Annotated in this window: 105 protein-coding genes (1 of these 105 only partly in view); 56 read left to right on the top strand and 49 right to left on the bottom strand. The window is 70.9% G+C overall.

All coding sequences use genetic code 11. The features are described 5' to 3' along the window. Positions 1–655 carry the 5' portion of a S41 family peptidase gene (locus tag D458_RS0103690; protein WP_017585378.1) on the bottom strand. The gene continues 260 nt to the left of window position 1, outside the view, so only the first 655 of its 915 coding nucleotides appear in the window; it begins with the start codon at positions 653–655; its stop codon lies beyond the left edge, outside the window. Positions 656–712: 57 nt separating this feature from the next. Here D458_RS0103690 and D458_RS0103685 point away from each other — a divergent pair, with 57 nt between their 5' ends. Together D458_RS0103685 and D458_RS0103680 are read left to right on the top strand one after the other, a co-directional pair. Beyond that, positions 713–1,213, top strand: coding sequence for an ArsR/SmtB family transcription factor (locus D458_RS0103685; protein ID WP_017585377.1), 501 nt, complete (start codon positions 713–715; stop codon positions 1,211–1,213). Positions 1,214–1,268: 55 nt separating this feature from the next. Further along, entirely contained in the window at positions 1,269–1,754 is a 486-nt protein-coding gene (locus tag D458_RS0103680; RefSeq protein ID WP_017585376.1) for a glutathione peroxidase, read from the top strand. Here the strand turns inward: D458_RS0103680 and D458_RS0103675 are convergent. Further along, a complete protein-coding gene (locus tag D458_RS0103675) occupies positions 1,729–2,037 on the bottom strand; it encodes a hypothetical protein (protein WP_017585375.1) in 309 nt (102 codons plus the stop codon). The genes D458_RS0103680 and D458_RS0103675 overlap by 26 nt on opposite strands. 105 nt (positions 2,038–2,142) lie before the next feature. Then, positions 2,143–2,679 carry an ATP-binding protein gene (locus D458_RS0103670; RefSeq protein WP_017585374.1) on the bottom strand — a complete coding sequence of 179 codons (537 nt, stop codon included), beginning with the start codon at positions 2,677–2,679 and terminating at the stop codon, positions 2,143–2,145. A 236-nt stretch (positions 2,680–2,915) separates the two neighbouring features. On the opposite strand from D458_RS0103670, the gene D458_RS0103665 reads away from it, so the two are divergent. Both D458_RS0103665 and D458_RS0103660 read left to right on the top strand, forming a co-directional pair. Beyond that, positions 2,916–3,725, top strand: coding sequence for a helix-turn-helix domain-containing protein (locus D458_RS0103665; protein ID WP_040702082.1), 810 nt, complete (start codon positions 2,916–2,918; stop codon positions 3,723–3,725). Further along, positions 3,722–3,907, top strand: coding sequence for a DUF397 domain-containing protein (locus D458_RS0103660; protein WP_026118974.1), 186 nt, complete (start codon positions 3,722–3,724; stop codon positions 3,905–3,907). Before D458_RS0103665 ends, D458_RS0103660 begins: the two co-directional genes overlap by 4 nt. Before the next feature lie 135 nt (positions 3,908–4,042). On the opposite strand, the gene D458_RS0103655 is transcribed toward D458_RS0103660, so the two are convergent. From D458_RS0103655 to D458_RS0103640, 4 genes are all read right to left on the bottom strand, one after another. Next, positions 4,043–5,008 carry a GDSL-type esterase/lipase family protein gene (locus D458_RS0103655; RefSeq protein WP_026118973.1) on the bottom strand — a complete coding sequence of 322 codons (966 nt, stop codon included), beginning with the start codon at positions 5,006–5,008 and terminating at the stop codon, positions 4,043–4,045. A 100-nt stretch (positions 5,009–5,108) separates the two neighbouring features. After that, positions 5,109–5,618, bottom strand: a complete 510-nt coding sequence (locus D458_RS0103650; RefSeq protein ID WP_017585370.1) for a MarR family winged helix-turn-helix transcriptional regulator — start codon at positions 5,616–5,618, stop codon at positions 5,109–5,111. A gap of 80 nt (positions 5,619–5,698) precedes the next feature. Beyond that, a complete protein-coding gene (locus D458_RS0103645) occupies positions 5,699–6,355 on the bottom strand; it encodes a TetR/AcrR family transcriptional regulator (protein WP_193374584.1) in 657 nt (218 codons plus the stop codon). A gap of 14 nt (positions 6,356–6,369) precedes the next feature. Then, entirely contained in the window at positions 6,370–7,359 is a 990-nt protein-coding gene (locus tag D458_RS0103640; protein ID WP_017585368.1) for an acyl-CoA desaturase, read from the bottom strand. 516 nt (positions 7,360–7,875) lie between these two features. On the opposite strand from D458_RS0103640, the gene glmU reads away from it, so the two are divergent. The 4 genes from glmU (at position 7,876) to pth (ending at position 12,046) form a co-directional block, all read left to right on the top strand. Beyond that, positions 7,876–9,342, top strand: a complete 1,467-nt coding sequence (gene glmU, locus D458_RS0103635; RefSeq protein ID WP_026118972.1) for a bifunctional UDP-N-acetylglucosamine diphosphorylase/glucosamine-1-phosphate N-acetyltransferase GlmU — start codon at positions 7,876–7,878, stop codon at positions 9,340–9,342. Positions 9,343–9,359: 17 nt separating this feature from the next. Beyond that, the gene (locus D458_RS0103630) at positions 9,360–10,328 is read left to right on the top strand and encodes a ribose-phosphate diphosphokinase (protein ID WP_026118971.1); all 969 of its coding nucleotides are present in this window, start codon (positions 9,360–9,362) and stop codon (positions 10,326–10,328) included. Between the two features lie 379 nt (positions 10,329–10,707). Then, positions 10,708–11,307, top strand: a complete 600-nt coding sequence (locus D458_RS0103625) for a 50S ribosomal protein L25/general stress protein Ctc (RefSeq protein WP_017585365.1) — start codon at positions 10,708–10,710, stop codon at positions 11,305–11,307. 103 nt (positions 11,308–11,410) lie between these two features. Beyond that, positions 11,411–12,046: an aminoacyl-tRNA hydrolase gene (pth, locus tag D458_RS0103620; RefSeq protein WP_026118970.1), complete on the top strand. Its 636-nt coding sequence runs from the start codon at positions 11,411–11,413 to the stop codon at positions 12,044–12,046. Between the two features lie 27 nt (positions 12,047–12,073). Here pth and D458_RS0103615 read toward each other — a convergent pair whose 3' ends face one another. Next, positions 12,074–13,186 carry an endo-1,4-beta-xylanase gene (locus tag D458_RS0103615; protein WP_026118969.1) on the bottom strand — a complete coding sequence of 371 codons (1,113 nt, stop codon included), beginning with the start codon at positions 13,184–13,186 and terminating at the stop codon, positions 12,074–12,076. 145 nt (positions 13,187–13,331) lie between these two features. Here D458_RS0103615 and D458_RS0103610 point away from each other — a divergent pair, with 145 nt between their 5' ends. After that, positions 13,332–14,357, top strand: coding sequence for a LacI family DNA-binding transcriptional regulator (locus D458_RS0103610; RefSeq protein ID WP_017585362.1), 1,026 nt, complete (start codon positions 13,332–13,334; stop codon positions 14,355–14,357). Positions 14,358–14,592: 235 nt separating this feature from the next. Here the strand turns inward: D458_RS0103610 and D458_RS0103605 are convergent, their stop codons facing one another. Then, a complete protein-coding gene (locus D458_RS0103605; RefSeq protein ID WP_017585361.1) occupies positions 14,593–15,150 on the bottom strand; it encodes a TetR/AcrR family transcriptional regulator in 558 nt (185 codons plus the stop codon). Between the two features lie 74 nt (positions 15,151–15,224). Between D458_RS0103605 and D458_RS0103600 the strand changes: the two genes are divergently transcribed. The 8 genes from D458_RS0103600 (at position 15,225) to D458_RS0103565 (ending at position 25,221) form a co-directional block, all read left to right on the top strand. Then, positions 15,225–16,202 (top strand): DsbA family protein, encoded by a 978-nt coding sequence (locus tag D458_RS0103600; RefSeq protein ID WP_026118968.1) that lies wholly within the window; start codon positions 15,225–15,227, stop codon positions 16,200–16,202. 297 nt (positions 16,203–16,499) lie between these two features. After that, on the top strand, positions 16,500–18,038 hold the full coding sequence (locus D458_RS0103595) for a sugar transferase (protein ID WP_017585359.1): 1,539 nt from the start codon (positions 16,500–16,502) through the stop codon (positions 18,036–18,038). A gap of 3 nt (positions 18,039–18,041) precedes the next feature. After that, complete coding sequence (locus tag D458_RS0103590) at positions 18,042–18,833, top strand: 3'(2'),5'-bisphosphate nucleotidase CysQ (protein ID WP_026118967.1); 792 nt, start codon at positions 18,042–18,044, stop codon at positions 18,831–18,833. Between the two features lie 59 nt (positions 18,834–18,892). Beyond that, positions 18,893–19,825, top strand: coding sequence for a sulfate adenylyltransferase subunit CysD (cysD, locus tag D458_RS0103585; protein WP_017585357.1), 933 nt, complete (start codon positions 18,893–18,895; stop codon positions 19,823–19,825). A 205-nt stretch (positions 19,826–20,030) separates the two neighbouring features. Continuing rightward, a complete protein-coding gene (gene cysN / locus D458_RS0103580) occupies positions 20,031–21,299 on the top strand; it encodes a sulfate adenylyltransferase subunit CysN (protein ID WP_017585356.1) in 1,269 nt (422 codons plus the stop codon). Between the two features lie 415 nt (positions 21,300–21,714). After that, positions 21,715–22,875, top strand: coding sequence for a S8 family peptidase (locus tag D458_RS0103575; RefSeq protein ID WP_017585355.1), 1,161 nt, complete (start codon positions 21,715–21,717; stop codon positions 22,873–22,875). A gap of 214 nt (positions 22,876–23,089) precedes the next feature. Continuing rightward, entirely contained in the window at positions 23,090–23,989 is a 900-nt protein-coding gene (locus D458_RS0103570) for a sulfotransferase (RefSeq protein WP_040702132.1), read from the top strand. A gap of 263 nt (positions 23,990–24,252) precedes the next feature. Further along, positions 24,253–25,221 carry a glycoside hydrolase family 26 protein gene (locus D458_RS0103565; protein WP_017585353.1) on the top strand — a complete coding sequence of 323 codons (969 nt, stop codon included), beginning with the start codon at positions 24,253–24,255 and terminating at the stop codon, positions 25,219–25,221. 41 nt (positions 25,222–25,262) lie between these two features. On the opposite strand, the gene D458_RS0103560 is transcribed toward D458_RS0103565, so the two are convergent. The 9 genes from D458_RS0103560 to D458_RS0103520 form a co-directional block, all read right to left on the bottom strand. Then, positions 25,263–25,862, bottom strand: a complete 600-nt coding sequence (locus D458_RS0103560; RefSeq protein WP_017585352.1) for a GNAT family N-acetyltransferase — start codon at positions 25,860–25,862, stop codon at positions 25,263–25,265. 190 nt (positions 25,863–26,052) lie between these two features. Next, the gene (locus tag D458_RS0103555; protein WP_017585351.1) at positions 26,053–27,594 is read right to left on the bottom strand and encodes a glycosyltransferase; all 1,542 of its coding nucleotides are present in this window, start codon (positions 27,592–27,594) and stop codon (positions 26,053–26,055) included. Next, entirely contained in the window at positions 27,591–28,049 is a 459-nt protein-coding gene (locus tag D458_RS0103550; protein ID WP_026118965.1) for a glycosyltransferase family 28 protein, read from the bottom strand. The genes D458_RS0103555 and D458_RS0103550 overlap by 4 nt, the downstream gene beginning before the upstream one ends. A 71-nt stretch (positions 28,050–28,120) precedes the next feature. Then, positions 28,121–29,695, bottom strand: a complete 1,575-nt coding sequence (locus tag D458_RS0103545; RefSeq protein ID WP_017585349.1) for a lipopolysaccharide biosynthesis protein — start codon at positions 29,693–29,695, stop codon at positions 28,121–28,123. Further along, positions 29,665–30,540, bottom strand: a complete 876-nt coding sequence (locus D458_RS0103540) for a sulfotransferase family protein (protein WP_017585348.1) — start codon at positions 30,538–30,540, stop codon at positions 29,665–29,667. The genes D458_RS0103545 and D458_RS0103540 overlap by 31 nt, the downstream gene beginning before the upstream one ends. Before the next feature lie 96 nt (positions 30,541–30,636). Further along, positions 30,637–31,860: a phosphotransferase gene (locus D458_RS0103535; RefSeq protein ID WP_017585347.1), complete on the bottom strand. Its 1,224-nt coding sequence runs from the start codon at positions 31,858–31,860 to the stop codon at positions 30,637–30,639. Then, the gene (locus tag D458_RS0103530) at positions 31,857–33,185 is read right to left on the bottom strand and encodes a ligase (RefSeq protein WP_017585346.1); all 1,329 of its coding nucleotides are present in this window, start codon (positions 33,183–33,185) and stop codon (positions 31,857–31,859) included. Before D458_RS0103530 ends, D458_RS0103535 begins: the two co-directional genes overlap by 4 nt. Before the next feature lie 80 nt (positions 33,186–33,265). After that, positions 33,266–34,999 (bottom strand): hypothetical protein, encoded by a 1,734-nt coding sequence (locus D458_RS0103525; RefSeq protein ID WP_017585345.1) that lies wholly within the window; start codon positions 34,997–34,999, stop codon positions 33,266–33,268. 237 nt (positions 35,000–35,236) lie between these two features. After that, a complete protein-coding gene (locus tag D458_RS0103520; protein WP_017585344.1) occupies positions 35,237–35,629 on the bottom strand; it encodes a hypothetical protein in 393 nt (130 codons plus the stop codon). A 328-nt stretch (positions 35,630–35,957) separates the two neighbouring features. Here D458_RS0103520 and purN point away from each other — a divergent pair, with 328 nt between their 5' ends. The 3 genes from purN to D458_RS0103505 are packed head-to-tail and all read left to right on the top strand — an operon-like array spanning position 35,958 to position 39,012. Then, entirely contained in the window at positions 35,958–36,569 is a 612-nt protein-coding gene (gene purN / locus D458_RS0103515) for a phosphoribosylglycinamide formyltransferase (protein WP_026118963.1), read from the top strand. Beyond that, positions 36,566–38,134 (top strand): bifunctional phosphoribosylaminoimidazolecarboxamide formyltransferase/IMP cyclohydrolase, encoded by a 1,569-nt coding sequence (purH, locus tag D458_RS0103510; protein ID WP_017585342.1) that lies wholly within the window; start codon positions 36,566–36,568, stop codon positions 38,132–38,134. The genes purN and purH overlap by 4 nt, the downstream gene beginning before the upstream one ends. Positions 38,135–38,151: 17 nt before the next feature. Next, a complete protein-coding gene (locus tag D458_RS0103505) occupies positions 38,152–39,012 on the top strand; it encodes a bifunctional methylenetetrahydrofolate dehydrogenase/methenyltetrahydrofolate cyclohydrolase (protein ID WP_017585341.1) in 861 nt (286 codons plus the stop codon). Between the two features lie 78 nt (positions 39,013–39,090). Here the strand turns inward: D458_RS0103505 and D458_RS0103500 are convergent, their stop codons facing one another. Further along, complete coding sequence (locus D458_RS0103500) at positions 39,091–39,696, bottom strand: FHA domain-containing protein (RefSeq protein WP_017585340.1); 606 nt, start codon at positions 39,694–39,696, stop codon at positions 39,091–39,093. A gap of 531 nt (positions 39,697–40,227) precedes the next feature. Between D458_RS0103500 and D458_RS0103495 the strand changes: the two genes are divergently transcribed. After that, on the top strand, positions 40,228–40,638 hold the full coding sequence (locus D458_RS0103495; protein WP_017585339.1) for a DUF3017 domain-containing protein: 411 nt from the start codon (positions 40,228–40,230) through the stop codon (positions 40,636–40,638). Between the two features lie 182 nt (positions 40,639–40,820). After that, a complete protein-coding gene (locus tag D458_RS0103490; protein ID WP_017585338.1) occupies positions 40,821–42,038 on the top strand; it encodes an NADP-dependent isocitrate dehydrogenase in 1,218 nt (405 codons plus the stop codon). 553 nt (positions 42,039–42,591) lie between these two features. On the opposite strand, the gene D458_RS0103485 is transcribed toward D458_RS0103490, so the two are convergent. Next, positions 42,592–43,845: an LCP family protein gene (locus D458_RS0103485; protein ID WP_026118962.1), complete on the bottom strand. Its 1,254-nt coding sequence runs from the start codon at positions 43,843–43,845 to the stop codon at positions 42,592–42,594. A 149-nt stretch (positions 43,846–43,994) separates the two neighbouring features. Next, positions 43,995–45,113 (bottom strand): galactokinase family protein, encoded by a 1,119-nt coding sequence (locus D458_RS0103480; RefSeq protein WP_026118961.1) that lies wholly within the window; start codon positions 45,111–45,113, stop codon positions 43,995–43,997. Between the two features lie 277 nt (positions 45,114–45,390). Here D458_RS0103480 and D458_RS0103475 point away from each other — a divergent pair, with 277 nt between their 5' ends. The 5 genes from D458_RS0103475 (at position 45,391) to D458_RS0103455 (ending at position 50,961) form a co-directional block, all read left to right on the top strand. Further along, positions 45,391–46,521: a YihY/virulence factor BrkB family protein gene (locus tag D458_RS0103475; RefSeq protein ID WP_026118960.1), complete on the top strand. Its 1,131-nt coding sequence runs from the start codon at positions 45,391–45,393 to the stop codon at positions 46,519–46,521. 149 nt (positions 46,522–46,670) lie between these two features. Continuing rightward, positions 46,671–47,843 carry a glutamate--cysteine ligase gene (locus tag D458_RS0103470; protein ID WP_017585335.1) on the top strand — a complete coding sequence of 391 codons (1,173 nt, stop codon included), beginning with the start codon at positions 46,671–46,673 and terminating at the stop codon, positions 47,841–47,843. A gap of 27 nt (positions 47,844–47,870) precedes the next feature. Continuing rightward, positions 47,871–49,109, top strand: a complete 1,239-nt coding sequence (locus D458_RS0103465) for a M20 family metallopeptidase (protein WP_026118959.1) — start codon at positions 47,871–47,873, stop codon at positions 49,107–49,109. A 119-nt stretch (positions 49,110–49,228) separates the two neighbouring features. Continuing rightward, complete coding sequence (locus D458_RS0103460; protein ID WP_017585333.1) at positions 49,229–50,326, top strand: adenosine deaminase; 1,098 nt, start codon at positions 49,229–49,231, stop codon at positions 50,324–50,326. Next, entirely contained in the window at positions 50,311–50,961 is a 651-nt protein-coding gene (locus D458_RS0103455) for a PH domain-containing protein (RefSeq protein WP_017585332.1), read from the top strand. Before D458_RS0103460 ends, D458_RS0103455 begins: the two co-directional genes overlap by 16 nt. Positions 50,962–51,458: 497 nt before the next feature. On the opposite strand, the gene D458_RS0103450 is transcribed toward D458_RS0103455, so the two are convergent. Further along, positions 51,459–52,283: a purine-nucleoside phosphorylase gene (locus D458_RS0103450; RefSeq protein ID WP_026118958.1), complete on the bottom strand. Its 825-nt coding sequence runs from the start codon at positions 52,281–52,283 to the stop codon at positions 51,459–51,461. A 324-nt stretch (positions 52,284–52,607) separates the two neighbouring features. On the opposite strand from D458_RS0103450, the gene D458_RS0103445 reads away from it, so the two are divergent. The 3 genes from D458_RS0103445 to D458_RS0103435 all read left to right on the top strand — a co-directional run bounded on the left by D458_RS0103445 (position 52,608) and on the right by D458_RS0103435 (position 55,133). Beyond that, positions 52,608–53,990, top strand: coding sequence for an NAD(P)H-quinone dehydrogenase (locus D458_RS0103445; RefSeq protein WP_017585330.1), 1,383 nt, complete (start codon positions 52,608–52,610; stop codon positions 53,988–53,990). Between the two features lie 141 nt (positions 53,991–54,131). After that, complete coding sequence (locus D458_RS0103440; RefSeq protein WP_083936222.1) at positions 54,132–54,473, top strand: TFIIB-type zinc ribbon-containing protein; 342 nt, start codon at positions 54,132–54,134, stop codon at positions 54,471–54,473. 15 nt (positions 54,474–54,488) lie between these two features. Continuing rightward, positions 54,489–55,133, top strand: coding sequence for an AAA family ATPase (locus tag D458_RS0103435; RefSeq protein ID WP_026118957.1), 645 nt, complete (start codon positions 54,489–54,491; stop codon positions 55,131–55,133). Positions 55,134–55,249: 116 nt separating this feature from the next. On the opposite strand, the gene D458_RS0103430 is transcribed toward D458_RS0103435, so the two are convergent. Beyond that, positions 55,250–56,500: a hypothetical protein gene (locus D458_RS0103430; RefSeq protein WP_017585327.1), complete on the bottom strand. Its 1,251-nt coding sequence runs from the start codon at positions 56,498–56,500 to the stop codon at positions 55,250–55,252. Positions 56,501–56,711: 211 nt separating this feature from the next. Next, entirely contained in the window at positions 56,712–58,175 is a 1,464-nt protein-coding gene (locus D458_RS0103425) for a dicarboxylate/amino acid:cation symporter (protein WP_017585326.1), read from the bottom strand. Between the two features lie 535 nt (positions 58,176–58,710). Between D458_RS0103425 and D458_RS0103420 the strand changes: the two genes are divergently transcribed. Beyond that, positions 58,711–59,322, top strand: coding sequence for a Uma2 family endonuclease (locus D458_RS0103420; protein WP_017585325.1), 612 nt, complete (start codon positions 58,711–58,713; stop codon positions 59,320–59,322). Between the two features lie 56 nt (positions 59,323–59,378). Here the strand turns inward: D458_RS0103420 and D458_RS0103415 are convergent, their stop codons facing one another. The 3 genes from D458_RS0103415 to D458_RS0103400 form a co-directional block, all read right to left on the bottom strand. Continuing rightward, complete coding sequence (locus tag D458_RS0103415) at positions 59,379–61,148, bottom strand: acetyl/propionyl/methylcrotonyl-CoA carboxylase subunit alpha (protein ID WP_017585324.1); 1,770 nt, start codon at positions 61,146–61,148, stop codon at positions 59,379–59,381. 87 nt (positions 61,149–61,235) lie between these two features. After that, complete coding sequence (locus D458_RS0103405) at positions 61,236–61,475, bottom strand: acyl-CoA carboxylase subunit epsilon (RefSeq protein WP_017585322.1); 240 nt, start codon at positions 61,473–61,475, stop codon at positions 61,236–61,238. Further along, the gene (locus D458_RS0103400) at positions 61,472–63,082 is read right to left on the bottom strand and encodes an acyl-CoA carboxylase subunit beta (RefSeq protein WP_017585321.1); all 1,611 of its coding nucleotides are present in this window, start codon (positions 63,080–63,082) and stop codon (positions 61,472–61,474) included. Before D458_RS0103400 ends, D458_RS0103405 begins: the two co-directional genes overlap by 4 nt. Before the next feature lie 346 nt (positions 63,083–63,428). On the opposite strand from D458_RS0103400, the gene D458_RS0103390 reads away from it, so the two are divergent. Continuing rightward, positions 63,429–65,990 carry a phosphoenolpyruvate carboxylase gene (locus tag D458_RS0103390; RefSeq protein WP_017585319.1) on the top strand — a complete coding sequence of 854 codons (2,562 nt, stop codon included), beginning with the start codon at positions 63,429–63,431 and terminating at the stop codon, positions 65,988–65,990. Between the two features lie 64 nt (positions 65,991–66,054). Here D458_RS0103390 and D458_RS32840 read toward each other — a convergent pair whose 3' ends face one another. Next, a complete protein-coding gene (locus tag D458_RS32840) occupies positions 66,055–66,825 on the bottom strand; it encodes a Uma2 family endonuclease (protein WP_394296571.1) in 771 nt (256 codons plus the stop codon). Between the two features lie 117 nt (positions 66,826–66,942). Between D458_RS32840 and D458_RS0103380 the strand changes: the two genes are divergently transcribed. The 4 genes from D458_RS0103380 to D458_RS0103365 all read left to right on the top strand — a co-directional run bounded on the left by D458_RS0103380 (position 66,943) and on the right by D458_RS0103365 (position 70,174). Continuing rightward, the gene (locus D458_RS0103380) at positions 66,943–67,773 is read left to right on the top strand and encodes a biotin--[acetyl-CoA-carboxylase] ligase (protein WP_017585317.1); all 831 of its coding nucleotides are present in this window, start codon (positions 66,943–66,945) and stop codon (positions 67,771–67,773) included. A 72-nt stretch (positions 67,774–67,845) separates the two neighbouring features. Beyond that, the gene (locus tag D458_RS0103375; protein ID WP_017585316.1) at positions 67,846–68,367 is read left to right on the top strand and encodes a PH domain-containing protein; all 522 of its coding nucleotides are present in this window, start codon (positions 67,846–67,848) and stop codon (positions 68,365–68,367) included. A gap of 109 nt (positions 68,368–68,476) precedes the next feature. Further along, on the top strand, positions 68,477–69,466 hold the full coding sequence (locus D458_RS0103370) for an adenylate/guanylate cyclase domain-containing protein (RefSeq protein WP_017585315.1): 990 nt from the start codon (positions 68,477–68,479) through the stop codon (positions 69,464–69,466). Between the two features lie 72 nt (positions 69,467–69,538). Then, positions 69,539–70,174: an MBL fold metallo-hydrolase gene (locus D458_RS0103365; RefSeq protein WP_017585314.1), complete on the top strand. Its 636-nt coding sequence runs from the start codon at positions 69,539–69,541 to the stop codon at positions 70,172–70,174. Between the two features lie 122 nt (positions 70,175–70,296). On the opposite strand, the gene D458_RS0103355 is transcribed toward D458_RS0103365, so the two are convergent. The 6 genes from D458_RS0103355 to D458_RS0103330 all read right to left on the bottom strand — a co-directional run bounded on the left by D458_RS0103355 (position 70,297) and on the right by D458_RS0103330 (position 78,954). After that, positions 70,297–71,424 carry a hypothetical protein gene (locus tag D458_RS0103355; protein WP_017585312.1) on the bottom strand — a complete coding sequence of 376 codons (1,128 nt, stop codon included), beginning with the start codon at positions 71,422–71,424 and terminating at the stop codon, positions 70,297–70,299. 244 nt (positions 71,425–71,668) lie between these two features. Further along, complete coding sequence (locus D458_RS32835) at positions 71,669–72,499, bottom strand: succinate dehydrogenase/fumarate reductase iron-sulfur subunit (RefSeq protein WP_017585311.1); 831 nt, start codon at positions 72,497–72,499, stop codon at positions 71,669–71,671. Next, positions 72,496–74,520, bottom strand: a complete 2,025-nt coding sequence (locus D458_RS0103345) for a fumarate reductase/succinate dehydrogenase flavoprotein subunit (protein ID WP_017585310.1) — start codon at positions 74,518–74,520, stop codon at positions 72,496–72,498. Before D458_RS0103345 ends, D458_RS32835 begins: the two co-directional genes overlap by 4 nt. 26 nt (positions 74,521–74,546) lie before the next feature. Next, on the bottom strand, positions 74,547–75,380 hold the full coding sequence (locus D458_RS0103340) for a hypothetical protein (RefSeq protein WP_026118956.1): 834 nt from the start codon (positions 75,378–75,380) through the stop codon (positions 74,547–74,549). 520 nt (positions 75,381–75,900) lie between these two features. Continuing rightward, positions 75,901–77,676, bottom strand: coding sequence for a glycosyltransferase family protein (locus D458_RS0103335; RefSeq protein WP_017585308.1), 1,776 nt, complete (start codon positions 77,674–77,676; stop codon positions 75,901–75,903). Between the two features lie 288 nt (positions 77,677–77,964). Further along, a complete protein-coding gene (locus tag D458_RS0103330; protein WP_026118955.1) occupies positions 77,965–78,954 on the bottom strand; it encodes a LysR family transcriptional regulator in 990 nt (329 codons plus the stop codon). A gap of 131 nt (positions 78,955–79,085) precedes the next feature. On the opposite strand from D458_RS0103330, the gene D458_RS36020 reads away from it, so the two are divergent. Genes D458_RS36020 through D458_RS0103315 form a run of 3 tightly spaced genes read left to right on the top strand, consistent with a single transcriptional unit; the run spans position 79,086 to position 82,432 of the window. After that, positions 79,086–79,742: a succinate dehydrogenase cytochrome b subunit gene (locus D458_RS36020; RefSeq protein ID WP_017585306.1), complete on the top strand. Its 657-nt coding sequence runs from the start codon at positions 79,086–79,088 to the stop codon at positions 79,740–79,742. Continuing rightward, positions 79,743–81,689: a fumarate reductase/succinate dehydrogenase flavoprotein subunit gene (locus D458_RS0103320; RefSeq protein WP_017585305.1), complete on the top strand. Its 1,947-nt coding sequence runs from the start codon at positions 79,743–79,745 to the stop codon at positions 81,687–81,689. It begins immediately after the preceding gene. Beyond that, positions 81,686–82,432 carry a succinate dehydrogenase/fumarate reductase iron-sulfur subunit gene (locus D458_RS0103315; RefSeq protein ID WP_017585304.1) on the top strand — a complete coding sequence of 249 codons (747 nt, stop codon included), beginning with the start codon at positions 81,686–81,688 and terminating at the stop codon, positions 82,430–82,432. The genes D458_RS0103320 and D458_RS0103315 overlap by 4 nt, the downstream gene beginning before the upstream one ends. Positions 82,433–82,544: 112 nt before the next feature. Here D458_RS0103315 and D458_RS0103310 read toward each other — a convergent pair whose 3' ends face one another. From D458_RS0103310 to D458_RS0103285, 6 genes are all read right to left on the bottom strand, one after another. Continuing rightward, positions 82,545–82,769 carry a hypothetical protein gene (locus tag D458_RS0103310; RefSeq protein ID WP_017585303.1) on the bottom strand — a complete coding sequence of 75 codons (225 nt, stop codon included), beginning with the start codon at positions 82,767–82,769 and terminating at the stop codon, positions 82,545–82,547. 34 nt (positions 82,770–82,803) lie between these two features. Then, positions 82,804–83,445, bottom strand: coding sequence for a GNAT family N-acetyltransferase (locus tag D458_RS0103305; protein ID WP_026118953.1), 642 nt, complete (start codon positions 83,443–83,445; stop codon positions 82,804–82,806). A 127-nt stretch (positions 83,446–83,572) separates the two neighbouring features. Continuing rightward, entirely contained in the window at positions 83,573–84,208 is a 636-nt protein-coding gene (locus D458_RS0103300; RefSeq protein ID WP_017585301.1) for a GNAT family N-acetyltransferase, read from the bottom strand. A gap of 52 nt (positions 84,209–84,260) precedes the next feature. Beyond that, positions 84,261–84,983 (bottom strand): TrmH family RNA methyltransferase, encoded by a 723-nt coding sequence (locus D458_RS0103295; protein WP_017585300.1) that lies wholly within the window; start codon positions 84,981–84,983, stop codon positions 84,261–84,263. A gap of 55 nt (positions 84,984–85,038) precedes the next feature. Then, a complete protein-coding gene (locus tag D458_RS0103290) occupies positions 85,039–85,437 on the bottom strand; it encodes a hypothetical protein (protein WP_017585299.1) in 399 nt (132 codons plus the stop codon). 48 nt (positions 85,438–85,485) lie between these two features. Further along, positions 85,486–85,863 (bottom strand): DUF3054 domain-containing protein, encoded by a 378-nt coding sequence (locus D458_RS0103285; RefSeq protein ID WP_017585298.1) that lies wholly within the window; start codon positions 85,861–85,863, stop codon positions 85,486–85,488. A 341-nt stretch (positions 85,864–86,204) separates the two neighbouring features. On the opposite strand from D458_RS0103285, the gene D458_RS0103280 reads away from it, so the two are divergent. After that, a complete protein-coding gene (locus tag D458_RS0103280; protein WP_017585297.1) occupies positions 86,205–88,004 on the top strand; it encodes a serine/threonine-protein kinase in 1,800 nt (599 codons plus the stop codon). Between the two features lie 49 nt (positions 88,005–88,053). Further along, positions 88,054–89,943 (top strand): serine/threonine-protein kinase, encoded by a 1,890-nt coding sequence (locus tag D458_RS0103275; protein WP_017585296.1) that lies wholly within the window; start codon positions 88,054–88,056, stop codon positions 89,941–89,943. A 69-nt stretch (positions 89,944–90,012) separates the two neighbouring features. Here D458_RS0103275 and D458_RS0103270 read toward each other — a convergent pair whose 3' ends face one another. Next, positions 90,013–92,229 carry a S9 family peptidase gene (locus D458_RS0103270; RefSeq protein WP_017585295.1) on the bottom strand — a complete coding sequence of 739 codons (2,217 nt, stop codon included), beginning with the start codon at positions 92,227–92,229 and terminating at the stop codon, positions 90,013–90,015. Between the two features lie 164 nt (positions 92,230–92,393). On the opposite strand from D458_RS0103270, the gene mshB reads away from it, so the two are divergent. After that, positions 92,394–93,260: an N-acetyl-1-D-myo-inositol-2-amino-2-deoxy-alpha-D-glucopyranoside deacetylase gene (mshB, locus tag D458_RS0103265; RefSeq protein WP_193374583.1), complete on the top strand. Its 867-nt coding sequence runs from the start codon at positions 92,394–92,396 to the stop codon at positions 93,258–93,260. Between the two features lie 65 nt (positions 93,261–93,325). Next, entirely contained in the window at positions 93,326–93,796 is a 471-nt protein-coding gene (locus D458_RS0103260) for a hypothetical protein (RefSeq protein ID WP_239647873.1), read from the top strand. 54 nt (positions 93,797–93,850) lie between these two features. Here the strand turns inward: D458_RS0103260 and D458_RS0103255 are convergent, their stop codons facing one another. The 4 genes from D458_RS0103255 to D458_RS0103240 form a co-directional block, all read right to left on the bottom strand. Further along, positions 93,851–94,924 (bottom strand): site-2 protease family protein, encoded by a 1,074-nt coding sequence (locus D458_RS0103255; protein WP_017585292.1) that lies wholly within the window; start codon positions 94,922–94,924, stop codon positions 93,851–93,853. 100 nt (positions 94,925–95,024) lie between these two features. Next, on the bottom strand, positions 95,025–95,765 hold the full coding sequence (locus D458_RS0103250) for an SDR family NAD(P)-dependent oxidoreductase (protein ID WP_017585291.1): 741 nt from the start codon (positions 95,763–95,765) through the stop codon (positions 95,025–95,027). A 51-nt stretch (positions 95,766–95,816) separates the two neighbouring features. Further along, positions 95,817–97,178, bottom strand: coding sequence for a hypothetical protein (locus D458_RS0103245; protein WP_026118952.1), 1,362 nt, complete (start codon positions 97,176–97,178; stop codon positions 95,817–95,819). A 271-nt stretch (positions 97,179–97,449) separates the two neighbouring features. Continuing rightward, complete coding sequence (locus D458_RS0103240) at positions 97,450–97,707, bottom strand: putative acetyltransferase (RefSeq protein ID WP_017585289.1); 258 nt, start codon at positions 97,705–97,707, stop codon at positions 97,450–97,452. A 183-nt stretch (positions 97,708–97,890) separates the two neighbouring features. On the opposite strand from D458_RS0103240, the gene fdxA reads away from it, so the two are divergent. Both fdxA and dapC read left to right on the top strand, forming a co-directional pair. Next, positions 97,891–98,211 (top strand): ferredoxin, encoded by a 321-nt coding sequence (fdxA, locus tag D458_RS0103235; RefSeq protein WP_014908468.1) that lies wholly within the window; start codon positions 97,891–97,893, stop codon positions 98,209–98,211. 174 nt (positions 98,212–98,385) lie between these two features. After that, positions 98,386–99,495, top strand: coding sequence for a succinyldiaminopimelate transaminase (gene dapC, locus D458_RS0103230; RefSeq protein WP_017585288.1), 1,110 nt, complete (start codon positions 98,386–98,388; stop codon positions 99,493–99,495). A 157-nt stretch (positions 99,496–99,652) separates the two neighbouring features. On the opposite strand, the gene D458_RS0103225 is transcribed toward dapC, so the two are convergent. After that, positions 99,653–100,540 carry a hypothetical protein gene (locus D458_RS0103225; RefSeq protein WP_017585287.1) on the bottom strand — a complete coding sequence of 296 codons (888 nt, stop codon included), beginning with the start codon at positions 100,538–100,540 and terminating at the stop codon, positions 99,653–99,655. 289 nt (positions 100,541–100,829) lie between these two features. Here D458_RS0103225 and D458_RS0103220 point away from each other — a divergent pair, with 289 nt between their 5' ends. The 3 genes from D458_RS0103220 (at position 100,830) to D458_RS0103210 (ending at position 103,703) form a co-directional block, all read left to right on the top strand. Continuing rightward, positions 100,830–101,666, top strand: coding sequence for a 2,3,4,5-tetrahydropyridine-2,6-dicarboxylate N-succinyltransferase (locus D458_RS0103220; RefSeq protein WP_017585286.1), 837 nt, complete (start codon positions 100,830–100,832; stop codon positions 101,664–101,666). A 112-nt stretch (positions 101,667–101,778) separates the two neighbouring features. Next, positions 101,779–102,843, top strand: a complete 1,065-nt coding sequence (dapE, locus tag D458_RS0103215) for a succinyl-diaminopimelate desuccinylase (protein WP_017585285.1) — start codon at positions 101,779–101,781, stop codon at positions 102,841–102,843. Between the two features lie 83 nt (positions 102,844–102,926). Next, a complete protein-coding gene (locus D458_RS0103210; RefSeq protein WP_193374582.1) occupies positions 102,927–103,703 on the top strand; it encodes an LOG family protein in 777 nt (258 codons plus the stop codon). Positions 103,704–103,728: 25 nt separating this feature from the next. Here D458_RS0103210 and D458_RS0103205 read toward each other — a convergent pair whose 3' ends face one another. Next, a complete protein-coding gene (locus tag D458_RS0103205) occupies positions 103,729–104,127 on the bottom strand; it encodes a hypothetical protein (RefSeq protein ID WP_017585283.1) in 399 nt (132 codons plus the stop codon). Positions 104,128–104,190: 63 nt separating this feature from the next. Here D458_RS0103205 and D458_RS0103200 point away from each other — a divergent pair, with 63 nt between their 5' ends. From D458_RS0103200 to D458_RS0103185, 4 genes are all read left to right on the top strand, one after another. Beyond that, the gene (locus D458_RS0103200) at positions 104,191–104,745 is read left to right on the top strand and encodes a hypothetical protein (protein ID WP_017585282.1); all 555 of its coding nucleotides are present in this window, start codon (positions 104,191–104,193) and stop codon (positions 104,743–104,745) included. Between the two features lie 217 nt (positions 104,746–104,962). Further along, positions 104,963–105,547, top strand: coding sequence for a hypothetical protein (locus D458_RS0103195; RefSeq protein WP_017585281.1), 585 nt, complete (start codon positions 104,963–104,965; stop codon positions 105,545–105,547). A 384-nt stretch (positions 105,548–105,931) separates the two neighbouring features. Further along, entirely contained in the window at positions 105,932–106,099 is a 168-nt protein-coding gene (locus tag D458_RS35230; RefSeq protein WP_014909697.1) for a DUF3117 domain-containing protein, read from the top strand. Positions 106,100–106,208: 109 nt separating this feature from the next. Next, positions 106,209–107,699, top strand: coding sequence for a leucyl aminopeptidase (locus tag D458_RS0103185; protein WP_026118951.1), 1,491 nt, complete (start codon positions 106,209–106,211; stop codon positions 107,697–107,699). 68 nt (positions 107,700–107,767) lie between these two features. Here the strand turns inward: D458_RS0103185 and D458_RS0103180 are convergent, their stop codons facing one another. Next, positions 107,768–108,358, bottom strand: a complete 591-nt coding sequence (locus tag D458_RS0103180; RefSeq protein WP_017585278.1) for an O-methyltransferase — start codon at positions 108,356–108,358, stop codon at positions 107,768–107,770. Between the two features lie 374 nt (positions 108,359–108,732). Here D458_RS0103180 and sigE point away from each other — a divergent pair, with 374 nt between their 5' ends. The 4 genes from sigE to D458_RS0103160 all read left to right on the top strand — a co-directional run bounded on the left by sigE (position 108,733) and on the right by D458_RS0103160 (position 112,800). Further along, positions 108,733–109,326 carry an RNA polymerase sigma factor SigE gene (gene sigE, locus D458_RS0103175; protein ID WP_017585277.1) on the top strand — a complete coding sequence of 198 codons (594 nt, stop codon included), beginning with the start codon at positions 108,733–108,735 and terminating at the stop codon, positions 109,324–109,326. A 2-nt stretch (positions 109,327–109,328) separates the two neighbouring features. After that, positions 109,329–110,063, top strand: coding sequence for an anti-sigma factor family protein (locus D458_RS0103170; RefSeq protein ID WP_051049559.1), 735 nt, complete (start codon positions 109,329–109,331; stop codon positions 110,061–110,063). Further along, complete coding sequence (locus tag D458_RS0103165) at positions 110,060–111,139, top strand: sigma-E factor regulatory protein RseB domain-containing protein (protein ID WP_026118949.1); 1,080 nt, start codon at positions 110,060–110,062, stop codon at positions 111,137–111,139. The genes D458_RS0103170 and D458_RS0103165 overlap by 4 nt, the downstream gene beginning before the upstream one ends. Before the next feature lie 305 nt (positions 111,140–111,444). Further along, positions 111,445–112,800: a S1C family serine protease gene (locus tag D458_RS0103160; protein ID WP_239647872.1), complete on the top strand. Its 1,356-nt coding sequence runs from the start codon at positions 111,445–111,447 to the stop codon at positions 112,798–112,800. A 97-nt stretch (positions 112,801–112,897) separates the two neighbouring features. Here the strand turns inward: D458_RS0103160 and D458_RS0103155 are convergent, their stop codons facing one another. Continuing rightward, positions 112,898–114,037 carry an Mrp/NBP35 family ATP-binding protein gene (locus tag D458_RS0103155; protein WP_017585275.1) on the bottom strand — a complete coding sequence of 380 codons (1,140 nt, stop codon included), beginning with the start codon at positions 114,035–114,037 and terminating at the stop codon, positions 112,898–112,900. Positions 114,038–114,341 lie beyond the last annotated feature (304 nt).

Genomic DNA, 114,341 nt, shown 5'->3' with positions numbered 1-114,341 from the left:
GCTCGTAGGCGAGCTCCTCGCCGCCGGAGAAGGTGTCCGCGCCGGTGAGCACCGCCAGCGGCTTGCGGCCCCCGAACACGGGGCCCGGTACGAACGGCGTCCAGGACTGCCGGGGCTCCGTTCCGTCGCCGAAGTGCATCGTGTGCAGATGCGTGGGTTCGTCGAACAGGTGCCCGCAGACGAACGCCACCGTCGCCGGGTCGCCGCCCCGGTTCCCGCGCAGGTCGATGACCAGCGCGTCCGCGTCGGCCACCAACCGCAGCGCGGCGCTCAGTCGGTCGGCCGCCATCGACAGCGGGTAGAGCAGCGGCCGCAGCTCCAGGTAACCGACGTTGCCCTCCAACCGCTCCACCCGCGCGACCCCGCCGAACCGCTCCCGTGCTTCCCGCGCCATCATTTCCGTCAGACCGGCGTCACCCGGCAGCGCGGGGATCTCCTCGACGTGGTGCTTCAACCGCAGGTGCAGATCGCCGTTGAGCGACTGCAGGTCCCCGGTCACCAGCTCGGCCAGTGCGGCCGGATCGCCCGCCCCTCGGTAGTCGCCCGCGGCACGCTGCTCGGCGAGCAGCAGCCGCAGCCGCTCGCCCAGTTCGGGAAACACATAGTGCCCGGCTACCAGCCGACCGGTCTCTTCGACCAACGCGTCGATGTCCATGCCGGGCAGTAGAGCACGCTGCTTGACAAAGCGTCAAGAACTATTGACTCTTAATCCATGACCGACGACCAGATCTCCACCCCCGAGGAATTCAAGGCACTGGCGCACCCGCTCCGGCAGCGGATGCTGTTCCTCCTCGGCGATCGGCCCGCGACCGTCAGCCAGCTCGCCGTCACCCTGGACACCCGCAAGGGCAACGTCTCCCACCACCTCAAGGCGCTCCGGTCAGCCGGGCTGGTGGAACCGGCCGAGAGCCGTCAGGTCCGGGGCGGCACCGAGCAGTACTACCGGCGCACCGCCCGCCGCATCGAGATCGCCGATGCCCGGCCCGGCCCGGCCGCCGCTGTGCTCCGTGCCGTTTCCGAGGAGTTCAGCGAGGCCCCGGGGGACCCCCTGCTCGCCCTGCGCCACCTGAGACTCACTGAGGAACAGGCCGAACGCCTCCACGAAACACTGCTCGCCCTGGTCTCGGAGACCCCGGAGGCGGAAGAGGGCCGACCGCGTTACGGACTGCTGGTCAGCTTCTACCAGCAGCCCGCCGCTCCTACGCCCGGGTAGGCGGCGCATAGGCTTCTCCCAGGGCGCGTACCGTACCGAACACTCGAGGAGACCCATGGCCGACCTGGACCAGATCCCGGTGACCCTGATCGACGGCCGCGAGACCACCTTCGGAGAGTGGTCCGGGCAGGTGCGGCTGGTGGTCAACGTCGCCTCCCGCTGCGGCCTCACCCCGCAGTACGAAGCGCTGGAGGCACTGCACGGGCGCTATTCCGACCGCGGTTTCACCGTCCTCGGGCTGCCCAGCAACCAGTTCCTCCAGGAGTTCGGCGGCGAGGAGAAGATCGCCGAGTACTGCTCGATGACCTGGGGCGTCACCTTCCCCATGACCGAGAAGGTCAAGCTCAACGGCCGGGGGCAGCACCCCCTCTACGCCGAGCTGACCCAGGTCCCCGACGCCGAGGGCAAGGCCGGCAAGGTCAAGTGGAACTTCGAGAAGTTCCTGGTCCTGCCGGACGGCACCGTCCACCGCTTCCGCCCCACCACGGTCCCCGACGCCCCTGAGATCGTCGACCTCATCGAGAAGTCGCTCCCGCAGTAGCCGGCGCGGGGTCCACCAGGAGCAGCAGCTCACCCAGCGTCCGCGCCTCCCTCAGGCCCTCCGCCGCCGCGACCCAGTAGGACTGCGTCGCCTCCCCGAACCACAGCACGAGGCGCGGGTTGTCCGCCTGGATCTCGGCGGCGATCAGGTGCTCCCTCGCGAACTCGCGGCGGTGGCCGCCCACCAGGGGCAGCCGCAGCGCCCGCAGGGCCCGACAGCTCCGGTGCGCGCACGAGGTGCAGTACGGGCCGGACGCGGAACGGGTTCCGGAGATAAGATGCATCACTGATCCTGCTTTCTTACACGTGAGAATGTGGAATTCGGGATTCTGTGGGGCCTGGGAAGCGTTGCCGCGCTTTCCCGGGCCCTTTTCCGTGCGGAACGGCTGTCAGCGGAGGAAGGGCCAGAGGCTGTCCTCGAAGTCGTAGGCGAGGAAGAACCACACCTCGCGGTGGCTCGGGAACCCGTTGTCGCCCCAGTCGGAGGCCAGCGCGTCCACCATCGCCAGACCCCGCCCGGTCTCGGCTCGGGGGTCCAGTCCGCCGGGGTCGGCATCCAGGTAGCGGCGGTTCCCGACGCCGGTCATGCGGTCGGTGGCCACCCCGTCGTCGCGGCAGAACAGCCTCAGCCCGTCCCGGTGGCGTTCGCACAGCAGGGTGTAGGAGTGCCCGGGCAGTCCCGAGCGCGAGTGCTTGAGGGAGTTGTTGGCCAGTTCGGACCCGATCAGCGTGAACAGGTACCTGAAGTCGGGGTCCTGCTCGGCGGCACAGGTGTCCAGGAACGCCCGCACCAGCGGGAGGAACAGGGGAGAGGCCCCGAAGTCGTAGCGGCGCACCTTGTAGTGGGGCCGGTCGGGGCGGCCGTTGAAGTAGTGCCTGTAGGCGTGGGGCACCAGCTCGTTCAGAGCGATGGTCACCTCAGCCATCGGGGGTACGGGAGCAAGCCTGGTCGCCATGGTGTGGAACCTCTTCCCATTGCGGCAATTCGGAGAGACAGAGACGGCCCTGCTTCAAGCGTCCGCGAAGCAGAGCGGAAACCCTGTGGCGTCTGAAAAAGACTCTCCCACCGGTTCGCGGGCTGGGCTATATTCATCGCTTAGAACGTTCAAGTTCGTATGCCAAGCGATCCAGTCTGATAAGTCAGCGATATTGGCGGTGAGACGTGGGATCGAGCGATGCTGCTCGGGAGCGCTTCGGAAAACTACTCAGGAAATACCGAGATCAGGCGGGTTTGACCCAGCAGGATCTCGCCAAGGCGGCCGTGCTCGCTCAGAGCACCATCAGTGACCTGGAGGCAGGGAAGAAAGGGACAAGGCGGGGACAAATAGAACGAATTGACAAGTCCCTTATCGCCAATGGGGTCTTGCTCAACGCATGGGACGGGTCGTTCTCCCCGAGCGGGATGATCAGCTACTTCCGTGAGGCAGCCGAAGACGAACAGGTCGCCATCGAGATCCGTGAGTACGCGCTCGGACTCGTGCCCGGCCTCGTCCAGGTCGAGCAGTACGTTCGCACGATCAGTGAGCTCGCCTCCCCCTACACCCCGCCGGAGCAGATCGACCAGATCGTCAAGGCGCGGCTCTTCCGCCAGCAGATCCTGGACCGTGAGCACCCGCCGGTGCTGATCGTGTTGCTGGACGAATCGGTGATCCGGCGCCGGTTCTCCGATCCCGAGGTGATGCCCGCACAGATCAGCCACCTGTTGAAGCTGAGCCATCGCCCCCGCATCACCATTCAGGTCATCCCGGAGGACACAGAGGACCATGTGGGCCTGAACGGCTCGTTTAGGCTGAGTACTGCCCCCGACAGCAGCCCCTTCGCCTACGTCGAGGGCCAGAAGACGGGCATGACCCTCAGGGAACCCGAGATCGTGGAAAGCTACGAGCGGACATTCGCGGACCTACGGAGCTTGGCTCTGCCGGTGCCTGCGTCACGATCACGGATGGAAGAGATTCGAGGCAACCTCTCATGATGACCGAAGGTTGGAAGAAGTCCAGCTACAGCAACGGTGAGGGTGGCAACTGCCTGGAGGCGCGCGGTGCGCTGGCTGGATCGCATGTCCTCGTGCGCGACACCCAGAACCGCGAGCTGGGCCACCTGGAGGCCGAGTCCGCCGAGTGGTCGGCCTTCCTGAAGGCCGTCGCCTCCGCCTGACCGTCGCACGGAAGCGGGCCCCGCCCATCCCATTCCTGGTGGCGGGGCCCGTCGCTGTGCCGAGACGCTCGTGGGCGTTGGTCCTCAGCCGGTGCCCCCTTCCCCCGCAGGGGCCGGGGGACGACCGGGGGAGGGTCAGCGGATCCGTTCCCCGAAGACCTCGGCGATGGCCTGGGCCCCGGCCAGGTTGGTGTGGATGTCCGGGCCCCGGTCCACGTTGCACATCCAGGTGAGGTCGCAGATCTGCTGGAGGTTCACCGGCATGCCGGTGTCGCTGTCGTCGGGGACCTCGGTGTTGGCGCCGTCGAAGACCGTGTCGACGTCGGCCACGTCGATCCCGGCCGCCTCGTAGGAGGAGGTCAGCGAGTCGTTGACCTCGCCCAGGATCTCGACGGTCCGCGCGGCCAGGGACTCGTCCGCCTCTTCCGCGGGCGTGGCCTCGGCGCCCTCTGCGCCGTCGCCGCCTTCTTCCGCTTCCTCGTCCTCCGAAGCCTCATCCTCGGGCTCCTCCAGGAGGGCCAGCGCCAGGAAGGGGTTGTAGTAGGTCATCGCGACGATCTGGGTGTCCGCGCTCGCGGCGTCGGTCAGCCGCTCGGCGATCACCGGGATCTCGGTCTCCAACCGCTCCAGGCCGTCCGCGACGCACTCCTCGTTCACACCGATGTCCTCGATGTCGAGTTCGGCCTGTCCGCCGGCGCCGTCCACGCAGTTGGTGAAGTTGTTGCCGCCGATGGTGAGGGTGACCAGGTCCACCTGGTCACCGTGCTCGCGCAGGAACGCCTCGGCCTGGTCGAGCTGGGACCCCGCCTCGTAGCGGGTGTCGCAGTCGGCGATGCCGCCCTCGACGAACGTGGTCGTGTCCTCGCCGCCGCACCCCATGCGCTCGTGCTGGAGCGTGGAGTCGGCGTCCTTCAGGGTGCGGTACAGGACGTCCGTGTACCCCTCGGAGGTCTCCTCGGGCCGACCCTCGTCGTCGGGCTGCACGCCCACCGTCAACGAGTCGCCCAGGGACAGGTAGAAGCTCTGTGCCGTGGTCGGTTCCTCGTCGCCGCTTCCGGAGCAGCCCGCGACCACTACTGCAGCCGCGGCGACCGCGGCCATCCACCGGATTCTCAAAGTGCTCTCCAACCAAGACCCGTACTGGAAATGACTCGCGCCCAGTTGGCAGGTTCCCGGTGAGCAGACGGATACCGCCGAGTAACTACCCTTGCGGACCCGAAGGGCTCCTGTCGAGGGGCGCGAGGAGGCATCTGAGTAACGATGCCAGCTGCTCGCGCTCGGCCGCCGGCATGGGCGCCAGGAGGGTCTCCTCGTAGCTGAGGAGCGAGGCCAGGGCGGCGTCGATGCGCTCGGCGCCCTTCTCGGTCAGGCGGACCAGGACGCCGCGCTTGTCGCCGGGGTCGGGGCGGCGGCGCACGAGTTCGGCGGCGGCCAGCCGGTCCACCCGGTTGGTCATGGTCCCGGAGGTCACCAGCGTGGCCCGCAGCAGGCGCCCGGGGCTCAGCTCGTAGGGCGGCCCGGAGCGCCGGAGCTCGGCCAGGACGTCGAACTCCCAGGGTTCCAGCGTGTGCTCGGTGAAGACCGTGCGCCGGGCACGGTCCAGGTGGCGGGCGAGCCGGGACACCCGGCTGAACACCTCAAGGGGTGTCACGTCAACGTCCGGCCGCTCGGAACGCCACGCCTCGATCAGCCCATCCACCTCATCGCGCATGGCACCAGCATATCTCTTGACATCAAGATAGTGGGGCGGGTATGCGATGCACACCCGCCCCACCGATGATCAGGGGCCCGTCAGCCGGAACGCCGCTTGCGCGTGTCCAGCTTCGGCTTGGACTCCAGGGCCGAGAGCCCGTTCCAGGCCAGGTTGACCAGATGGGCCGCGACCACCTCGCGCTTGGGCTTGCGGACCTCCAGCCACCACTGGCCGGTCAGTGCCCACATACCCACCAGTGCCTGCGCGTACATGGGGGCGAGCGCCGGGTCGTAGCCCCGTTCGGCGAACTCGTCGGCCATGATGTGCTCGACCTGGCTGGCGATGTCGTTGATCAGGCTGGCGAAACTGCCGGTCCCGGAGGCCACGTGCGAGTCGCGGGTGAGTACCCGGAACCCGACGCTGTTCTCCTCGACGTAGCGCAGCAGGGCCAGGGCTGCCTTCTCGATCTTGCTTCGGGCGTGGTCGGCGGTGAGGGCCTCGCCCATCATGTCCAGGAGAGTGCGCATCTCCCGGTCCACGACGACGGCGTAGATGCCCTCCTTGCCACCGAAGTGCTCGTAGACCACGGGCTTGGACACTCCGGCCCGTGCGGCGATCTCCTCAACGGAGGTCGCGTCGAACCCTCGCTCGGCGAACAGCTCCCGGCCGATCTCCAACAGCTGTTGCCGACGCTCCTTGCCCGTCATGCGCTTGCGGCGCACACGGGTCCTCTGCTCGCTGTCGGCTGCTCCCATGATGGCTACTGATCCTAGACCTTGACCCGCTTGGCGGCGAGCCGATCGTTGTTGGGCCAGCGGACCTTCGTGGCCCAGCCGAACTTCTCGAACATCCAGATGACCCGGGCGGAGATGTCGATCTGACCCTTGAACACACCGTGGCGGGCGCAGGTCGGGTCGGCGTGGTGCAGGTTGTGCCAGGACTCGCCGAAGGACGGGATGGCCAGCCACCACACGTTGCGGGAGCGGTCGCGCACCTCGAAGTTCTCCTCGCCGATGGTGTGGCAGATGGAGTTGATCGACCAGGTGACGTGGTGCAGCAGCGCCACGCGGACCAGGCTCGCCCAGAAGAACGCGGTGACCGCGCCCCACCAGGACATGGTGATCAGACCGCCGATGGCGGCGGGGGCGAACAGCGAGAACAGCACGATCGGCAGGAAGAGCTTGTCGACGAGGACGACGTCCTTGTCCTTCAGCAGGTCCGGGGTGAAGCGGCGCGGCGAGGTCTTCTTCTCGTCCAGGTACATCCACGCCATGTGCGCGTAGTACAGGCCCTTGGCCACGGACTTCCAGTCGTCGCCGAAGCGCCACGGCGAGTGCGGGTCGCCCTCGGCGTCGGCGTACTTGTGGTGGCGGCGGTGGTCGGCCACCCACTTGATGACACTGCCCTCGATGGCCATGGACCCGGCGATCGCCAGCGCGATCCGCAGCGGGCGGTTGGCCTTGAAGGAGCCGTGGGTGAAGTGGCGGTGGAAGCCGACCGTGATGCCCAGTCCGCTGATCAGGTAGAAGACCGTCGCGATGGCGATGTCCACCAGCGACAGGCCCCATCCCCAGAAGAAGGGCACCGAAGCGAGCAGCGCGATCAGGGGGATGAACACGAAGGCGAAGACCGTGTAGCGCTCGGCCTTGCCCCGCAGTTCGGGTTCGTACTCGGGAACGGCCTCGCGCTTGGGCGCGTCGGCAGCGGTCCCGGTGGGCTTGGTGGCGCCTTCGGTCGGCACCTCGGGAGCAGCGGTCATGGGTCTTGCACACCTCGTCACGGAGAACGTCGTCACCGGTCAGGACGGCGTCACAGATGCTCGGAGCACCGGTCGAGACGGCCCAACCTATTCCTACGTAACCGTAACCTACGACCCCGTAGGTTTGGCAAGCCCCCGGGGGGAGGCGCTATGTTGGTGTCGAGCGTTCGGACGGACACGTCCGCATCGTTCCCGGATGATGTAATCGGCAGCATCTGGGGTTTTGGTCCCCATCGTCCAGGTTCGAGCCCTGGTCCGGGAGCAAACCCGCCGTCACACCCGCGGCGGCACAACTCACACCGGCGCCCGGTCGCCCGCCCCGGTCGGGGCCCGCCGGGCGCGGCGCCCCGGGCGTCCTCGCCGCCACGTCACGCGGCTGATGGATGCCCGTGACACGCATGTATCCTTCCCATGTCGGCCGCTGGTCATCCGACGGCCGCCCGCGCGGCATGCGGGTCGCGCCGCCGAAGGGTGAGCCGACGTTCATATGCCAGCTATCTCGAGGGGTCTCCTCCAGTGAGCGTGAACCGTCCGGCTGCCGTGATCATCCTCGCGGCGGGTGAAGGCACCCGAATGAAGTCCAAACTTCCCAAGGTCCTCCACGAACTCAACGGCCGCAGCATGCTCGGCCACGTGCTCTACGCGTCCCGAGAACTCGACCCCCGGAACACGGTCGTAGTCGTCGGACACGCCCGCGACCAGGTGCGATCCCACCTGGAAGAGGTCGCCCCCGAGGCGACCACCGCGGTGCAGGAAGAACAGAACGGCACCGGTCACGCCGTGCGCATGGCGGTCGAGGACCTCGCCGCCAAGGGCACCGAACTCTCGGGGACCGTCGTCCTCACCTGCGGCGACACCCCCCTGCTGCGCGGCGGAACGCTCGCCGAGCTCGTCGCGGCGCACGAGAAGGAGGGCAACGCGGTCACCGTGCTGTCCGCCCGCGTCCCCGACCCCCACGGCTACGGACGCATCGTCCGCGACGCCCACGGCAGCTTCACCGAGATCGTCGAACACGCCGACGCCACGCCCGAGCAGCGCGGTGTCGACGAGATCAACTCCGGCATGTACGCCTTCGACGGCGCCCTCCTGAGCCAGGTCGTCCAGCGTCTGTCCACGGACAACGCCAAGGGTGAGGAGTACATCACCGACGCCGTCGCGCTGCTGCGCGGCGACGGGCACCGGGTCGACGCCTGGAGCGCCCAGGACTGGAACGAGGTCCAGGGCGTCAACAACCGCGTCCAGCTCTCCGAGGCCCGTCGGGTGCTCAACGACCGCCTCCTCACCGAGCACATGCTCTCCGGTGTCACGATCGTCGACCCCGCGACGACCTGGGTCGACGCCCAGGTCCGCATCGGCGCGGACACCGTCGTCCACCCCAACAGCCGCCTCCACGGCACCACCCAGATCGGCGAGGACGCCGAGGTCGGCCCCGGGGCCGACCTCCGCGACACCTTCGTCGGTGACGGCGCGAAGGTCCGCGAGACCACCGCGGAGGGGGCCCAGATCGGCCCCCGGGCGACCGTCGGCCCCTACACCTACCTCCGGCCGGGCACCCGCCTGGCCGAGCGGACCAAGGCCGGAGCCTTCGTCGAGGTCAAGAACTCGAACGTCGGCACCGGCTCCAAGATCCCGCACCTGACCTACGTCGGGGACGCGGACATCGGCGTGGGCAGCAACATCGGCTGCTCCTCGGTGTTCGTCAACTACGACGGGGTCAACAAGACCCGGAGCACCATCGGCGACCACGTCCGCATCGGCAGCGACAACACGATCGTCGCTCCCGTGCGGGTCGGCGACGGTGCCTACTCCGGGGCCGGGACCGTGGTCCGCGACGATGTCCCGCCCGGTGCCCTGGCGGTATCCGAAGGGCACCGGCAGCGTAACGTCGAGGGCTGGACGCAGCGCAAGCGTCCGGGAACTCCGTCCGCGGAGGCGGCGGAGCAGGCGGAGCGGCACAGAGCCGACGACGCGAACGAGCAGTGACTGTGGGGGAGAAACACGTGACCGGCATGAAGGCCACCGGCCAGAAACAACTGATGCTGTTCTCGGGGCGCACGCACCCGGCGCTGGCCGAGGAGGTAGCGAAGGAACTGGGGATCGAGGTGGTCCCCACCCGGTTCGACACCTTCGCCAACGGCGAGATCTTCATGCGGTACCTGGAGTCGGTGCGCGGCAGTGACGCTTTCGTCATCCAGAGCCACGCCGACCCGGTCAACGAGTCGATCATGGAGCAGCTGATCATGGTGGACGCGCTCAAGCGCGCCTCCGCCAAGCGCATCACCGTGGTCACGCCGATCCTGGGCTACGCCCGCCAGGACAAGAAGCACCGGGGCCGCGAGCCCATCTCCTCGCGTCTGGTCACCGACCTGTTCCGGACCGCCGGCGCGGACCGGATGATGGCGGTCGACCTGCACACCGACCAGATCCAGGGCTTCTTCGACGGCCCGGTGGACCACCTCTTCGCGCTGCCGATCCTGGCCGACCACGTCGCCAGCCAGGTCGAGCAGTCCGAGATCACCGTGGTCTCCCCGGACGCCGGCCGCGTGCGCACCGCCGACCGCTGGGCGGACCGCCTGGGCGCGCCCCTGGCGATCATCCACAAGCGCCGCGACCCGGACGTCGCCAACCAGGTGAAGGTCCACGAGGTCGTCGGTGAGGTCAAGGACCGCGTCTGTGTCCTGGTCGACGACATGATCGACACCGGCGGCACCATCGTGAAGGCCTCCGAGGCCCTCTTCGAGCAGGGCGCCAAGAAGGTCATCGTCGCCGCCACGCACGGTGTGCTGTCCGGCCCCGCGGCCGAGCGCCTGCAGAACTCGCGCATCTCCGAGGTGGTCATCACCAACACGCTGCCCGTCCCGGAGGAGCGCTCCTTCGAGAAGCTCACGCAGCTCTCGATCGCCCCGCTGGTCGCCCGCGCGATCAGCGAGGTCTTCACCGACGGCTCGGTCACGAGCCTGTTCGAGTAGCATCACCGCAGAATCGGCTGAGGTCCCCCCTCAGCACCCCCCAGGCGTCGTACGTGGACCCACCGGCGGGGCCGACCCCGGTCCGCCGGTGGGGCATGTACCGAGTCGTCAGCAGAGCCAGTAGACTTGGCCGAGTGTCCCCGTGCCCGGGTGGAGTCCTGTGTGTCTTCGCCTGGAAACATCGCGGGCAGGGGTGCGCGACGAGCGTTCCCGGGCCGGACGGGTCCGGTGGCGGCTCGCCGGGCACGCCTGGAACCAGGGCGGTCGAGTCCCCTGCAAGCTGGGTGACCCCGCCGTATTCTCCGCCGAGGGCGGGAATCGTTCGTACTACTGGAGTCGTGTTCCCCGTGCTGCGGGGTTGAACCCGAGGAGTTTTGTCGTGTCCGAGGTACGTATCGCTGCCGAGCCCCGCACGGAATTCGGCAAGGGCGCCTCCCGTCGCGCCCGCCGCGCGGGTAAGGTGCCGGCCGTCCTCTACGGCCACGGCACCGAGCCCCGCCACCTGAACCTGCCGGGCCACGATCTCATGCTCGCCCTGAAGACCCCGAACGTCCTGATTCGCCTCGAGGGCCTGGACAAGGACAACCTTGCCCTTCCCAAGAGCGTGCAGCGTGACGCCATCAAGGGCTTCCTGGAGCACGTCGACCTGCTCGTCGTCTCCAAGGGCGAGAAGGTCGAGGTCGAGATCAACGTCTCCCTGACCGGTGAGGTCAAGGCTCCCGGCGTGCTCAACCAGGAGCTCGTCACCGTGACCGTCGAGGCCGAGGCCACCCACATCCCGAACGGTGTCGAGTTCGACATCGAGGGCCTGGAGATCGGCGCCAACCCGACCGCTGGCGACCTGAAGCTGCCCACGGGCGTTTCGCTGGTCACCGACCCCGAGTCGCTCCTGCTCACCGTCTCCGCCCCGCGCGTGGACGACGAGCCGGAGACCAGCAACGAGGCCACCGAGGGTGCGGAGACCACCGCCGCCGAGTAGGCCGCGGTGCCACCACACACCTCAGACCGAACGCGCGGTCCCCGAACCAGGGGGTCGCGCGTTCGGTGTTTGCGGGGCGGCCGGGTCGATAGTGTCGGTCGGCATGTGGAGCTTGTTGAGCAGGTTGGGATTCCGGAAGAGCAGGGACGTCGAGGACATGGCTGAGGCTGAGCGCTGGCTGGTCGTCGGGCTGGGCAACCCCGGCCCGAAGTACGCGGGCAACCGGCACAACGCCGGTTTCATGGTGGTGGACGCCATCGCCGCCGAGAAGGGCGAGCGGTGGAAGGCCCACAAGGCGCACGCCGAGGTCGTGGAGACCCGGATCGACGGCGTCTCGGTGGTCCTGGCCAAGCCCCGCACCTTCATGAACCTGTCCGGGGGGCCGATCGTCGGGCTGGCCCGGTTCTACAAGGTCCCCATGGAGCGGATCATCGTCGTGCACGACGAGATGGACATCGACTTCGGGGCGCTCAAGCTCAAGAAGGGCGGTGGCTCCGGCGGCCACAACGGGCTGAAGTCGGCCACGGCCTCCCTGTCCGGCCCCGACTACCTGCGGGTGCGCTTCGGTGTGGGCCGTCCGCCCGGCCGGATGGACCCGGCCGCCTACGTGTTGCGGGACTTCTCCTCCACCGAGAGCTCCGAGCTGGACCTGAACGTCGAACGCGCCGCCGACGCGGTCCGCACCATCCTCACCGACGGGCTCGGCCGGGCGCAGAACATCTTCCACACTGCGGCCTGACCCGTCGGGCCCGGAAGGGCGGGGGCGTCAGCCGGCCGCCAGGAGGGTCTCCAGGAGCGCGTCGTAGGCGGGCTTGGTCGTGTAGTCGTCCCAGTACACGGTGGCGCCGCCCTCACCCTCGAAGGTGTTGGGCACCCAGGAGTACTTGTCGGGGAAACCCCAGACGGTGAACGAGTCGCAGCCGCTGACGTTCAGGCAGGCCTCCAGGGCGCGCGCGTAGTAGTCGGCCTGGTCCGCCAGCTGCTGTTCGGTGGGCTCGGCGCCGCCGGGCAGCTGCATGCGCACGTCCACCTCGGTCAGGGCCGTGGACAGGCCGAGCGCCTCGAAGCGCTCCAGGTTGGTCTGCAGCCCGCTCGGGAAGCCGTACTGGAGCGAGAGGTGGGTCTGGGCGGAGAAGCCGTGGACCGGGACGCCCTCCGCCAGCAGCTCCCGGGTGAGCTCGTAGTAGGCGTCGCTCTTGGCGTTGACGTCCTCGACGTTGTAGTCGTTGAAGTAGAGCTCGGCCGACGGGTCGGCCGCGTGCGCCCAGCGGAACGCGTCGCCGACGATCCCCACGCCCAGTTCGCGGATCCAGATGTTGTCCCCGGTCCGCAGGTTGCCGCCGTCGTCGAAGATCTCGTTCGCCACGTCCCACTGGTGGATCTGCCCGGCGTAGCGGCCGACCACGGTCTCGATGTGGTCCCGCAGGATCTCGCGCAGCTCCTCCTGGGAGAAGTTCCCGTTCTCCAGCCAGTCGGGGTTCTGGCTGTGCCACAGGAGCGTGTGCCCGCGTACGTCCTGGCCGTTGTCCTGCGCGTACGCGACGATCGCGTCGGCGTCGTCGAAGGCGTACCCGTCCCGGCTCGGGCGCAGGTGGTCCCACTTCATCTGGTTCTCGGCGGACAGGGAGCTGAACTCCTCGCCCAGGATCCGCCGGTACTCCTGGTCCCCGGTGAAGGGGTCGGGGTAGTCCTCGTCCTGGTGGTGGCCGCCGCCCGCGACGGCGCTGCCGATGACGAAGCCGCTGGGGGCCGCGTCGCGCAGGGCGGTGTTCTGGTGGAGGCCGGTGGCCGGCTGGTCGTCGGCTGCCGCGGCGGCCGACGCGGGCAGGGTGAGCGCCAGTGCGGTGAGCACGGCTGCGGAGAGTCGAATCTGTCTCATAGCGGGGGGCTCCAGACTCATTTTCCGGTCAAGTTCCGGAAAGTTCCGAAACTTGTTGGAAATGGACAGTAATTTCTGTCGTGGAGGGCGTCAAGACCCCCAGCCGTGGTGATCTCGTAGTCTGGGGAGGTACCAAGGAGGTTCAGTGGGCGCTACCCCCTCACGAGACGTCACCATCTCCGTCATCGCGGCGGAGGCGGGTGTCTCCGCGCCGACCGTCTCGCGCGTTCTCAACGGCCGGGGCGACGTCGCTCCCGCCACCCGGGAACGGATCGAGACCCTGCTGCGCACGCACGGCTACCGCCGACGCGGATCCCGTCCCAAGGAACGGGCCGGCCTGCTCGACCTGGTCTTCAACGACCTCGACAGCCCCTGGGCGGTCGAGATCATCCGCGGTGTCGAGGACGCCGCCCACCGGTCGGGGACCGGGGTGGTCGTCTCGGCGACGCACAACCGGCCCAGCGCGACCCGCCAGTGGCTGGACAACGTCCGCGAGCGCGTCAGTGACGGCGCGATCCTGGTCACCACCGACCTCGACCCCGAACTCAACCGGCGGCTGCGGGACCTGAACGTCCCCGCCGTCGTGATCGATCCGGTGGGCCTGCCCGCGCTGGTCACGCCGACCGTCGGGGCCACCAACTGGGCCGGCGGGCTCAGCGCCACCGAGTACCTGATCCAGCTCGGCCACCGTCGCATCGGCTTCGTCGAGGGGCGCCCGGAGCTGTGGTGCAGCCGGGCGAGGCTCGACGGGTACCGCGCCGGCCTGGAGACGGCGGGCCTGAGCGTGGACCCGGCCCTGGTCGCACCGGCCGAGTTCACCTACGAGTCCGGCTTCCGGGCCGGGCAGAGCCTCTTCGCGGGCGAGGACCACCCCACCGCCGTGTTCGTCTCCAGCGACCAGATGGCGCTCGGTGTCTACGAGGCGCTGCGCCAGCGCGGCCTGCGCGTGCCCGACGACGTCAGCGTGGTCGGTTTCGACGACCTTCCGGAAGCGCGCTGGTCCTCGCCGCCGCTGACCACGGTGCGCCAGCCGCTGGCCGACATGGGCAGGCTGGCCGTGCGCACGGTGCAGAGGCTCGTCCTGAACGAGACCATCGAGAGCTCCCGGGTGGAGCTGGCCACCGAGCTGGTGGTCCGCCACAGCACCGCGCCGCCGCCCCGGACGCAGTGACCTGAGCGGCTGCCGCCGCGAAGCGCCGGGGCCGGGCCCCGGCGCCGTCTAGGGAGTGTTCCGCGGATGCTTTCGGTGGGCTCGGCGCTTGCGCCGATGACCGTGAGCGGCCGTCCGGGCAATCTCTCGCCAGACGATGAACGAAGGTCAGCCTGGGGTTGGCTGTCCGAGTGATATCGGCGCAGCGAGAGGCAGCCTGGTGGTCGCGAACCCGAAATGATCCAAGGAACACGACCTAGCGAGCGGGGACCAGCAGGCGCCAGGCGTCGCGGGCGTGCTCCGCCGGGGGCTCCGGTTCGGCGCAGGCGACGGCGACCACTCCGACGAGGGCGCCCGCCAGGTAGGCGGCGTGGGTGGTGACGGGAACGTCGTCGAAGCCGGAGGGGCGCGCGCCGGCCGTGAAGCGCTCGGCCAGCGCCTCGGTGAGCCGTTGGCGCAACAGGTTCGAGAAGCGGGCGCTGCCCTGCCCGGAGAGCATCCGCCGGTAGAGCACGGCGTTGTCCGCCACGTGGGTGAACAGGTCGACCAGCGGTTCCGGGGCCCGGTCCCGGGGCTGGTCGAGGGGGCACAGGGCGGCGCACCGGGCCACGTGGGTGACGGCGCCGTCCATCGCGTCGGCGACCAGGGCGTCCAGGTCGGCGTAGTGCTGGTAGACGGTGGCCCGGTTGATCCCGGCCTGTCTGGCCACGGCGGCCATGGTCACGGAGCCGAGATCGTGTCGGGCGGCCAGGGACAGCAGGGCGGCGCGCAGCCGGTCGCGGGTGCGCTGGACGCGGGGGTCGTCGGGATTCACGGAACCAGGGTACGACATCTGTCGCTTAAACAACAGGTGTTGCTTAAACAACAGATGTCGTTTACTCTGCCGGTATGAGGATGGAGATCTGGGCGGACGTGGTCTGCCCCTGGATGTACATCGGCAAGCGGCGCCTGGAGCGCGCGCTGGCCGAGCGGTCCGGAGCGCCGGTCGAGGTCGTGTGGCGGCCCTACCGCATCGACCCCACGGCCCCCGACGCGTCCGAGCCGATCGAGGAGTTCCTGCGCGACCCCTTCGTCGAGGTCGCGCTCGAGGCCTGCGGTCCCGTGCAGAACGGTGACGGGGAACTGGTTCAGATGTCCGAGCTGGCCGCGGAGGAAGGGCTCGGCGACCGGTGGGGCGCGGCCTGGCGGGCCAACAGCCACGACGCCCACCGGATGATCGCCATGGCGGAGGAGGAGGGCGGTCCCGCACTGCAGGACGCCGTCGCGGAGGGGATCCTGCGCGCCCACTTCGTGGAGGGGCGCGACATCGCCGACGCCGGGGTGCTGTCGGAGATCGCCGCCGGGGCCGGGTTCGCCCGGGGCGGTGCGCTGCTGGCCGCGGGCGGCGGCGAGGCGCGGGTGCGTGAACTGCTGCTGTGGGGGCGCTCCGAAGGGGTGCGCACCTCACCGACCTTCGTCGCCAACGGTATGGCGCTGACCGGGGCCCAGTCGCCCGAGGTGATCGCCGAGTTCCTGGCCGAGGCGGCCGACCGCCGTCCCAGGGAACTGCCCGAGGAGGTGGAGCGGCTGCGGCGGTCCGAGGCGCTCCTCGTCCGGGACGACCCGCTGGGCGCCCTCGAACTGCTGCGGCCGCTGACGGAGGCGTACGCCGAGGACCGCGGTGTCCGGCTCCTGGCGGCCCGCGCCTACTACCGCTCCGCCCAGCTGAACCGGGCGCGGCGCACGCTGGAGGCGCTGCTCGAGGAGGGGGCCGACGACGCCTACACCCGTCTGCTGCTGGGGCGCACGCTCCAGCGGCAGGGGGAGCGCGACCTGGCCGAGCCGCACCTGAGGCTCGCGAGGGTGATGGATCCGGCGCTCGCCTGACCGGGGTCACGTTCCGCGCAGGGTTTCGGTCCTGGTGGTTTCCGGCCGGGTTCTGTCCTTTGAGACGGGACCCGGCCGGTCTCAGGACAGACACATTCTCGGTGGGAACGGGACTTCTTCCCCAACAGGCCGCAACTCACGGCGACTTTTCCACTACTTTTGGTTACTGTTCGGGTTGGCAGTACGTGTTCTGCGCCCGACGACACGCCCCGCTCATACCCTCCGCGTGAGTCCCGTGGCGCCAGGGGCGGTTACTCATAGTGAGTATTTGAATCCGTACGTGGTCTTGGGGGATACGTGGTGACAACCAGCGGGACCGTCGAAGGGAAGACCTTCCGGCAGCAGGAACGTTCGGAGCGGCACCGGCGGGAACCCCTGCCGGGACCGGCCGCACGGCCGCCCCGGCGCTTTCCGGTCAACACCGGGCCCCGGGCCGACGCCTGGCTGCGCCCCTACGTCCTCGGCCTGGTCGTCCTGGACCTGGCCGCGGCGCTCGCCGCCGCCCTCGCCGGGACCCTGCTCCGGTTCCACGACTCCCTCACCGCGGACACCACCGCCCCCTACCTGCTCCTCTCCCTCGTCCTACCGCCGGTCTGGGTCGCCTTCGTGCGCCTGGGCGGCGGTTACGAGCGGCGCTTCCTCGGGGTCGGCACCGAGGAGTACCGGCGGATCGCGGTGGCCGGAGCGGTCCTGGCCGCGACCGTGGCCATCGGCGCCTACGCCGTCAAGTTCGACCTCGCCCGCGGGTACGTGCTGGTCGCGCTTCCGCTGATCGTCCTGCTCACCCTCGGCCTGCGCTACGCGCGCCGCAAGGCGCTGCACCGCCGCCGCCGCTCCGGCGCCTGTATGAGCGGGGTCGTGGTCGTCGGCTACAGCGTGGCCGCGAGCGACCTCATCCAGCGGTTCCGCGACGAGATCTACCACGGCATGCGCGTCGTGGGAGTGTGCCTGCCCGAACACGAGACCGACACCGCCGAGGTCGAGGGCTGCCCGGTCCTGGGCTCCTTCGCCGACGCCGCCGACGCCGCCGCCCTGGCCGGGGCGGACACCGTCGCGGTCCTGGCCTGTCCGGAGATGGACGGCGTGGAGCTGCGCCGCCTCGCCTGGCGGCTGGAGAAGACCGGCACCGACCTCACCGTGGCCTCCGCACTCATGGAGGTGGCCGGTCCGCGCACCACGATCCGCCCGGTGGCGGGCCTTCCCCTCCTGCACGTGGAACACCCCGAACTGGTGGGCACCCGCCGCCTGGTCAAGGGTGTCTTCGACCGCTGCGCCGCGGCCCTCGCCCTGGCCCTGCTCTCGCCCCTCTTCCTCGTGCTGTCCGTGCTCATCCGTTCCGGGGGCGGCGGACCCGCCTTTTTCCGGCAGACACGCGTAGGCCGGGGCGGGGCCGAGTTCACCGTGTACAAGTTCCGTACGATGGTGGTCGGGGCGGAGGCGCTGAAGGCGATCCTCCAGCCCCGGAACGAGCACGACGGTGTGCTCTTCAAGATGCGTCGGGACCCCAGGGTCACGCCCGTGGGGGCGTGGCTGCGCCGCTACTCGCTCGACGAGCTTCCCCAGCTCGTCAACGTGGTGCGCGGAGAGATGTCGCTCGTCGGACCCAGGCCCCCGCTGCCGGAGGAGGTCGCCCAGTACGGGCACGACGTCCGCCGCCGGCTGGTGGTCAAACCGGGGATGACGGGACTGTGGCAGGTCAGCGGTCGATCCGACCTCTCTTGGGAGGAATCGGTCCGCCTGGATCTGCGGTACGTGGAAAACTGGTCGCTGACGTTGGACATCCAGATCCTGTGGAAGACGTGGTCAGCGGTGATCCGTGGGGCGGGAGCATACTAGCCGGTGAAGAGCATCCGAAATGATCATGAGGTGGCCCGCGACCTGGCGAGCGAGGCCGGACAGCTGCTGCTGCGCCTGCGCGCCCGCCACGGCTTCGACGAGCCCGAGGTCCTGCGCACCCTGGGTGACCGCACCTCGCACGAGTTCCTCTTCTCAGCGCTCGGGCGGTTGAGGCCCAGCGACGCGGTCCTGTCCGAGGAGGGCGCCGACGACCCGGCGCGGCTGAAGGCCCGGCGGGTGTGGATCATCGATCCGCTCGACGGGACCCGGGAGTTCTCCGAGCCCGGCCGCACCGACTGGGCCGTGCACGTGGCGCTCTGGGAGAACGGCGACCTCGTCGCCGGCGCGGTGGCGCTGCCCGCCCAGGGCAGCTGCCTGTCCACGGTGGACCCGCCGTGGCTGCCGGAGGAGCGGCCCGAGGGGCAGCGGCTGCGCATCACCGCCAGCCGGACCAGGCCGCCGGCGTTCGTGCAGCGGATGGCGACCCAGCTCGGTGCCGAGGTGGTCCCCATGGGGTCGGCCGGAGCGAAGATCTGCGCCGTGCTGCTCGGGATCGCCGACATCTACGTGCACGCGGGCGGCCAGTACGAGTGGGACAGCGCCGCGCCGGTCGCGGTCGCGCGCGCCTCCGGCCTGCACACCTCCCGAATCGACGGCTCGGAGCTGCGCTACAACGTAGCCGACCCGCTACTCCCCGATGTCCTTGTATGTCGATCGGAATTGTCGGGTATGTTGTTGGCAAGCATCCGCGACGGCGCGGACCTTGACAGCGCCGGTCCGCACGCGGGGGGCTGAACCGAAGGACCCCCGCGGTGGAACCGGTCGTGTGTGTCGGTATTTCTAAGGCGGATTCCATGGGTCAGGCGAGTCAGCAGGCGCTCGGGCGCTACCAGCTCTCCCAGCTGGACGTTCTCGAGGCCGAGGCGATCTTCATCATGCGCGAGGTGGCGGCGGAGTTCGAGCGCCCCGTGCTGCTCTTCTCCGGCGGCAAGGACTCCATCGTCATGCTGCGCCTGGCGGAGAAGGCCTTCTGGCCGGGACCGGTCCCGTTCCCCGTCATGCACGTGGACACCGGGCACAACTTCGAAGAGGTCATCGAGTTCCGGGACCGCCGCGTGGCCGACGCCGGCGTGCGCCTGGTCGTCGCCTCGGTCCAGGAGCAGATCGACGCGGGCAAGGTCACCGAGCCCACCGGGCGCTGGGCCAGCCGCAACCGGCTCCAGACCTCGGCGCTGCTGGAGGCCATCGAGGAGAACGGTTTCGACGCCGCCTTCGGGGGCGCCCGCCGCGACGAGGAGAAGGCCCGGGCCAAGGAACGGGTCTTCTCCTTCCGTGACGAGTTCGGCCAGTGGGACCCCAAGAACCAGCGCCCCGAGCTCTGGAACGTGTTCAACACCCGGATCAACCGCGACGAGCACATCCGGGTCTTCCCGATCTCCAACTGGACCGAGCTCGACGTGTGGGGCTACATCCAGCGGGAGCGCCTGGAGCTGCCCTCGATCTACTTCGCCCACCAGCGGAGCGTGTTCGAGCGCGACGGGATCCTGCTCGCCGACTCCCCGCTCATCCAGCGGGACGAGACCGAGGTGCCCTTCACCGAGACCGTGCGCTACCGCACCGTCGGTGACCTCACGTGCACGGGTGCGGTCAAGTCCACGGCCGTGGAGCTGGACGACATCATCGCGGAGATCGCCGCCACCCGGATCACCGAGCGCGGCCAGACCCGCGCCGACGACCGGGCCAGCGAGGCCGCGATGGAGGACCGCAAGCGCGAGGGCTACTTCTAGGCGTGTCTTCTTCGGGCCTCCGCCTTTGCGGAGGGATTCGGGTTGAAGAAACACGGCATCCTCGCCGACGCCTGACGCTCGTTCCTCGCTAGCGGCTTGTCTCGTCTTGCACTGTGTTTGCCGCAACCCAGCCTCCCGGCGCTCGAACGAGAGACCCCCTTCGCTTCTCCGTCCGCCCCACACTTCGCACATTGGACCAGGCAACATGAGCAACGACATCCTGCGGTTCGCCACGGCGGGCTCCGTCGACGACGGCAAGAGCACTCTGATCGGCCGCCTGCTGTACGACTCCAAGTCCATCTTCGAGGACCAGCTCGACGCAGTGGAGCGCACCAGCGTCGCGCGCGGCGAGGAGCAGACCAACCTGGCGCTGCTCACCGACGGTCTGCGCGCCGAGCGCGAGCAGGGCATCACCATCGACGTGGCCTACCGCTACTTCGCCACGCCCAGGCGCACCTTCATCATCGCGGACACCCCCGGGCACATCCAGTACACCCGGAACATGGTCACCGGTGCCTCCACCGCCGACCTCGCCATCATCCTGGTGGACGCCCGCAAGGGCCTCCAGGAGCAGAGCCGCCGCCACGCCTTCCTCACCACCCTGCTCCAGGTGCCGCACCTGGTGCTCGCGGTGAACAAGATGGACCTGGTCGACTACTCCCAGGACCGCTTCGAGGAGATCAAGGCCGAGTTCAGCGAGTTCGCCGCGAAGCTGGACGCGCGCGACCTCACCTTCGTGCCGATCTCCGCCCTGCACGGCGACAACGTGGTGAGCCAGTCCGAGAACATGCCCTGGTACACGGGCGGTTCCCTGCTGCACCACCTGGAGAACGTGCACATCGCCTCGGACCGCAACCTGATCGACGCGCGCTTCCCGGTGCAGTACGTGATCCGGCCGCACAAGTCCGACGATCCCGAACTGCACGACTACCGGGGCTACGCGGGCCAGCTCGCGGGCGGTGTGCTCAAGCCCGGCGACGAGGTCACGCACCTGCCCTCGGGGCTGTCCACGCGCATCGCGAAGATCCTCACCGCGGACGGGGAGGTCGCCGAGGCGTTCTCGCCGATGTCGGTCACCCTGCTGCTGGAGGACGAGATCGACATCTCCCGGGGCGACATGATCTGCCGCCCCAACAACACCCCCGTGGTGTCCCAGGACATCGAGGCGATGGTGTGCTGGATGACGGACGCCCGCAAGCTCACGCCCCGCTCCAAGCTCCTGGTCAAGCACACGACCCGGACCGCGAAGGTCGTGGTCAAGGACCTGCGTTACCGGCTGGACGTGAACTCGCTGCACCGCGACGAGACCGCCGACCACCTGGCGCTCAACGAGATCGGCCGGGTGCGGCTGCGCTCCACCCAGCCGCTGTTCGTGGACGAGTACACGAAGAACCGGCAGACCGGCGGATTCATCCTCATCGATGAGGCCACCAATACGACGGTGGGTGCGGGAATGGTCGTCAAAGCCGACTAGACGTACCCGGTAAAAGACCAAACATTCCGAACGGGGCCGCTTCGCGCGGCCCCGTTTCGCGTGTCCGGTTACACCGGTATTTCGTGATGTAAAGGCCTGGCCTGCTTTTTTCTGGGCCCCGGTACCGAATGGGATCGGGTGAAAGGGGTGCATCAGAGGTAGTGAAGTTACCCGGCGTTAGGGCCGTGTGCAGGCGAAAAGACCGACCAGAGTGTCACCCCGAGCCCCGTGATCCTGGCGGATTGGCTAGAGGCGCGAAGGGCGACGGCTGAGAAAAATTCGCCCAGCCTCTGGCAATCAAGGGTCAAATCTGCCTAAAGTGTGCGAATCGCGTGCGGGTCCGCAATCGGCTCAATACGCACGGTAAGGACCTGCCGTGTGCTCCCACTCTGAAACCCCCACAAGGAGGAACCGCGTGAAGAAGCACCCCACTCGCAGGGTCGCGTTCAGCGCTGTCGCGGTCAGCGCACTCACCATTCCCCTGGCGCTCTCCGGCGCCACCAGCGCCGGCGCCCAGGAACTCGCGCCGGTGTACACGAGCTCGTCCGCGGCGGGCGGCGACTGGTTCGTCGTCCTCGAGGACAGCATGACGGCCAACTCCGTCTCCCCGTCGTCCTTCGGCATCTCCTCGGACCAGGTGAACCACACCTACGACGAGACCCTCAACGGCTACTCGGCCTCGCTGAGCGCGGCCGAGGTCGAGGAGCTCCGCGCCCAGGCCGGGGTCGCCTACATCGAGGAGGTCGGCGAGGCCCACACCCTGGTCCCGTGGGGCCTGGACCGGATCGACCAGGAGGACCTGCCCCTGGACGGGTCCTACACGACCGAGGCCGACGGCAGCGGCACCTCCGTCTACGTCATCGACACCGGCATCGACGCCTCCCACCCCGAGTTCGGCGGGCGCGCCGAGGCCGGCTTCGACGCCACCGGCGGTGACGGCGGTGACCGCCAGGGCCACGGTACGCACGTCGCCGGAACCGTGGGCGCCGAGAGCTACGGTGTCGCTCCGGGTGCCGACCTGATCGGCGTCAAGGTCCTCGGCGACGACGGCTCGGGCTCCTACGACGACGTCGTCGCGGGCATCGAGTGGGTGGCCGAGAACTCCCCGGGCAACGCGGTCGCCAACCTGTCCCTGGGCGGACCGTCCTCGCAGGTCGTCGACGACGCCGTCAACGCGCTGGCCGACTCCGGTGTGTTCGTGGCCGTGGCCGCCGGCAACGAGGGCCAGGACGCGGGCAACACCTCCCCGGGCGGCGCCTCGGGCGTGGTCACCGTCGGAGCCTCGGCTTCGAACGACTCCGCGGCCACCTTCTCCAACCACGGTTCGGCCGTCGACATCTACGCCCCCGGCGTCGACGTCGAGTCCACCATCCCCGGTGGCGGCACGGACAGCTACAACGGCACCTCGATGGCCAGCCCGCACGTGGCCGGCGCCGCCGCCCTGTACAAGAGCTCCATCGGCGACGACGACCAGGGCGTCATCCTGGACTGGCTCATCGCGAACGGTGGCGAGGACAAGCTGAGCGGTGTGCCCAGCGGCACCGTGAACCTCCTGCTGAACGTCGAGGGCCTGTAGACACCCTCCGGGCTGTGGAGACCCCGCGCGTCCACATCCCGGCGGACTGACAGCCGACGGGTACTGACACGGCCCCGGGTCGGGAGTGAGGCTCCCGGCCCGGGGCCGCCCCGTGTCCGCGAGCCACAGGCGTGATGACGTTCCGCTCATGACTCGTGACTCCAAGTAATAGCCTGGGGGTGTGGATGGATATCGTCTGGTGTTCGTCGGGGGGATGGGCCGTTCCGGGTCCACCCTGATCGAACGCCTCCTAGGTGAATTGCCCGGCTTCTGCTCCATCGGTGAGATCGTGCACCTGTGGCGCCGGGGTCTGGTGGAGAACGAGCGCTGCGGCTGCGGTCAGGCCTTCGCCGACTGCGGGTTCTGGAGGGATGTGGGCGAGAGGGCGTTCGGCGGCTGGGGCCGTCTGGACGTCCAGCGGGTGCTGAGGCTCAAGGACAGTGTCGACCGGACCCGTTTCCTGCCGGGGCTGCTCAACGGGTCGGCCGGGGAGGGTTCCCTCGCGGCCCGCAGCGAGCACTACACCGAGCTCTACCACCGGCTCTACTCGGCGGTCGCCCAGGTCAGCGGTGCCCGGGTGATCGTGGACTCCAGCAAGCACGCCTCCCTGGCGGCCTGCCTGCGCTGGCGGTACGGCGCCCGCATGCGCCTGCTGCACGTGGTGCGCGACCCCCGTGCGGTGGCGCACTCCTGGGGCAAGCGGGTGGTGCGCCCGGACGCGGCCCCCGGTAGCTCGGAGCCGGAGATGGCGCGGTACTCGGCGGGTCGCTCGGCGCTGCAGTGGATGACCCAGAACTCCTCACTGGACGCGCTGGCCCGGCGGGGGATCCCCACCCTGCGGGTGCGCTACGAGGACTTCGTGGCCGACCCGCAGGCCGAGTTCGGGCGGATCGCCGACTTCGTCGGACACACGGGCGCCCCGCTCCCCCTGGGGGGAGGGGAGGGGGGAGTGGAGCTGTCGGGGGGACACGCCGTCTCCGGCAATCCCATGCGCTTCCGGGCGGGGCCGGTCGGCGTCCGGGCCGACCACGGATGGCGGGAGGGACTGGCCCCCTGGCGCCGTCGCCTGGTCACGGCGGTCACCGCCCCCACGCGCGGGCGCTATGGGTACTGATGTCCGCTGAGCGCACTCGGGGCTGTTGCGCGTGCAAATTATGACGTATGGTCATCACGTGAGCACTCTGTGTTGTAATCGGGTGAGCTAGGGGGCGATTGGCCGTGGGTAGCGGGCCGGTGCGATACGTGGCGGCGGTGGGGGCTCTGGTCCTCGCCGTGGGACTGTCAGGGGTGGGCGACGGCCCCACGGGTGCTGTGGCACCGGTGGGGGGCCGACTGCCGGAGAGCGATTCCGCTCCGAACTCGGCGTCACTCCTCGGGATGCCCTCGTCGAGGGAGATCCACTGCACCGTCTCGGACATCCTCGAGCCCTCCTGCGGTGTCTGGTGGGGCGCCAGCCCCGACCGCGGCGACGTGGCGGCGCTGGAGGCGGCGGCCGACCGCCGCATGGACATCGTCTACACCTGGCGCGGCATCGACCAGCCGGACGTCCCCGGCGACCACGAGCGGCAGATGATCGCGGAGGGCCGCTTCGTGCACACCAACATCGAGGCCCGCCGCTTCACCCAGTCGGGGCACCCCGACATCTCCTACCGCAGCATCGTCAACGGCGAGTTCGACTCCTCGCTGCGCTCCCAGGCGCGCGCCATCGCGGAGCTGGACGTGCCGTACTTCGTCACCTTCGACCACGAGGCCGACGGCAAGAACCGCTACAACAACCGGGGCACGCCCGCCGAGTTCGTGAGCTCCTGGCAGCACATCGTCGACCTGTACCGGTCCGAGGGCGCCGACAACGTCATCTGGGTGTGGAACGTGACCGGCTGGCCGGGCAACGTGGACCGGCTCCCCGGCCTGTGGCCCGGCAACGACTACGTCGACTGGATCAGCTGGGAGGCGTACAACATGACCGGCTGCGAGAAGATGAACAACTGGGACCACGTCGACTCCTTCGAGGACGCCCTTTCCCCCACCTACGACTGGATCCAGGAGGAGGGGCCCAAGCACGGCATCGACCCGGAGAAGCCGGTGATGATCGGCGAGATGGGCACCACCGACATCGGTCCCAGCGAGACCCTGAAGTGGTACACGGACGTTCCGGAAGTCCTCAAACGCTACGAGCGCGTGCGCGCGGTCAAGCTCTGGGACAGTGAGGTCGGCAACGGCTGCGACTTCCGGATCCTGTCCAACGAGTACGCCCGGCGCGGGTTCGAACTGGCCGGTCAGGACCCCTACGTCCACCTGCCCGACCGGGTCCGCCGCCTCGCCGAGTACGCCGCTACCCGGGACTGAAGCCGGGGGTGCCGGGGCCGCCGGGGCGGCCCCGGCGCCGCTCAGCCGCCCACCGGCCTGCGCATCGACCAGGTGCGCGGGCCGCCGTCGGGCAGATCGTACTCGGCGGTGGCCCGGAACCCCAGGGACTCGTACAGCCGGACGTTCTCCGGGGCCGAGGTCTCCAGGAACGCGGGCACGCCCGCCGCGTCCGCCTCGCGCAGCCCCGCACCGACCACCGCGCGGCCCAGTCCCCGCCCCTGGGCCTGCGGACGGACCCCCACGGTGCCCAGGAACCAGACCGGTTCGGCGGGCCGGTGCCGCCCCATGGCCTCCTCCGCCGAGGCGTAGGCCGGAGCCCGGTCACCCGCGAGGTTCACCAGCGTGGGCAGCAGCTCCGCCATGACCTCCTCGGCCCCGCCGGAGTCGGGCGTGGACCAGACGGCGACGGCGTCCAGGCCCTCGCTCACCCAGACCCGGCCGTGGGGGAGGCCGATCTCGGCCAGGAAGATCCGCTGGAACTCGCGGAGCCGCGCGAGGTGGTCGTCGGCGGAGATCGTGTGCCGGGTGAAGGGATACTCCCGGAAGGCCGCGGTCAGCGTGTCCGCGGCCCCGTTCACGTCCTCGGCGACGGCCTCCCTGACCGGCTGTCCCCTGACCACATGCTCGCGGGTCGCGTGCTTCCTGATGACTCTGTCCCCCTGGTGTCGTCATGTTCGCGCCCCGCCCGGGCGGGGTCCGTGGGCGAGGTTATCGGACCGCCCCGGCCACGATCCCGTCCTTTCCCGGACCGCGGGGGCCGGGGCGGGCCGATCCGCCGCGCGAAGACCGGCCCGCCGCCCCGACCAGCCCCTAGAGGCCCTTGCCGCGCAGGTGCAGCAGGCGCAGGATCCATCCCGCAGGGACTCCGCACACCACCAGGAGGGCCAGGTAGGCGCGGCCCTCCAGCGGCCGGTTCCGCAGCGTCCGCCCGATCCACCGCAGCGCCTGGCCGCGCCGCCTGGCCGCCGCCTCCGCGAAGGCGATCTGCCCCGCGATCCGGGCGTAGCCGCGGGGCACCAGGGCGAACTCGGGGTAGCGCTCCAGCAGCCAGCGCAGCGCGGTGGAGATGGTCTGCCAGCGCTCCGAGAAGAAGGACTTGCGGTGCCACAGCACCCGCACACCGGGCTCGGGGACGTTGCGGATCGGGGCGCGCCGGGCCAGCCGCAGGAGCAGTTCGTAGTCCTCGCCGTAGCTGCCGGGGATCTCCTCGCTCACCGTCCCGCAGCCGTCGATCATGGCCGTGCGCCGGATCAGGAAGGTGGACGGGTGCAGCTCGGTCAGGCGCGACCTCAGCAGGTCGGCGAAGGTGACGCTGGTCCGGTCCAGGACCCGCTCGGACTCGACCCGGTCGTAGACCACCTGGATACCGCAGCACACCATGTCGGTGCCGGGCTCGGCGCGCATGATCTCCACCTGAGCCCGGAGCTTGTCGGGCAGCCAGGTGTCGTCGTCGTCGCAGAAGGCCACGAGTTCGGTGTCGGCTCCCAGGACACCGGTGTTGCGCGCCCCGGCCAGCCCCGGTGTGAGCGTGTTGGTCACCACCCGGACGGGTCGGTCGCCCTCGGCGTGGGCGAGCGAGGGGTCGGGCTGGTCGTTGTCGAACACCACGATGGTGGTGATCATCCCGGGGTAGTCCTGCTCGACGATCGCCCGCAGGGTCCGGCGCAGCAGTTCGGGCCGGTCCCGGGTGGGCACGACCACGGTCACGGCCGGCCAGACGTCGCTCGGGGTCCCGGCAGCGGCCGTGGTGTCGGCGCCGGGCGCGGAGTCCTCCTGGGCACTCTCCACCGTTGCTTCCTCTCCCTCGTCGGTGAGCAGGTCGATCAGCTCGCCCGCGCGCCGGGCCGCGCTCTCGGAGCCGTCCTCGGCGGCGGGGTCCACCCGGAAGTCCTCGGGGGACTCCAGCGCCTTGTCCATGAACGCGTGCAGCTGCTGGGCGGTGGAGCAGGCGCGCACCCGGCCCGCGTCCTCGACCCGCTTGACGAACAGCAGCTGGTGGTTGTCGACGTGCTCCTCCAGCTCGGGGTCCCGCGCGACCACGACGGGCAGGTGCCCGGCGGCCCGCGCCTGCGTGATGGTTCCGGGGCCGCCGTGGGTGACGACCACGGCGGCCGTGCGCATCGCCTCGGACAGTTCGTCTCCGGGCAGGAACGGGGTTCCCTCGGCCTTGCCCGGTGCGCTGCTGTGCCCGTGCTGGACGAGGACGCGCAGGTCCGGGCGGCGACGGGCGTAGTCGTCGACCCAGCGGACCAGCCGGTCGAACGCGTGGTGGTCGGTGCCGAGGCTGACGACCACGTCGGGGTGGTCGCTGCCGTCGGGGCGGTGCGTGGGTCGTGTGGTCTGTTCGGTCACAGGAGCGGTCCTACCGTGATGGCGGTCGGCATGAACGAGCGCTGTTCCTCCCACTGGGCGAGGAACAGACGGGTGAAGGGCTTGCAGAGCCGGGCGGTGAGGGTGGGGGTGTCGATGCGGTCGTAGACCTCGATGTAGACGGTGGGGACGCGCATCAGCCAGGCCAGGACGAAGAACGGCAGGGCCACCCCGGCGCCGGTGCTGACCACGGCGGCGGGCCGCCGGGCGCGCATCACCCGCAGGGCCAGGACCGTGTTGCGCAGCAGGTTGCCGACGTGGCGGGTGGTGGGGTGGTGAGCCCAGTGCACCGCCTCGTCGGCCAGCGCGGACTCCGCGTCCGGCGTGCGGAAGGTGACCCACACGCGGTCTCTCCCCTGCCACCAGGGGCGCAGGGAGCGCAGTTGGGTGAGGTGGCCCCCGCTGGAGGCCACCAGGAGAACCGGTCGTGCAGACATGTGGTGATCAGTCCATTGCTCTGAGTGTCGGGATGTGGGTGCGGTGCGCACGGTGGGAGCGGCCGCCGGGCTCACCTCCGGAGTTCCAGGTGGTCGCGCATGCGCCAGACCGTGCACAGGTGCCCGGCCGTCCCCACGAGCGCCGCCGCGGCAAGGACCGGGAGCCCGCCGCCGGTCACCGCGTTCAGCAGCAGGGGCAGAGCGCCGAACCACACCAGCGCGCTTCCGGTCGCCACCAGAACGGGACGGCTGAACGGGTGCAGCCGCACCAGGGAGCGCAGCTGCCACAGCGGCAGGAGCTTGCGCACCATGACGGCCGCCACCAGGGCCACCGCCGCGCCCGAAGCCCCGTGCGAGGGCACCAGCAGTACGCACACCGCCACGTTGGCGAGCAGCGACATCACGTTGTTGAGCAGGTTGAGCCCGGTGCGCCCGGTCATCGTCAGGACGAGATCGCTCATCCCCAGGGCCGAGGCGGCCAGCTGCCCAGCGCACACGATGACCAGGGCGAGGGCCCCGGCCGAGTACTCGGCTCCGAACAGCCGCATCACCTCGGGCGCGAACACCAGCGCGGACAGGTAGAGCGGCCAGTTCAGGCAGACCAGCCAGGACGTCCCCGCCTGGTACAGCGCGCGCACGGCCGCGTGGTCCCGGGCGGCCAGGAGCTCCGCGAACCGGGGCTGGGCGGCGTAGAGCACGGCCTGGGTGCCGAACTGGCCGACCACCATGATCCGGGTGGCCGCGGTGAAGACCGCGGCGCCGGCCAGCCCGTTCAGCAGGGCCACCATCACCACGCCGCCGCGCTGCACCCCCATCTGGGCGACCCCGCCCAGGGCGCGGGGCAGCGCGAACGCCCAGAACACCGCCGGAGTGACCCGCTCGGCCTCCGCCTCCGCCTCCGCCCCGGTCCCGGTCCCGGTCTCGGCGGGAGCGGAGCCGGGTTCGTGCGGCTCCTCGGGGGCCGCCCGGCGCACGATCCGGCCCAGCCAGAACCAGGCCAGCACCGCGGCGGGCAGGTACGGCCCGGCCCAGGCCAGGGCGAGCAGGCCGGCCGATCCGGAGGCCGCGATCATCGCCACCAGGCCCAGTTGGGCGAGCGGGCGGCCCACCTTGTCCACCAGGACCGTCACGGACATGTCGTGGTGGGCGCGGGTCGCCGCCAGCGCGGAGTCGGTGAGCACCGCGAACGGCAGGAAGAGCGCCAGCATCCGCAGGTAGGCGGCGGCCTCCTCCGGCCCCAGCGCGTCCGCCAGCGGCCGGGCGAAGACCAACAGCAGGGCGGAGACCAGGCACGCCACCAGCACGGCGGGGCCCAGCGCCAGCCGCAGCAGCGCCGGGACCCCGCCGTGGCGGCCGAACACCCGCATCCGGGCGATGAAGTAGACCAGCCCGTCCGGGGCGCCCGCGTTGGCCACCGCGGCCATGATCAGGAACACCGACGTCGCCGTGAACAGCAGCCCGGCGGTCTCCTGCGAGAACGCCCGGGTGATGGCCACGATCAGCGCCAGGTTGAGCGCGGCGCCCACCACCGCGCCCGCCATGTTGACCACCCCGCCGCGCAGGACCCGGCGCAAGCCGCTGTCGGCTCCGCCGCCGCGCCGGGTCCCGGTCGGGGTCACACGCACCACGAGGGGGTGCGCCCCCACCAGGCGGCGAGGCGGGCGTCGCTGTCGGTGAACCGGGAGGTGAGTTCGGCGCGCAGGGGCTCGGGCATCACGGCGCGCTTGCGGGAGTTGTGGCGCCCCAGAGTGATGGGCGGACCCTGCGGCAGGCCGAGGAACCGCACGACCTCGTCCAGGGCCCGGGGGCTGCCGTCGAACAGGTCCGCGTAGTCCACCACGTGCATCCGCTCGCGCCCCACGGACCGCTCCATCCGGACCAGCTGGTCGACGTAGCGTCCCCGCGCCACGTAACCGTGGTGCTGGTGGGAGTGCGAGTGGTGGCCGGGATCCTCCATCAGCCGCTCCTCGGTCCCGGCCAGCCGCTTCTCCTCCAGTTCGAGCGCCCGTGCGAACGGCTCGGTCTCGAACCCCCGCGCGGTCTCGTGGGCGTGCGCGGAGTAGGCGCGCTCGACCGGGTCGCGCAGGATCACCACGATCCGCACCTCGGGCAGCTCGCGGGCGATCCGCTCGGCCGCCAGCGGGTGGAACAGGTAGTAGGGGCTGGACTCGAACACCCGGGTCCGGGGCCGCCCCCACCGTGCCCGCAGGGTGGCGCGCAGCGGGAAGTGCGAGCGGTACCAGCTCAAGCCGTTCCGGTATCCGGTGTCGAAGTAGTGGACCCCCTTGCGCAGCACCGGGCCGGTCGCCGCAGGGTGCTGGGAGAGCGCCTTGAAGAGCGAGGTGGTGCCCGAGCGCTGGGCCCCGCAGACGAGGAAGTCGGGGAGGGCCCTGGCGGTACTGGTCATTCCGCCCAGGCCGTCGGCCAGGGGGAGCAGGGCCCGCCTGGCCGGTACGGCCAGGCGGTTCAGGGGCGAGGTGGCCCGGGGCATCGCGAGCTCCTTCGGTGTGCGTCGGTGGGTCCCCGGTCGTGGACGGGGACGGATGGGTGTCGGCACTCGGTGTTGCGGGTCGGTGTGACGCGGTCCTCAGCCGGTGTGGGCGGCCTCGTGGGCCGCTCTCTCCTGGAGTCCCTCCAAAGCGGGCAGCAGCCAGTCGTCGACGGCCGCGAAACCGCCGCCGGCCTCCGCCTGGCGGTCGTGGAGGTAGCGGGTGGCGAGGTCGATCAGGTACAGCGCCATCACGGTGGACACGGTGTGGTCCCGCAGGCCGCTCTCCGCCATCAGGGGGTCGCGGAGCAGCCGGGAACCGCTGTCCAGCCACCGGTGGACGCCCGGGTGGACCCCGGCCTGCACGGACTCGTTGAGGTCGTAGTGCAGGGCGTCGAACCCGGCCGGCGCGTCCATGGCGAGGCGCTCCCAGTCCCAGACGAAGGCCCTGCGCGCGGTGCTGGCGATGTTCCACCTGGTCAGGTCGCCGTGCCAGGCGCCGAAGGGCAGTGACACGTCCGGGAGGCGGTGCAGGGCGGCCCGCAGCGGGGCCGCCTCGGGGCGGGCGCCGAGCTTGGCGATGCGCTCGTCCAGGGTTCTCCGGTAGGGACTCTCCGAGAGTCTGCGCTCGCGCACCCGCGCCAGTCCCACGATCTGCGTGACACAGCGCAGCAGCTGGTGCCGGGTGGGCCGGTCCGTCTGGTCGCCGACCGGCAGCGCCTCCTGCACCAGCAGGGGGTGCCCGTTCCACTCGCCGTCGTAGAGCAGGCGCGGCACGGTCACGTCCCTGAGCGTGGCCTCGGCGAGGTGGCGCAGGGCCCGGGTCTCGGCCCGCACCAGGCGGGAGGTGAGGTCGTTGATGGCGACCTTGGCGTAGCCGATGGTGCGCCCGCCCGGGGTGAGCAGGAGCAGGACCGGCTTGCGGTTGGCACGCGGCGGCCCCACGTGGATCGCGATGGCCAGTTCCCGGTCCAGGGCGGTGGTGAGCGCGTGCTCGATCCCCGGTCCCGCGCCCACGTACAGCCGGTCGCGCAGCAGCAGCGGGGCGATCCCGGTGGCGAACGCCCCGGTCAGCAGCAGGGTCTGCAGCCGCTCCCGCAGGGAGTGCCCCTGGGCGAAGGAGGTGATGCCCCGCGTCGCCGCCGAACGGTTGTGCGCGGGCAGGATCACCCTCGGGTTGTGCGCGTTGGGCACGGGCAGGTACTGGTTGCCCCGGTTGCGGTGGGCCATCCGCCGCACCGCCCCGTCACCGGGGCCGAGCAGGCCCCCGCAGGGCCACAGAACCGCCGCGAGGTCGGTCAGATAGGTGGTCTCGCTGTTCACCAGGCACCCCCGCCGGTGCGCGCGGTCCCACTCCGTCGGAGCACCGGTTCCTCGCAGCGCCAGAGCAGGGCGACAGCGATCATGGTGACGGCGAGAGGGGACATGAGCGCGACGTAGAAGAACATGTACCAGAACAGAAGCAGGACGGTCAGCAGAGCGCCCTGACCGACCGGCGTCGACGCGGCCCGGTAACGCCAGGCCGCCCGCGCGAAGAACGCGAAGAGCAGGAAGGTGCCCACCCAGCCGCTGGAGATCAGGGTGATCCACAGCTGACCGGCGTTGCCGATCACGTGCTGTCCGCAGCCCGGGCACTCGGGTGTGGGACCGACCGCGATGGAGTCGGAGCTGCCCAGCGCCTCCCGGGTGGTGCCCCAGCCGTTGACCGGGGACAGGTTCGCGGCCTCGACGGAGGCGGCGTTGGTCGCCGCCCGCCCGTCGTCGCTGTGCGGATGGTCCGCGCGGGCCTGGACCACGTCGGCCAACGGCGACAGCGCCAGGACGATCAGCACCGCGGCCACGGTCACCGCCCCGGCGCCGACCAGGACCACCCGCCCCCGGCGCAGCGCCTGGGCCGCGCCGAACGCCAGCGACAGCGCCAACCCCGCCCACAGGGCGCGGTTCAGGGAGTACACGATCGGGACCACGGACAGGGCGACCACGGCGAGGGCGCCCCACCGGGTCCACCCCGAGCCCTCGACGAACCAGCCCACCACGACCCACACCAGCAGCAGGGACAGCATGTAGCCCCAGACGTTGGTGTACTCCCAGGGGGCCTTGGGGCGGGCCGACTCGACCCCGCCGAAGACATCCATGATCTGCGCGGACGCCGGATGGATCAGGGTCTGCACGTAGGGGTCGGCGGCCAAAGAGCCGGGGACCAGGTACTCCAGCGGAGCGGTGAACTCGAACCGGGGCGCGAACATCCCGAGGTAGCCCCCGACCACCGTGACCAGGCACAGGACCGCCAGGGCCCACACCACCAGCCGGACCGGCAGCTCGCGTTCGGTGAGGTTGCCGACGTACAGCAGCAGTACGGTCAGCACCAGGTAGTTGACCACCCGCACCAGCGCGCCCGCGTAGCCGCCGCTGTCCGGCACCGTCCCGGGCATCTCCAGCGGGATCAGGGCCAGGCCCAGGACCGTCCACACCAGGAACAGCCCCCACAGCCCGAAGCCCGGCGGGACCCGCAGCCCGACCGTCCGGTGGCGGCGTACCAGCTCGGCCAGCATGGGCACGGCGAACAGCCAGTAGGCGAACTGCCCCATGCCCAGCGCCCACCACAGCGGATACCCCGCCAGCAGCCACACCAGGGGCCACCCGGTCACCGGAGAGGATCCGCGGCGCGGCGCGGCGACGCGGGCCGTGCCCGGCACGGCCCGGTCTCGGACGGCGGCGCCCCGGCCGGTCAACGCTGTGACCCGGCGGGCGCCGCCCCGTTGCCGACGGAGGCGGGAGCGGCGGAGCGACGCGGTCGCGGGGCGCTTGCATCACTGGAGCCCTCGCTCTCCGAACCCCCGGTGTCGGCCCCGGCCTCGCTGGGCCGCCGGGGAGCGGGCGGAACGGGCGCCGACGGCGCCGGCACGGGTTCCGGCCCCGGCTGGCGCGGAACGGTGATCGCGCCCGGAACGGTGACCCCGAACCGTGCCCCGGCGGTGACCGTCCCGATCAGGTCCGCGCGGCGGGTCCGGCCCAGCTCGACCACCGGCAGCAGCAGGTCGGCGGAGGCGGCCAGGGCGTGGGCGTCGGCGCGCTCGCCGACGGCGGCGGTGGCGATCACCACGAACTCGGCCTGCGGGCGCAGCAGCTCCACCAGCTCCGCCGCGCCGCCCTGGACCGGGGCGGCGGTACCGGACCGCCCGTGGCGCAGTACACGCAGGCGCGGTACGGCGGCGGGGCGGACCTCCAGGTCGGCGGGGTCCTCCCCGTCGACCATGACCTCGTTGAGGCCGGGGCCCTCGGTCAGCCCGAGGAGTTCGGCGGCGGCGCCGGTGCGCGGGTCGGCGCAGACCAGCAGGGTCTCGGAGCCGGTCCGGGCCAGGGCGGCGGCCAGGTTCACGGCCGCGGCGGTGCCCGAACGCCCCGGCGTGGTGCCGGTGACCACGAGCACGCGGCCGGGCACGGGCGCGTCGTCGGTGACGGTGCCGGCCGCGTCGGGGCCGGCGTCGGCGAGGCGGGCGCGGACCAGGTGCGCGAGCTCGTTGGCGCGCTGGCCGTCGGGGTCGGCGTCGGTGAGCAGGCCGGGGGAGCGGTCGGGGTGCTCGCCCGGCGCGGACAGGTCCAGCAGGACGGGGACGGTGCCGATCCGGGCGGTGTCCTCGGTGTCGTGCACGCGCGGGTCCAGGCGGTCGCGGACCAGGGCGGCAGCCAACCCGGCGACGAGGCCGAGGGCCGCTCCGGCCACCAGCCACAGGAGCGGTACGGGAGAGGAGGGGGACTCGGGCAGGTCGGCGGGGGTGATGACCTGGCCGGGGGAGACCGTCTCGTGCAGGGCGCTCAGCGGGCTGATGCCGTTGCCCAGGTCGCCGATCTCCTGGCGGAGCGCGTCGGCCTGGGCGTCCGTGCCGACCTGCTGGGCCCCCGCGGCCGCGGCGTTCTCCGTGGCCAGCTCGGTCAGTCGCTCGTAGAGCTCCTCCTGCTCTTCGCGCAGGGCCTCCAGCCTCCCGCTGATGAGGGAGCGGGCCTGCTCGCCCCGGTGTTCCAGGTAGGAGGCGGCGAGGGCGTCGGCCCCCTCCTGTGCGGCCTCGGGGGAGCGGGCGGAGTAGTGGAGTTCGAGGATGTTGCTGTTGGACGGGACGGTCACGTCGATCCGCTCGCGCAGTTCGGCGGGGTCGGGGTCCCCCGGGAGCGCCTCGGCCATCCCGGTGGTGACCTGGTCGGAGACCGCGATCTGGGCCTCGCTGTCGAGGTTGACGTCACCGGTCAGGCGGCCGACCTGTTCCCCGGTGAACTCGGCCATTCCGGTCGGGCGGACCTGCACGGCGGCGACGGAGGTGTAGGTCGACGGAACCGCGAGCACCCCGGCGGTGGCGAGGACCAGCCCGCCGAGCACTCCGGCACCCACCAGACGCCACCGGCGCCTCAGCAGAGCGGTGTACTCCTTCAGTTCCGGTCCGGGCGAGCCGGGGACATCGGTGTCCATCGGGTCCTCTCCATGCAGACATGACAGCACTTTTAGTGAGCGATTGCATACTAAGTGTAATCCCTTTGGGTGTGCCTGGTGGTTTGAGAAACAGCCCTTTTCCCAGACAGTCCTGTCCGGAAACCGGTGGTGACGTGGGTACTTTCCCCGGAAACGCCGGAGGGGGCGGCGGGTCCCTCCCCACCGCCCCCTCACGAAGCGTGATCAAACGTGTCGAACCGTCCGTGGCAAACGCAGCTAGCCGCCGATGATCACCGGCGGCAGCCCGGTGTCGGACTCCCAGGCGCTGTCGCACTCCTTCTGGGTGGACACCGTGTGCGCTCTCGCGGAGCAGTCACGGAAATCGGTCACCTGGTCCTGGTAGACGAACAGGACCGAGACCATGGCCGCCGAGACGACGATCCCGACCACGCCCAGAGCCACGCTCAACAGCGCTCCCGGAGCCTGTGAACTGTGCGCACGCGCCGCGCGCCGGGCCCGGAACCCCTGGATCACGCCGAACACGGACAGCACGACACCGTAGGGCGGGAACAACAGCCCCGCCAAGCCCAGGAACAGTCCCCACAGGCCTCCTCGTTCGACCTTGGGCGGCTGGCCTTCGGCACGGGGCTCCGGGCTGTTGTCGGTCACAGGTTCACTCCTTCGGGGACGCCCCCGCACCGTGGGGGCGCCGTGGTCCGCTCTGTCCCGAGCGGAACGGGTGGTGTCGGCGACGCGGAACCGCGCCCCTCCGAGGCCTCCGGGGGAGGCGGAGAAGGTCCGGTCCGCGTGAGGTAGACGCTACCCGGCCCGATAGGGTGGGAACGCGGACGGGCCGAGTAGGCCCAGGCCTGGCGTCTGTACCAGGTGTACGCGAACCCCGGATGCTGCGCCGTCCCCCGGCGCCCCCGGGCGCGGGGACCCGGTTCCCGCACCGTTCTTCTAAAACATGAGGGAGAAGCACGCTTTGTCCGCGCGAGTGGTGGTTCTCATATCGGGGACGGGCAGCAACATGGCCGCCCTGATGGAGGCCGCGAAGGACCCCGCATACGGGGCCGAGATCGTCGCCGTGGGAACGGACCGCGAGGGGACCCGCGGTGTCGAGGCCGCCCGGGCGGCCGGGGTGCCCACGTTCGTCGTCCCCTTCCGTTCCTACTCCGACCGGTCGGCCTGGGACAGGGCCATGTCCGACCGGATCGCCGAACACGAGCCGGACCTGGTCGTCTCCGCCGGGTTCATGCGCATCCTCGGGCCGGCCGTGGTCGGCCGCCACCAGGCGGTCAACATCCACCCGGCGCTGCTGCCCTCCTTCCCCGGCGCGCACGCGGTGCGTGACGCGCTCGCCCACGGTGTCCGCATCACCGGCACCACCATCCACTTCCTCGACGAGGGCGTCGACTCCGGTCCGATCATCGACCAGGTAGCGGTGCCCGTCGAGGACGGCGACGACGAGTCCAGCCTCCACGAGCGGATCAAGGTCGTGGAGCGGCGGATGCTGGTCGACACGGTCGGCCGCCTCTCCCGCGAGGGCTGGAGCATCGACGGCAGGCACGTGCGGTTCGGCCGCACCGACACGAAGGAGAACCGGTGACCCAGCAGGCCATCAGGCGTGCGTTGATCAGCGTGTACGACAAGACCGGCCTGGAGGAGCTGGGCATCGGCCTGGCCGAGGCCGGGGTGGAGATCGTCTCCACCGGCTCCACCGCCGCCCGCCTCACCGCGGCCGGCATCCCCGTCACCCCCGTCGAGGACGTCACGGGCTTCCCCGAGATCATGGAGGGCCGGGTCAAGACCCTGCACCCCTCCGTGCACGCCGGTCTCCTCGCCGACCGGAACAACCCCGACCACGTCGCCAAGATCGACGAGCTGGGCATCGCCCCCTTCGACCTGGTCGTGGTCAACCTCTACCCCTTCTCCGACACCGTGGCCTCCGGAGCCTCCGAGGCCGACTGCATCGAGAAGATCGACATCGGCGGCCCCGCGATGGTGCGTGCCTCGGCCAAGAACCACGGCAGCGTGGCGATCGTGGTCGACCCCGCCGGATACGACGCCACCCTCGAGGCGGTCCGTGACGGCGGCTTCACCCTGGCGCAGCGCAAGGGCCTGGCCGGACTGGCCTTCCAGCACACCGCGGCCTACGACGCCGCCGTGGCCGGCTGGTTCGCGGACGCCTACGCCCCCGACCCCGACGCCGAGTCCACCGGGTGGCCCGCCTTCCGCACCTCCGTGTACACCCGCGAGGCGGCCCTGCGGTACGGCGAGAACCCGCACCAGAAGGCGGCGCTGTACACCGGGGCGGGTTCGGCCGGGGGCGGCCTGGCCGGTGCCGAGCAGCTGCACGGCAAGGCCATGTCCTACAACAACTACGTCGACTCCGACGCCGCCCTGCGCGCCGCCTACGACTTCGACGAGCCGTGCGTGGCCATCATCAAGCACGCCAACCCGTGCGGCATCGCCGTGGGCGCGGACAACGCCGAGGCGCACCGCAAGGCGCACGCCAGCGACCCGGTCTCCGCGTTCGGCGGCGTGATCGCCACCAACCGCGAGGTCGGCGCCGAGCTGGCCGCGCAGATCGCCGAGATCTTCACCGAGGTCGTCGTCGCCCCCGGCTTCACCGCCGAGGCGGTCGAGACCCTCTCCAGGAAGAAGAACATCCGCCTGCTGGTCGTCACCGACCCGGACCGGGGTCCGCGCGTGGAGACCCGCCAGATCAGCGGCGGCCTCCTGGTCCAGGACACCGACGTCATCGACGCCGAGGGCGACGACCCCGCCACCTGGACACTGGCCACCGGCACCGCCGCCGACGAGGCCGTCCTCGCCGACCTCGCCTTCGCCTGGAAGGCCGTGCGCGCGGTCAAGTCCAACGCGATCCTGCTCGCCGCCGACGGCGCCACCGTGGGCGTCGGCATGGGCCAGGTCAACCGGGTCGACTCCGCCGGGCTCGCGGTCTCCCGCGCCGGTGACCGGGTCAAGGGCTCCGTCGCCGCCAGCGACGCCTTCTTCCCGTTCGCCGACGGCCTGGAGATCCTCACCGGGGCCGGGGTGCGCGCCGTCGTCCAGCCCGGTGGTTCGGTCCGCGACGCCGAGGTCATCGCCGCCGCCGAGGCCGCCGGGGTCACCATGTACCTCACCGGCACCCGCCACTTCTTCCACTAGCCAGCGAGGAGCAACGCATGAGCGCGATCGTTCTGGACGGAAAGGCCACCGCGAAGGCCATTCGCGAGGAGCTGACGGAGCGGGTGGCCAAGCTGCAGGCCAGGGGCGTCACCCCCGGTCTGGGCACCGTCCTGGTCGGCGACGACCCGGGCAGCCACTCCTACGTACGCGGCAAGCACCGCGACTGCGCCCAGGTGGGCATCGCGAGCATCCGCCGCGACCTGCCCGCCGACGCCACCCAGGAGCAGGTGGAGCAGGCCGTCCACGAGCTCAACGAGGACCCGGCCTGCACCGGCTACATCGTGCAGCTGCCGCTGCCCAAGGGCCTGGACGAGAACCGGGTGCTCGGGCTGATCGACCCGGCCAAGGACGCCGACGGCCTCCAGCCGGTCAACCTGGGCAAGCTGGTCCTCATGGAGAAGGCCCCGCTGCCGTGCACCCCGCGCGGCATCGTGGAGCTGCTCAACCGCTACGAGGTGCCGATCAGGGGTGCCGAGGTCGTGGTGGTCGGGCGCGGCGTCACCGTGGGCCGCCCCCTCGGCCTGCTGCTGACCCGCCGCTCGGAGAACGCCACCGTCACCCTGTGCCACACCGGTACCCGTGACCTGGCTGAGCACACCCGCAAGGCCGACATCGTCGTCGCCGGCGCCGGCGTGCCCGGTCTGATCACCAAGGACATGGTCAAGCCCGGTGCGGCCGTCCTGGACGTGGGCGTCTCGCGTACCGACGACGGCCTGGTCGGCGACGTCGCCCTCGACGTCTCCGAGGTCGCCGGGTACATGTCCCCGAACCCCGGCGGCGTGGGCCCGATGACCCGCGCCATGCTGCTGGTCAACGTCGTCGAGGCCGCCGAACGCCAGGCGGGCCTCCAGGCCTGACGCCTGATCACCCCGGTGCCCGGCCCCGCCCACTCGGCGGGCCGGGCACTTCGCGTCCGCGGAGTCGCCGCTCGGAGCTCAGCTGGCGCGGCGGGAGGAGCCGCCGACGGGCATCGGGCGGACCAGGCCCAGGGCCACCACCTCGTTGGCCAGTCGGGTGCGCCGGTTCTGCCCTTCCGGGATGCGGAACTTCTGGTAGAGCCGCAGCAGGTGCTGTTTGACCGCCGCCTCGGTGACCACCAGCGCCTCGGCGATGTCGCGGGCGGTGGCGGGGGCGACGAACGCCTCCTCGGACAGGGCGGGCTGGCACAGGGCGGTGAGCACGTCCAGCTCGCGGCGGGTGAGTTCGGGGGCGGCGCCGCGGCGGAGCTCGATGTCGGGGCTGAGCTGCTCGCTGGGCAGCCCGCCGATCCGGCAGCGGGCGGTGCCGAAGCTCACCACGTCGCCCTCCTCCAGCACACGGCGGGCGATCGGGCGGCCGTTGACACGGGTGCCGTTGCGGGACAGGCCGAGGTCGACGACGTAGACGTAGGGTCCGCGTCGGACCAGTTCCGCGTGGAGCTGGGACACGCTGGGGTCGTGCAGCCGGATGTCGGCGCCCTCACCGCGTCCGACCGTGGTGACCTCGCCGGAGAGCGGGCGGACGTCCCCGCTCTCCTCCAGTCGTAGATAGGGGCCGTCCACGGTGACTCCTCCCGTGCTGCTCGGGCGCGGTCGGTGGGGGTGCGGTCGGCGGTGGGGGAGTGGAGCCTGTCGGGGGATGGCCGATCGGTCGACACGTCGAGTGGGCTTCATGGGGGTGGGTCCTCGCTCACCGGTGCACTCGTCTCCACCCTTGGTTACCCGGCCGGTACGCGTTCTACGCGCTTACTTCGGAGTTAGGCGGATAAGGCGCGGAAATACGGCTCTGTGACCGAACCGGAAGTAGGAAACGGTCACAGGTGTCCCCCAAGGGAGACAAGTCCGTTTCCGTGAGCTCTGGGGCTCCGGCTGTGCCGTTCCCTACAATGGGGGAGGTCTCTCCAGGAAAGGGCGCCCCAGTTCGTTCGGGGCGGCCGGAGCCACCAGGAACATGAGCCACACTGGAGTGCTGTTCGATTTCGGACAGCGCCCTCCCGACGGGTGGCCGGTCTGTGCCAGACGCCCGGGGAGAGGCCGTGAGAACGAGCCGCGCGGCGGCCAAGCAATTCGGAAGCGAACAGGTGTCGGGACGCGGTGAACGACGCGGAGCAGACTGACGTGGCGGAGTCGGACGGCAAGGACCCGGGCGACAGGGACCCGGACGACGGATCGGGCAACGGCCCCGACCAGGGCCCGGGCGACGGTTCGGACGGTGCGCGGGGCGGCCGGAGGGAAGTGCCGTACTGGCTCTCCCAGGTGCCCTACGCCCTGGTCCTGTCAGCCCTGGCGGCGGGGATCGTGATCGTGGCCGCGGCCTACTTCAAACGCGGTCCGGCGATCATCTCGGGTGCCCTGCTGCTCGCGGCCACCTTCAGGCTGTTCCTGCCCAAGGACTGGATCGGCCTGCTGGCGGTACGCCGGCGATGGATCGATCTGGTCACCCTGGTGACGCTCGCGGTCCTCCTGATCGTGTTGGCCTGGGTGGCGCCGCAACTCTCCTCCTAGGCGTCGAATAAGCTTGATGTCGAGATACCGCGACACCGACAAGCACCGCCTCCCCGGGCAGCACGGACACCGGGCGGGATCAGGGGATTGCCGCGCGCGCGGAAACAGGACCGGCCACGAACCGGTTCCGGCTCTCCGCCGCACGAGGCGGTAGCGAAGACTGAAGGGACAGCCACACAGCCATGGCCAAGATCAAGGTCGAAAACCCCGTAGTCGAGCTCGACGGCGACGAGATGACACGGATCATCTGGTCCTTCATCAAGGACCGCCTGATCCTGCCGTACCTCGACATCGACCTCAAGTACTACGACCTGGGCATCGAGGAGCGCGACCGCACCGACGACCAGATCACCGTCGACGCCGCCCACGCCATCAAGAAGTACGGCGTCGGCGTCAAGTGCGCCACCATCACGCCCGACGAGGCGCGTGTCGAGGAGTTCGGCCTCAAGAAGATGTGGCGGTCGCCCAACGGCACCATCCGCAACATCCTCGGCGGCGTCGTCTTCCGCGAGCCCATCATCTGCGAGAACGTGCCGCGGCTGGTGCCGGGCTGGACGAAGCCGGTCATCATCGGCCGTCACGCCCACGGCGACCAGTACAAGGCCACCGACTTCAAGGTGCCCGGCCCCGGTACGGTCACCATGACCTACACCCCGGCCGACGGCAGCCAGCCGGTCGAGTTCGAGGTCGCGGAGTTCCCCGAAGAGGGCGGCGTCGCGATGGGCATGTACAACTACCGCAAGTCCATCGAGGACTTCGCGCGGGCCAGCCTCAACTACGGCCTGGACCGGAACTACCCGGTCTACATGTCCACCAAGAACACCATCCTCAAGGCCTACGACGGCATGTTCAAGGACGTGTTCGAGGAGATCTTCGAGGCCGAGTTCAAGGAGAAGTTCGCCGCCGCGGGCATCACCTACGAGCACCGCCTGATCGACGACATGGTCGCCGCCGCGCTCAAGTGGGACGGCGGCTACGTCTGGGCGTGCAAGAACTACGACGGCGACGTCCAGTCCGACACCGTCGCCCAGGGCTACGGATCGCTCGGTCTGATGACCTCGGTCCTGCGCACCGCCGACGGCAGCACCGTCGAGGCCGAGGCCGCCCACGGCACCGTGACCCGTCACTACCGCCAGCACCAGCAGGGCAAGCCCACCTCGACCAACCCGATCGCCTCCATCTACGCGTGGACCCGCGGTCTGGAGCACCGGGGCAAGCTGGACAACACCCCGGCGGTCGTCGAGTTCGCGCAGACCCTCGAGGACGTCGTCATCAAGACCGTCGAGGGCGGCCAGATGACGAAGGACCTGGCTCTGCTGGTCGGCTCCGAGCAGGAGTGGCTGACCACCGAGGAGTTCCTCGCCGCCCTGGACGAGAACCTGAGCAAGCGCCTGGCCTGAGCGCCGGTCGCCGAGGACCTCCGCGCGGCGGTCATGAGCCGACGGCCGCGATGAGACCTTGACCACGCCCGGGTGCCCCCGTGAGGGGGCGCCCGGGCTTTGTCGTCTCCGAAAGCCCTGGGAGGGGGCGAGAAGCACGAAAGGCGGTGTTCGCGGGGGTTCGGGACTCCCGGTCGACAGAAGTTCATCGGCGTGTTTCCCGTGTTCGGGCCCCATCGGGAGTGGCGTGGTGGGAGGATGGCAGAGCCGGAGAGGGTCCTTCCGGGCTGGGTGCGACGTAGGACACGTGAACACGATTCGCACCTTTCGCGAACTTTGACCTATTGTGGAGACACGCCGGTGAGAACCGGCAGGCCAGAGCGGGTTTCGTGCCCCTCGGCCACCATGAGCCGACGTGCCGGCCGTGCGCCCGCTGGGGGGTAGGCGCGCACAGTACGGAACGTCACGAAGAAGGGCCCGTCACTCCGGTGACGGGCCCTTCGCTCGTTTCTGGGGGCGGCCCCGTTTCGGGGGCCCGGTCCGGGGGCTTCCGGGGGAGGCCCCCCGTGGGGGATCAGTCCGACATGGCCTCTTCGGGGATGGCCTCGCCGTTGCGCATGGCCTCGAACATCTGCTCGGACTTGACCTCGTCCCACAGCACGACCGAACCCACTCCGTCCAGCGTCGGGGTGTCCCCGACCGGGACGGCGGTGGTCGCGGTGCCGCCGCGCATCGCCAGCAGCATGCTCGCCAGGTGACGCAGCTTGTCGCCCTCGTCGACCATGAACGTGTCGGTGCCCGCCAGGACCAGCGGCACCGACTTGAAGGGGTTGAACATCGTGGAGGGGGCGCTGGCCTCCTGGATCAGCGCGGAGAAGAACTCGCGCTGGCGCTGGATGCGGTCCAGGTCGGCGCGGGGGGTGGCGCGGGTGCGTACGTAGCCCAGCGCCGTGCCGCCGTCCATCTCCTGGCAGCCCGCCTCGATGTCCAGGCCCGCCTTCGGGTCCGCCATCGGCTCCTCGGGGCACAGCTCCACGCCGCCGACCGCGTCGACCAGGTCGACGAAACCGCCCATGCCGATCTCCACGTAGTGGTCGATCCGCACGTCCGAGGCCTGCTCGAAGCTCTGCACGAGCGGGGCCGGACCGCCGCAGACCTCCTCGCCGTCCTCGCCGGTGCCGCACACGGAGTCGGCGAAGGCGGTGTTGATCTTGTTGTCCGCGTAGCCGGGGATGGCCATCGGGACGTAGGAGTCACGCGGCACGCTGACGATCGTGGGGTCGCCGTCGCGGGGCATGTACAGCACCATGATCGTGTCGGTGCGGCGGCCCTCGGCGCGGCCGGTGGCCAGCTCCTGGATCTGGTCGTCGTCCAGGCCGTCGCGGCTGTCGGAGCCGACGATCATGTACGTGGTCCCGGGCTGGCGGTCCGGGCGGCCCTCGTAGTCCTGGAGGGCGTCGACCCGCTCCAGGCGGGAGTCGGCCCAGAGGTAGAAGGCTCCGGGGACCACCAGCAGCAGCACCAGCACGACGACCAACGTGTTCCGGGCGGTCTTCCGGCGGCGCTGCTTCGCGCGCCGCTGGTGCCCGCGGCCGTCGTACTCGCGTCCGGCGCTGTGGGTGCGGCGCTTCCTCGGGCGGTGCGGGGGGACCTGGTCGGCCGGGGGGAGCCGCCGCGTCTCGCCCATCACCCGCTGTTCGGATTCACGCGGGCGGTACAGCTTCTCGAACTCGTCCGGCTTTCCGGGGTCGCCGCCGCGCCGGAACACGCCCCCTCTGTCGTGTTCACCGGTCGAGCCGGGTTCTCCCCGGTGCCGTTGATCAGCCATCGAATCGCCTATCTGCTCCGCCGTGTGTCCTGGGTGTGTCTTATGTCCCTTGTGATCGCTGAAAGAGTAGTCGGGTTCGCTCCGATCTCCTCCAGCGCCCGTGGGCCGTTCTCCCGAGCGCCGCGGGGGCAGGGGTTCCGGGAGCGGGATCAGACCTTCCTCCGGGCCCCCTCAGCGGGCAGGGCCGCGCGGATCCGCGGCCGGGGCCACCCTTTTTCCGCGAACGCGCCCCGGACCGCCTCGGCCAGGCCGGCCACCCGGTCCCCGGGCACCAGGGCGAAGGCCGTTCCCGCCCACCCCGACATCCGGGCGCCCCTGGCCCCGGCCCGCGCGGCGGTCTCCACCGCGAGGTCGACGGAGGGGAGGGGGAGGTCGAAGCGGCGCAGGGACAGGTGCGAGGCGGACAGGACCGGACCGGTCTCCGCGACGCGGCCCGTGCGCAGCAGGCCCACCGCCGCGTTGAGCCGGTGCACCTCGGTGACGGCGTACTCCACCCGGTTGCGCAGGACGGGGTTCTGGAGGTCGCGCAGCGCCCCGGGCAGGTCCTGGACGGAACGCAGCGGTCCCAGCACGTCCTGGGCCCGGCCCAGCTCGGCGGCGCGGACCGGGCGCGGGTCCCGTCGGGGCAGCGCCCCGGTCTCCAGCACGACCAGCCGCAACCCGGCCCCGGCGAGGTCGAACGGCAGCACGGTGGTCCGGCCGCTGGCCAGGTTCACACGCACCGCGTGCCCGGCGCGGGCATCCAGTGCCACGCCCTGGTCCGCGGTGCTCCCGGTGGGGCGGTCGGCCCCGGCGAGGTCGGCCAGCGCCAGGGACACCGCCGCTCCGACCGCCGCGGAACCGCCCAGGGAGGCGTGCGCGGGAAGGTCCGACCCGAGAAGCACCCGCACACCCGTTCCGGCGCCCAGGACGCCCCTGTCGCGCGCGGCGGCCACGGCCCCCGCCGCCGCCTGGGCCGAACGGTCCCGGGCGCTCAGCGGGCCGCTGGGCGCCGCCACGCGCAGGCGTCCGTCCGACGTGGTGCCGACCGCGGCCGCCACCCCCCAGGGCAGGGCCGCGTACAGGGCCGCGCCGCCGCCGGCCGCCGTGTGCTCGCCCAGGAGCGCGAGCCGTCCCGGCGCGTGCCACAGCCCTTCGGGGGCGGCGCGAAACGCCCTGGAATACGCGGCGAGCAGCGTTTCGTCGTCGGGCGCCTCGGGCCAGTCCCCGACCGGCCCCCCGGTCCGCGCCCCCAGCACCGCGCGCACCCGCGCCCCGGTGATCCCCACGTTCCGCCCCCGCTCTCGTCCGAAGGCGTCCACCGCCCCGGTGAACACCGGGTCCAAGTCTGCCGTCACTTCGGTACCGGCCTGGCGTGGGGTTTTCCTTCCGGCGGAAGGGCGAGGCTAGGGTTACGGCCCGTGTATGCGCGGGACTGCAGGGGGTGCTCGTTCGAGCGTCAGGCGTAGACGAGGATGCAGTGTTGACCTGAACCCAAACCCCTCCGCAAAGGCGCCGAACACGGGCCGAAGCGAAGCGGAGGCCCAGAACAGGCAGGGGACACCTATGGCCGCAGTGGTGGATCGGGCCAAGGACACGGCCCGGCACTACCAGAACGTGGCGATGGACGGCTACTGGGAGCTGAGGCGTCGGCACCCGTCCGTCGACCACCTGGTCCGTGCCTACGAGCGTTACGCGGACCGCAACGGGAACCAGCTGGCCGGCGCGGTCACCTACTTCGCGTTCCTGTCCTTCTTCCCACTGCTGGCGCTGGCCTTCGCGGTGGTCGGTTTCCTGGCGGCCCGGCAGGTCGAGCTCACCTCCTACCTGGAGGAGGGACTGGACGAGGTGCTGCCGGGGCTGTCCGAGCAGCTGCCCATGGACCAGATCGCGGACGCCCGGGTGGGCGCGAGCGTGCTGGGCCTGCTGGGCCTGCTGTACGCGGGCCTGAACTCGGTGTCGGCGCTGCGCGAGGCCCTGCACACGATCTGGCTGAAGAGCCTCAAGCAGGGCCCCAACTTCGTGCTGCGCAAGCTGGCCGACCTGTTGGTCATGGTCGGGCTGGGGACGGCCCTGCTCCTCACGGTCGCGTTCACCAGCGTCATGCAGACCGCCACGGTCTGGCTGCTGTCCCTGGTGGGCCTGGACGGGTCGTTGATAGCGAACCTGTCGTTGCGCGGGTTGGCCCTGGTCATCGCCATCGGCGTGAACATGTGCCTGTTCCTGCTGGTCTTCGCCCTGCTCTCGGGTGCGGGGCAGCCCACCCGGACGATGTGGCGGGGCGCGCTGCTGGGCGCGGTGGGGTTCGAGGCGCTCAAGACCCTGGCCGCGACGCTGTTGGCGGGCACGCTCAGCAACCCGGTCTACGCGTCCTTCGCGGTGCTGGTCGGCCTGCTGGTGTGGATCAACCTGGTGATGCGCGTGGTGATGTTCAGCGCGGCCTGGACGGCCACCTGGCTGCCGGTGGCGGCGCCCTACACCGGTTCCCTCCCGCTGCCGGAGGAGAACGGGATGGACTGGACGCGGCCGACCCCGGTCCTGCGGCCGCGCGAAGCGGACCTGGCCGAGCAGAGGCTCGCCCAGCGGGTGCTCGCCCTCGGGCTGTCACTGGTGGGGGCGGTTCTCGGGGCGGCGGCCGCTGCCGCCGCGCTGGGAGGGAGGGGAAAACCGTCGGGACGGATCCCCTCGTCCAGGTGAAAAGCCATCGGAAAGAATTCGCCTTTTAGCGGCGGTTGTTTCCGTATGCGCGAGGTGTGGGGTGGGTAGTCCTCCCCTGTCCCGGATGGCCGGTTCGCCGGGATGAGCGGTGCGTCGGCCACAACGGTCGCCCCACACCTGGAGGGCAGATGGGAATCGCATTCAAGTCGTCCGAACGTGCGACGCTCGGGGTCGAGTGGGAACTCCAACTCGTCGACCGGAGCAGTCGCCACCTTCGGCAGGAGGCGCAGCAGCTCCTTGCGGCGCTCCCCGATCTCAGCAGCGAGGCGGCGGTTCCCCCGCTGCGGCACGAACTGATGCAGTCCCAGGTGGAGGTGGTGACGGGGATCTGCGAGACGGTCGAGGAGGCCAAGCGCGACCTCGGACGCAACGTGGCACGGATGCGGGAGGTGCTCGAACCGCGCGGCGCCACCCTGACCTGTTCCGGGACCCACCCGATGGACGACTGGCGCGACCAGCAGCTCAGCCCGGGCAAGCGCTACGGCGAGCTCGTCGACCAGATGCAGTGGCTCGCGCGCCGGATCCTGACCTGCGGGGTCCATGTCCACGTGGGCGTGCGCGATCAGGAGAAGGCCATTCCGATCGTGAATGCACTTGCGAAGTATCTACCACATTTTCTTGCTTTGAGTGCTTCCAGCCCATTCTGGGGCGGTCATGACACCGGACTGGCCTCCGCGCGCTCGATCGTCTTCGGCGCGCTCCCCACTTCGGGGCCTCCGCCGAACCTCCCTGGCTGGGCCGCTTTCGAGGAATACCTCGAAACCCTTCTCAGGGCAGGTACCATCGCCACTATCAAGGAAGTGTGGTGGGACATCCGTCCGCACCCGGATTTCGGCACCATCGAGATCAGGATGTTCGACGGGATTCCCACCTTGCGTGAGGTGGGAATGGCCGCCGCTCTCTCCCAGAGTCTGGTGGAGATGTTCGACCACCAGCTCGACCGCGGGTACAGCTTGCCCAGCCCGCCGTCCTGGGTGGTCAAGGACAACAAGTGGCGCGCCACCCGCTACGGACTCGACGCTCGTGTCATCACGGACGCACACGGAACCACCGTTCCGATCCGCGACGACCTCTACGAGCTGGTCCGCGAGCTGGCGCCGGTAGCGGCCCGTCTGGGCTGCGCGGAGGACCTGGACCAGATCTCCGAGATCCTGGACAAGGGTGCCTCGTACGAGCGCCAGCGGGCGGTCGTCGCCGAAGGCGGATCGCTCGAAGACGTCGTGGACATGCTCTCCGCCGAGTTCGAAGGCGACCCCACCCTTGCGACGGTCGGCGCCGGCGATGGAGCCGGTGCGCGGTAAGACGTGTAACGAAGAGGGGACCCTCGCATGCAGGGACGTGACCTGCCGGAACAGTTGACCGCTTTTCTGGCGCGCCATGAGCGGGAGCTCACGGGCTTTCGACGGGACCTGCACATGCACCCGGAGCTGGCCTTCGCCGAGCACCGCACCACCGGCCGGTTGGCCGAACGGCTGCGCCAGGTGGGCCTGAAACCGCGAACACTCCCGCAGGGCACCGGTCTGATCTGCGACATCGGTGACGGCCCGGGGCCCACGGTGGCCCTGCGCGCCGACATCGACGCCCTCCCCCTCACCGACGAGAAGGACGTCCCCTACCGCTCCACCGTCCCCGGCGCCGCCCACGCCTGCGGACACGACGTGCACACCACGGTCCTGTTGGCGACGGGCATCTTCCTCGCCCAGCAGGACCGCGCGGGCGCGCTGCCGGGCCGGGTCCGGCTCCTCTTCCAGCCCGCCGAGGAGCTTCCCGGCGGGGCGGTGGAGGTCGTCAGGGCCGGCGGGATGGAGGGCGTCGACCGGATCTTCGCCCTGCACTGCGACCCCCGCCAGGTCGTGGGCGAGGTGGGTCTGCGCACCGGCGGCATCACCGCCGCCTGCGACCAGATCATGGTGCGGCTGTCGGGCCCGGGCGGGCACACCGCCCGCCCGCACCTGACCTCCGACCTCGTCTACGCGCTCGGCAAGATCGTCACCGAACTCCCCGCCGCGCTCTCCCGCCGCATCGACCCCCGGGCCGGGTTCAGCCTGGTGTGGGGCCGGATCAGCGCCGGCTCGGCGCCCAACGTCATCCCCGACGACGCCGTCGCCGAGGGCACCGTCCGCTGCCTCGACGACGAGGCCTGGCACGCCGCCCCCGACATCCTCAAGGGCCTGGTGGAGTCGGTCGCCTCCGCCTACGGCGCCGACGCCGAGGTCACCTACCGCCGCGGCGTCCCGCCCACCATCAACGAGGCCCGCAGCGTCGAGATCATGCGCGAGGCCGCCACCCTGGCCCTGGGCGCCGAGGCGGTCGGGTCGACCCCGCAGAGCCTGGGCGGGGAGGACTTCGCCTGGTACCTGGAGCACGCGCCGGGCGCGCTGGCCCGGCTGGGCACCCACTCCCCGGAGTGGAGCGGTCCCATGCTGGACCTGCACCGGGGCTCCTTCGACGTGGACGAGCGCGCGATCGGGGTGGGCACCCGCCTCATGGTGACCACCGCGCTCACCGCCCTGTGGGAAGAGGGCGCGCCCGGGGGCGTGCGGGTGGACAGCGAGGCCCTGGCCTGACCGCCACCGCCCGCCGCTGACCGGCGCCGATCGGCGCCGACCGGTGGCTTCTGCCGGATTTTCGGCAACTTCGTGTCGCCGTGTCGGGGACCCTCACCGCCCGGTGGCATCCTGAGTAGATGAACCAGCCACTCACAGTCGAACAGATCCGGCGGGCGCCGAAGGTGCTCCTGCACGACCACCTCGACGGCGGACTGCGCCCGTCCACGGTCGTCGAACTGGCCAGGGAGGCGGGCTACACCGGACTGCCCACCTACGACCCGGCCGAGCTCGGGCGGTGGTTCCGTGACGCCTCGGACTCCGGGTCGCTGGAGCGCTACCTGGAGACCTTCGCCCACACCACGGCCGTCATGCAGAGCCGTGACGCCCTGGTACGGGTCGCCGCCGAGGCCGCCGAGGACCTCGCCGCCGACGGTGTGGTCTACGCCGAGCAGCGCTACGCCCCCGAGCAGCACCTGGAGGGCGGACTCACCCTGGAGGAGGTCGTCGAGGCCGTCCAGGAGGGCCTCGAACTGGGGGAGAAGCGCGCCGCGGACACCGGTCGGAGCATCCGCACGGGCCAGCTGGTGACCGCCATGCGCCACGCGGCGCGTTCCTCGGAGATCGCCGAGCTGGCGGTCCGCTACCGCGACGCCGGGGTCTCCGGCTTCGACATCGCCGGCGCCGAGGCGGGCAACCCGCCCACCCGCCACCTGGACGCCTTCGAGTACCTGCGCCGGGAGAACTTCCATTTCACCATCCACGCCGGTGAGGCCTTCGGTCTGCCCTCCATCTGGGAGGCGCTCCAGTGGTGCGGCTGCGACCGCCTCGGCCACGGCGTGCGCATCATCGACGACATCACCGCCAACGAGAACGGTGTGCCGGTGCTCGGCCGCCTCGCCCAGTACGTGCGCGACAAACGCGTTCCGCTGGAGATGTGCCCCAGCTCCAACGTGCAGACCGGTGCCGCCGACTCCATCGCCGGACACCCGATCGCGCTCCTGCGGGACCTGCGCTTCCGGGTCACGGTCAACACCGACAACCGCCTCCAGAGCGGGGTGAGCCTGTCCGAGGAGTTCGCCAAGCTGAGCGAGGCCTTCGGGTACGACTGGGACGACCTCCAGTGGTTCACGGTCAACGCCATGAAGTCGGCCTTCCTGCCCTTCGACGAGCGCCTGGCGCTGATCAACGGGATCATCAAGCCCGGTTTCGCGCAGCTCAAGTGGGCGACGCACTGATGGCCGGATCCGCCACCGGCTCCACCACGCACTACTCCACCTCCTCCCGGGTGATGGCGATCGTGTGGATGGTCGTCGCGGTCCTGCTCCTGCTGGACCTGGTGATGCGCGGCCAGGACCGGACGGCCTGGATCGCCGGGGCCCTCCTGGTGCTGAGCATCGCCGTGGTCCACGTCGTCTGGCTGCGCCCGCGGGTGGTCTCCACCGAGCGCGGCATCCGGATGGTCAACCCGCTGCGGGAGACCTTCGTGCCGTGGGCCGCGGTGCAGTGGGTGGACGTGGTCGACGTGCTGCGGGTGCACACCCCGGACCAAGTCCTGCGGTCCTGGCCGCTGCGTGAGACCAAGCGCGCCAAGGTCCGCGAGAACATGCGCCGCGAGTCGGGCTACCTCGACCCCGACGACGACAAGGACCCGACCGAGATGCGCCCGGTCGACCTCGTCGCCCGCGATCTGCGCCGGGACGCGGAGAAGTACAAGACACGTCCGCTGAGCGGCCCCATCAAGGAGATCGACGAGGAGGGGCCGGCCGCGCTGGGCGCCGAGGAGCGTCCGCAGACGATGGTTCCGGTCGAGGTCATCCTCGTCCTGGGTACGTCCCTCGTGCTGCTCGCGGCCGTGCTGCTGCTGGCCTGAGCTCCCCTTCCCGGACCGGACCCGGCCCCTGTGCCCTGCGCGCGGGAGGCCGGGTTCCCGGTTTTCGGAGTGTGGGGTTGACGCCTGCCCCGGGCTTCTGGTTAGGTTAGGCATGCCTAAGGGAGAGTGTTCCGGGTGGGCGGGCTTCGCGCGGATGGCCACCCACCCGGATCTTCCCCCGAAGGCGACGCGCGCGGTTCAACTGGATATCGGGAAGAGAAGGTGTCGTCAGCGCTGGTCCAACGGGGTCTGCGGGGATCCTGAGCGCGGGACGGCACCGGGGAAAGCACCGCCTCCGACCGGACCCACGGCCGGTACCGTCCATCCCACGGCCTCGGGATGTACGCTCGCCACGCCGGTACCGGACACGCCGGGTCCGGTCGGAGGCGCCCCACTTCCCTCCATGCACGACTCTCCAGTCTCCAAGCGCACGAAAGCCCGGCGGTCACCGCCGGGCTTTCGTTCTGCGTTCGTGGTCTCCCGCCCGGCCCCGGTGTTCAGGCCGCGGCCAGCACCCGGTTCAGGAGTTCACCGAGCCTGCGCGCCCGCTGGGTGACGACCTCCAGGGCGCGGTCCTCCTCGAACGGCTCCAGCACCGCGCCGACCGCGTCGTTGCTGACGACGGACAGCCCCAGGACCTCGGCGCCCATCTCCACGGCGGCGATGGCCTCCAGGGCGATCGACCGCCCCACCACGTCCGCGCCCGCCTGGCGCAGGACCTTGAGTTCGGCCGGGGTCTGGAGCTGCGGACCCGTGGTGGAGACGTACACACCCTCGGCCAGGGAGGCGTCCACCTCGTGGATGATCCGGCGCAGCCGCTCACTGTAGGCCTGGGTCAGATCGACGAAGTCGGCTCCGGTCAGCGGGGACTGCGAGGTGAGGTTGACGTGGTCGCGCAGCACCACCGGCTGGCCCGGCTGGTAGTCGGTGCGCAGGGAGCCCGCCGATCCGGTCAGCACAGCGATCCGGGCGCCCGCGGCGATCCCGGTCCGCACGGCGTGCGCGGCCACCATCGGGCCGAACCCCTCGTAGACGTGGACGCGTCCCATGAACACGACCACGCGCTTCTCACCCACCCACATGCTGCGGACCCTGCCGCTGTGCCCCTCCGCGGTGGGTTCCACGAAGCCGGGCAGCTCGGTCGCGTCGAGCTCGATGTCGGGCGTTCCCAGCGTGTCCACCGCGCCCGCCCAGCCGGAGCCGAGCACCACCAGGGCGTCGAAGCTGTCGGCCCCGGCCCGGGACAACAACTCCTTGGCCGCGGAGTCCGCCAGTTGCTTCGCCTCGCCGGTCGTCCGGGGCGGCTGCTCTGATTCACTCACAAGTCGGATACTACCGCTGTGTAGTCAGATCGTTCCGGAACGCAACGCAGAGTGTCCGGAGGGCGGAATGTACGCGTCACCTTGGGTGACCCCAGTGGTCCGGTTCACGTGTCCTTCGTCGCATTCGACGAGGTCGGCATGGGTTCCGACGAGCCACTCCCCGCGCTTCCCGGGGCCCTTGTCCGGGGTGCCTGCGGTTTTCGACAGCCGGCATGGCCGACAATGGGAGGAAGCGATAAAACCAGGTGGTGCCCTGCCATGCCCGAATATCGCCCCGGACCGGGAACGGGTGTGCCGCATCGCCCGCAGAGGGAGTGAAGCAGCGTGACGAAGGTCGTGATCATCGGTGGCGGGCCCGGGGGCTATGAGCCGGCGTTGGTCGCCGCGCAGCTCGGCGCGGACGTGACTGTGGTGGAGCGCGACGGTATCGGCGGCGCCTGCGTCCTCACCGACTGTGTCCCCTCCAAGAGCCTGATCGCCACATCCACCCGCACCACGTACGTACGTGAGTCAGGCAGCCTGGGCATCCACATCCCCGAGGCCGCCGAGGACAAGACCTCCGTCGAGGTCGACGTCGACCAGATCAACTCGCGGATCAAACGCCTGGCGCAGGCCCAGTCCGACGACACCCGCGCCCGCCTGATCAGGGAGGGCGTCGAGGTCGTCATCGGGGAGGCCCGACTGGTCGACCCGCACATCGTCGCCGTGGGCGAGCGCCGCATCCGCGCCGACGTGGTCCTCATCGCCACGGGCGCCCACCCCCGTGAGCTGCCCACCGCCAAGCCCGACGGCGAGCGCATCCTGACCTGGCGCCACCTCTACGACCTGGAGGAGCTGCCGGAGGAGCTGATCGTGGTCGGTTCCGGTGTCACCGGTGCCGAGTTCGCCAGCGCCTACCAGGCCCTCGGTTCCAACGTGACGCTGGTCTCCTCCCGTGAGCTGGTCATGCCCACGCAGGACTCCGACGCCGCCGAGGTGCTGGAGGAGGTCTTCATGCGCGGCGGTATGAAGGTCCTCAGCCAGACCCGCGCCGAGTCGGTCGTGCGCACCGAGGACGGGGTCCGGGTGACCCTCTCCGACGGCCGCACCGTCGACGGCAGCCACTGTCTGATGACCGTCGGCATGATCCCCAACACCGAGGGCCTGGGCCTGGAGGAGGCCGGGGTCCGGCTGGGCAAGGGCGGGTTCGTCGAGGTCGACCGGGTCTCCCGGACCACCGTCCCCGGCGTCTACGCCGCGGGTGACTGCACCGGCGTGAACATGCTGGCCTCGGTGGCCGCCATGCAGGGCCGCATCGCCATGTGGCACGCCCTCGGCGAGGCCGTGTCCCCGCTGCAGCTGTCCACCGTCGCCTCCACCGTGTTCACCCACCCCGAGCTGGCCTCCGTCGGTGCCAGCGAGGACGACGTGCGCAGCGGCCGGATCGACGGCCGCACGGTCACCCTGCCGCTGAACACCAACCCGCGCGCCAAGATGAACGAGGTCACGGACGGCTTCGTCAAGCTCATCTGCCGCCAGCACACCGGCATCGTCCTCGGCGGCGTCATCGTCGGACCGCGCGCCAGCGAGCTCATCCTGGGCGTGTCCATCGCGGTCCAGCAGCGCCTGACCGTCGACGACCTCGCGCACACCTTCTCGGTGTACCCGTCGCTCTCCGGCAGCGTCACCGAGGCCGCGCGCTCCCTCATGCTGGCCTCCCCGGAGTAGTTCCCCGCGCCCGGCTCCCGCGTGGCGGGGGCCGGGGCCGGAAGCGGACACGCGGTGCGCGTGTGGCCAGGTGATGCCTGAGTGGCACACGGGTTCCGGCCCCTTATCCGTTCTTGACAGCGCCGCGCGTAGTTTTCCGGGGTGATCTGTCCGAAGTGCCAAAACCAGATGCGTACCTTCGACCGCCAGGGCGTCCACATCGAACGGTGTGACGGCTGCCAGGGGATCTTCCTGGACCGCGGCGAACTGGAGCGCGTCGTCGCCGCAGAGCAACGCCACTACGGGGCCGCTCCGCCCCCCGACCCGCAGGTACCGCCGCCCTACCCGGGTCAGCAGCACCGGGGGCAGCAGCGCGCCTACCCGGACTCTCCGCCCGGCTACGGCGGTTACCGGGACTCCCCGCCCGGTTACAGCGGTTACCGGGACTCGCCCCGCCCCTACCGCCGCCGGCGCAAGGGCTTCCTGGAACAGCTCTTCGACTAGCCCCGAGGCATGGCCGTGCACCCGCTGATCTGTACACGCTGCGGGGAATGGGACGGGAACCCGGACACCGGAGCCGGCGCGCACCTGCTGCGCTGCGCCTCCTGCGGCCTCACCCGTCCCTTCCTGCGGCTCCCGCTCCTGTGCGTGACCGGACCCAGCGGCACCGGGAAGTCCACGGTGGCCCGGGAGCTCCTGGACCGGCTCGGGGAGCGGTTCGTCGTGCTCGAACAGGACCTGCTCTGGGTGGGCGGACTGCGCGACCCCGCCGACGACCACCGCCTGTTCCGCTCCACCTGGCTGCGCACCGCCGCCATGGTGCAGCAGAGCGGTCGGCCCGTCGTCCTGTGCGGGACCGTGGCCCCGCCGGAACTGGAGCACCTGCCCGAGCGGGCCCTGTTCTCACGGATCCACTACCTCGCGCTCACCTGCGAACCCGGTGCCCTCGCCGCCCGGCTGAGGTCGCGTCCCGCCTGGCGGGGCTGGGACGAGGACAGGATCACCGAGACGCTGGAACACCAGGACTGGTTGAACACCGAGGCCGGGAGGCTCCGGCCGCCGGTCACCCTGCTCGACACCACCGAGTCCGCGCCGGCGGAGACCGCCGAGACGATCCAGCGGTGGGCCGAGAACATCCGCGCGGACGCCGGCGCCGGGGCCTGACCACAGGACCGGGGCCGGGAGACGGGCTCCGAACAGGCATGGAGAGGGCCCCGGGGCAGCTGCCCCGGGGCCCTCTCTCCTGTACGGATCCGGTGGTGGGTTCCCGCGGGTCCCGGCTAGAAGTCGAAGCCCCCGAAGTCCCCGAAGTCGCCTCCGCCGTCACCGAAGTCACCGCCGCCGAGGTCGCCCCCGTCGCCCATGTCCTCGCCGGCGCCCATCATGCCGCCGCCCATCATCGACCCCATCATGGAGCCCATCATCATGCCCATGAACATGCCCGACATCATGTTCATGCCGAAGTAGCCGCCGGCGTAGGGCGAGTAGGCCGGACCGGCGTCGTAGTACGGACGGCGCTCACCGTCGACCTCGACCATGCGCACGTCCGGCTGCCCGCCGGTGCGCACCGCCTGGGCGCAGACCGGGCACGCGGTGACCGACCGGGGCGAGCCGCCGGGCGGGGCCCAGGTGACGTCCTCGCTGGACGGCCCGTGCTGCGGGTTGAAGAAACAGGGACCGCGCCGCGCGGGCACCGGGTCGCCGTTCATCCGGGCCCGGGTGGCGGTCATGTAGTAGCGGCCGTCCTCCAGCGCGCCGGTCACCATCTTGACCTGCTCGGGTTCCTGGATGGTGTCCAGCAGGGACTTGGCCTGGTCGTAGGAGTCCATGGCCCGCGAGTAGTCCTCGCGGGTGGCGTCGTCCACCGCGGACAGGTCGATCTCCAGGCGGGCGACGTCCTCACCGAGGCGGACGACGTCCTCGGTGGCCATCTGCTTGATCTCCTGGAGCTGCTTGGCCTTCTCGGCCTCGCGCTTCTTGCGGCTGTTGTAGACGTACCAGCCGCCGGCCGCGGCGACCAGCACGAGGACGGCGAGCAGCACCAGGGCGGAACCGCCGCCCCCGGCCGGGGTCTCACTGGCGGTCTCGCTGGTCCGGACGGCCTCGGGCACCGCGGCGAGGGTGTCGATCGGGTTGACGCCCTCGTTGAGGGCGATCTCCCTGATCGCCTCGGTGTCGTCCAGGTTGGGGGAGGTCACGTAGAAGTGGTCGCTTCCGCCGAGGACGCCGTAGGCCCCGTCACCGACCTCGGCCATGACCGGTTCCATCAAGGCGTTCACACCGGCCTCGGAGGTGGCCGCCTCCGACGGCAGGACCACGTAGTAGACGGGTGTGTCCGCGCCCGCTGAGGCGGCCTCCAACGCGGCCTCGTCCGCGTCGGGGATCACGTCGATCGACGGGTCGACGAAGACCCCGTCGTTCTCCAGTTCCGCGACGATGTCCTGTGTCTGCGGCGGTTCGATCTGGGTGTCGGCTGCGGCGGGCACCGCGACGGCGGTCACCATCCCCGTCGCGAGTCCGGCGGCCAGCACTGTGGGTGTTACCAAGCGGCGCAACATGTCGTTCCTCTCGCCTCCCTCAACCACAGGGACGAACAGGAGGCCGCCACAGTTCCCGAGGCCAACCCCCCGTGCCCGACATCTCCCGGACGCCCGGCGTGTTCCGGGTCGGCTTCCACCGCGGACACGACGGGGCCCGCCGAAAGAGTCTCGGCGGGCCCCGTGGTCGGTACGTGCGCTGTGACTAGCTCCTGGCGCCCGATTCGGCGAGGTCGGCCCCGGAGGATCCGTCCGCGGACCCGTCCTCCGTGTCCCCGGCGGCCGCGCGCTCGGCGGCGGCCTCCTCGGCGGAGAGGGTGCCGGGCTCGTCCAGCGGCACGAAGCCGCTGGTGCCGCGGGGGGCGTGGTAGCGGGTCACGTCTAGGATGCCCTCGCGCTTGGCGACGATCGCCGGGATCAGCGCCTGGCCGGCCACGTTCGTGGCGGTGCGGCCCATGTCCAGGATCGGGTCGACGGCCAGCAGCAGGCCCACGCCCTCCAGGGGCAGGCCCAGGGTGGACAGGGTCAGGGTCAGCATGACGGTCGCGCCGGTGGTGCCCGCGGTGGCCGCGGAGCCGATCACCGAGACGAACACGATCAGCAGGTAGTCGGTGATCCCCAGGTCGATGCCGAAGAACTGGGCGACGAAGATCGCCGAGATCGCCGGGTAGATCGCGGCGCAGCCGTCCATCTTGGTGGTGGCGCCGAAGGGGACCGCGAAGGCGGAGTAGTGGCGGGGCACACCGAGGTTCTGCTCGGCGACGCGCTGGGTGACGGGCAGGGTGCCCAGCGAGGAGCGCGACACGAAACCGAGCTGTACGGCGGGCCACACACCGGTGAAGTACTTCATCGGGGACAGCCCGTTGAGGCGGGCGACCACCGGGTAGACGACGAACAGCACCAGGGCCAGGCCGAGGTAGATCGCGAAGGTGAACTGCCCGAGCGCGCCGATGGTGGTCCAGCCGTAGCTGTAGACGGCGTTGCCCAGCAGGCCCACGGTGCCGATCGGGGCGAGGCGGATGACCCACCACAGGGCCTTGAGCACGACCTCCAGGGTGGAGGAGGTGAACTTGATGAAGGGCTCGGCGGCCTTGCCGACCTTCACGGCCGCGATGCCCAGGACCACGGCGATCACGATCAGCTGGAGCACGTTGAACGACAGCGACGTGCTCAGGGAGCCGTCGTCGGCCGCGGAGGTGTTCGCTGCCAGGCCCAGGAAGTTGGCCGGGACGATGCTCTCGATGAAGGCCAGCCAGGAGCCGGTGCTGGAGGGCTCCGCCGCGGTGGCCTCGTCCACGGCGCTGTTCAGGCCGGGGCGCAGGGTCAGGCCGATGGCGATCGCGATGGCCACCGAGACCAGCGCGGTGACGGCGAACCAGAGCAGCGTCTTCCACGCCAGCCGGGCGGCGTTGGCGACGTTGCGCAGGTTGGCGATGGAGGAGATGACGGCGAGGACGATCAGCGGCGGCACGATCGTGCGCAGCAGCGCCACGAAGGTCGAGCCGATGGTCTCGAGGGTGACCGCGAGCCAGTTGGGCTCACCGTCGCCCACCGGGCCGATCTGAACGGCGATGACACCGAAGACGATGCCGAGTACCAGGCCGGCGAGGACCTGGGCGGCGAACGGGAAACGCAGCTTGCGTCTGGGAGCTGTGGTCTGCTCGGACACGGAAGGAAGACTCCAGATATGGGTGGCCGGGCGCACACGTGCGACGTCACGGGTCGGCGAGGCGGGCCGCGGGAGCTCGGCGCAGGGGATGGGTCGGAATCACCGAGAAGAGGTGACCTGGGAAGGGTGAGCGGCGCGCTGCCCGGCGGAAGGCACGGGCGCGCGTGGACCTAGCTACACGCGTGGCTGTCGAAGCGGCACAGGTCGATGTGCCACCTTCGCGTCAGTCCCCAGATGTTCGTCACAATCGAGAACAATAGCCCGGTTTGCTGGTCTTTTCCATACACAACCGGTCGTCCTCTGCGGAACGGTTGGTCGGAGTGCCCGCCACACAGGCTCTTCCCGCTCCCGGACGCGACGAGGATCACCCCTGGGAGCTGTCCGGGGGCGGTGCCGGAGTCAACCGAAGCGGCTGGGGAACACCCACGGGTGCCGGGTGAGACGGAGTGAGACAATCCGTGGAAAGCACCATTGCAGGGGGGCAGGGGTGGCTACGGTGGGCGACGAGCACGATCCGACGACCGGAGGCAGTGGCATGTCCGCTCCCACCGTGGCAGGGAAGCCGGTCTCCTCCAGGGCGGACCAGTGGTTCCTGCTCCAGCCTCCGCCGGAGGGGTACACCGCTGACGACCTGGACCGTATCCCGGATCTTCCGCCGCACACCGAACTCATCGACGGAAGCGTCGTCCTGGGGAGCCCTCAGAAACTGTTCCACATGCTCGTCCTCAAACTGCTGGAGCGAGAACTCGACCGACAGGTCCCCGAACACCTGTTGGTGGCACGGGAGTTCTCGGTCAAACTGGCCGAAAGACAGCGCCCGGAGCCGGACCTGCTGCTGGTGCGGACCGATGTCCTGGACGGGTTCGACCAGACCTGGGTTCCCCCCGCGGCGGTGCAGCTGGCCGTGGAGGTCGTCTCGCCGGAGTCGGAGATCCGGGACAGGGAACGCAAACCGGAGCTCTACGCCCGTGCTGGTATCCCGCACTTCTGGCGAGTGGAACAGGACGGGGACGAGGCGGTGGTCTACGTCCATGAGCTGGATCCGGCCAGCGGTCGCTACGGCAGGCCCTCGATCCATCGTGAGGTGCTCAAGACCACGGTGCCCGTCGATATCGAGATCGACCTCGCCGGTCTCCGCCGCCGTTGAACGAAGGGGCGCCGCCGGAGGTCGGCGGTGCCCCTTCGTGGCGAACGAACTCGTGCTCAGGCGTCCTTGATGTCGCAGACGACGGCGCCGTTGCCCACGGTCTCGCCCGGGGCGACCTTGAGGCCGGTCACCGTCCCGGCCCTGTGGGCGGTCAGCGGCTGCTCCATCTTCATGGCCTCGATGACCACCACGGTCTCGCCCTCGGCGACCTGCTGGCCCTCGGCGGCCACGACCTTGACCACGGTGCCCTGCATCGGCGAGACCAGCGCGTCACCGCTGACGGCCGCGGCCCCGCCCCCGCCCTTGCGGGAGGCGCGCTTCTTCCTGCCGCCACCGTTGCCGGCGGCCGGGGCGGCGGACACACCCAGGGAGGCGGGCAGGACGACGTCGATGCGCTTGCCGCCCACCTCCACGGTCACGGTCTCGCGCTCGGGTGTATCGGCGTCGCCCCCCTGCCCCGACCAGGGCTCGATCCGGTTGTCGAACTCGGTCTCGATCCACCGCGTGTACACCCCGAAGGCCTGCTCCGGGTCGGCGGGGGCGAACGCCGCGTCGGTCACCACGGCCTGGTGGAACGGGATCACCGTGGGCATGCCGCCGACCTCGAACTCGGCCAGGGCGCGGCGCGAGCGCTGCAGCGCCTCGGTGCGGGTCCGGCCGGTCACGATCAGCTTGGCGACCATCGAGTCGAAGGCCTGCGGGACGGTGAACCCGGCCTCGCAGCCGGTGTCCACCCGCACGCCCGGGCCGCCGGGCAGGTTGAGGGCGGTGATGGTCCCGGGGGCGGGCATGAAGCCCCGCCCCGCGTCCTCGGCGTTGATCCGGAACTCGAAGGAGTGCCCGCGCACCTGGGGGTCGCCGTATCCCAGCTCCTCGCCGTCGGCGACGCGGAACATCTCGCGGACCAGGTCGATGCCGGTGACCTCCTCGGACACCGGGTGCTCGACCTGCAGGCGGGTGTTGACCTCCAGGAAGGAGATGGTGCCGTCCACACCGACGAGGAACTCGCAGGTGCCCGCGCCCACATAGCCCGCTTCTTTGAGGATGGCCTTGGAGGAGGCGTACAGGCGCTCCATCTGGTCGGCGGACAGGAACGGCGCCGGGGCCTCCTCCACCAGCTTCTGGTGGCGGCGCTGCAGGGAGCAGTCGCGGGTGGAGACCACCACGACGTTGCCGTGGGCATCGGCCAGGCACTGCGTCTCCACGTGCCGCGGCTTGTCGAGGTAGCGCTCGACGAAGCACTCACCGCGCCCGAACGCGGTCACCGCCTCGCGGACCGCGGACTCGTAGGCGTCGGGCACCTCCTCCAGGGTGTAGGCCACCTTGAGGCCGCGCCCTCCGCCGCCGAAGGCCGCCTTGATCGCGATCGGCAGCCCGTGCTCGGCGGCGAAGGCCACCACCTCCTCGGCGGACTCCACCGGATCGGCGGTGCCCGCCACCAGGGGCGCGCCGACCTTCTGCGCGATGTGGCGGGCCTGGACCTTGTCGCCGAGCGCGGTGATCGCGGCCGGGGGCGGACCGATCCAGGTCAGTCCGGCGTCGATGACGGCCTGGGCGAAGTCGGCGTTCTCGGCGAGGAAGCCGTAGCCGGGGTGGACCGCGTCCGCGCCGGAGGCCGCCGCGACGGCCAGGAGCTTGCCGATGTCCAGGTAGGAGTCGGCCGGCGTGGAGCCGCCCAGGCTGTGGGCCTCGTCGGCGACCTTGACGTGCAGGGCGTCCAGGTCGGGTTCGGCGTAGACGGCGACGCTGCCGATCCCGGCGTCACGACAGGCGCGGGCGATCCGCACGGCGATCTCGCCGCGGTTGGCGATCAGTACTTTACGCACGGTGGAAATCCTCCAGCTGGAGCGTGGAGCGGGTCACGCGCCGACCGCTCGACGAAGAGTCTAGGAAACGGGAGAGCACGTCAGAGGTCATCTCGTGCTCATGCGCCAGGCGCCGGGGCCCGGACGCAACGGGGTGCGCATACCGCGTGAGCGGTCCCGCCACCCGGAGGCGGGCCGCTCGGGTCCGGGGGCCCCGGCGGCGGCACGGGCGGCCGCCGCACGGGCGGTGAGCACGGCGGTGAGCACGGCGATCTCCTCCTCGGTGGGCTCGCCGCGCACCACGACCAGGTGCGGTTCCCCCGCCGAGGGCTGGTTCGGCGCGCTCACAGCGGGATGTTCCCGTGCTTCTTGGGCGGCAGCTGCTTGCGCTTGTTGCGCAGCGCCTTGAGCGCCTTGGTGACCTGCACACGGGTCTCGGAGGGCAGGATGACCCCGTCCACGTAACCGCGTTCGGCCGCCGAGTACGGGTTCAGGAGGGTGTCCTCGTACTCTCCGACCAGCCGGGCCCGCTCGGCCTCGACGTCGTCGGCCGCGGCGAGGGTGCGCCGGTGCAGGATGTTGACCGCGCCCTGGGCGCCCATGACCGCGATCTGCGCGGTGGGCCAGGCCAGGTTGACGTCGGCGCCCAGGTGCTTGGAGCCCATCACGTCGTAGGCGCCGCCGAAGGCCTTGCGGGTGATCACGGTGATCAGCGGGACGGTGGCCTCGGCGTAGGCGTACAGGAGCTTGGCGCCCCTGCGGATGATGCCGTCCCACTCCTGGTCGGTGCCGGGCAGGAAGCCGGGCACGTCCACGAAGGTCAGCACCGGGACGTTGAACGCGTCGCAGGTGCGCACGAACCGGGCGGCCTTCTCGGAGGCGTCGATGTCCAGGCAGCCCGCGAAGCTCATGGGCTGGTTGGCGACCACTCCCACGGACCGGCCGTCCACCCGGCCGTAACCGACCACGATGTTGGTGGCGAACTGCGGGTGGACCTCGAGGAAGTCACCGTCGTCCAGGACCGACTCGATGACCTGCTTGATGTCGTACGGCTGGTTGGCCGAGTCCGGGATGAAGGCGTCCAGTGCCAGGTCGGTGTCGGTGAGCTCGTCGCCGGGGTCGTCCTCGGGGGCCAGTCGCGGGGCCTCCTCGAGGTTGTTGTCGGGCAGGTGCGACAGCAGGGCCTTGACGTAGTCGATGGCGTCCTGCTCGTCGGCGCCCCGGTAGTGGGCCACCCCCGACTTGCTGGCGTGCGTGTTGGCGCCGCCCAGCTCCTCCATGGAGACGTCCTCGCCGGTGACGGTCTTGATGACGTCGGGGCCGGTGATGAACATCTGGGAGGTCTCGTCGACCATCACGACGAAGTCGGTGAGGGCCGGTGAGTAGACGTGCCCGCCCGCGGTGGCGCCCATGATCAGGGAGATCTGCGGGATGACACCGGAAGCGTGGGTGTTGCGCTTGAAGATCTCCGCGTACAGGCCCAGCGCGACCACACCCTCCTGGATGCGCGCGCCGCCGCCCTCGTTGATGCCCACGACGGGGCACCCGTTCGTGAGGGCGTGGTCGAGGACCTTACAGATCTTCTCACCGTAGACCTCGCCCAGGGAGCCGCCGAAGACGGTGACGTCCTGGCTGAACACGGCGACGGGACGGCCGTCGACGGTTCCGTGGCCGGTCACGACGCCGTCCCCGTAGGGGCGGTTGGCGTCCAGGCCGAAGTTGGTCGAGCGGTGTCGGGCCAGCGCGTCGAACTCGACGAACGAGCCCGGATCGAGCAGTGCGTCGATCCGCTCACGGGCGGTCATCTTGCCTTTGGCGTGCTGTTTCTCGACGGCTCGCTCGGACCCGGCGTGCACGGCTTCGTACCTGCGTCGCTGCAGGTCGGCGAGCTTGCCCGCGGTCGTGTGGATGTCGATCTCAGCCGCGGACAGCGGTTCAGGGGCTTCGGTGGCCATAACTGCTCAGGTTAGCTCCGGAGGTCTCGCCCGCCGTCACCCGGCCCGTGTTACTCGTCAGTAGGTTCGGCCTGACGTGCCCGAGTGTCGAGAGAGCGCCCCCGGGGGTCGCGGGGGTGTAAAAGGTGTCCGGAAACCCCGGAAAAGCGTGAGGCATTGTGAATTGAACCCGTTCGGCAACAATTGTTAACGTCAAGGCGAAACCCCCGAAATCCACCCCCGCACACACGCCGCCAGGCGTGATCTCTGTAAGGTCGGCCCTATGACAGCGGTAAGCGCAGAACGCGACAGTGCCCGGCAAGAAGTCCCCGAACAGCTCAGGAATGACGTCAAGCTGCTCGGCGAGATGCTCGGAACGGTCCTCGCCGAAAGCGGCGGCGAGGACCTGCTCGCCGATGTCGAGAAACTCCGACACGCGGTGATCGGCGCCCGGGACGGCGTCGTCACCACCGAGGAGATCACCGAGATCGTCGGCGCCTGGCCGCTGGAACGCGCCAAGCAGGTCGCCCGCGCGTTCACGGTCTACTTCCACCTGGCCAACCTGGCCGAGGAACACCAGCGCATGCGCGCCCTGCGCGAACGCGACGACGCCGCGAACCCGCCCCGCGAGTCCCTGGCCGCCGCCGTGCGCGCCGTCCGGGAGAGCGAGGGCGGCGAGGAGCGCCTGGCCGAACTGGTCGAGGGCATGGAGTTCCACCCGGTGCTCACCGCCCACCCCACCGAGGCCCGGCGCCGCGCCGTGTCCACCTCCATCCTGCGGATCAGCGCCCAGCTGGAGGCCTGGCACACCTCCCACGAGGGCAGCAGCGCCGCCGCCGAGGCGCACCGCCGCCTGCTGGAGGAGATCGACCTGCTCTGGCGCACCTCACAGCTGCGCTACACCAAGCTCAACCCGCTCGACGAGGTGCGCACCGCCCTGGCCGCCTTCGACGAGACGATCTTCGCGATCGTCCCGGAGGTCTACCGGACGCTCGACACCGCCATCGACCCCGAGGGCACCGGCACCCGGCCGCCCCGCGCCACACCCTTCGTCCGCTACGGCACCTGGATCGGCGGCGACCGGGACGGCAACCCCTTCGTCACCCACGAGGTGACCCGCGAGGCGATGACCATCCAGTCCGAGCACATCCTGCGCGGCCTGGAGACCGCCTGCGGCCGGATCGCCCGCACCCTCACCGCCTACTCCAACCTCACCCCGGCCAGCCCTGCGCTGCTGGACGCGATCTCCGAGGCCAAGGCCGGGCAGCCCGCGCTGATGGGTGAGATCACCCAGCGCTCGCCCAACGAGCCCCACCGCCAGTTCCTGCTCCTGGCCACCGCGCGTCTGCGCGCCACCCGGGAACGCGACGCCGACCTCGCCTACACGGGCGCCGAGGCCTTCCTCGCCGACCTGCGCCTGGTCCAGGGCTCACTGGCCGCCGCGGGCGCCCACCGCCAGGCCTACGGGGACCTCCAGCACCTGGTCTGGCAGGCCGAGACCTTCGGCTTCCACCTCGCCGAGCTGGAGATCCGCCAGCACAGCGAGGTCCACGCCGCCGCGCTCGCCGAACTGGAGTCCGGCGGACCCCTCTCGGAGCGCACCGAGGAGGTCCTCGACACCATCCGGACGGTGTCCTGGATCCAGGAGCGCTTCGGTGTGGAGGCCTGCCGCCGCTACATCGTCAGCTTCACCCGCTCGGCCGAGGACATCGAGGCCGTCTACAAGCTGGCCACCTACGCCCTGCCGCCCAAGCGCGTGCCGGTCCTGGACGTCATCCCGCTCTTCGAGACCGGCGCCGACCTGGAGGCCTCGCCCGGGGTGCTGGCCGGGATGCTCGAACTCGCGCCGGTGCGCCGGCGCCTGGCCGACAACGACCGCCGCGTGGAGGTCATGCTCGGCTACAGCGACTCCGCCAAGGACGTCGGTCCGGTCAGCGCCACCCTGCGCCTGTACGACGCCCAGGCCCGGCTGTCCGCGTGGGCCGGCGAGAACGACGTGCGCCTGACCCTCTTCCACGGCCGGGGCGGCTCCCTCGGCCGCGGCGGCGGTCCGGCCAGCCGCGCCCTGCTCGCCCAGGCCCCGGGTTCGGTGAACGGCCGGTTCAAGGTCACCGAGCAGGGCGAGGTCATCTTCGCCCGCTACGGTCAGGCCGCCATCGGCCGCCGCCACATCGAGCAGGTCGGCCACGCCGTCCTGATGGCCTCCACCGAATCGGTCCAGGACCGCGAGCGCACCGCCGCCGAGCGCTACCGCCCCTACGCCGACACCGTCGCGGCCGAGGCCCAGCAGGCCTACCTGGACCTGATCAACACCGAGGACTTCGCCGTCTGGTTCTCCCGGGTCAGCCCTCTGGAGGAGCTCGGCGAGCTCCGCCTGGGCTCGCGCCCCTCCCGCCGCAGCGCAGCCAAGGGCCTCGGCGACCTGCGGGCCATCCCGTGGGTGTTCGCCTGGACCCAGACCAGGGTCAACCTGCCCGGCTGGTTCGGCCTGGGCACGGGCCTGGCCGCCGTCGCGGACCTGCCGGTCCTGCAGGCGGCCTACCGCGAGTGGCCGCTGTTCGCCTCGCTGCTGGACAACGCGGAGATGAGCCTGGCCAAGACCGACCGGACCATCGCCGAGCGCTACCTCGCCCTCGGCGGGCGGCCCGAACTCACCGAGACGGTCCTGCGCGAGTACGACCTGACCCGCGAGCTCGTCCTCAAGGTGACCGGCCACAGCCGCCTGCTGGAGAACCGCGCGATCCTCTCCCGCGCCGTGGACCTGCGCAACCCCTACGTGGACGCGCTCAGCCACCTCCAGCTCCGGGCCCTGGAGGCCCTGCGCGGCGAGGAGTCGGACTCGCTCTCCGAAGAGGACGGCCAGCACCTGGAGCGCCTGCTCCTGCTCTCCGTCAACGGAGTCGCCGCCGGCCTGCAGAACACCGGCTGACCCCCCTCGGCGAAACCCGGGCCCCGCACCTCTCCGCAGGTGCGGGGCCCGCGCTCATGGATGATCAGACCGGGAAAGCGCCGGTGTCGATCATGAGGTCGAAGGGAGAGGGGAGTTCGATCCCCTCGCCGAAGGGAGCACGGACACTCCGTGTGTAGCGCCCATCCTCAGGGGCTGAGAACAGGGTCACCTCACCTTTGGCGCTGTCAGGGTCCCAACGATCCACCAGGAGGTACAGGGGGACCTCAGCATGCGCGTAGCCCCACAGCTTGGGCTTGCGATCCTTCTGAGCCGTGCTCTTGGAGGTCACCTCGACTACGAGAATCGCATCCCTGATCAATTGCTCGGGGGCGGAGCTCAGCACTGATTCGGGCAACACCATCAGATCGGGGATGTACAGACCGCTCCGAAGCGGTACCCGTACTCCGACGTTCTGGTAAACCTCTGCCCCACCGATTCCGCTTCCCTCACGGTGGCACTCCAGAACGAGCCACTTGTGGATCAGGGTCACGATGTGGCCGTGTTCGAGGGAGGGGGGAGTCATGATCTTGATGTCGCCTTCGATGATCTCGGCTCGCCAGCCTTCGGGCAGGTCGAGTTCTTCCCAGGCGCGCAGCACGACTTCCCAGTGGGACGGTATGCCGAGCTCTTCCGCTTCCGCGATACTCATGGATTCCGCCACCTCTGACAGCAGTGTGATGGTGATGTCGCCTTCGATGATCTCGGCTCGCCAGCCTTCGGGCAGGTCGAGTTCTTCCCAGGCGCGCAGCACGACTTCCCAGTGGGACGGCTCGTGCTCGGCCGTCTTTGTTGCTGCGATGGTCAACTGTCGCACCTCCGGCTACTCAAAGTAGCTAGACACGATCACCGATGTGCTGGGATCAGCTTAACCGGGGCACATCCGGCCCGGCGGGTTGTCCACAGACGATTTCGGGGCTGTTGTAATGGGCCCATGACCAGCGCGCGCAGCAACGAACTCCCTCCTCTGGACCGGTCCGCGATCGTGTCCGCCGTCATCCGTCCCGGCGGGCTGTGGCGGAGCGTGGAGGTGGTGCCCGAGGCCGGGTCCACCAACACCGACCTCGTCGCCCGCTCCAAGGGCGGGGCGCCCGAGGGCACCGTGCTGGTCACCGAGCACCAGACCGCGGGGAAGGGCCGCCTGGGGCGCGGGTTCACCACCCCCGCCGGGGTCGCGCTCACCTTCTCCCTCCTGGTGCGGCCCACCGTGCCGCCGGGAGGTCTCGGGTGGCTGTCCGGGCTCATGGGTGTGGCCGCCGTCGCCGCCGTGCGCGAGGTCAGCGGGATCGAGGCCGCGCTGAAGTGGCCCAACGACGTGCTCGTCCCCGGAGAGCAGGGCGACGGAAAGCTCGCCGGGATCCTCGCCGAGGCCGACTTCTCCGACCCCGGGCACCCGGGGGTCGTGGTGGGCATGGGTCTGAACGTCGCGCAGACCCGCGATGAACTCCCCGTGGAGACCGCGACCTCGCTGCGGGCCGAGGGCGCGCCCGGGACCGACCGGGGCGCGCTGCTCGCGGCCGTCCTCGACGGGTTCGAGGAGCGCTACGCCGCATGGACCGGGGCCGGGGGAGACGCCGAGGCCAGCGGGCTGGCCGCGGAGTACCGGGAGGCCTGCGTGACGATCGGGCGCCCGGTCCGGGTGCATCTGCCCGACGGCAAGCTCCTGGAGGGCACCGCGACCGGGGTCGACGCCCAAGCCCGGCTCCTCGTCGGGGGACGTGCGCTCAGCGCGGGGGACGTCGTGCACGTCCGCCCCGGCGGATGACTCCGGAACCGTTGTCCACAGGCGGTTTCCCGCCACTCCCGGACTCGGGCGCCCTGTGCCATTATCACCGTTATGGCTATCGCGGACCGTTATCTCTCCGACGACGAAGAACTCGTCTACGTCGCACGTCAGCACTGGACCCTCCTCGCGGGAGAGTTCGTCGCACTCCTCCTGATCGCCGGCGTCGTGGGCACCGCCCTCTTCTTCATGCCCTGGAACGAGGACTGGAGCCTGATCGCCGGAGGAGTGGTGGTGGCTGTCGGCGTCGTCGCCGCCCTGGTCTTCTGGTTCGTCCCCATGCTCAAGTGGGCGACCACGGTCTACATCCTCACCAACCGGCGGCTGATGATGCGCGACGGCATCATCTCCAAGCAGGGCCGGGACATGCCACTGACCAGGGTCAACGATGTCTCCTTCAACATCACGCTCTGGGAACGGATCATGCGGTACGGAACGTTGTCGGTTCAGTCGGCATCAGAGCAGGAGGGTATGGTCCTCCAGCGGGTGCCCAGACCCCAGTGGTTCCAGTCGGAGATCTACCGCCAGGTCAACGAGGCCCAGCGGCCGGTGCAACCGACCGATCCGCAGAGCTGATCCACCGTCTCCGGCGTAAGCTGGAGGCGCATCCAACATCGCGCCCCCGGGCCGGTGACAATGAGATTGCTCCCCGCCCCGGCGGGGAAGGTCCCGTGAAAGAGAACGTATGCCGTCGCGTCCTGACCCGAAAGCGATCGAGTCCGTCCTGCTCGGTGGTGAGGCGGTCTACACCAGGGAACAGGCGGTCGAGCTCGCCGAAGCCGATCCCGAGCTGGCCGGCCGCGTCTGGCGCGCCCTGGGATTCCCCACCCTGGGCGACGACTCGATCATCTTCGCCGAGAGCGACGTCGAGGCGTTGCGCATCACCAACTCCCTCCTCAAGGAGGGCCTCCTCGACGAGGAGGGCGTGGTCCGCTTCGCCCGCGCCATGGGGCAGACCATGGCCCGCCTGGCCGACTGGCAGACCAGCATCCTGAGCACCCTCCTCTTCAAGGACGGCAACGACGACTCCGCGGCCAGTCCGCTGATGAACCAGGTCAAGGAGCTGCTGCCGGACGTGGAGCGCCTGCTCCTGCACATCTGGCGCCGCCAGCTCGCCGCCTCCACGTCGCGCACCCTCGCCGTGATGTCCAACGGCAACGACACCGTCCCGAACTACTACCCGCTGATCGTGGGCTTCGCCGACCTGGTCTCCTTCACCACCCTCAGCCGTGAACTCGACGAGGTCGAGCTCGCCGGGGTCGTGGAGGGCTTCGAGGCGACCGCCGCCGACATCGTCGCCTCCGGCGGCGGCCGGGTCGTCAAGACCCTCGGCGACGAGGTCCTCTACGTCGCGGACTCGCCCCTCCAGGCGGCGGACATCGCCCTGCGCCTGGCCTCCGGGGTGAAGACCCACGTGGAGGTCCCCGACGTCCGCGTCGGCGTGGCCTACGGTCCGGTGCTCACCCTGCACGGGGACGTCTTCGGCACCACCGTCAACCGATCCAGCAGACTCACCTCCTTCGCCCGGCCCGGCACCGTGCTCATCGACGACGCGCTCGCCGAGAGCCTCACCGACGAAGAAGGGCTCCAAGTGGTCAAGGTCCGCGCCCGGCACGCGCACGGCCTCGGCCTCATCCAGCCCTACGCCCTGCGCCGCGACTTCGACGCCGGCTGATAAGCGTGTGTGCGCAGACCCGTCGGGATAGGCTCGGAGCTCCTGCCCCACGAGATGTCAGGTGGTGAGCCTGTGAGTTCCCTGTCCCCCGTCCAGCGGCTGCGTACCTCGGGAATCTTCAGCATCGAGGGCGCCGAGTCCGACGTCGAGAACAACGTGTGGATCATCGGCAACGACGACAGCGCGGTGGTCATCGACGCCGCCCACGACCACGAGCGCATCGCCCGGGGCCTGGGCGACCGTGAGCTCATGGCGATCGTGTGCACCCACGGCCACAGCGACCACATCAACGCCGCCGTGGCCCTGGCCGACCTCACGGACTGCCCGATCCTGCTCCACCCCGACGACGCCGGGCTCTGGCACCAGGTCTACCCCTACCGCGAACCCGACGCCCCCCTCCTCCACGGTGAGGTCCTGCGCGCCGGAGACACGGAGCTCAACGTTCTGCACACCCCGGGCCACACCCCCGGCAGCGTGTCCTTCCACGCGCCCGAACTCGGTGTGGTCTTCAGCGGCGACACCCTCTTCCCGGACGGTCCCGGCGCCACCGGCCAGCCCGTCTCCGACTTCCCGACGATCATCGCCTCCATCCGCGACCAGCTCGCCACCCTGCCCGGCGACACCGTCGTCCACCCCGGCCACGGTGAGTCCACCACCGTCGCCGAAGCAGCCGCCCACCTGGACGAGTGGTCCAGCCGCGGCTTCTGACCCCGGCCTCCCCCGAGCGGGTGGCCGGGGCGGTCCGCCGAGCGCTCACCCTCGGCTGGGACCCCGGCGGGACCGGTGGGCCCTTCCACCTCGACCACCGGGAGCACCGGGCCGCGGACCGCTCAGGTCCGTAGCCCGAACCCGGCCGCGGCCTTCACCAACCCGTTCACCTGGACCTCCACCAGGTGCTCACCCGGGTAGTAGGACCGCGTGCTGATCGGGCGCACGGCGTGCTTCTTCTCCAGTGTCCGCCGCTCCCCGGCGCACAGTTCGACCTTCGTCCACTTGAACACCTTCGGGCTCCGGCCGCCGTTCGCCCGCACGTGATGCACCACGTAGTCCACGACCACCGTGTGCGGTCGCCCGTCGGTGTTGACCAGGTCCACCCGGACCACCAGGGCCCCGCCCAGCTCCACGACCTCCGGGGACACGGTCATCCCCTCCGCCGCCACGTGCTCGCCGCCCGTGGCCCCCAGCAACGCCAGGGCCCGCTGGTCGCCCTGCTTCACCAGGGTGCGCAGCGCGTGCCGGACCGTCCACGCCGTCTCCGGGGTCGGACTCTCTGCCGTCCACCGCTCGGCCAGGTCCAGGACCACCCCCGGGTGCTCACGGGAGATGTCGTTCAGGTTGTTCGCCACCGAGGTGCGCACGAACTTCGACGGATCGCTGCGCAGCAGCTCCAGAACGGCCAGCACCGGACCGGGATCGGCGACGAACCCCGGGAGCCTGCGTGCCCAGGGCAGCCGGGGGCGGATGCCCTCGCTGGCGAACCGGCGCACGTTGGGGTCGGGATCGACGGCGCACGCCCGCACCATCGCCATGGTGGGCTCGTAGTGCCTCTGCACGAACGGCCTGACCGCGAACTCACCGGTGTGGCGCTTGGTGATCTCCACCAGCGCGGGCAGCGAGGCCTCCGGGTGGTCCAGCCCGAACTCCTCCACGAACCGGGCCACCGCCATCAGGTGGAAGCCCTCGTTGTACATACCGCCGCCCTCGCCCAGCGCCGCGTCCGGTTCGAGGGAGGCCACCAGGACGCCGACGGCGTCCGGGTAGTGCTCGGGGAGGCGGTCGCGCAGCCCCTCCGCCATCACCAGGACCCGCGCCTTGAGTTCCAGCGGCCCCACCCGCCGCCCGACCTCGGCCGCGTACCCCTCGACGTCGAACCCCGGATGCACCCGGCGGATCGACTCGCCGAGCATCCGTGCGGCCGCGCCGTCGAAGTGGTTCTTGAGGCTGTGCTCCCCGGCCATGCCACGTCCCTCACCAGTGCCCCGATCCGGTCGTCGTCGCCCGTCCGGCCGGGGCTCGGGGACGGGCGGCACCGGCGTCGGAACGGCAAAGCTATACCGGCCCCACGACGAAGTCGAGAATTCCCCTCATCCGCATGAAAAGCCCACAAAAAGGCTTTCCTGTGATTCTGGGTAACAAAGAAGGCGCACGTGAGGGCGGCGGGGGATATCCCCCGCCGCCCCGGACCTCAGCCCTTCCCGGCCGCTATTCCTCTGCGCCTCCGCCCTCTGCGCCTCCGCCCTCTGCGCCTCCGCCCTCCGCGCGGCGGATGTTCGGCGCGATCGGGGTGTCCCTGGGGCGCATCCCGATCTTGGAACCCAGCCACACCAGCGGGTCGTACTTGCGGTCGACCACGCGCTCCTTGAGCGGGATCAGGGCGTTGTCGGTGATGCGGATGCCCTCGGGGCACACCTCCGTGCAGCACTTGGTGATGTTGCAGTAGCCCAGCCCGAACTCCTCCTGCGCCGTCCTGCGCCGGTCCGCGGTGTCCTCCGGGTGCATCTCCAGCTCCGCGACCCGCATGAGGAACCGCGGCCCCGAGAAGTGCTCCTTGTTCTCCTCGTGGTCGCGGATCACGTGGCACACGTTGTTGCACAGGAAGCACTCGATGCACTTGCGGAACTCCTGGGAGCGTTCCACGTCCGCCTGCCGCATCCGGAAGTCGCCCGGCGACGTCTTCGGGTCCGGGGTGAACGACGGGATCTCCCTGGCCTTGGCGTAGTTGTACGACACGTCGCACACCAGGTCCCGCACCACCGGGAAGGTGCGCATGGGTGTCACCGTGACGACCTCGTCCTCCTCGAACACGCTCATCCGGGTCATGCAGGACAGCCTCGGCAGGCCGTTGATCTCCACCGAGCACGAGCCGCACTTGCCCGCCTTGCAGTTCCACCGCACCGCCATGTCAGGCGTCTGCGTGGCCTGGAGGCGGTGCAGCACGTCCAGGACGACCTCGCCCTCGTTCACCTCCACCCGGTACTCGGTCAGCTCGCCGTCGTCCGCGCCGCGCCACACCCGGAACGTCCGTTCGCTCATGACGTGCCCTCCTCGGGGGGTTCCTCCTCGTCGGGGCTCCCGTTCCCGGGAAGCTCCTCCTTGGTCAGGTACTTGGCCAGCTCGTCCCGGTCGAAGAGCTCGAGCAGCTCTTCCGGGATGTCCGCGACCGGACGCCGCTCCAGCTCCACCCGGCCGTCCACGGCCCGCACGGACAGGTTCACCCGCCGCCACTCGGCCGACATCTCCGGATGGTCGTCCCGGGTGTGTCCGCCGCGTGACTCGGTGCGCTCCAGGGCGGCACGGGCCACGGCCTCGGACACCAGGAGCATGTTGGGCAGGGCCAGCGCCAGGTGCCAGCCGGGGTTGTACACACGGTCCCCGGGGGCGCTGAGCAGGTCCACCCGGTCGGAGAGCTCGGCCAGCCGTTCCAGGGCCCGCTGCACCTCCGGACCCTTGCGGATGATCCCGACCAGGTCGTTCATGGTGTCCTGGAGCTCGGAGTGGACCGTGTACGGATTCTCCCCGGCGCCCTGTTTGAGCGGGGCCAGCGACGAGTTCACCGCCTCGGCGGCAGCCCGGTCCAGCGCCCCGGCCCCGGGGCTCGCGTCGCCGAGCGCGTCCACGTAGGCGGCGGCACCCAGCCCGGCCCGGCGGCCGAACACCAACAGGTCCGACAGCGAGTTGCCGCCCAACCGGTTGGAACCGTGCATGCCGCCCGCCACCTCGCCGGCGGCGAACAGCCCCGGCACGTCCGCGGCGGCGGTGTCGGCGTCCACCCGCACCCCGCCCATCACGTAGTGGCAGGTCGGCCCGACCTCCATGGGCTCGGCGGTGATGTCCACGTCCGCCAGCTCCTTGAACTGGTGGTGCATGGACGGCAGCCGCCGCCGGATCTCCTCCGCGGGCAGGCGCGAGGACACGTCCAGGAACACACCGCCGTGCGGGGAGCCCCGCCCCGCCTTCACCTCGCTGTTGATCGCCCGGGCCACCTCGTCGCGGGGCAGCAGTTCCGGTGGCCTGCGGTGGTGGGCCGGGTCGTCGTACCAGCCGTCCGCCTCGGCCTCGGTCTCCGCGTACTGGGAGCGGAAGACGTCGGGCACGTAGTCGAACATGAACCGGTCGCCCTTGGAGTTGCGCAGCACGCCGCCGTCACCGCGCACGGACTCGGTGACGAGGATGCCCTTCACCGAGGGCGGCCAGACCATCCCCGTGGGGTGGAACTGGACGAACTCCATGTTGATCAGCGAGGCGCCCGCGCGCAGTGCCAGCGCGTGCCCGTCGCCGGTGTACTCCCAGGAGTTGGAGGTGGTGCGGAAGGCCTTGCCGATCCCGCCCGTGGCGAGGACGACGGTGGGCGCCTCGAACAGTACGAAGCCGCCGTCCACCCTGCGGTAGCCGAAGGCACCGATGATCCGCCCGCCGTCATCGCCCGCTTCGGACGCTCCGCTCCCTCCCGGGACGGGGGCGTTCTCCCGGATCAGACTGGTCACGGCTGTCTCGGCGAACACCCTCAGCCGGGCGTCGGGGTCGCCGTACTCCACCGCGTCGGCCTGCTGGAGCGCCACGATCCGCTGCTGGAGGGTGCGGATGAGCTCCAGCCCGGTGCGGTCGCCCACGTGGGCGAGCCGGGGGTACTCGTGCCCGCCGAAGTTGCGCTGGCTGATCCGCCCGTCCTCGGTGCGGTCGAACAGCGCGCCCCAGTACTCCAGTTCCAGGATGCGCTCGGGCGCCTCCCTGGCGTGGAGTTCGGCCATACGCGGGTCGTTGAGGAACTTGCCGCCGCGCAGGGTGTCGCGGAAGTGCACCTTCCACGAGTCGGCGTCGTTGGTGTTGCCGAGCGCGGCCGCCGCGCCGCCCTCGGCCATGACCGTGTGCGCCTTGCCGAAGAGCGACTTGGAGATGATCGCGGTGCGTTTGCCCTGCTCGCGTGCGGCGATCGCGGCCCGGAGCCCGGCGCCGCCCGCCCCGATCACCACGACGTCGTAGCTGTACCGGGTGATCCCGTTCTCCGCTGCGGAAGCACCCTTCGCCGAGGGCTCGTTCTCTGCTGTGGGGGGCATGTGGATGTGTCTTCCTTCCCCGGTGCTCAGTTGAGGATGCGCAGGTCGGTGATGGTGCCACTGGCGACCAGGGCGATGTAGGCGTCGGTGGTCATCAGCGACGCGATGCTCAGCCAGCCGAACAGCATGTGCCGGTGGTTCAGCGTGGAGATCCGGGTCCAGGCCCAGTAGCGCACCGGGTTCCGGCTGAAGCTGCGCAGACGGCCGCCCATGATGTGCCGGCACGAGTGGCAGCTGAGGGTGTATCCCCACAGCATCAGCACGTTGACCAGCATGATCAGGTTGCCGACCCCGATCCCGAACCCGCCCTCGGTGCCGTGGAAGTACGGGACGAGCATGTCCCAGGTGTTGATCACGGTGATCACGAAGGCGGCGTAGAAGAAGTAGCGGTGGCCGTTCTGGGGGAGCATCAGCGGACGAGTCTCGCCGGTGTAGCTCCGGTGCGGCTCGCGCACGGCGCACGCGGTGGGCGCCTGCCAGATCGAGCGGTAGTAGGCCTTGCGGTAGTAGTAGCAGGTCACCCGGAACAGCAGCAGGATCGGCAGGCTGAGCAGGGCGTAGGGGAAGAACGGGGGGAGCTCCCACGGCACGCGTCCGAAGAGCGAGGCCTCGGGCGCGCACTGCGCGGCGAGGCAGGGGGAGTAGAAGGGGGTCAGGTAGTGGTGTTCCGCGACCCAGTAGTGGTCCTGCTGGAACACCCGGGCCGCCCCGTAGACGAGAAAGGTGGCCAGGCCCAAGGTCGTCAGAATCGGGCCCAGCCACCATCGGTCGGTACGCAGTGTCCGCTGGTTCAGTCGCGCCCGGCCGCCGCCGGGGCGATCGTCGTGTGCAGAGGTCGTAGAGGTCACCGTGGTCTCCACCTCCTGTGGAGAGCGGCGGGCCAAGGAAGCGGGGAGCGGCCCCGTGCCTTCAGTGGCCGTGACCGCTCCCGGGTGCTGGATTGCTGCGGGAAGCATTGACACCCTCCCCGTCGTGAACCGGCGGGGATTCCGACTCGCCCTTGCGGGCGAGTGGCGCTGCGCGCCTCGCGGCGACAGCTGGTTCCTGTTTCACCGGCCGGTGCCGGAAAAGCGAGTTCTCCGGTCTTACCTGGCCTCCGCAGGCGTTTAACGTCTCCGCCTGCCCGGCGGCGACATAGCGGCGGGTTTGGTTATCACCCGTCGACAACACGGAGCGTGTAGAAGCATAAACGCATTGTGCAAACCGGATCCGATTCACCTCCGGGCTGAAGGTTGGATCACTCTCGGACAAGACGGGCGGCGAACCGGCCTGTTGCGCAACACTAGGCCGTTGTGATCACGGTCACGTCCCGGAGTTCGGGCAGCTCCCGGGAAAATAGTGTGATCTGCGCCACTGTTTGACCCAGGGCCATGCCGTCGTTCAGGGAACCAACAGGGCACCGGCTTCGGGCAGCTCCAGGAACTCCGCCGGGACCCGGACCCCCAGGTTCGCGAGCCTGCGCAGGTGGGCCCGGTGGCTGAACCGCTCGCGCAGCACCTCGTGCCCGCGCCGGACCTGCCGCGCGTACCGCTCCCCGTCTCCCATGAGCGCCTCGACCTCGGCCCGGACCCCCTCCGGGTCGGTGTAGATCGCGGCGTCCCCGAACACGGGGGCGAAGGAGTGCGGCAGCAGGGTCGGCAGACCGACGGCGATCGCCTCCAGCGGGGCCCGGCCGAAGGCCTCCAACATCCCCTCACCGGTGAAGTAGACGTACGCGTCCAGGCCGTGGAGGAAGTCGCGCACGTCCATCCCGTCGAAGGGGTGCACCGTCCAATGGTCGGGCAGACGGCCCAGGGCGCGCTCGGGGACCCTCGCACCGCCCAGGACGTGTGTCTCCCAGCCGGGCAGCGCCGGGTGGGCGGCGGCCAGCACCGCCGGGTCCTCCGGCCACTTGCCCCGCTGGTCGCCCGAGTGGCGGCCGAGCAGCACCCGGCCGTCCGGGGCGCGGAGCCCTTCCCGAGCCCAGGAGCCCAGGTCGATGGCCTCCGACCAGTCCTCGTCGGCCAGCGTGACCCCCGCCATCTCCGCGGAGTGGTGCAGGACCATCGCCTCGCGCACCCGCGGGCTGATCGGGTGCCAGCTGTGCTCGCCGAGCAGGCTGGTGAACCCCTCCGCGCAGCGGGCGACGTTCCACGCCTCGTTGTTCTCGAACTCCACCCCGTAGCGCCGGTTCGGGGTCTGGTTGAGGACCACGATCCGCCGGGCGGCCTCCACCGAGGGCAGGACGTCCAGCGGCCGCTGCCCGATCAGGGGGAAGCGGACCACGAGCAGGTCGCAGGTCACCCGTTCGTCCGGCGCGACGAACCGGACCCGGTCGTTGTCGACCTGGGCCAGGATCTTGGGGTTGACCCCGAGGGAGTGGTTCTCGCGCAGGACGGGGTGGTGCACCAGTCCTGTGCTCAGCCCCGCGTCGCGCTGTGCCGTGATCTCCTGGAGGTTGCTGCCGGTGGTGCCCCCGGGCAGGCGGAAGTCCGACATCAGCACCACGTCGAAGTGCCGCGCCGTCCGGGGCGCCCGGATCCGCGCGGTCAACAGCGACGGCACCCCCGACGCGCCCCGGGCCGCACGCGGAGCCGCGAGGTCGGCCAGGTGGGCGTGGTCCCGGGCGCTCTCGGGCGCGCCCGTGGCACGGTGCCAGTTGGACAGGGTCTTGTGCGCCTCGGCCCGGACGGCGGGGCCGGCCCCGCCGTCCGCGCCCAGGACGCGGAGCCGGTCGATCCCCAGGGAGCTGTACCCGGTCCAGAGCAGGTCCTGCGCCTTGGCGAGGTGTTTCTCCGCCGGGGTCGGGGCCGTCTTCCCGCTTTTTTCGCGGAGCTTGTGCTCCCGACGGGCCCAGCCCTCCACGGTCCGGTCCGCGCAGGCGTCGGCGGCCTCCTGGATGGTCTCGCGGACCCGCGCGTCACGCTTGCGGGCGAGGCCCGCCTCCTCCCGGTGCTCGCGGGACATCTCGTCGAGCCGGGAGCACGCCTCCTCCAGCTGCCTGGACAGGTGCCGGTGCTCCCGCTCCAGCAGGGACACCACTCCCAGGGCGAGGACGGCGAGCCCTGCGAAGACCAGGGCCAGGGCCAGCCTGGGCGGGCTGAGGGCGACGGCGACGGTGGCCGCGGCGACGGCGACCAGTACGACCTGCTTACGGGAAAACGACCTGAGTCTCATGACGCGACCACGTTCCGCATAGGGGATGGGGTGCCTCCCGCGCGGGGCCGGTGGGGGAAGGCCGGCGGCGGCGGTTGGGATCAAGGGTCACCCAGACCGGTGCCGCGGCGAAGCAACCGCGGTACGGGGGAGGGTCGATGACAGAGCCGTGCGAAACGGTCGATGTCGGATGAGGCCCACAGGTCGGACCGGTCCCGCTCGTCGGCCTCCCCGTGGCGTCCGCGCCCGGGTCCGTGCCCCGGCCGGGTCCGTTTCCCCGCGGTGCCCGCGCCCGTTCCCGCGGTCCGGTCAGCGCTCGTGGACCGGGCCGCGGTCGTGATCGTGGCCCGGGTCGCCCGCGTCGGCCGCGGAGATGAGCACCTCCAGGTCGGGGCCGAGATCCTCGGTCGACAGGGCCAGCAGGTACTCGTTGAGGTGGCGGCGGAAGGCCTCCGCCGAGTGGGAGGGCTCCACGTCCTTGCGCCGGGCCAGCGCCACGGTGCGCAGCAGCCGGGGCCGCGCCAGCGGCGTACCGCGCAGACCGGGGCGGTTGCGCAGCACCATGCTCGGCACCACCGCCAGGCCCAGACCCGCCTCCACGAAGCGCAGCACGGCGTCCATCTCGCCGCCCTCCACCGCGAGGTCCGGCTCGAACCCGGCGGCGCGGCAGGCCCGCAACGTGGCCTCGCGGACGTCATAGCCCCGCCGGAACATCACCAGCGGCCGGTTCTCCAGCTCGGTGATGCGGATCGAGGCCCGTCCGTTGGGGGAGGGGCGTGAGGTCGGGCTCGCCACCACCAGGTTCTCCCGCAGGATCGGGGTGGTCGAGAAGTCGGGGTCGCTGCTCTGCAGCGGCAGGATGATCAGGGCCAGATCCAGCTCCCCCCGGCCCAGGTCGCGGATGAGGTCGCGGGAACCGCTCTCCTCCACGTGGAGTTCGATTCCGGGGAACCGGGTATGGAAGTCCGAGAGCACATCGGCCAGCAGCCCGGCGCACAGCGACGGCGTCGCGCCCAGCCGGACCCGGCCCCGGCGGATCCCGGCGAGCTCGGCGACCTCCCGGCGGGCGGTCTCCAGGTCGGTCAGTATGCGCTGGGCCAGCGGAAGCAGCGCCTCGCCCGCAGGCGTGAGTGTGATGTTTCCCCGAGCACGGCTGAATAACGGCGCGCCCAACTCCCGCTCAAGGCTCCGGATCTGTTTGCTCAAACTCGGCTGGGCGACGCGAGAAAGCTCGGCTGCGCGGGTGAAATGGCGAGTACGGGCTACAGCGACGAAGTAGGCCAGCTGCTGGAACTGCATGATCCATAGCCTAAGGCTATGGAGACCAGGGTCCCGATGACTTGGACGTCAGACTTAACTCAAATTTAGAGTGGCAGACTGTGGCGAACAGTACCTTGACCAAGAAGCGGTCTACGGCCTACGGGTCCACGGTGGCGCTCAAGTCAGCGATGGCGGCGTCCGGTGCGATCCTCGTGCTGTATTTGATCGCGCACATGTACGGCAACCTGAAGGTCTTCTCGGGCCAGGCTGCCTTCGACGGCTACGCCCATTCTCTTCGCGAGATCGGGTACCCGCTCCTGCCCGAGAGCGGTTTCCTGTGGATCTTCCGGATCGTGCTCCTCGCGAGCATCCTGATCCACATCTACGCGGCGGTGACGCTGTGGGCCCGCGCCCGCAGGGCCCGACCCGCCGATCAGCGCTACCAGGTGAAGAAGCGGGTGGTCCGCAGCTACTCCTCCTACACCATGCGCTGGGGCGGAGTGCTGATCGCGCTCTTCGTCATCTTCCACATTCTGCACCTGACGGTGAACGTCATCGCGCCGGGCGGCAGGTCCGACAGCCCCTACGAGCGTCTCGTGAACGGGTTCCAGCCCGAGTTCTGGTACGTGACCCTGTTCTACGTCCTGGCTGTCATCGCACTGGGCTTCCACCTGCGCCATGGTGTCTGGAGCGGCTTGGCCACGCTCGGCGTCAACCAGGCCCGTCGGCAGCCCGTGCTGAACTCGATCGCCACGGGCATCGCGCTGATCGTGACCGTCGGTTTCCTGATCCCGCCCGTGGCGGTCACCTTTGGACTGGTGAGTTAAGTGTCTGAGAACGACCTCTACATCGAGGGCGCCCCGCTCCGCGACGAGAAGGCGCCCGAAGGCCCAATCAGCGAGCGCTGGGACAAGCGCCGTTTCTCGGCCAAGCTGGTCAACCCCGCGAACCGGCGCAAGCTCTCCGTGATCATCGTCGGTACCGGTCTGGCCGGTGCCGCTGCCGCGGCGACCATGGGCGAGGCCGGCTACAACGTCATCTCGTTCTGTTACCAGGACAGCCCCCGGCGCGCGCACTCCATCGCCGCGCAGGGCGGCATCAACGCCGCGAAGAACTACCGCAACGACGGCGACAGCATCCACCGCCTGTTCTACGACACGGTCAAGGGCGGTGACTTCCGCTCCCGCGAGTCGAACGTCTACCGCCTGGCCCAGACCAGCGTCGAGATCATCGACCAGTGCGTGGCCCAGGGTGTGCCGTTCGCCCGTGAGTACGGCGGTCTGCTCGACAACCGGTCCTTCGGTGGCGTGCAGGTCTCCCGTACGTTCTACGCGCGCGGCCAGACAGGCCAGCAGCTGCTGATCGGCGCCTACCAGGCGCAGGAGCGGCAGATCGCGGCGGGCACCGTTCAGATGAACACCCGCCACGAGATGCTCGAGGTCATCGTCGTGGACGGCAAGGCGCGCGGCATCATCGCCCGCGACATGGTCACCGGCGAGATCGAGACGCACTTCGCCGACGCCGTGGTCCTGGCCACCGGCGGTTACGGCAACGTCTTCTTCCTGTCGACCAACGCCATGGGCTCCAACGTCACCGCCGCGTGGCGCGCCCACCGCAAGGGCGCGCACTTCGCGAACCCCTGCTACACGCAGATCCACCCGACCTGCATCCCGGTCAGCGGCGACTACCAGTCCAAGCTGACCCTGATGAGCGAGTCGCTCCGCAACGACGGTCGGATCTGGGTGCCGAAGGTGGGCGGCGACACCCGCGACCCGCGCCAGATCCCCGAGGACGAGCGCGACTACTACCTGGAGCGCATCTACCCGTCGTTCGGCAACCTGGTGCCGCGTGACATCGCGTCCCGCGCCGCCAAGAACGTCTGCGACGAGGGCCGCGGCGTCGGCCCCGGCGGTCTGGGCGTCTACCTCGACTTCGCCGACGCGATCGCGCGTCTGGGCAGGGATGCCGTCGAGGCCAAGTACGGCAACCTGTTCGACATGTACCAGCGCATCACCGGCGAGAACCCGTACGAGGTTCCGATGCGCATCTACCCCGCGGTGCACTACACCATGGGTGGCCTGTGGGTCGACTACGACCTCCAGAGCACCATCCCGGGCCTGTTCGTGACCGGTGAGGCCAACTTCTCCGACCACGGCGCCAACCGCCTGGGTGCCAGCGCGCTGATGCAGGGTCTGGCGGACGGTTACTTCGTCCTGCCGAACACCATCAACGACTACCTGGCGGACGGCCCCTTCGAGAAGCTGGACGAGAGCCACCCCGAGGCCGTCAAGGCCAAGGAGGAGGTCACCTCCCGCATCGACAAGCTGCTCTCCATCAACGGTTCCCGCACCGTCGACTCCTTCCACAAGGAGCTCGGCCACATCATGTGGGACTACTGCGGCATGGAGCGCAACGAGGAGGGCCTGCGCAAGGCCATCGAGCTCATCCGTGAGCTGCGCGCCGAGTTCTGGCGCGACGTCAAGGTGCTGGGCACGAACGAGGAGCTCAACCAGGCTCTGGAGAAGGCCAACCGCGTGGCCGACTTCCTCGAGCTGGGCGAGCTCATGTGTATCGACGCCCTGCACCGCCGCGAGTCCTGCGGCGGCCACTTCCGCTCCGAGAGCCAGACGGAGGACGGCGAGGCCCTGCGTCACGACGACGAGTTCGCCTACGTCGCCGCGTGGGAGTTCGGTGGCGTTGACAGCAAGCCCGTGCTCCACAAGGAAGCCCTGGAGTACGAGTACGTCGAGATGAAGCAGCGGAGCTACAAGTGAACATCACCCTGCGCGTATGGCGCCAGAAGGGCCGTGACGACGAAGGCCGGATGGTCACGTACAAGCTCACGGACGTCTCCGAGGACATGTCGTTCCTCGAGATGCTCGACGTTCTCAACGAGAAGCTCACGCTCGAGAACGAGGACCCGGTCGCGTTCGACCACGACTGCCGTGAGGGCATCTGCGGTGCCTGTGGCGTCGTGATCGACGGCGAGGCCCACGGCCCGGAGGTCACCACCACCTGCCAGCTGCACATGCGCAGCTTCAACGACGGCGACACCATCACGGTGGAGCCGTGGCGGGCCAAGGCCTTCCCGGTCGTGAAGGACCTGGTCGTGGACCGGGGCGCTTTCGACCGCATCATCCAGGCGGGCGGCTTCATCAGCGCCCCCACGGGTACCGCGCCGGACGCCCACGCCAACCCGATCCCGAAGCCGGACGCCGACCGCGCGTTCGACGCCGCGACCTGCATCGGCTGCGGCGCCTGCGTGGCGGCCTGCCCGAACGCGTCCAGCATGCTGTTCACCGCCGCGAAGGTCACCCACCTCGGCATGCTCCCGCAGGGGCAGCCCGAGCGGGCCTCCCGCGTGGTGAAGATGATCAACCAGCAGGACGAGGAGGACTTCGGCGGCTGCACCAACATCGGTGAGTGCGCCGCGGTCTGCCCGAAGGGCATCCCGCTGGACACGATCTCGCAGCTCAACCGCGACCTGCTGGGCTCCCTCAGCAAGGGCATCGGCTAGCCGAGAGCCAGTTGTGGGAACGGGCCGCACCCTTCGGGGCGCGGCCCGTTCCGCGTTCACCCGTCTGTTCGCCCCGACGCCGGAGCGGTTCGGCGTCTTCCCCGACGCTTCTCTACGCGACCCCGCGAACCCGAAGGGCGCGCAGGTGGTCCAGAGCCTTCTCCACGTTGGGCCCCAGGGCCTCGGCCGAGTCCAGGACCAGCCGTTCGTCCGTCCACGAACCCAGACCATCCCGACGCGCGGGCCATTGTTCGCGGGCCTCCCCAGCGTCGTTCACGGCGTCCGCGACCACGGTGCTCTTGCCGGAGCCGGGCAGCCCGGCCATCGCGATCAGCATGCCTCCCACCCTTCCAGCGGGTACCGACAGGCGCTCAGACGGCGGGGCGGAGCATGCAGTAGGTGGAGGGGAACGACGGGTCGTTGATCGCGCGGACCACCCGGAAGTCGTACTTCTCGTAGTAGCCGATGTTGGCCGAGTTCATGGTCTCCAGGTAGACCGGGACGCCGTCGGCGTCGGCCTGCGCCAGGCCCGCGCGCAGCAGGCGCGAGCCCACACCGGTTCCGCGGGCCACGGGGTCGGTCCCGAGCACCCCCAGGTACCAGTGCGCCTCCTCGGGCGCGGAGGCCTTGAGCTCGCTCAGGTACCTGACGATCTCGGGGAGGCGGGACAGGCCGACCAGCTGGAGCCAGTGCGGCAGCGAGCGGAGCAGGGCCGAGGGGCTGTCGCCGGGCACACCCGGCGGGGTCCACAGGGCGGCTCCGCGGATCACCGGGGCGCGCTCCGCCTCCTCACGGGACTCGTACACGCTGGTGCGGCCGTTCGGGATGCTCCCGAAGCCGGCCATCAGGGCGTAGGCCCTGGCGGTCTGGCCCATCCGGCGGTTGTCGTCCGGGAACACCCAGCGGAAGAACGGATCGTTGTAGAAGGCCCTGCTCAGGACCCGGGCCACCCCGGGGACGTCGTTCATGGTGGCGGTTCGGACCGACTTGACGGTGGTGGCCATGGGGGTCATCGTGCTGTCTCCCTCTTCCCAGGGGTCGTCACCGCTCATGCTAGATCACGGAAACATCACAGGTGGGTGCTTCGTGAAAAGGCACGGTCAGGGAACGGTTCGACAGCGGTGCGGGAGGCAGAGCGGTCTAGGAAGCGGAGCGGAGCAGGAAGTAGCTGGTGCCGACACCCTCGTGCGGGACCTCGTGCACGCAGCGGAACCCGAAGCGCTCGTAGAAGCCGACGCTCTTGTCGTTGAGGGTCTGGGTGAACACCGGCAGGCCCTGGGAGTCCGCGTCGTCCAGCCCGGCGGTGAGCAGCCCGCCCGCCACCCCGGTGCCGGCGGCGCTCGGGTCGACGCCCAGCGCGGCCAGGTACAGGTGGGGCTCCTGCGGGCTGGCCATCTTCCACTCGGCGAAGATCCGGACGAACGCCGCCAGCCGGGCGCGGCCGATCAGCGCACCCCAGTGCGGCCAGGTGCGCAGCGACACCAGCGGCCCCTCGGGGTTGCTGGTCGGCTGGGCCCACAGCGCGGCCGCGCGGGTGACCGGCGCGGCCCCGGTGGTCTCGGCGACGTCGGTGACCCGGGTGTCGCCCGCGGGCACGTAACCGAACCCGGCGGTCAGGGCGAAGAACCGGCGTACCTGGGCCATGCGCAGCTCGTCGTCGGGGAACAGCCACCGGAAGAGGGGATCGTCGTGGAGCGAACGGCTGAGGACCCGGGCCACTCCGGGGACGTCGTCGACGGTGGTGGCGCGGGCGGCTGCGGTGACGATCGGACTCATCCTGGCTACTTCCTGGTAGGGGGCGACTCGTCCATGTTAGATCACAAGACAATCACGGCTGGGTGGTGGTCGCTCGGTCGGGAACCGGCTGATCGAACACGTGCGCCCGGACCCAGGCGTGCATGGCCACGGCGGCGGCCGCGCCCGCGTTGATCGACCGGGTCGACCCGAACTGGGCGATGGACAGCACCGCGGTGCACACCTGCCTCACCTCCTCGGACAGTCCGGGGCCCTCCTGGCCGAACACCAGCACGGCGTTGCGCGGCAGCGGGTAGGTCTCCAGCGGGACCGCGCCGGGCAGGTTGTCCACCCCGACCAGCACGAGGCCGCGCTCGGCGGCCCACTCCACCAGCGCCGCCGCGTCCGGGTGGTGGTGCACGTGCTGGTAGCGGTCGGTCACCATGGCGCCCCGGCGGTTCCAGCGGCGCTTGCCCACGATGTGCACGGCCGCGCAGCCGAAGGCGTTGGCGGTGCGTACGACCGATCCGATGTTGAAGTCGTGCGACCAGTTCTCCACCGCCACGTGGAACTCGTGCCGGACCTTGTCGAGGTCGGCCACGATCGCGTCGCGCCGCCAGTACCGGTACCGGTCCACGACGTTGCGCCGGTCGCCGTTGGCCAGCAGCTCGGGGTCGTAGTGGTCGCCCTGGGGCCAAGGGCCGGGCCACGGGCCCACGCCGACCTCCCGCGCCTCGTCCTCACCGGAGGAGGGTTCGGCGGGGATCACGGTGGTGACCTCGGAAAGGGTGGCCTCGGGGGCGCGGTGCTCGTTCATCACCTCCCAGCTTACGAACCGCCCGCCGCGGCCCGGCCCGCGGAAGGCCCGCCGCTCACAGGTGGATGCCGCCGTGGAAGTCACGGCCCTGGATGACCTTGGCCGACCCGCTCACGTCGCCGTGGATCTGGTTGACGACCGTGCCGTCGCCCTCCTGGCTGACCTGGCTCACACCCGATCGCAGCTCCTCCAGGAGCCGTCCGATCTCCGGGTCCTCGTGCGCGGCCCGCTCCAGGTGCATGGAGACGACATCGAGTGCCTCGGCGTCGTCCTCCTCCAACCGGAGGTCGTCCAGCGCCTCCATGGCCTCGGGCTCCGAGCGGAAGCGCCTGGTGACCGCCTTGTACAGGGACCTGAAGGTCGAGACCACGCCCTCTCCCAGGCCCTCGCCGAGTCTGGTGGCGGAGGCGGTGGCGAGAGCGGCGACGATGGCGGCGGTGACCGGATCGGCCATGGGGGTCTCCTCTGGGGCCGGAGGTGTGTGTGCCCCCAGTCTTCCCCCTCAGGCCGCCGTCTGTCGCCTTCGCCGGGACACCAGGAGGGCGACGGCCCGCCAACCGAGCATGGTCGCGGCCAGGAACAGGGAGGTCACCACCACGAAGGAGAGCGGTGCTCCCTCTCCGCTGAGCAGGCGCAACGGCATGGCGCCCACCACCGTCAAGGCCCACACGAGGACCCCGGTCGGCCAGATCCGGTCAGGGGAGCGCCACGCCAGGGTGACGGCCCACCCCAGTGCCAGCGCGGCCAGGAACGGCCACGCGGTCCCGGCCACGGCGGCCGGACCCAGACCGGTCGCGTGGTCGGTCTTGCCCACCACGACGAACACGAGCACGCAGAGCAGGTCGGCCAGCAGGGCCGGCACCGGGGTGTACGAACGCATACCCCCAGGCTACCGGCGCTTTCGCAACCCCCTCGGCCGGGTTCGGGCCCGGATACGGGATACTGGGGACGCACAGTGACGGAGCGCACCGGATACGGGTGCGGGGCATCTGACTCCTCCGGGCGGACCCGAGTCGCCCCCTCCCGAGCAGGACCGGCGCTCCCCTCTGAGTACCGACAGCGAGGCGCGTCCCATGAACCCTCCTCCCATCACCTCGCCGAACCCGGGCGGGGCGTCGTCCCCTTCGGCCCCGACCCCCGCGCCCCCGACGAGTCCGAGATCCTTCCCGAACGGCCCTGACCCGTCCTTCGTCCCTTCCTGTCTGAGAGACCCTCCCCCGGATGAACCCTTCCTCCGAACCCCCTGCTCCCGGGTTCCCGTCCCCGCAGCGCTCGGCCCCCCTGCCCCAGGCCCCGGCCGGGGTGCTGCCCCTGAACCCCGACGACCCCCGCTACCTCGGATCGTTCCGCCTGCTCGGGCGCCTCGGCTCGGGCGGCATGGGCGTGGTGTACGCGGCGCTGGACGGGCGCGACCGGCGGGCGGCGGTCAAGTGCGTGCACCGTTCCCACACCGCTGACCGGGAGTTCCGGGACCGGTTCGAGCGCGAGGTGAAGATGGTGCGCCGGGTGCGCGCGGCCCCGCTCCCGGCCTTCCTCGGCGCCGACACACGGGCCGAGCTGCCCTGGCTGGCCACCGAGTACGTGCCCGGACTCACCCTCGACGAGCACGTGCGCCGGTACGGGCCCCTCCGCGGGCCGGGACTGGCCTTCTTCGCAGCCGGGGTGGCCGAGGCGCTCGCGGCGGTCCATGCCGCCGGTGTGGTGCACCGGGACCTGAAGCCGGGGAACGTGATCCTGTCCCCGGACGGGCCCAGAGTGCTGGACTTCGGCATCGCCCGCGCGGTGGAGGAGACCGCCCTGACCCGCACCGGCGGCCTGGTGGGCACTCCGGGCTGGATCTCGCCGGAGCAGTACCGCGGCGCGGACGCCACCGACCGCTCGGACGTGTTCGCCTGGGGTGGTCTGATCGCCTACGCGGCCACCGGGAGCGGGCCCTTCGGCACGGCGGCCTCGGACGTGGTGGTCTCACGGGTGCTGTCGGCCCAGCCGTCCCTGGAGGGGGTGCCCGCCGGTCTGCGCGAGACGGTGGGCCGGGCGCTGGCCAAGGACCCCGCGCACCGCCCCGACGCCGCCGGGCTCCTGAACGACCCGGCCCTCGCCGCACACAGGCAGGGGTCCGGGACCGGGGCCGTCGCCGGAACCGCGCTGCCGCTTCCCGTCCCGGCAGCCGACCCCTGGCGCTCGTACGCCCCGCCCCGCCGGTCCTGGGCCCGGCAGCACCGCCGCGGCCTGGTCCTCGGCGCGGCCGGGCTCGTTCTCGCCCTGGTGGCCTCGGGCGGTGTATGGGCGGTGGCCGACGGGCGGATCGGCGGCGGGTTTCCGGGCGGCTCCGCCGACGGTTCGCCGACCACCACCGGGATCACTGCCGACGGCGCGGTCGCCGACGACGTACCCGAGGAGTACCGGGAGCTCTATGAGACCGGGACCGTGACCGTGGCCCCCGCCCCGGACGCCGGTGACGTCCTCGTCCGCACCCTGGAGAGCGAGGCGGGAGAGGAGGCCCTGGAGCAGGTGCGGTTCGCCATGGGCGAGCACTCCTGGACCTTCACCGGGAACCTCACCGTCGACGTCACCGCCGAGTACCTGCCGGACTTCGGCTCGCTGCAGGTGTACAGCCACGAGTTCGTGGGGATCGCGGAGATCGAGCCCGGGGACGAGTACCTGGACACGTCCGCCGCGATCAGCAGCGGACGCCTCGCCGTGCTGTCTCCGGAGGAACCGGTGGCGGAGTTCGAGATCACCCTCATGACCGAGGCCGGCATGCAGCCGGGAGACGACGCCACGGCCGTCTACCACACCCCCGCCGAGGCGGTCTCCACCCCGCAACCGGAGGTCGGCTACCCGGGCGGGATCTGTTACCACTGGCGGGGCTGGGCGTCGGGCGAGGAGTCCCACGACCCTGACCCGGTCGAGGCCACCCCCGTCGACGCGACCCTCTCCGGAGGCTCCCCGGTGAACCACTGCGCCTACAAGCCCAACCGGGATCAGCTGTGGGACGGCGAAAGCCCTCGTCCCGAGTGATTCCCGAACTCGGTCTCCCCTCTCCTTCCCCCGTCCCGAACAGGAAACGATGTTGAGCCGTTCCGTGTCCTTCGATCAGAACCATCTGCCTCCTGGCGTGGACCCGCCGGGGCGTGGTGACCCCGAACGTCTCGGTGAGTACCGGGTGGTCGGGCGCATCGGAGCCGGGGGCATGGGCGCGGTCTATGCCGGGCTCACCGAGTCTGGGCAGACTGCCGCGGTCAAGGTGATTCACTCCCAGTTCGCCGCCGACCCCGACTTCCGGGCCCGGTTCGCCCGTGAGGTGGGCCTGGTCTCCCGGGTGCGGGCCACCTGTGCCCCCGCTTTCCTGGGCGCGGACACCGCGGCGGCTACTCCGTGGATGGCCACCGAGTACGTGCCCGGCCTGACTCTGCGCCAGCACGTCAAGGGGCACGGGCCGTTGAGCGGGGGCATGCTCACCGCGCTCGCGGTCGGCCTGGCCGAGGCATTGGCCGCGATCCATGGCGCCGGTGTGGTGCACCGGGACCTGAAGCCGGGCAACGTGATCCTGTCCCCGGACGGGCCCAGGGTGTTGGACTTCGGGATCGCGCGTGCGGCGGACGGGACCGTGCTCACCGCCACCGGTGGTCTGCACGGCACGCCCGGCTGGATCGCGCCTGAGCGGTACGAGGGGGCCGAGGCCACCGGCTACTCGGACATGTTCGCCTGGGGCGGGCTGCTGGCCTACGCGGCGACCGGCCGGGATCCCTTCGGTGGTGGGACGGTGGAGGGGATCATCCATCGGAGTCGGAACGAGGAACCGGACCTGGACGGGGTGCCCGAGCGCCTGCTGGGTTTGGTGCGGCGCGCGCTCGCCAAGGTCCCCGGCGAGCGTCCCCGGGCGGACGAGGCCCTGGCGGAGCTGACCCGCGGTTGGTCGGCCACCCGCATCATGCCGGGCGGGGCGATGCCGCCCACCCTGGTGGGGGACCAGGGACAGGGCACGCACCCCACTCGGATCGTGTCCGAGCTGTTGGCCACCGAATGGACGGCTGTGGCCGACCCGGGGGTGCGCCGGGTGCGCGGGCCGCGCCGGGCCCTGTGGCTGTCAGCCGCCGCGGCCGTGCTGGTGGTCGTGCTCGTCGGCGGCCTGCTGTACTCCGACCGGATCCCCTGGGGGACCGGGACCCCCGGGGACGACGGAACAAACACAGCGGCCGAGGAGACCGAAGAGGCCGACGGACCGTTGGTCCGGACCGACCCCGAGGACGCCGAGGCCGTGGTCGCCGAGGCCGTCGACCTGATGTACGCGGCGTCGGACTACGTGTACCGGCACGAGTACAAGGTCGACCAGGAGGGCGGCGACCCGTCGCCCTTCGTCAAGGAGTACACCGAGGATCCGGTCCGGGCCCTCCAGAGCAAGAGTTACGGCCCGTTCGGGAGCTCGGTCGTCCTGCAGCACGGGGACGACCTGGAGGAGACGGTCAACGGCTGGATCGACCACCCGGACGAGGGCGCCGCTCCGGTCCTCCAGTACTTCGCGGCCGAGGACGGGAGCGGCAACGACGAGGACCCGCGGGACGGTCTCGACTGGGGGCTGGAGCTGATCCTGGAACCGGGGGCGGAGATCGAGTACCAGGGGCGCAGCCGGGTCCCCTACGAGACGGAGTTCTGGGACGTCCCCACCAGCTACGGCCTGGAGTTCGAGGAGGCCGAAGGGCACCTCTACAGCGGAACCTACGTTGAAGTACAGGAAGAGGACGAGGAGGTCGAGCCCGTGACCGTCTCCTTCGACCTGTGGCTGGACGACGAGGGGTATCCGCTGCGCCTGGCCGACACCGGGATCTACGAGCGGGCGGACTCCGAGTACCTGGGGACCACCTTCACGACGATCCGCAACTACACCTTCAACGAGCCCAGGGACATCCACATCCCCGAGGAGTCGGAGATCCTGCCCGAGCACCCCGGCGTCAACTGACCGGGCCCGGTTCCGCCTCCGGGGCCCGGTGCCTTCCCCGGCACCGGGCCCCTGTGAACCGCTCCGCGACTACCGGTGGTGCCCGGCCCCGAGGTTCTCCTTGAGGAAGTCGACCTGCAACAGCAGCAGGTTCTCCGCCGTGACCGGGTCCGACGGGCTGTGGGTCACGCCCGCCAGCGGCAGCACCGTGTGCGGGCGGCCCGCGGCGAGCAGCGCCTCGGACAGCCGCTGGGTGTGCGCGAACACCACGTTGTCGTCGATCAGGCCGTGGATCAGCATCAGCGGCCGCTCCAGCTTGGCGGCGTCGGCCATCAGCGACGTGTCCGCGTACACCTGCGCCTGCTCCTGCGGGGTCCCCAGGTAACGCTCGGTGTAGTGCGTGTCGTACAGCGTCCAGTCGACCACCGGGGCGCCCGCCACCGCGGCGTGGAAGGCGTCCGGGCGGCGCAGCACCGCCAGCGCCGCCAGATAGCCGCCGAACGACCACCCGTGGATGCCGACCCGGGTCAGGTCCAGGCAGTCGAACCGCCCGGCCGCGTCCTCCAGCGCCGCCACCTGGTCCTCCAGGACCGGCTCGGCGAGGTCGTGGTGGACGGCCTGCTCGTAGTCCAGGCCGACCCCGGGGGTGCCGCGCCCGTCCGCGATGAGGACCGCGAAGCCCTGTTCGGCGAACCACTGGGAGGACAGGAAGGCGCCGCGCGCGTTGAGCACCCGCTGGGCGTGCGGGCCGCCGTACGGGGCGACCAGCACGGGGAGCGGGCCCTCGCCCTCGCGGTACCAGGACGGCAGGACCAGGGCGGTGGGGATCTCGCGCTCCCCGGACAGCCAGGTGGTCACACGCACGTCCGGCAGCTCCGGGGTCTCGGCGAGGCTCTCGACCTCACCGTGCGAGCGGCGGGTCTCGGTACCGGCGCCCCGGACCACCAGGGTGCGCACCCCGGTGAAGTCCATCGACCGGTGCTGCACCACGAGGGTGTCGCCGCGCAGCCGGCCCGCGCGCAGGCCGCCGTGGCCGTCGTCGGAACCCCCGGACTCCCCGAACCCGTCGGGCAGCTCCATCGGGGCGCAGGTGCCCAGCCGGGTGTCGGCCAGCCACAGCGACACGTCGCCGGGCCGCCCGGCGGGGGAGCCGGAGAACAGCACCCGGTCGCCGTCCACGTCCACCACGCCGCGCACGTACACGCCGTCACCGCTGACCGCGCGGTCGCCCACGTACACCCGGCGCTCGCCGTCGCCTCCGTCGCGGCCGATCCACACCAGCTCGCCCGACGCCGTGAAGTCGGGCACGCCCGGCATGATCTCCACCCACACGCCGTCGCTCTCGGTACGGATCTCGGAGACCAGACCGGTGGCGGGGTCGGCGCTGAACAGGGTGAGGGTGCGCTGGTCGCGGCTCTGCGCCGTGAACACCAGGACGGGGTTCCCGTCCGGGCCGGTGGTCCAGCCGACGGTGGGCAGGTACGGCAGGGCCTCGCGGTCCCACTCGATCGGCGTGGTGCCGGGCTTCCCGCCCCGCCGGTACGCGGTCGCCGACGGTACGGGGAGCACGGCCAGCCGCACGTCCGGGTTGGCGGTACCGGCCGCCGGGTAGCGCAGCGGCTGCGGCTCCTGCCCGGGCTGGTTCGGGTCGCCGACGAACCAGCGGTTCACCTCCGACTCGTCCACCCGGCTGACCGCCAGGGAACGGCCGTCCGGCGCCCACCAGAAACCGCGCACCCGGTTCATCTCCTCGGCGGAGACCAGGTCCGCCAGGCCCCAGGTGACGTCCTCGCCGTCCGGCTCCACGAGCACCCGGTCGCGGTTCTCGTCCCCGTCGTCCGCGATGTCGATCACGCGGACCGCGCCCTTGTGCACGTAGGCCACCCGGCCACCGGCCGGGTCGATCCGCGGGTCCACGGCCGGGCTGGCCACCGGGAGCTCGCGCGGGGCGTTGTCGTCCCCGACCAGGTCGACGTAGAAGACCCGCCCGGACAGGGTGAACACCGCGCGGGTGAAGGCGTCGTCCACCGTGTACGAGACGATGCCGCCGCCGTGCTCGCGCATCCGCTCGCGGCGGGCCCGCTCCTCCGGGGGCAGGTTCTCGTCGTCGGCGCCGAGTTCCTTGGGGTCGGCGAGCACCGACTCGGTGCCGGTCCCGGCGGAGTACGACCACAGACAGGTCGCCTTGTCGGTGCCGCTGCGCCCGCGCAGGAAGGTGACGCGTTCCCCGTCCGGGGAGATCTGGAACGCGCGCGGGACTCCGATCGTGAAGCGCTGGGTTCGGGCCTGTTGGCGAGGAAAGCTCATACGCCGATTGTGTCCCATTCCACGCCCGGTCGTTCCCCGGCGGACCGGTGCCGGTCCACCGTTCGGCCGGTGCCGTTGCCCGCCATGGGCCACCGTCGCCCCCCCACATGCCGATGGGTGTGTTTGGGCAGGGATACGGGCACCCGGCCGGTATTGTTCGCTGAGTGATGGACAGGCGACTGATGATGGTGCACGCGCACCCGGACGACGAGAGCATCGTCACCGGTGCGACTCTGGCGAAGTACGCGGCGGAGGGGGCCGGTGTCACCCTGGTGACCTGCACCCTGGGCGAGGAGGGCGAGGTCATCCCCGACGAACTCGCCCACCTGACCTCCGACCGCGAGGACACGCTGGGTGAGTACCGGATCGGGGAGCTCGACAAGGCCTGCGTGGCCCTGGGCGTCCGCGACCACCGCTTCCTCGGCGGCCCCGGCCACTACCGGGACTCCGGGATGATGGGCGGTCCCACCAACGAGCATCCCGACGCGTTCTGGGGCGCGGACGTGGAGGAGGCGGCCAGGCGCCTGGCCGAGGTCATCCGCGAGGTCCGTCCGCACGTGCTCGTCAGCTACGACGAACACGGCGGCTACGGCCACCCGGACCACGTCCAGGCCCACCGGGTCACCCGCCGGGCCTGCGCCAAGGCCAACGAGCGGGCCATGCCCGGCACGCCCTGGCAGGTCGGCAAGCTCTACGCGATCGCCCAGCCGGTCTCCCGGATCGAGGAGTCCATCGCGCGGCTCAACGAGGAGGCGGGGCCCTTCACCCCGCCCGAGCAGGTGTCGGACATCGCCAGGGGCACCCCCGACGCGATCGTCACCACCCGGATCGACGCCACCGACCACTGGGCGGCCAAGGCCCTGGCCATGCGGGCGCACGCCACCCAGATCACCGTGGAGGGGGAACGGTTCGCGCTCTCCAACGGCATCGCCCAGGAGATCGACGCCGTCGAGCACTTCACCCTGCTGATGGGGCCGCCGCCCAAGGCCACGGAGGACGGTTACGAGACGGACCTCTTCGCCGGACTGTGAGCCCGGACGAAGCCGCCGGAGGGGGTGGCGTCCTCCCTCCGGGGAAGCGCCTACCCTCGTCTTTCGTGACCACTCCTGAAACGGCCCCGGCGCCACAAAGCCGTCCGAACCCGTTCGCGTCCTCGGCGGTGACCGTGCTCTCCTTCGCGGTCCTGCTCGTCACGGGCCTGGCCGTGGGGGTGCTGTCCGGGTTCTCGATGGGCTGGGTCTCCCACTACTGGGACGCGGGGCTGGCCGCGCAGGCCGCGGGCGTGGCGGCGCTGGTCGCGTTCGTCGTGCTGCTGTACGCGCTGTGCCGCCTCGCCGGGTGGGGGAGCCGCCGCCAGTCCGGGGCCCTGGCCTTCGCGCTGGGCTACGTCGCGGTCATGATGGCCATGCTCGGCTACGTGACCGGCGGCAGCATCCTGTTCCCCGTCAAGCTGGTGAACTACGTCTTCCTGTTCGGCTCCATGATCGCCCTGGCCGCCGGCGTGGTGCGCAGCTTCGTCCTGCCGCCGCGCACCACGCCCCCGGCCCGGGCCCAGTCCCAGAACTGAGACCCGGGTGGATCCGGTTGGGCCCCGGGCCGGAGCCGAGCCCCGGAACCCGGGCTAGGCCCAGAACTGGAGCAGCAGCTTCCCGTGGAACATCATCCCGGGGATGCTCGGGTTCGGCAGGATCAGCTCGAACAGCGTGTAGACCGAGGTCTCGAACACGTCCCGCACCACCGGCAGCCACAGCACCGCGAACACCGCGATCGAGCAGAACAGGCCGTTGGCCTTCACGAACGCGGTCCACTTCGGCTCCCGGAACGCGGCCAGGACGTGGTAGCCGTCCAGCCCGGGCACGGGCAGCAGGTTCACCAGCGCGCTGGTGAGGTTGGCGAGGGACAGGAAGGCCATCGCGGAGATCGCCCAGTTCACGCTGTCCTGGCCGACGGGCACCAGCAGTGACACGGTGAGAGCCAGCAAGGCGGACAGCAGCAGGCTGGCCAGCGGACCGGCCAGCGCCACCATGACGCGGCGGCCGCGGGTCGGGACACGGTCCCAGTCCACGTAGGTGGGCGGCCCGTTCAGGCCGAACCCGCCCAACCCCAGGTACACCACCGGCAGCACCAGGCCGCCGAAGGCCTCGCGGTAGGCGAACGGGTTGAACCGCAGGTAGGCGCTGCCGCGCAGGGAGCGGTCGCCGGCCAGGTAGGCGGCCAGGGCGTGCGCGAACTCGTGCACGGCCACCGACACGAACCACCCGAACAGGATGAGCAGCGGCGGGATCAGCGGGGTGACCGCCGTGCCCTCGGCGGCCCAGTCCAGTTCGACGGCGCGCCAGGACAGCCAGCCCGCGAACCCGGTCAGGCCCAGCAGCAGCACGAAGACAGGGCTGGGCAGGAAGTCCGCCCAGCCCTCGGCCCGCTCCGGCTTCTCCTTGCTCTTGGCGGCGGCCCCAGCGTCGCCGGGGCCCGCGTCGCCGGGGCCCGCGTCGTCGGAGCCAGCGTCCTCCGTGTCGTCGTCCGCGTCACGCCTGGTGGAGCGCTCCGCGCCGACCCCCGCGGCGTTCAGGGCGTCGTCGGGCATCTGCTCCCACGGGTCGGCGGCGCGCGACTCGTCGCCGGAGTCCTCGCTCACGGCGTCGGGAACGGTCACGTCGTCGGGTTCCGCCTTCTGCGGCGGCTCGGGCGTGGGCATGGTGCTCCTGCTGGTCGCGGGTGGTTCGCGCTCCAGGTTAGGCCCTGGCCCGTACCTCTTCGCAGCGGGTGCCGCCCCGGAACCGGGCCGTCGCGGCCCCCTACATCCCGCCCGCCACCCGCAGGACGGTTCCGCTGGTGTACGAGGCGTCGGCGGACAGCAGCCAGGAGATCGCGCCGGAGATCTCCTCGGGCCGACCCGCACGCCCGAGCGGGATGCGCCCCGCCGCCTGGGCCGGGCGGTCGGGGGCGCCCATCGCGGCGTGCATGTCGGTCTCGGTGATGCCCGGGGAGACCGCGTTGACCCGGATGCCGTCCGGTCCGAGCTCCTTGGCCAGGCCCACGGTCAGGGTGTCGACCGCGGCCTTGGTCGCGGCGTAGTGCACGTACTCGCCGGGGCTGCCCAGGGTCGCCGCGGCGGAGGAGACGTTCACGATCGCGCCACCGCCGCCCCGGCGCATCTCCCGCACGGCACGTCGGCAGCACAGCAGGTAGCCCAGCAGGTTGACCTCGACCACGCGGCGCAGGTCCTCGGTGGACACGTCCGCGAACGGGCCCAGCGGCCCGGTCACCCCGGCATTGTTGACCAGCCCGGTGACCGTGCCGAACTCCGCGGCGGCGGTGTCGAAGATCCGCTCGACCCCCGCCTCGTCCGAGGTGTCGGCGCGCACGGTCACGCACCGGGCCCCGGCCGCCATCACCTCCTCGGAGACGCGCTCCGCGGCGACCCCGTCACTGACGTACCCCAGCACCAGGTCGTGGCCGTCCCGGGCCAGCCGGACACAGGTGGCGGCGCCGATACCCCGGCTGCCGCCCGTGACGACGGTGACCTGACGCGACATCTGCTTCTCCCTCGTTTCTCGGAAAACAAGGGGAAGTGTCCCAGGGCGGGGTCAGACCACCGCGCGGGGGGCCACCGCCGACTTGTGCAGGCACGCCACAGCGAACGCCCGCCCCGGCGGAGTGAGCTCCCGGCGGCCGTCGCTGTCGTTCCCGCAGACCAGGCCGAGCGCCTCCAGCAGCCAGCCGACCGCCATCACCATCGCGCGCACCTGGTCCGAGGCGGTGTCGGCGGTACGCCGGTGCGCCGCGGCGTGCCGACCGGCGGCGACCGGCGGTTCCATGGGCCGCCACCCGGACTCGGTGAGGACCTGCTCGGCCGCCTCGGCGTCGGAGATCCCGCGCCGGGCGTGCGAACCCAGGCCCTGGGGTGAACGGCCCAGCAGCAGTCCCAGCAGGGTCTCGGCGGCGGCCTGCTCGATGCCGCCGGTCCGGCACAGCGTCTCCGTGGCGGCCTGCCACAGTGCCTCGGGGTCGTCGCGCAGCTGCTGGCCACGGCGGGTGAGTTCGAGCCGGCGACCGGACCGGCGCACGGCGCGCATCGTGCGCAGCACCTGGTGCAGGGCGATGATCTGGGTGGCGTCGGTCTCACTGCGCGGGGGTTCGGGGGAGGTGGACCAGCCGAAGTCCTCGCACATCTGCCGGACCACGCCGGGGGAGATGTAACCGATCTGGGTGAGGGTGATCCCGTCCGCCGCCAGGTCCAGCAGCCGCTGCAGCGGCGCCATGGCGGCGACGGAGCCGCGCGGGACGTCCGCCCCGGCGATGATCTGCCCCACCAGCGGCCACAGCCGCTGCCGGTGCGGGTGCGCGGACGAGGAGATCCAGGCGCGGACCCGCTCCTCGCGGATCCGGTCCAGGTGGCTGAGCCCCCGGTGGTCGGGCTGGGTGAGGAAGGAACGCGCGAACCGCTCCTGGGCGGGGCGCCAGCCGCGCTTGCCGGGCCGGATGTCGCCGAGGGAGATCGCGAGCTCCAGGGCCGCGGCGGTCTCCCGCCGTGCGTGCAGCTCCATGTCGCCGACGGCGGTGCCCCACGTGAGTTCGGGCAGGTCGGGCGGTTCCACCCCGGACTCCCACATGAGCCGTTCGTACATGGCCAGGCCCGCGGTGTGGTCGGCGTCGTAGAGGGCGAGCAGGGTGGCGGTCTCGGAGGCCGAGCAGACCTGCGCGTACCGGTTCAGCTTGAGGAGCTGGAAGAGGTGTCCGAGGGAACGCACCGCGAACAGCCGGTCGTCGGCGGAGTTCTGGAAGCGCATGGGTAGCTCGTACCAGCAGAAACGCTGCACGGCGTGCTGGTTGAGCCGTTGGATCTCTCCGTCGGGGGCGAGTGTGCCCAGAGCCAGCCGTGCCATGTCGGCCGCCCGCTCGTCCCGCCGGGCGAGTTCGGCGAGTGCGGACGCGACTGCCTCCCTCATGATGGGCACCACCTCCCCGCGTACCTCGTGCCCGGTCCGTCAGGGGTGGGACGGCCGGGCGCGGTGCTTCGTTGTCCGCCCGAGGTCACGGTTGGGGGAACCGCCGCGCCGGGGCTGAGCCTCTCCTACCCCGGAAAGGCCGAAGAATGCCAGCGTGCGGGTGCCGATGGGCACCCCTTGGTGACCGTTGGGCGGGTCGTGATCCTTCAGGTGAGTCAGTGCGGAGCCGTCCGGGCTGTTCGGAGGGCGGACACGCGTGCGCGGACACGTGTCAGGGCGTCTGTGGGGGACGCCCGCCACGCCGGCGCGGGGGGACCGGGGGGACGACGCGGCTCGCGACGATGTCGGCCTCGGCGACCTCCACCGTCGAGTCGTCCCTCCTGCGCAGCGTGAGCACACCTTCGGCCCAGGACTCCACCACTCCGACGATATCGGTGAAACCGCCATCGGGGAGGGCGATTCGCACGGAGACCCGGCTACCGAGGTCATCCGGAACGATCCTGTGGACCAGTTGTCCTCGCAAGTGCATGAAATCAAGCCCCCCGAGTGTGCGATGGGTGTTCTTCGACGCCATACTAGGAGTACGACATCTGTGCCAATTGCTTGCAGAGCCCGGACCGCAGCCGACGCCCGCACGTCGGAGGGGTGCCGGAGAGCTCTGAAGGTCCCCGCCTCCCCCGTGGGTAAGCGGGGGTGAGACAAGGAGTACGACGTGACCTACGTCATCGCGCAGCCCTGTGTTGATGTGCTGGACAAGGCGTGCATTGACGAGTGCCCCGTGGACTGCATCTACGAGGGTGACCGCATGCTCTACATCCACCCGGACGAGTGTGTGGACTGCGGTGCGTGCGAGCCGGTCTGCCCGGTCGAGGCCATCTACTACGAGGACGACCTGCCCGAGCAGTGGTCCGAGTTCTACAAGGCGAACGTCGACTTCTTCGACGACCTCGGTTCTCCCGGCGGCGCTTCCAAGGTCGGCAAGATCGACCGCGACCACCCGATCGTCGCCAAGCTGCCCCCGCAGGCCGAGTAGCGGCGCTCCGCCACCGCATCCCCTTGGCGCAGAGGTTGCGTGGGTGTGGGCCCAGCCGAATCACGACGTGTCGCGCCGACCCCCGGCCGGGGGGTCGGCGCGACGCTGTTGTGTGCGGGCCCGCCCGGGGATTTCCGAACAGGACCAGGCAGTAACAGGATGGAGTGTGCACCGATGGGTGAACGTCGACCGGTGACCGACCGGCTTCCGACCTTCCCGTGGGACAGTCTGACGCCGTACAAGAAGACGGCCGCGGCCCACCCCGACGGCATCGTCGACCTGTCCGTCGGCACCCCCGTCGACCCGGTGCCCGCCACCCTCCAGCAGGCCCTCGCGGACGCGGCCGACTCGCCCGGCTACCCGCTGACCTGGGGCACGCCCGAACTGCGCGCCGCCGTCCAGGGCTGGTTGGAGCGCCGCCACGGCGTCCGTGTCGCCGACGGAGCGGTGCTGCCCACGGTCGGTTCCAAGGAGCTCGTGGCCTGGCTGCCGACCCTGCTCGGCCTGGGCGCCGGCGACACCGTCGTCCACCCCGAACTGGCCTACCCGACCTACGACGTGGGCGCGCGGATCGCCGGGGCCACCCCGGTCGCCTCCGACGGCCTCACCTCGGTGGGTCCGGCCGACGTCAAGCTGGTGTGGGTCAACTCGCCCGGCAACCCGACCGGCCGCGTCCTGGGCGTGGACCACTTGCGCAAGGTCGTGGCCTGGGCCCGGGAGCGGGGCGCGATCGTCGCCTCCGACGAGTGCTACCTCGACCTCGGCTGGGACGGCACGGAACCCGTGTCGATCCTGCACCCGGACGTCTGCGGCGGCTCCCACGAGAACCTGCTCGCCGTGCACTCCCTGTCCAAGCGCTCGAACCTCGCCGGCTACCGCGCCGCCTTCGTCGCGGGCGACCCCGGCCTGGTCGCCGAACTCCTCGCGGTGCGCAAGCACGCGGGGATGATCGTGCCCGCCCCGGTGCAGGCCGCCATGAAGGCCGCCCTGGACGACGACGCGCACGCCGCCGAGCAGAAGGAGCGCTACCGCGCCCGCCGCGCCAAGCTCCGTACCGCCTTCGAGAAGGCGGGCTGGACGATCGAGCACTCGAACGCGGGCCTGTACCTGTGGGCCGCCCACCCCGAACACGACTCCTGGGGCGCGGTCGGCGCCCTGGCCGAACGCGGCGTGCTGGTCGCCCCCGGCACCTTCTACGGTGTTGCCGGCGGCCGCCACGTGCGAGTGGCCTTCACCGCCACCGACGAGCGCGTGGACACCGCAGTGAAGCGCCTCTCGGAGTAGCCGAACCCACGGCGACGGCCCGGACCCGAGTCGCTCGGGCCCGGGCCGCGCTCATTCCCTGCTCACCCCGGGCCCGGCCGGTTCGACCGCGCCCGGGGCGCGAAGGCACGGAGGGCCTCGGCGTCGCCCGCCGTGCCGTCAGCGGAGCGCCACGCCGTCAGCGGAGCACCACGCGGCCGCCGGTGTGGTCGCTCTCGTCCTCGAGTTCGGACCAGGCCTCCTCGCCGTCCATGCCGTCGGAGGCCTGCCAGCGCTGGTCCTCGTACGTCACCGACGTGATCCCGTACTCCTCGGCGTGCACCACGGCCCACAGGGCCATCGCCCACCCCAGGTCACCGGTCTGGCCGGCCTGGTCCTCGGCCACGGGAAGCTGAGCCGGGTCGGTGCCGAACACCCGGGCCATCTCCTCCTCGGCCCCGGCGGTGTCGGCGTCCCCCGCGTGCATCGAGTCGAGGGTCTCCTCGTCGAACCAGCAGGTCGCCGAGGGGCCGCTCCGTCCCGTGAACGCCACGGCCATCCGGGCGGACAGCTCCTCGTGCTGGTCGTAGGCGAACCCGTGGGCGCTGCGCTGGACGGCCTGCGCGGCCTCGTAGACCGGACGGTCCTCCCAGCCGTCCACCTCGGCCAGCTTGTCGTAGAACGCCCTGCTGGAGAAGACCGGGTCCAGGATCTCGTCCGGCTCGCCCCACTCCTGGGAGGGGCGCTGCTGGAACAGTCCCAGGGAGTCCCGGTCGCCGTACTCCACGTTGTAGAACGTGGACTCCTGCCACACCGTCGCGTACGCCACCGTCACCGCGTGCTCGGGGAGGTCCCTGCTGAAGGCCACACCGCCCACGGTCGCCGCGTTCACGGCCTGCGTGGCCTCCATCGCGTAGCGGCCGTCCGACAGGTCCAGACGGCAGCCGGGGTCGGGCCGGTCACGGGTGTCCAGGGGCTCGAACGTGGTCAGCACGTAGTAGGCCCCGGCGACGAACAGGCCGCAGACGAAGGTCAGGATGAGGAGGATCTTGGCGAACGCGGAGAACTTCCTGCGTTTACTGGGCACGGGCGCACCAAGGGTCGGCGGTAGGTGGAGTGCACCGTGGCCGGGCCCTCGCGGGGCTTCGGTTCCGGTGCGCCGGGCACGCCGGGGTCCTGACGGAGGGGTCCGGGAGGACGGTCCTTGGCGGGCCTCGGCGAAATTGTAGTCGGCGCCGCGAACTCGCACAGAAACCCTTCCGGGGGGAGCGTTCCGGCCCAGGTGGCGCTGTGGTACCGCCGAGTGGTGAAAGGCTCAGTCCGGGCGGGCGGGGCGCATACGACGCACTCCCGCCGAGCGGCTAACGTGGGTTCACATGACCAGCTCGTACAAGAGTCCGCTGCCCGACCAGATCGACGAACTCTGGGCGCAGCGCTCCGAACTCACCCCCGGCCACACCGAAGCGCGCGAGATCATCACCGCCGCCATCGACCAGATCGACGAGGGCAAGGCCCGCGTGGCCTTCGTCGACCCCGCCACGGACGACGTGGTGGTCGACGAGCGCGCCAAGCGCTCCATCCTCCTGGGCTTCAAGGTCCTGGACATGCAGGAGTCGCAGGTCGGTGACTTCTACTACCACGACCGCATGCCGCTGAAGACCCGTTTCGACGGTGTCCGCGTCGTCGCCGGCGCGATCGCCCGCTGGGGTTCCTTCCTCGCCCCGGGCGTCGTGCTCATGCCGTCCTTCACCAACATCGGCGCCTACGTCGGCTCCGGCACCATGGTCGACACCTGGGCCACCGTCGGCTCCTGCGCCCAGGTCGGCGAGAACGTCCACCTGTCCGGCGGCGTCGGCGTCGGCGGCGTCCTGGAGCCCCCGCAGGCCTCCCCGGTGATCATCGAGGACGAGGCCTTCCTCGGCTCGCGCAGCATGGTCGTCGAGGGCGCCCGCGTCCGCAAGGGCGCCAAGCTCGGTGCGGGCACCATCCTCACGTCCTCCACGCGCGTCTTCGACGCCGAGACCGGCGAGGAACTGCCCCGCGGCGAGGCCCCGGCCTGGTCGGTGTGCGTCACCGCCAACCGGACCAAGAGCTTCCCCGGCGGCGACTTCGGCATGCCGGTCCTGCTGGTGCTCAAGCGTCTGGAGGAGGGGCAGGAGCACGACAAGCTCGCCCTGAACGACCTCCTGCGCGAACACGGCGTCAACGCCTAGGCACACCTGAACCGGTGCCGGGGGCGCCCTTCCACCACGGGAGGGCGCCCCTCGTCTGTTCTAAGGTGGCAGCGCCAACCACACCCACACCTCACCGAAACGGGGCGACACCATGCTGGACCTGACCTCGGACGTGGCGGACCTGACCGCCGCCCTCGTGGACATCCGTTCCGAGAGCGGTGACGAGAAGGCGCTCGCCGACGCGGTCGAGAGCGCCCTGTCGGCGCTGCCCCACCTCACCGTCACACGGGACGGCGACGCCGTCGTGGCCCGCACGGACCTGGGCCGCGGCCGCCGCGTCGTGATCGCCGGGCACCTCGACACCGTCCCGATCGTCGAGAACGTCCCCTCGCACGTGGACGGCGACCGCCTCTACGGCTGCGGCACCTCCGACATGAAGGCCGGTGTGGCCGTCCAGCTCAAGCTGGCCGCGCAGGTCACCGAGCCGGTCCACGACGTCACCTACGTCTTCTACGACAACGAGGAGGTCGAAGCCGTCCGCAACGGCCTCCTGCGCCTGAGCCGCAACCACCCGGAGTGGCTGGCCGGGGACTTCGCGATCCTGATGGAGCCCACGGACGGGACGATCGAGGGCGGCTGCCAGGGCACCATGCGCGTGGACGTGAAGGCGTACGGCAAGCGCGCGCACAGCGCACGCTCGTGGAAGGGCGAGAACGCCATCCACAAGGCGGGCGCGATCCTGGACGCCCTGCGCGCCTACACGCCCCGCCGGCCCGAGGTGGAGGGCCTGACCTTCCACGAGGGCCTCAACGCGGTGTCCGTCGAGGGCGGTGTGGCCGGGAACGTCATCCCGGACGAGTGCCGGGTGCAGGTGAACTACCGGTACGCCCCGGACCGTTCCCCGGCCGACGCCGAGGCCCACCTGCGCGAGGTCTTCGACGGCTTCGAGGTCGAGGTCACCGACTCCTCGGCCCCCGCCCGCCCCGGGCTGGACGACCCCTCGGCGGCGGCGTTCGTCGCCGCGGTCGGCGAGGGCGAGGCCCGCGCCAAGCTGGGCTGGACCGACGTCTCGCGCTTCTCCGAGCTGGGCGTGCCCGCAGTCAACTACGGCCCCGGCGACCCCATGCTCGCCCACACGCGCGACGAGTACGCGAAGATCTCGCAGATCCGCGAGGCCGAGGAGCGCATGGTCGCCTGGCTCACCGGTCGGCGCTGACCCGGCCCCCGTCCGCTACAGGTCACCAGCGTGTCACGCGTCGTTCGGGTGTGAGCTCGCCCTGGGTGGATAGCTTTACGGACATGACGGAAGAAGAAGACGTGAGGCGTGCCGGGCCACTCACCTACCGTGGCCGCGCGATCCCCGACACCACGACCGACCAGCGGCTCCTCGACCGGAGGGGTCCCTCCGACTGGGTGCACACCGACCCCTGGCGGGTGCTGCGCATCCAGTCGGAGTTCGTGGAGGGCTTCGGGCTGCTGTCCGAGCTCCCCTCCGCGGTGAGCGTCTTCGGTTCGGCGCGGATCAGGCCCGGGACCGAGTTCTACGAACTGGGCGTCGAGGTCGGGGCCAAGCTGGCCGACGCCGGGTACGCCACCATCACCGGCGGCGGGCCCGGGATGATGGAGGCGGCGAACAAGGGCGCCCAGCAGGCGGGCGGCCTGTCCGTCGGCCTCGGCATCGAGCTGCCCTTCGAGCAGTCGCTCAACTCCTACATCGACATGGGGATGACCTTCCGGTACTTCTTCGTGCGCAAGACGATGTTCGTGAAGTACTCGCAGGCCTTCGTGGTGCTGCCGGGCGGGTTCGGAACCCTCGACGAGCTGTTCGAGGCCATCACCCTGGTCCAGACCAAGAAGATCACCCGCTTCCCCGTGGTGCTGATCGGCACTGAGTTCTGGGGCGGTCTGCGCGACTGGGTGGAGTCCAGCCTGCTCAAGCACGGCCTGATCGCGGACCAGGACATGGAGCTGCTCCACGTCACCGACGACCCGGACGAGGCAGTGCACATCATCCGGCAGGCGCACCTGCACCTGGAGAGCAAGTTCGAGCGCACCGAACCCGGCCCCTCCAGCTAGGCGGGGCCCCGGGGCGGGTCCGCTCTCAGACGAGTCCCCTGCGCACGGCGGCGGGCGGGCGCTCGCCGCGCACCGACGCGACCATGTCCAGGGCCCGGCGGACCCGTTCCGGGTGGGCCGTGACGAACACGCGCGCGCCCGCCCAGGCGTACACCGCGGCCAGAGCCACCTCCTCGGCGGCCTCGACCGGGACGGCTCCCGCGATCCCGGGAGGGGCCGGGGGCAGGTCCGTGCGCGGGGGCTCGCCGTCCGGTCGCGTGCAGCGGACCAGGACGGTGTGTCCCCCCGCGACCAGTTCCGCGACGCGTGCGGCGGACGGGCGGTGCCCCGCGTCCGCGGTCCAGGAGGGGGGCGCGGAACCGGTCCCGGACGCCGGGTCGGGAGAGGCGTCGGGAGTCAGGACTCGAAAGAGCGGATTCGACACCCGCCGAGTCTCCCACGCGAAGCGGCTCCCGAGGGAGTGCGGCGGTGTGGCACGATCGGTGCCGTGCCTTTCTTCATCATGATCCTGGTCGCCGCTGCCGCGCTCGCCGTGCTCGTCGGCGTGGTCTACGTCGTGCTCGGCAAGGGCGGCCAGCTCGCCCGGTTCGAGGCGGACTTCCCCCCGCTGAACCTGCCCGAGGGGCGCCCCGTGGGCTCCCGGGACCTGGGCGGCCTCCTGCTCCCCCTGTCCATGTGGGGGTACCACGTGCGCGCGGTCGACGAGCTGCTGGTCCGGCTCACGGGGACCCTGCGCGAGCGGGAGGAGCGGATCGAGGACCTGGAGTGGCGGCTGGCCCGCCTGGACCCGTCCTACGTCCCCCGGGGCTCCGGGCCCCAGCCCGGCTCGTACCTTCCGGGCGAGGGGGAACTGCCGGCCGACCGGGCTCCCGCCGAGTCCGCGGCCGCTGCGTCCGCCGAGCCCGGCGGAGCCTCCGCCGAACGCGTTCCCGACTCCGCCTTCGCCCCCGAGTCCTCCGCTGACCACGCTTCCGAGACCGAGACCCCGTCCCGGGACGACGACGCCGCGGTCGGCGGCGGAAGGCGCGACGAGCAGGTCTAGGTCGCGTCCCGACCTCCGCTGCTCCGAGCACGGGCCCCTCCGGGCCTGTCCGGGGCGCCGAGGAGCTCCGGGGCACCCGGGCCGGGTATGCCGTGCATCACATCCGATGTGTCGTTCTTGGTCGGATGTGGTGTGTTCGGGTGCTCTATTCTCGGTCGCTGTACATGCGTACCCCCGCTCCGCCGGAGCGGGTGGACCGTCGGTGAGGATGGCGAGGATGGACACAGCAGCCGAACTCCGGGCGGGCTCAGAGGACGGGCCCGGGAACTCCTCCACCCCGGTGCGCCAGATGTCCCTGTGGCCGCCGCCCCGTTCCACCCGGCACAGCGGCAAGCGCCGCCGCCAGTTCACCAAGGCGGCACTGGCCGTGGCCGTGCTCCTGCTGCTCGGGGGCGGGTCCTTCGCGGCCTGGACCTACCTGGGCGACTCCGACGCCGACACGGTCACCACCACGTCCGACCCCGACGAGTTCGTCGGATCGTGGTCGGGACAGATGAACCAGGTCGACACCGACGGGGAGCCCGTCGCCGAGTGGGACGCCCAGGTGCGGATCGAGGAGGGCGCCGAACGCGGCAGCACCGTCTGGACCACCTTCTCCTGCTTCGGGACCCTGGAGCTGTCGGCGCGCGACGGCGACCGGCTGGTGTACTCCTACACCGAGACCTCCGACCCCGAGGACCGTTGTGTCGACGAGTCGGAACTGACGCTCTGGCCCGTTTCGGATGGCGTGGGGCTCAACGCGGAGTGGTCCTCCGTCACCCGTGAGGGAACCCGGATGGTCTCCACCGGCACGTTGGACTGAGCGGAGACCGAGGACGGAAGTCGCAGGCCGGCACCGTCGGGAGGGCTTCGGTCGGCTTCCTGGTTTGACCCGCTGCCCTGGGGCAATAGTCCGTGGGGCCGCTCTCGCTCCGCGCGGGTTTCGGTCGAGACCGATATAACCTTACTGTCCAACGATTCCTCGTTGGCGGGCACTCACGGAGGGACCTGGCTGTCGCCTGGCGCACACCCAGGGGTCAACCTCCGAGATAATGGTCGAAGAGTGATTCACGTCCCTTAAGCCACACGGGCACGAGTCACGCGGAACCGGCCTACGGCTCCGGAGCCGAGACGTTCCAGCGGATCGGCGTCGGTGCTGTGGGTCGGCCCCGGTCACCCGCGAGGAACACCTAGAAAGGGGAATGGCATGGCGGCGATGAAGCCGAGGACCAGCGATGGGCCGATGGAGGTCACCAAGGAGGGCCGCGGCATCATCATGCGGGTCCCGCTCGAGGGCGGCGGCCGTCTGGTCGTGGAGCTCACGCCGGACGAGGCCACCGAGCTTCGGGACGCGCTGCAGGGTGTCGTCGGATAACCGGACACAAACCGTCCCCCACCTGGGCCGGAACGCCCTGATGACCCCCGAGGTTCCACACCTCCCAAACGCGTGAACCTCCCATTGAGTGAACGATTGTGAGCGGCCTGTGCCATTCGCCATGGAGATCCACCCCGTACCGGGGACCCTCGCCGAATCCACCGCGGACCTGCTGGTCCTCCCCGTACTCACGGGCGAGGAAGGCCCCGAGGCGGTCGAAGGGGTCACCGACGGCGGATTGACACAGGTCCTTCCGTCACCGCTCGCGGATCTGTTCGCGCACTACGCGCTCACCGGCAAGCCCGGTGAGCTCTCCCAGTTCCCGGTGTCCCGGGACGGGGGCCTGGTCCGCCTGGCCCTTCTCGGAGTCGGCTCGGGTAGCCCCGACGACCTCCGGAAGGCCGGCGCCGCCCTCTCCCGGGCCGCACGGGGCAACGAGCGCGTCGCCCTCGCCTGGCCGGGCGCGGACGACGCGGCGGCCACGGCCTTCGCCGAGGGCGCCCTGCTCGCCTCCTACACCTTCACGCTCAAGAGCGCCGAGACCCCGGCGGACCAGCGCCCCGCGGGCGTCATCGACGTCGTCGGCGACACCGCGGCCCTGGCCGACGCCCTGACCCGGGGCACCGCCCTGGCCACGGCCACCGCCCTGGCCCGGGACCTGATCAACACCCCCTCGTTGACCAAGGACCCGGAGTGGATGGCCGCCCGGGCGCGCGAGGTGGCCGGCGACGTCGGCCTCGACGTACGCGTCTGGGACGAGAAGGACCTGGAGGGCGCGGGCTTCGGCGCCATCCTCGCTGTCGGTCAGGGTTCGGCCCGGCCGCCCCGGCTGGTGCAGCTGTCCTACACGCCGGAGAACCCCACCGGGCACGTGGTGCTGGTCGGCAAGGGCATCACCTTCGACACCGGTGGTCTCTCGCTCAAGCCCAACGACAACATGAAGCTCATGAAGACCGACATGAGCGGTTCGGCGATCGTGCTGGCCGTCCTGTCGGCGCTGGCGTCCGTGGGGGCGGGGGTCCGGGTCACCGGCCTGCTCGCGCTGGCGGAGAACGCCTTCGGCGGCGACTCCACCCGCATCGGTGACGTGCTGACCACCTACACCGGCAAGACCGTCGAGGTGCTCAACTCCGACGCCGAGGGCCGCCTGGTCCTGGCCGACGCCATGGGCTACGCCAGCACCGAGCTCGACCCGGACGTCCTGGTCGACGTCGCCACCCTGACCGGCGCCGCCAAGCTGGCGCTGGGCACCGGGATCGGCGCGCTGTACGCCACCGACGACACGGTGGCGGCCGAGATCGAGACGGCCGGCCAGGAGTCGGGTGAGCCGCTCTGGCGGATGCCGCTCACGGAGGACTACGTCCCCACCACCGAGTCCCGGGTGGCGGACCTGGCCAACATCGGCACCCGCGGCGGGGACTTCGGCCCGGCCGGCGCCACCGACGCGGCGCTGTTCCTGCGCGAGTTCACCGGCGGCCTGCCCTGGGCCCACCTGGACATCGCCGGTCCGGGCCGGTCCATGAAGGAGAGCGGCCTGCTCTCCAAGGGCGGAACGGCCTTCGCCACCCGGACCCTGCTGCGCTGGCTCGCCCGGAAGTAGGTCCGCGAACGGAAGGGGCCCGGACGGAAGAGGTCTTCCGGCCGGGCCCTCGGCGTCTCCGCTGCGCCCTACGGGCGGATCGCCGCGAGCAGGCCCTCGCCGACCGGGACCAGCAGGGGGATGAACGCCTCGTCCTCCCGCATCCGCTGCATCACCTCACGCACGGCGACCTCCGCCGGACCCGGGACCCGCAGCGGGCCGTCCGGCTCGCCCGAGGCCGTCATGACGTTGTTGAACACCACGACCCCGCCCGGGCGCAGCAGCCGCAGCGCCTCCTCCAGGTAGGCCGGGTAGGAGACCTGGTCGGCATCGACCGTCACCATGTCGTAGCCGCCGTCGGTCAGCCGGGGCAGCACCTCCAGCGCCGTACCGCGGATCAGGCGGGCCCGCCCCGCACCGAAACCCGCCCGGGAGAGGGCCGATCGCGCGTAGTCCTGGTAGGCGGCGTTGACGTCCACCGTCGTCAGGATCCCCTCCGGGGCCATCCCCCGCAGCAGCCAGATCGCCGACGTCCCGCACCCGGTGCCGATCTCCACCACCGATCTGGCCCCTATCGCGGCGGTGAGGAACCGCAGCGCGGCCCCCGTCGCCGCGTCCACGGGCGGTGCCGCGGCACGGACCCCCGCGTCGTAGGCGTCCGCCAGAGGACCATCGCCCATGGCGGACTCCTCGAACCGAGCCTGCTCGGTCCGGACCCACGCGGTCCGGGCGACGCTCTCTTCTGCGCTGATGACGGCCTCCCAAGTACTGCTGAATATCGTGGCCAGGCGCTCTGACCGGGGGATGGTCACCCACCGTAGAATGGCGGTCGCGTCCAGGTATTGTCCCTGGGCAAAAGACTAGCCTGATCCGGTCGGAACTCCGAGTGTGGCGACGGGAACTTAATCGGCGTCCCCCGGCGTTGAATCGGGATGAACGCACGTTGATCGCCACGAAGTAAACTCCCCCCGACCGACCCCCGTGTGAAGGATCGGCTCGTGGAGTGGATCAGCGGGACGAAGGGAGCAGCGCGGTGCCAGAGACCGGCCCAGCCGTGGAGTTCGAGGCATGGGAACCCCCGAGCTGGGAAGAGGTCGTGCGCGTTCACTCGCCGCGGGTCTACCGGCTGGCCTATCGCCTCACCGGGAACAAGCACGACGCCGAGGACCTCACCCAGGAGGTCTTCATCCGTGTGTTCCGCTCCCTCGCCAACTACACCCCCGGAACCTTCGAGGGGTGGCTCCACCGCATCACCACCAACCTCTTCCTCGACATGGCCCGGCGCAAGGCCCGCATCCGCTTCGAGGGTCTGGCCGACAACGCCGACGAACGCCTGGAGGGCCGCGAGCCCTCACCGGCCCAGCGCTACCACGACCGGCACTTCGACGCCGACATCCAGAGCGCGCTGGACGCCCTGCCCGCCGAGTTCCGCGCCCCCGTCGTGCTGTGCGACATCGAGGGGCTCTCCTACGAGGAGATCGCGGCGACCCTCGACGTCAAGCTCGGCACCGTCCGCAGCCGTATCCACCGGGGCCGTGCCCAACTCCGCCGCGCCCTGGAGCACCGCAGGTCCCTGGCGGCCGAGAACGACGGCCCCGGCGGACCCCGGAACGGTGGAACCAACGTGATGCACGGGGAGGCGGAGTGAGCATGGACCACCTCGGGGAGCGCCTCTCGGCGCTCATCGACGGGGAACTGGGCGCGGCCGAACACGAGCGCGCCCTCATCCATCTGGCCAAGTGCGAGTCGTGCCGCTTCGAGGCCGACATGATGCGCCGGCTCAAGCGCCGGCTCACCGGGCTCGGCGAACCCGAACCCGACATGGACTTCATGGGCCGCCTGATGTCCCAGCCCGGCCTGGGCGGCCCGGCCGCGGGTCCCGGCGGCAGACCCGGTGACCGGGGTGATGGAGGCCCCTCCGACCCGCCCCCGAACAGCCCTTTCGGGTCCAGCCCGCCACTGGGACACTCCCGCCCTCTCGGTGGGTTCCCCGGGGGTGGGCCCCTGATGGCGGGCCCGACCGGGTCGAGCACCGAGCAGGGGAGCGGCCCGCGCACCCGGCCGGAGCGGCACGTTCCGCCGCGGCCCGAACGCCAGGGCGGCGCCGACCGGTTCTCCGGCCTGCTGCCGCACTTCTCCGGCGGGCGCTACGCGGTCGCCGGGCTGGCGGTGGCAACGGCGCTCCTGGGGAGCGCGTTCGTGGCGGGCGGTGAGGGCGAGGACGCCCCGGTGGTGGAACCCCACCTGACCGACTTCGCGGTCGAGCACGCGGTGACCAGCCGCCAGATCCCGGTCGTGGAACCGCTGCCCGCGGACCGCCCGCCGTTCGAGCCCCTGCCCGTCGCGGCCGAGCGCCCCTCGGCGTCGACCGACACGACCCGTTGAGGGCTGGGCACCCCTCTTCCGGCCCGAACTCCGGTCCCGCTTCCGTCGTCGCCGCGCTGTTGTGCGTCCTCGTGCTGACCGGTGCGGTGCACCCGGACGCGACCTCGGTCCCGGCCAAGGGTGAGGACGACGGCATGGCCGTGCTGCAACGCGCGGCCGCCGCCAACAACCGGGTGGCCTACAGCGCCGTCCGTGAGGTGCGGGGCCCGCAGAACAGCGACCGGGACGGGGTCGACGTGCACGTGGTCAACCGCCCCGGCGCCGGCGTGGCCATGTCGCCGACGGCCGGAGAGGGCGAGAACGGGGAACAGGCCTTCGTCGTGCTGGCCTCCTCCGCCCTGGAGTCCCTCGACGAGCGCCTGCTGGACGCGTTGGAAGAGAACTACCACGTGGTGGACACGGGCCCCGGCCGCCTCGACGGCCGCCCGGCCCACCTGGTGGAGGTGCTGCGCGCGGACTCCACCGTCGCCGGGCGCTTCTGGGTGGACACCGAGACAGACCTGCTCCTCGGCCACACCGTGTACGACCGGGCGGGCGAACCGGCCTTCAGCAGCCACCTCACCGACCTCAGCCTGGGCGAGGGCGCCTGGCCGGACGAGGTCCTCGGGGACTCCCCCTGGGGCGACGCGCTCAACAGCGAGGAGCGCAGCGACCTGCGCGAGGCGGGCTGGGTGATGCCCGAGAACCTGACCTGGAACCTCAGGCTGGTCGACGCCCGCGCCAAGCGCTACGAGGGCGAGCAGGTCGTGCACGCCGTCTACTCGGACGGGCTCTCCCAGGTGTCGGTCTTCACCCAACGTGGCAAGCTGGGAACCGAACATCCCTCCACACTTCGTAACGGATACGCCGGAACCGGAACGGGGGGAGGCGGCGTCACAACAGGGCACGACACGATCTTCGGCGGAGACGTGGGCCAGTACCAGAGCGTGTGGCAGGCGAACGGTTTCGTCTACACCGTCCTGGCCGACGCCCCCGCGGACCTGGCCTCATCAGCGGTGACCGCGCTGCCGGGGCCCGAGGACTCCGGCTTCTGGGCCAGGGTGCTGAGAGGTCTGTCCCGGTTGGGTCTCCTGTAGGGGCCTGGCCGACCGGCGGAGCGTCTGCCGAGCCGAAAGCCAAGCGACATACGGAGCAGGTCTTGAGTCAGGACAACGACCGTTCGGAGCCCGCTGAGGGGTGGACCCCTTCGCCGAACGGCGGCGTACCCCAGCGAGGTGTGCCGGACACGCCCGCCACGGGGCAGGCGCCCGCGGAACCCCCGTCGCGGCCCACCGGCGCGTGGATCGCTCCGCCCCACCCCCAGGGAGGCCGCCCTCCCCAGCCCGAACGTCCCGTGAACCAGGGCACCACCCAGGGTTCGACCCCCGGCAGCGGAGACCCCATGCACCCCAACCCGTCCTCCCCGGAAGACCCCACCGGCTACAACCAGGGCCAGCACCCCCAGCAGGGGCAGTCCGGCCAGTACGGACAGACCCCCCACCAGGCCCCGCAGACTCCGCAGGCCCCACAGGCCCCGCAGGGGCAGCCGTCCTACCAGGGGCAGCCCTCCCAGCAGGGCTCCCAGAGCCACGGACACTTCGCCGTGCCCCCCGGCGCCCCGGCGACCCAGTACGGCCAGCCCGCCCCGGCCCCCGGGACGATCTCCGCGAAGCGCGGGATCCCCGCCTGGGCGGCGCTGAGCGGCATGCTGGTCGTCGCCCTCATCGCGGGCGGCGCGGGCGGGCTCGCCGGCGGCCTGCTCAGCTCCTCGGGCGAGCAGGAGGCCCCGCCTCCCCAGGAGGGGCCGATCATCAACGAGCCCCCTCCCGAGGCGCCCGAGCGCGCCCCCGACACCATCGCGGGTGTGGCCCAGCGGGTCAGCCCGAGCGTGGTCTCCCTGCGCAGCGCGGGCGGCCGCGTCGGGGCGAGCGGTTCGGGTTTCGTCATCGAGGGCGACTACGTGGTCACCAACGACCACGTCTCCGCGCCCCTCGAGGAGGACGGGATCATCATCGAGTACAGCGACGGCAAGTTCAGCCTGGGCACGGTGGTCGGCTCCGACCCCAGCTCCGACCTGGCCGTGCTGGAACTGGAGGATCCCAACGACGTCGAGCCGCTGGAGTTCGGCAACTCGGACGAAGCGGTCGTCGGCGACGAGGTCATCGCGATCGGTGCGCCCCTGGGCCTGGCCGGGACGGTCACCCAGGGCATCATCAGCGCCGTGGAGCGGCCGGTCAGCTCGGACCAGGGCGAGAGCCAGTTCTTCGCCCTCCAGACCGACGCGGCGATCAACCCCGGCAACTCCGGCGGCCCCCTCGTGGACATCCAGGGGCGGGTCATCGGGGTCAACTCGATGATCGTCACCATGGGCGGCGGCACCATGGGCGAGCAGCCGGGCGGCAACATCGGCCTCGGCTTCGCGATCCCCTCCACCGAGGCCGAGCAGGTCGTCAACCGGATGATCGACCACGGTGAGACCACCTACGCGGACCTCGGGGTCACCTACGACCAGGAGAGCCCGGTCATCGGCGCGGTCATCGACGACGGTCCGAACGCCGTCGAGACCGGAGGCCCCGCCGACGAGGCCGGGCTGGAGCCGGGCGACGTGATCGTCAGCTTCGACGGCCGCAGGGTCAACTCCCACGGCGAGCTCCAGGCCATGGTGCGGGACCGCGAGCCGGGCGACGAGGTCGAGCTGGAGTACGAGCGGGACGGCGAACGGGAGACCGTCAACGTCACCCTCGGCTCGGCCGACTGACCCGCGGCTGCCGGTCCGGGCGACACGACGGCCCCCGAGTCCAGGACTCGGGGGCCGTACGCGTGTCTTCCAGCCGACCTTCGGGAGCGGTCGGTCGTCAGCGACCGGCGGGGGAGATGCCCAGCTGCATCCCGGCCAGCCCGCGGGGCTTGCCGACCAGCTTCTCGGAGATCGAGACGAGCACCTTGCTGGCCTCGGCGTCGGGGTGGGTCAGAACCAGCGGCTGGCCCACGTCGCCGCCCTCGCGCAGACGGGTGTCCAGCGGCACCTGCCCCATGAGCGGGATCTCGGCGCCGAGGGTCTTGGTCAGGGCGTCGGCGACCTTCTGGCCACCGCCCTGGCCGAAGAGGTAGACGGGATCGCCGCCGTCCTCCGGCTGGTAGTAGGACATGTTCTCGATGACACCGGCGATGCGCTGGTGCGTCTGGGCGGTGATGGCGCCCGCGCGCTCGGCGACCTCGGCCGCGGCCTGCTGGGGCGTGGTGACCACGATCAGCTCGGCGCCCGGGAGCATCTGCGCGACGGAGATCGCGATGTCACCGGTGCCCGGGGGCAGGTCCATCAGCAGGACGTCCAGGTCACCCCAGAAGACGTCGGAGAGGAACTGCTGGAGGGCGCGGTGCAGCATCGGTCCGCGCCACACCACCGGGGTGTTGCCCTCGGTGAACATGCCCACCGAGATGACCTTGATGTTGTGGGCCGTCGGCGGGAGGATCATGTCCTCGACCTTGGTCGGGAAGTCCGACGCACCGAGCATGCGCGGCACCGAGTGGCCGTAGATGTCGGCGTCGACGACGCCCACCTTGTGACCCTGGGCCGCGAGCGCGGCGGCGAGGTTCACGGTGACGGACGACTTGCCGACACCGCCCTTGCCCGAGGCGACCGCGTAGACCTTGGTGAGGGAGTTCGGCTTGGCGAAGGGGATCTCCTTCTCCGCCTGGCCGCCGCGGAGCTTGGTCTGGAGCTCCTTGCGCTGTTCCTCGTTCATGACGTCGAGTTCGACGGTGACCTTGGTGACGCCGGCGACCTTGGTCACCGCTGCCGTCACGTCCTTTTCGATGCGGCCCTTCATCGGGCAGCCGGCCACCGTGAGGTAGATACCGACGTGCACGGCACCGTCGTCGCCGATCTCGACGCTCTTGACCATGCCGAGGTCGGTGATGGGACGGTGGATCTCCGGGTCTTGCACCGTGGCCAGGGCTTCGTGGACCTGCTCGGTGGTTGGTGTGGAGGACATGTGCTCAATCGTAGGTCAGCGGGACGGGGTACTCGGCCTGTGGTGTCACTCGCAGGACCACCAGTTCCAACAGGGGGCGCACCGTGCGCTATTCCGTCCGGGGCCCGCTCCCGCAGGGCCTGTGGCGCACCCGCTGCGTACCGCGACCAGGCGTTAAAGGCGTGGCCTTAACGCAGGCAATACATGCCCGGATAGTAGTCTCGGCGCACGATGGGAAATGTGCCGCCACCGCCTGGTTCGTCCTGGCCCGCCGCGCCTGAGGGGCCGGAGGGGCAGACTTCCGGTGGTTACACCCAGGAGCAGA

It is taken from the genome of Nocardiopsis ganjiahuensis DSM 45031 (genome assembly GCF_000341085.1).
In the GTDB taxonomy this organism is placed as follows: domain Bacteria; phylum Actinomycetota; class Actinomycetes; order Streptosporangiales; family Streptosporangiaceae; genus Nocardiopsis; species Nocardiopsis ganjiahuensis.
The sequence above is the reverse complement of the archived record's forward strand: the minus strand, read 5'-3'. Positions and strand labels throughout refer to the sequence as shown.

Coding starts and splice junctions, on each gene's coding strand:
- D458_RS0103180 (WP_017585278.1), bottom strand. CDS start 108,358: ATGGGCGATGGTCCTCTGGCGGACGCCTACGACGCGGGGGTCCGTGCC.
- D458_RS0103420 (WP_017585325.1), top strand. CDS start 58,711: ATGTCCGCTCCCACCGTGGCAGGGAAGCCGGTCTCCTCCAGGGCGGAC.
- D458_RS0103475 (WP_026118960.1), top strand. CDS start 45,391: ATGGCCGCAGTGGTGGATCGGGCCAAGGACACGGCCCGGCACTACCAG.
- D458_RS0103565 (WP_017585353.1), top strand. CDS start 24,253: ATGCCCTCGTCGAGGGAGATCCACTGCACCGTCTCGGACATCCTCGAG.
- D458_RS0103505 (WP_017585341.1), top strand. CDS start 38,152: ATGAGCGCGATCGTTCTGGACGGAAAGGCCACCGCGAAGGCCATTCGC.
- D458_RS0103270 (WP_017585295.1), bottom strand. CDS start 92,229: ATGAGCTTTCCTCGCCAACAGGCCCGAACCCAGCGCTTCACGATCGGA.
- D458_RS0103570 (WP_040702132.1), top strand. CDS start 23,090: ATGGGCCGTTCCGGGTCCACCCTGATCGAACGCCTCCTAGGTGAATTG.
- D458_RS0103600 (WP_026118968.1), top strand. CDS start 15,225: ATGAGGATGGAGATCTGGGCGGACGTGGTCTGCCCCTGGATGTACATC.
- D458_RS0103615 (WP_026118969.1), bottom strand. CDS start 13,186: ATGAGACAGATTCGACTCTCCGCAGCCGTGCTCACCGCACTGGCGCTC.
- D458_RS0103675 (WP_017585375.1), bottom strand. CDS start 2,037: ATGCATCTTATCTCCGGAACCCGTTCCGCGTCCGGCCCGTACTGCACC.
- D458_RS0103305 (WP_026118953.1), bottom strand. CDS start 83,445: ATGACCCCCATGGCCACCACCGTCAAGTCGGTCCGAACCGCCACCATG.
- D458_RS0103345 (WP_017585310.1), bottom strand. CDS start 74,520: ATGCCCCCCACAGCAGAGAACGAGCCCTCGGCGAAGGGTGCTTCCGCA.
- D458_RS0103285 (WP_017585298.1), bottom strand. CDS start 85,863: ATGCGTTCGTACACCCCGGTGCCGGCCCTGCTGGCCGACCTGCTCTGC.
- D458_RS0103255 (WP_017585292.1), bottom strand. CDS start 94,924: ATGCCCACGCCCGAGCCGCCGCAGAAGGCGGAACCCGACGACGTGACC.
- D458_RS0103550 (WP_026118965.1), bottom strand. CDS start 28,049: ATGTCTGCACGACCGGTTCTCCTGGTGGCCTCCAGCGGGGGCCACCTC.
- dapC (WP_017585288.1), top strand. CDS start 98,386: ATGGGTGAACGTCGACCGGTGACCGACCGGCTTCCGACCTTCCCGTGG.
- dapE (WP_017585285.1), top strand. CDS start 101,779: ATGCTGGACCTGACCTCGGACGTGGCGGACCTGACCGCCGCCCTCGTG.
- D458_RS0103245 (WP_026118952.1), bottom strand. CDS start 97,178: ATGAGGGAGGCAGTCGCGTCCGCACTCGCCGAACTCGCCCGGCGGGAC.
- D458_RS0103335 (WP_017585308.1), bottom strand. CDS start 77,676: ATGAGACTCAGGTCGTTTTCCCGTAAGCAGGTCGTACTGGTCGCCGTC.
- D458_RS0103330 (WP_026118955.1), bottom strand. CDS start 78,954: ATGCAGTTCCAGCAGCTGGCCTACTTCGTCGCTGTAGCCCGTACTCGC.
- D458_RS0103370 (WP_017585315.1), top strand. CDS start 68,477: ATGCCGTCGCGTCCTGACCCGAAAGCGATCGAGTCCGTCCTGCTCGGT.
- D458_RS0103465 (WP_026118959.1), top strand. CDS start 47,871: ATGCAGGGACGTGACCTGCCGGAACAGTTGACCGCTTTTCTGGCGCGC.
- D458_RS0103400 (WP_017585321.1), bottom strand. CDS start 63,082: ATGGCCACCGAAGCCCCTGAACCGCTGTCCGCGGCTGAGATCGACATC.
- D458_RS0103155 (WP_017585275.1), bottom strand. CDS start 114,037: ATGTCCTCCACACCAACCACCGAGCAGGTCCACGAAGCCCTGGCCACG.
- D458_RS0103280 (WP_017585297.1), top strand. CDS start 86,205: ATGAACCCTTCCTCCGAACCCCCTGCTCCCGGGTTCCCGTCCCCGCAG.
- D458_RS0103645 (WP_193374584.1), bottom strand. CDS start 6,355: ATGGGAGCAGCCGACAGCGAGCAGAGGACCCGTGTGCGCCGCAAGCGC.
- D458_RS0103650 (WP_017585370.1), bottom strand. CDS start 5,618: ATGCGCGATGAGGTGGATGGGCTGATCGAGGCGTGGCGTTCCGAGCGG.
- D458_RS0103390 (WP_017585319.1), top strand. CDS start 63,429: ATGCTCGGAACGGTCCTCGCCGAAAGCGGCGGCGAGGACCTGCTCGCC.
- D458_RS0103660 (WP_026118974.1), top strand. CDS start 3,722: ATGATGACCGAAGGTTGGAAGAAGTCCAGCTACAGCAACGGTGAGGGT.
- D458_RS0103240 (WP_017585289.1), bottom strand. CDS start 97,707: ATGCACTTGCGAGGACAACTGGTCCACAGGATCGTTCCGGATGACCTC.
- D458_RS0103380 (WP_017585317.1), top strand. CDS start 66,943: ATGACCAGCGCGCGCAGCAACGAACTCCCTCCTCTGGACCGGTCCGCG.
- D458_RS0103670 (WP_017585374.1), bottom strand. CDS start 2,679: ATGGCTGAGGTGACCATCGCTCTGAACGAGCTGGTGCCCCACGCCTAC.
- D458_RS0103160 (WP_239647872.1), top strand. CDS start 111,445: ATGCACCCCAACCCGTCCTCCCCGGAAGACCCCACCGGCTACAACCAG.
- D458_RS0103275 (WP_017585296.1), top strand. CDS start 88,054: ATGTTGAGCCGTTCCGTGTCCTTCGATCAGAACCATCTGCCTCCTGGC.
- D458_RS0103250 (WP_017585291.1), bottom strand. CDS start 95,765: ATGTCGCGTCAGGTCACCGTCGTCACGGGCGGCAGCCGGGGTATCGGC.
- pth (WP_026118970.1), top strand. CDS start 11,411: ATGTGGAGCTTGTTGAGCAGGTTGGGATTCCGGAAGAGCAGGGACGTC.
- D458_RS0103460 (WP_017585333.1), top strand. CDS start 49,229: ATGAACCAGCCACTCACAGTCGAACAGATCCGGCGGGCGCCGAAGGTG.
- D458_RS0103210 (WP_193374582.1), top strand. CDS start 102,927: ATGACGGAAGAAGAAGACGTGAGGCGTGCCGGGCCACTCACCTACCGT.
- D458_RS0103290 (WP_017585299.1), bottom strand. CDS start 85,437: ATGGCCGATCCGGTCACCGCCGCCATCGTCGCCGCTCTCGCCACCGCC.
- D458_RS0103680 (WP_017585376.1), top strand. CDS start 1,269: ATGGCCGACCTGGACCAGATCCCGGTGACCCTGATCGACGGCCGCGAG.
- D458_RS0103490 (WP_017585338.1), top strand. CDS start 40,821: ATGGCCAAGATCAAGGTCGAAAACCCCGTAGTCGAGCTCGACGGCGAC.
- D458_RS0103310 (WP_017585303.1), bottom strand. CDS start 82,769: ATGCTGATCGCGATGGCCGGGCTGCCCGGCTCCGGCAAGAGCACCGTG.
- D458_RS0103540 (WP_017585348.1), bottom strand. CDS start 30,540: ATGCCCCGGGCCACCTCGCCCCTGAACCGCCTGGCCGTACCGGCCAGG.
- D458_RS0103685 (WP_017585377.1), top strand. CDS start 713: ATGACCGACGACCAGATCTCCACCCCCGAGGAATTCAAGGCACTGGCG.
- D458_RS0103170 (WP_051049559.1), top strand. CDS start 109,329: ATGGACCACCTCGGGGAGCGCCTCTCGGCGCTCATCGACGGGGAACTG.
- D458_RS0103300 (WP_017585301.1), bottom strand. CDS start 84,208: ATGAGTCCGATCGTCACCGCAGCCGCCCGCGCCACCACCGTCGACGAC.
- D458_RS0103295 (WP_017585300.1), bottom strand. CDS start 84,983: ATGAACGAGCACCGCGCCCCCGAGGCCACCCTTTCCGAGGTCACCACC.
- cysN (WP_017585356.1), top strand. CDS start 20,031: ATGAGCAACGACATCCTGCGGTTCGCCACGGCGGGCTCCGTCGACGAC.
- D458_RS0103195 (WP_017585281.1), top strand. CDS start 104,963: ATGGACACAGCAGCCGAACTCCGGGCGGGCTCAGAGGACGGGCCCGGG.
- D458_RS0103355 (WP_017585312.1), bottom strand. CDS start 71,424: ATGGCCGGGGAGCACAGCCTCAAGAACCACTTCGACGGCGCGGCCGCA.
- D458_RS0103655 (WP_026118973.1), bottom strand. CDS start 5,008: ATGGCCGCGGTCGCCGCGGCTGCAGTAGTGGTCGCGGGCTGCTCCGGA.
- D458_RS0103485 (WP_026118962.1), bottom strand. CDS start 43,845: ATGGCTGATCAACGGCACCGGGGAGAACCCGGCTCGACCGGTGAACAC.
- D458_RS0103220 (WP_017585286.1), top strand. CDS start 100,830: ATGACCAGCTCGTACAAGAGTCCGCTGCCCGACCAGATCGACGAACTC.
- D458_RS35230 (WP_014909697.1), top strand. CDS start 105,932: ATGGCGGCGATGAAGCCGAGGACCAGCGATGGGCCGATGGAGGTCACC.
- D458_RS32835 (WP_017585311.1), bottom strand. CDS start 72,499: ATGAGCGAACGGACGTTCCGGGTGTGGCGCGGCGCGGACGACGGCGAG.
- D458_RS0103525 (WP_017585345.1), bottom strand. CDS start 34,999: ATGGACACCGATGTCCCCGGCTCGCCCGGACCGGAACTGAAGGAGTAC.
- D458_RS0103470 (WP_017585335.1), top strand. CDS start 46,671: ATGGGAATCGCATTCAAGTCGTCCGAACGTGCGACGCTCGGGGTCGAG.
- D458_RS0103375 (WP_017585316.1), top strand. CDS start 67,846: ATGGCTATCGCGGACCGTTATCTCTCCGACGACGAAGAACTCGTCTAC.
- cysD (WP_017585357.1), top strand. CDS start 18,893: ATGGGTCAGGCGAGTCAGCAGGCGCTCGGGCGCTACCAGCTCTCCCAG.
- D458_RS0103640 (WP_017585368.1), bottom strand. CDS start 7,359: ATGACCGCTGCTCCCGAGGTGCCGACCGAAGGCGCCACCAAGCCCACC.